119 protein-coding genes, 1 other RNA gene, 1 pseudogene and 3 riboswitches (2 of these 124 running past the window's edge) are annotated in these 115,343 nt (G+C 44.8%); of the genes and pseudogenes, 34 read left to right on the forward strand and 87 right to left on the reverse strand.

Annotated features, from left to right (window positions below; genetic code table 11):
• Window positions 1–715 (forward strand): annotated as a pseudogene (frlR, locus tag SB658_RS11505) (transcriptional regulator FrlR) (it extends 15 nt beyond the left edge of the window).
• 24 nt (window positions 716–739) lie between these two features.
• Here the strand turns inward: frlR and frlD are convergent.
• The 7 genes from frlD to SB658_RS11540 form a co-directional block, all read right to left on the reverse strand.
• Window positions 740–1,594 (reverse strand): fructosamine kinase FrlD, encoded by an 855-nt coding sequence (frlD, locus tag SB658_RS11510; RefSeq protein WP_128422392.1) that lies wholly within the window; start codon window positions 1,592–1,594, stop codon window positions 740–742.
• Window positions 1,595–1,607: 13 nt separating this feature from the next.
• Window positions 1,608–2,510 (reverse strand): carbohydrate ABC transporter permease, encoded by a 903-nt coding sequence (locus SB658_RS11515; protein WP_003228625.1) that lies wholly within the window; start codon window positions 2,508–2,510, stop codon window positions 1,608–1,610.
• Between the two features lie 3 nt (window positions 2,511–2,513).
• Entirely contained in the window at window positions 2,514–3,392 is an 879-nt protein-coding gene (locus SB658_RS11520) for a carbohydrate ABC transporter permease (RefSeq protein WP_014477910.1), read from the reverse strand.
• A 57-nt stretch (window positions 3,393–3,449) separates the two neighbouring features.
• Complete coding sequence (locus SB658_RS11525) at window positions 3,450–4,718, reverse strand: ABC transporter substrate-binding protein (protein WP_128422393.1); 1,269 nt, start codon at window positions 4,716–4,718, stop codon at window positions 3,450–3,452.
• A gap of 80 nt (window positions 4,719–4,798) precedes the next feature.
• On the reverse strand, window positions 4,799–5,785 hold the full coding sequence (gene frlB / locus SB658_RS11530; RefSeq protein ID WP_069703653.1) for a fructosamine deglycase FrlB: 987 nt from the start codon (window positions 5,783–5,785) through the stop codon (window positions 4,799–4,801).
• A gap of 215 nt (window positions 5,786–6,000) precedes the next feature.
• Complete coding sequence (locus SB658_RS11535; RefSeq protein WP_003228617.1) at window positions 6,001–6,375, reverse strand: nucleotide excision repair endonuclease; 375 nt, start codon at window positions 6,373–6,375, stop codon at window positions 6,001–6,003.
• 102 nt (window positions 6,376–6,477) lie between these two features.
• Window positions 6,478–7,596, reverse strand: a complete 1,119-nt coding sequence (locus SB658_RS11540; protein ID WP_038427904.1) for an NAD(P)/FAD-dependent oxidoreductase — start codon at window positions 7,594–7,596, stop codon at window positions 6,478–6,480.
• Between the two features lie 158 nt (window positions 7,597–7,754).
• Between SB658_RS11540 and sspG the strand changes: the two genes are divergently transcribed.
• Together sspG and SB658_RS11550 are read left to right on the forward strand one after the other, a co-directional pair.
• Complete coding sequence (sspG, locus tag SB658_RS11545) at window positions 7,755–7,901, forward strand: acid-soluble spore protein SspG (RefSeq protein ID WP_003228613.1); 147 nt, start codon at window positions 7,755–7,757, stop codon at window positions 7,899–7,901.
• Window positions 7,901–8,176, forward strand: coding sequence for a hypothetical protein (locus SB658_RS11550; RefSeq protein WP_003243521.1), 276 nt, complete (start codon window positions 7,901–7,903; stop codon window positions 8,174–8,176). The genes sspG and SB658_RS11550 overlap by 1 nt, the downstream gene beginning before the upstream one ends.
• A 1,163-nt stretch (window positions 8,177–9,339) precedes the next feature.
• Here SB658_RS11550 and sufB read toward each other — a convergent pair.
• The 19 genes from sufB to SB658_RS11645 form a co-directional block, all read right to left on the reverse strand.
• Entirely contained in the window at window positions 9,340–10,737 is a 1,398-nt protein-coding gene (sufB, locus tag SB658_RS11555) for a Fe-S cluster assembly protein SufB (protein ID WP_003228608.1), read from the reverse strand.
• Between the two features lie 20 nt (window positions 10,738–10,757).
• Entirely contained in the window at window positions 10,758–11,201 is a 444-nt protein-coding gene (gene sufU / locus SB658_RS11560; protein WP_003222809.1) for a Fe-S cluster assembly sulfur transfer protein SufU, read from the reverse strand.
• On the reverse strand, window positions 11,191–12,411 hold the full coding sequence (gene sufS, locus SB658_RS11565; RefSeq protein WP_015251273.1) for a cysteine desulfurase SufS: 1,221 nt from the start codon (window positions 12,409–12,411) through the stop codon (window positions 11,191–11,193). Before sufS ends, sufU begins: the two co-directional genes overlap by 11 nt.
• Complete coding sequence (sufD, locus tag SB658_RS11570) at window positions 12,411–13,724, reverse strand: Fe-S cluster assembly protein SufD (protein WP_003228602.1); 1,314 nt, start codon at window positions 13,722–13,724, stop codon at window positions 12,411–12,413. Before sufD ends, sufS begins: the two co-directional genes overlap by 1 nt.
• 17 nt (window positions 13,725–13,741) lie before the next feature.
• Window positions 13,742–14,527 carry a Fe-S cluster assembly ATPase SufC gene (gene sufC / locus SB658_RS11575; RefSeq protein WP_003151872.1) on the reverse strand — a complete coding sequence of 262 codons (786 nt, stop codon included), beginning with the start codon at window positions 14,525–14,527 and terminating at the stop codon, window positions 13,742–13,744.
• A 193-nt stretch (window positions 14,528–14,720) separates the two neighbouring features.
• Window positions 14,721–14,858: a YuzK family famiily protein gene (locus SB658_RS11580; protein ID WP_003228600.1), complete on the reverse strand. Its 138-nt coding sequence runs from the start codon at window positions 14,856–14,858 to the stop codon at window positions 14,721–14,723.
• A gap of 193 nt (window positions 14,859–15,051) precedes the next feature.
• Window positions 15,052–15,429 (reverse strand): carboxymuconolactone decarboxylase family protein, encoded by a 378-nt coding sequence (locus tag SB658_RS11585; RefSeq protein ID WP_116315890.1) that lies wholly within the window; start codon window positions 15,427–15,429, stop codon window positions 15,052–15,054.
• A gap of 285 nt (window positions 15,430–15,714) precedes the next feature.
• Complete coding sequence (gene metQ, locus SB658_RS11590) at window positions 15,715–16,539, reverse strand: methionine ABC transporter substrate-binding lipoprotein MetQ (RefSeq protein WP_003228595.1); 825 nt, start codon at window positions 16,537–16,539, stop codon at window positions 15,715–15,717.
• 13 nt (window positions 16,540–16,552) lie between these two features.
• On the reverse strand, window positions 16,553–17,221 hold the full coding sequence (gene metP, locus SB658_RS11595) for a methionine ABC transporter permease MetP (protein WP_003228593.1): 669 nt from the start codon (window positions 17,219–17,221) through the stop codon (window positions 16,553–16,555).
• Entirely contained in the window at window positions 17,214–18,239 is a 1,026-nt protein-coding gene (gene metN, locus SB658_RS11600) for a methionine ABC transporter ATP-binding protein MetN (protein WP_003242531.1), read from the reverse strand. Before metN ends, metP begins: the two co-directional genes overlap by 8 nt.
• Before the next feature lie 105 nt (window positions 18,240–18,344).
• Window positions 18,345–18,451: riboswitch (SAM riboswitch) on the reverse strand.
• Window positions 18,452–18,565: 114 nt separating this feature from the next.
• Window positions 18,566–18,910, reverse strand: coding sequence for an SCP2 sterol-binding domain-containing protein (locus SB658_RS11605; RefSeq protein ID WP_003228587.1), 345 nt, complete (start codon window positions 18,908–18,910; stop codon window positions 18,566–18,568).
• 106 nt (window positions 18,911–19,016) lie between these two features.
• Window positions 19,017–19,337 (reverse strand): thioredoxin family protein, encoded by a 321-nt coding sequence (locus SB658_RS11610; RefSeq protein WP_003228585.1) that lies wholly within the window; start codon window positions 19,335–19,337, stop codon window positions 19,017–19,019.
• Between the two features lies 1 nt (window position 19,338).
• On the reverse strand, window positions 19,339–19,701 hold the full coding sequence (locus SB658_RS11615) for a toprim domain-containing protein (protein ID WP_015483668.1): 363 nt from the start codon (window positions 19,699–19,701) through the stop codon (window positions 19,339–19,341).
• Window positions 19,702–19,778: 77 nt separating this feature from the next.
• Window positions 19,779–20,015 (reverse strand): YusG family protein, encoded by a 237-nt coding sequence (locus SB658_RS11620; RefSeq protein ID WP_003228581.1) that lies wholly within the window; start codon window positions 20,013–20,015, stop codon window positions 19,779–19,781.
• Window positions 20,016–20,070: 55 nt separating this feature from the next.
• Window positions 20,071–20,454 (reverse strand): glycine cleavage system protein GcvH, encoded by a 384-nt coding sequence (gene gcvH, locus SB658_RS11625; RefSeq protein WP_003222781.1) that lies wholly within the window; start codon window positions 20,452–20,454, stop codon window positions 20,071–20,073.
• A gap of 66 nt (window positions 20,455–20,520) precedes the next feature.
• Window positions 20,521–20,877 carry an arsenate reductase family protein gene (locus SB658_RS11630; protein WP_003222779.1) on the reverse strand — a complete coding sequence of 119 codons (357 nt, stop codon included), beginning with the start codon at window positions 20,875–20,877 and terminating at the stop codon, window positions 20,521–20,523.
• A 110-nt stretch (window positions 20,878–20,987) separates the two neighbouring features.
• On the reverse strand, window positions 20,988–22,772 hold the full coding sequence (gene fadE, locus SB658_RS11635) for an acyl-CoA dehydrogenase FadE (protein ID WP_153940235.1): 1,785 nt from the start codon (window positions 22,770–22,772) through the stop codon (window positions 20,988–20,990).
• Between the two features lie 14 nt (window positions 22,773–22,786).
• Window positions 22,787–23,962 (reverse strand): acetyl-CoA C-acetyltransferase, encoded by a 1,176-nt coding sequence (locus SB658_RS11640; RefSeq protein WP_003228574.1) that lies wholly within the window; start codon window positions 23,960–23,962, stop codon window positions 22,787–22,789.
• A gap of 10 nt (window positions 23,963–23,972) precedes the next feature.
• Window positions 23,973–26,342 (reverse strand): 3-hydroxyacyl-CoA dehydrogenase/enoyl-CoA hydratase family protein, encoded by a 2,370-nt coding sequence (locus SB658_RS11645; protein ID WP_029725907.1) that lies wholly within the window; start codon window positions 26,340–26,342, stop codon window positions 23,973–23,975.
• A gap of 174 nt (window positions 26,343–26,516) precedes the next feature.
• Between SB658_RS11645 and SB658_RS11650 the strand changes: the two genes are divergently transcribed.
• Complete coding sequence (locus SB658_RS11650; protein ID WP_003240817.1) at window positions 26,517–26,663, forward strand: YuzL family protein; 147 nt, start codon at window positions 26,517–26,519, stop codon at window positions 26,661–26,663.
• Window positions 26,664–26,687: 24 nt separating this feature from the next.
• On the opposite strand, the gene SB658_RS11655 is transcribed toward SB658_RS11650, so the two are convergent.
• Window positions 26,688–27,596: a proline dehydrogenase family protein gene (locus SB658_RS11655; protein ID WP_144500533.1), complete on the reverse strand. Its 909-nt coding sequence runs from the start codon at window positions 27,594–27,596 to the stop codon at window positions 26,688–26,690.
• A 94-nt stretch (window positions 27,597–27,690) separates the two neighbouring features.
• On the opposite strand from SB658_RS11655, the gene SB658_RS11660 reads away from it, so the two are divergent.
• The 4 genes from SB658_RS11660 to mdtP all read left to right on the forward strand — a co-directional run bounded on the left by SB658_RS11660 (window position 27,691) and on the right by mdtP (window position 30,529).
• Window positions 27,691–27,936, forward strand: coding sequence for a hypothetical protein (locus SB658_RS11660; protein ID WP_003228567.1), 246 nt, complete (start codon window positions 27,691–27,693; stop codon window positions 27,934–27,936).
• A gap of 12 nt (window positions 27,937–27,948) precedes the next feature.
• On the forward strand, window positions 27,949–28,281 hold the full coding sequence (locus SB658_RS11665) for a spore coat protein (RefSeq protein WP_003222766.1): 333 nt from the start codon (window positions 27,949–27,951) through the stop codon (window positions 28,279–28,281).
• A gap of 158 nt (window positions 28,282–28,439) precedes the next feature.
• Window positions 28,440–28,907, forward strand: a complete 468-nt coding sequence (gene mdtR / locus SB658_RS11670) for a MarR family transcriptional regulator MdtR (RefSeq protein ID WP_015251263.1) — start codon at window positions 28,440–28,442, stop codon at window positions 28,905–28,907.
• Window positions 28,904–30,529 carry a multidrug efflux MFS transporter MdtP gene (gene mdtP, locus SB658_RS11675; protein ID WP_015384597.1) on the forward strand — a complete coding sequence of 542 codons (1,626 nt, stop codon included), beginning with the start codon at window positions 28,904–28,906 and terminating at the stop codon, window positions 30,527–30,529. Before mdtR ends, mdtP begins: the two co-directional genes overlap by 4 nt.
• A gap of 35 nt (window positions 30,530–30,564) precedes the next feature.
• Here the strand turns inward: mdtP and SB658_RS11680 are convergent, their stop codons facing one another.
• Both SB658_RS11680 and SB658_RS11685 read right to left on the reverse strand, forming a co-directional pair.
• Window positions 30,565–30,948, reverse strand: a complete 384-nt coding sequence (locus SB658_RS11680) for a tautomerase family protein (RefSeq protein WP_029318438.1) — start codon at window positions 30,946–30,948, stop codon at window positions 30,565–30,567.
• Between the two features lie 18 nt (window positions 30,949–30,966).
• Window positions 30,967–31,707: an SDR family NAD(P)-dependent oxidoreductase gene (locus SB658_RS11685; RefSeq protein ID WP_144500532.1), complete on the reverse strand. Its 741-nt coding sequence runs from the start codon at window positions 31,705–31,707 to the stop codon at window positions 30,967–30,969.
• 133 nt (window positions 31,708–31,840) lie between these two features.
• Here SB658_RS11685 and SB658_RS11690 point away from each other — a divergent pair, with 133 nt between their 5' ends.
• Window positions 31,841–32,728 carry a LysR family transcriptional regulator gene (locus SB658_RS11690; protein WP_015714676.1) on the forward strand — a complete coding sequence of 296 codons (888 nt, stop codon included), beginning with the start codon at window positions 31,841–31,843 and terminating at the stop codon, window positions 32,726–32,728.
• 19 nt (window positions 32,729–32,747) lie between these two features.
• Here SB658_RS11690 and SB658_RS11695 read toward each other — a convergent pair whose 3' ends face one another.
• From SB658_RS11695 to SB658_RS11710, 4 genes are all read right to left on the reverse strand, one after another.
• Window positions 32,748–33,035, reverse strand: coding sequence for a YusU family protein (locus tag SB658_RS11695; RefSeq protein WP_003228549.1), 288 nt, complete (start codon window positions 33,033–33,035; stop codon window positions 32,748–32,750).
• A gap of 24 nt (window positions 33,036–33,059) precedes the next feature.
• Complete coding sequence (locus tag SB658_RS11700) at window positions 33,060–33,887, reverse strand: ABC transporter ATP-binding protein (RefSeq protein ID WP_010886609.1); 828 nt, start codon at window positions 33,885–33,887, stop codon at window positions 33,060–33,062.
• 217 nt (window positions 33,888–34,104) lie between these two features.
• Window positions 34,105–34,542: a YusW family protein gene (locus SB658_RS11705; RefSeq protein ID WP_029725909.1), complete on the reverse strand. Its 438-nt coding sequence runs from the start codon at window positions 34,540–34,542 to the stop codon at window positions 34,105–34,107.
• 109 nt (window positions 34,543–34,651) lie between these two features.
• Complete coding sequence (locus tag SB658_RS11710) at window positions 34,652–36,448, reverse strand: M3 family oligoendopeptidase (RefSeq protein ID WP_144500531.1); 1,797 nt, start codon at window positions 36,446–36,448, stop codon at window positions 34,652–34,654.
• Between the two features lie 134 nt (window positions 36,449–36,582).
• Between SB658_RS11710 and SB658_RS11715 the strand changes: the two genes are divergently transcribed.
• Window positions 36,583–37,425: an oxidoreductase gene (locus SB658_RS11715; protein WP_085185808.1), complete on the forward strand. Its 843-nt coding sequence runs from the start codon at window positions 36,583–36,585 to the stop codon at window positions 37,423–37,425.
• 89 nt (window positions 37,426–37,514) lie between these two features.
• Window positions 37,515–37,976: a metalloregulation DNA-binding stress protein MgrA gene (gene mrgA, locus SB658_RS11720; protein WP_014477938.1), complete on the forward strand. Its 462-nt coding sequence runs from the start codon at window positions 37,515–37,517 to the stop codon at window positions 37,974–37,976.
• A 42-nt stretch (window positions 37,977–38,018) separates the two neighbouring features.
• Here mrgA and htrB read toward each other — a convergent pair whose 3' ends face one another.
• On the reverse strand, window positions 38,019–39,395 hold the full coding sequence (htrB, locus tag SB658_RS11725) for a serine protease Do-like protein HtrB (protein ID WP_032726833.1): 1,377 nt from the start codon (window positions 39,393–39,395) through the stop codon (window positions 38,019–38,021).
• Window positions 39,396–39,672: 277 nt separating this feature from the next.
• Between htrB and cssR the strand changes: the two genes are divergently transcribed.
• Together cssR and cssS are read left to right on the forward strand one after the other, a co-directional pair.
• Window positions 39,673–40,350: a two-component system response regulator CssR gene (cssR, locus tag SB658_RS11730; RefSeq protein WP_003228529.1), complete on the forward strand. Its 678-nt coding sequence runs from the start codon at window positions 39,673–39,675 to the stop codon at window positions 40,348–40,350.
• A complete protein-coding gene (gene cssS / locus SB658_RS11735) occupies window positions 40,347–41,702 on the forward strand; it encodes a two-component system sensor histidine kinase CssS (RefSeq protein ID WP_003228527.1) in 1,356 nt (451 codons plus the stop codon). The genes cssR and cssS overlap by 4 nt, the downstream gene beginning before the upstream one ends.
• Before the next feature lie 27 nt (window positions 41,703–41,729).
• Here the strand turns inward: cssS and spxO are convergent, their stop codons facing one another.
• Entirely contained in the window at window positions 41,730–41,894 is a 165-nt protein-coding gene (spxO, locus tag SB658_RS11740) for an anti-adapter protein SpxO (RefSeq protein WP_003221681.1), read from the reverse strand.
• A gap of 167 nt (window positions 41,895–42,061) precedes the next feature.
• Between spxO and SB658_RS11745 the strand changes: the two genes are divergently transcribed.
• Window positions 42,062–42,937 (forward strand): TetR/AcrR family transcriptional regulator, encoded by an 876-nt coding sequence (locus tag SB658_RS11745; protein ID WP_003243192.1) that lies wholly within the window; start codon window positions 42,062–42,064, stop codon window positions 42,935–42,937.
• Between the two features lie 39 nt (window positions 42,938–42,976).
• On the opposite strand, the gene fumC is transcribed toward SB658_RS11745, so the two are convergent.
• Window positions 42,977–44,365, reverse strand: coding sequence for a class II fumarate hydratase (gene fumC / locus SB658_RS11750; protein ID WP_019712953.1), 1,389 nt, complete (start codon window positions 44,363–44,365; stop codon window positions 42,977–42,979).
• Window positions 44,366–44,431: 66 nt separating this feature from the next.
• Window positions 44,432–44,617: a YvzF family protein gene (locus SB658_RS11755; RefSeq protein WP_003221676.1), complete on the reverse strand. Its 186-nt coding sequence runs from the start codon at window positions 44,615–44,617 to the stop codon at window positions 44,432–44,434.
• Window positions 44,618–44,734: 117 nt separating this feature from the next.
• On the opposite strand from SB658_RS11755, the gene gerAA reads away from it, so the two are divergent.
• Genes gerAA through gerAC form a run of 3 tightly spaced genes read left to right on the forward strand, consistent with a single transcriptional unit; the run spans window position 44,735 to window position 48,367 of the window.
• A complete protein-coding gene (gene gerAA / locus SB658_RS11760; RefSeq protein ID WP_032677049.1) occupies window positions 44,735–46,183 on the forward strand; it encodes a spore germination receptor protein GerAA in 1,449 nt (482 codons plus the stop codon).
• Complete coding sequence (gerAB, locus tag SB658_RS11765; protein WP_032677048.1) at window positions 46,152–47,249, forward strand: spore germination receptor protein GerAB; 1,098 nt, start codon at window positions 46,152–46,154, stop codon at window positions 47,247–47,249. The genes gerAA and gerAB overlap by 32 nt, the downstream gene beginning before the upstream one ends.
• On the forward strand, window positions 47,246–48,367 hold the full coding sequence (gerAC, locus tag SB658_RS11770; RefSeq protein WP_072175787.1) for a spore germination receptor protein GerAC: 1,122 nt from the start codon (window positions 47,246–47,248) through the stop codon (window positions 48,365–48,367). The genes gerAB and gerAC overlap by 4 nt, the downstream gene beginning before the upstream one ends.
• A gap of 7 nt (window positions 48,368–48,374) precedes the next feature.
• Here gerAC and liaR read toward each other — a convergent pair whose 3' ends face one another.
• From liaR to SB658_RS11825, 11 genes are all read right to left on the reverse strand, one after another.
• The gene (gene liaR / locus SB658_RS11775) at window positions 48,375–49,010 is read right to left on the reverse strand and encodes a two-component system response regulator LiaR (RefSeq protein ID WP_003228514.1); all 636 of its coding nucleotides are present in this window, start codon (window positions 49,008–49,010) and stop codon (window positions 48,375–48,377) included.
• Window positions 48,988–50,070, reverse strand: a complete 1,083-nt coding sequence (gene liaS / locus SB658_RS11780) for a two-component system sensor histidine kinase LiaS (RefSeq protein ID WP_085185806.1) — start codon at window positions 50,068–50,070, stop codon at window positions 48,988–48,990. Before liaS ends, liaR begins: the two co-directional genes overlap by 23 nt.
• Window positions 50,067–50,792 carry a LiaRS two-component regulatory system accessory protein LiaF gene (gene liaF / locus SB658_RS11785; RefSeq protein ID WP_003228510.1) on the reverse strand — a complete coding sequence of 242 codons (726 nt, stop codon included), beginning with the start codon at window positions 50,790–50,792 and terminating at the stop codon, window positions 50,067–50,069. Before liaF ends, liaS begins: the two co-directional genes overlap by 4 nt.
• Window positions 50,793–50,825: 33 nt before the next feature.
• Window positions 50,826–51,698: a LiaG family protein gene (gene liaG, locus SB658_RS11790; RefSeq protein ID WP_003228508.1), complete on the reverse strand. Its 873-nt coding sequence runs from the start codon at window positions 51,696–51,698 to the stop codon at window positions 50,826–50,828.
• A 100-nt stretch (window positions 51,699–51,798) separates the two neighbouring features.
• Window positions 51,799–52,476, reverse strand: a complete 678-nt coding sequence (gene liaH / locus SB658_RS11795; protein WP_003228506.1) for a stress responsive protein LiaH — start codon at window positions 52,474–52,476, stop codon at window positions 51,799–51,801.
• Between the two features lie 26 nt (window positions 52,477–52,502).
• Complete coding sequence (gene liaI / locus SB658_RS11800) at window positions 52,503–52,883, reverse strand: cell envelope stress-induced membrane anchor protein LiaI (protein WP_003228504.1); 381 nt, start codon at window positions 52,881–52,883, stop codon at window positions 52,503–52,505.
• Between the two features lie 161 nt (window positions 52,884–53,044).
• Complete coding sequence (locus SB658_RS11805) at window positions 53,045–54,313, reverse strand: MFS transporter (RefSeq protein ID WP_038427906.1); 1,269 nt, start codon at window positions 54,311–54,313, stop codon at window positions 53,045–53,047.
• 180 nt (window positions 54,314–54,493) lie between these two features.
• The gene (locus SB658_RS11810) at window positions 54,494–55,069 is read right to left on the reverse strand and encodes a cob(I)yrinic acid a,c-diamide adenosyltransferase (protein WP_019712957.1); all 576 of its coding nucleotides are present in this window, start codon (window positions 55,067–55,069) and stop codon (window positions 54,494–54,496) included.
• Between the two features lie 22 nt (window positions 55,070–55,091).
• Window positions 55,092–56,420, reverse strand: a complete 1,329-nt coding sequence (locus SB658_RS11815) for an ABC transporter ATP-binding protein (RefSeq protein WP_080015538.1) — start codon at window positions 56,418–56,420, stop codon at window positions 55,092–55,094.
• Window positions 56,420–57,481, reverse strand: coding sequence for a FecCD family ABC transporter permease (locus tag SB658_RS11820; RefSeq protein WP_019712959.1), 1,062 nt, complete (start codon window positions 57,479–57,481; stop codon window positions 56,420–56,422). Before SB658_RS11820 ends, SB658_RS11815 begins: the two co-directional genes overlap by 1 nt.
• Complete coding sequence (locus tag SB658_RS11825) at window positions 57,444–58,388, reverse strand: ABC transporter substrate-binding protein (protein WP_003228496.1); 945 nt, start codon at window positions 58,386–58,388, stop codon at window positions 57,444–57,446. Before SB658_RS11825 ends, SB658_RS11820 begins: the two co-directional genes overlap by 38 nt.
• Before the next feature lie 105 nt (window positions 58,389–58,493).
• Window positions 58,494–58,632: riboswitch (cobalamin riboswitch) on the reverse strand.
• Window positions 58,633–58,785: 153 nt separating this feature from the next.
• Here SB658_RS11825 and SB658_RS11830 point away from each other — a divergent pair.
• Window positions 58,786–59,577: an SDR family NAD(P)-dependent oxidoreductase gene (locus tag SB658_RS11830; protein ID WP_410601654.1), complete on the forward strand. Its 792-nt coding sequence runs from the start codon at window positions 58,786–58,788 to the stop codon at window positions 59,575–59,577.
• Between the two features lie 38 nt (window positions 59,578–59,615).
• Here the strand turns inward: SB658_RS11830 and SB658_RS11835 are convergent, their stop codons facing one another.
• The 5 genes from SB658_RS11835 to sigO form a co-directional block, all read right to left on the reverse strand.
• On the reverse strand, window positions 59,616–60,494 hold the full coding sequence (locus tag SB658_RS11835) for an SMP-30/gluconolactonase/LRE family protein (protein ID WP_003228493.1): 879 nt from the start codon (window positions 60,492–60,494) through the stop codon (window positions 59,616–59,618).
• A gap of 71 nt (window positions 60,495–60,565) precedes the next feature.
• On the reverse strand, window positions 60,566–62,308 hold the full coding sequence (gene yvrG / locus SB658_RS11840) for a two-component system sensor histidine kinase YvrG (RefSeq protein ID WP_003228489.1): 1,743 nt from the start codon (window positions 62,306–62,308) through the stop codon (window positions 60,566–60,568).
• Window positions 62,305–63,018 (reverse strand): two-component system response regulator YvrH, encoded by a 714-nt coding sequence (gene yvrH, locus SB658_RS11845; protein ID WP_003243545.1) that lies wholly within the window; start codon window positions 63,016–63,018, stop codon window positions 62,305–62,307. The genes yvrG and yvrH overlap by 4 nt, the downstream gene beginning before the upstream one ends.
• 151 nt (window positions 63,019–63,169) lie before the next feature.
• Complete coding sequence (gene rsoA, locus SB658_RS11850) at window positions 63,170–63,409, reverse strand: sigma-O factor regulator RsoA (RefSeq protein WP_003228484.1); 240 nt, start codon at window positions 63,407–63,409, stop codon at window positions 63,170–63,172.
• 3 nt (window positions 63,410–63,412) lie between these two features.
• Window positions 63,413–63,943 carry an RNA polymerase sigma factor SigO gene (sigO, locus tag SB658_RS11855; RefSeq protein WP_003228469.1) on the reverse strand — a complete coding sequence of 177 codons (531 nt, stop codon included), beginning with the start codon at window positions 63,941–63,943 and terminating at the stop codon, window positions 63,413–63,415.
• A gap of 201 nt (window positions 63,944–64,144) precedes the next feature.
• Between sigO and SB658_RS11860 the strand changes: the two genes are divergently transcribed.
• From SB658_RS11860 to rsiO, 3 genes are all read left to right on the forward strand, one after another.
• Window positions 64,145–64,297: a YvrJ family protein gene (locus SB658_RS11860; RefSeq protein ID WP_003244090.1), complete on the forward strand. Its 153-nt coding sequence runs from the start codon at window positions 64,145–64,147 to the stop codon at window positions 64,295–64,297.
• A 120-nt stretch (window positions 64,298–64,417) separates the two neighbouring features.
• A complete protein-coding gene (oxdC, locus tag SB658_RS11865; protein ID WP_003228465.1) occupies window positions 64,418–65,575 on the forward strand; it encodes an oxalate decarboxylase in 1,158 nt (385 codons plus the stop codon).
• A 60-nt stretch (window positions 65,576–65,635) separates the two neighbouring features.
• Window positions 65,636–66,046, forward strand: coding sequence for an acid stress-sensitive anti sigma factor RsiO (gene rsiO, locus SB658_RS11870; protein ID WP_019712961.1), 411 nt, complete (start codon window positions 65,636–65,638; stop codon window positions 66,044–66,046).
• A 33-nt stretch (window positions 66,047–66,079) separates the two neighbouring features.
• On the opposite strand, the gene SB658_RS11875 is transcribed toward rsiO, so the two are convergent.
• The 6 genes from SB658_RS11875 to SB658_RS11900 form a co-directional block, all read right to left on the reverse strand.
• Window positions 66,080–67,309 (reverse strand): ABC transporter permease, encoded by a 1,230-nt coding sequence (locus tag SB658_RS11875; protein ID WP_019712962.1) that lies wholly within the window; start codon window positions 67,307–67,309, stop codon window positions 66,080–66,082.
• Window positions 67,302–67,991, reverse strand: a complete 690-nt coding sequence (locus SB658_RS11880) for an ABC transporter ATP-binding protein (protein ID WP_003228456.1) — start codon at window positions 67,989–67,991, stop codon at window positions 67,302–67,304. Before SB658_RS11880 ends, SB658_RS11875 begins: the two co-directional genes overlap by 8 nt.
• Window positions 67,975–69,168, reverse strand: coding sequence for an efflux RND transporter periplasmic adaptor subunit (locus tag SB658_RS11885; RefSeq protein WP_003228455.1), 1,194 nt, complete (start codon window positions 69,166–69,168; stop codon window positions 67,975–67,977). Before SB658_RS11885 ends, SB658_RS11880 begins: the two co-directional genes overlap by 17 nt.
• 170 nt (window positions 69,169–69,338) lie before the next feature.
• Entirely contained in the window at window positions 69,339–70,148 is an 810-nt protein-coding gene (locus SB658_RS11890; protein WP_003243882.1) for an ABC transporter ATP-binding protein, read from the reverse strand.
• A gap of 15 nt (window positions 70,149–70,163) precedes the next feature.
• Window positions 70,164–71,174, reverse strand: a complete 1,011-nt coding sequence (locus SB658_RS11895; RefSeq protein ID WP_019712963.1) for a FecCD family ABC transporter permease — start codon at window positions 71,172–71,174, stop codon at window positions 70,164–70,166.
• Entirely contained in the window at window positions 71,174–72,220 is a 1,047-nt protein-coding gene (locus tag SB658_RS11900) for a FecCD family ABC transporter permease (protein ID WP_038427907.1), read from the reverse strand. The genes SB658_RS11895 and SB658_RS11900 overlap by 1 nt, the downstream gene beginning before the upstream one ends.
• Window positions 72,221–72,425: 205 nt before the next feature.
• On the opposite strand from SB658_RS11900, the gene SB658_RS11905 reads away from it, so the two are divergent.
• Window positions 72,426–73,373 carry an iron-hydroxamate ABC transporter substrate-binding protein gene (locus SB658_RS11905; protein WP_021480591.1) on the forward strand — a complete coding sequence of 316 codons (948 nt, stop codon included), beginning with the start codon at window positions 72,426–72,428 and terminating at the stop codon, window positions 73,371–73,373.
• Window positions 73,374–73,607: 234 nt separating this feature from the next.
• Here SB658_RS11905 and SB658_RS11910 read toward each other — a convergent pair whose 3' ends face one another.
• Together SB658_RS11910 and sspJ are read right to left on the reverse strand one after the other, a co-directional pair.
• Entirely contained in the window at window positions 73,608–75,017 is a 1,410-nt protein-coding gene (locus tag SB658_RS11910) for an amino acid permease (RefSeq protein ID WP_021480593.1), read from the reverse strand.
• A gap of 103 nt (window positions 75,018–75,120) precedes the next feature.
• A riboswitch (Lysine riboswitch) is annotated at window positions 75,121–75,300 on the reverse strand.
• Window positions 75,301–75,416: 116 nt separating this feature from the next.
• The gene (gene sspJ, locus SB658_RS11915) at window positions 75,417–75,557 is read right to left on the reverse strand and encodes a small acid-soluble spore protein SspJ (RefSeq protein ID WP_003221612.1); all 141 of its coding nucleotides are present in this window, start codon (window positions 75,555–75,557) and stop codon (window positions 75,417–75,419) included.
• Between the two features lie 166 nt (window positions 75,558–75,723).
• On the opposite strand from sspJ, the gene SB658_RS11920 reads away from it, so the two are divergent.
• Window positions 75,724–76,206, forward strand: coding sequence for a metal-dependent hydrolase (locus SB658_RS11920; RefSeq protein WP_003228444.1), 483 nt, complete (start codon window positions 75,724–75,726; stop codon window positions 76,204–76,206).
• Between the two features lie 99 nt (window positions 76,207–76,305).
• Window positions 76,306–78,159, forward strand: a complete 1,854-nt coding sequence (locus SB658_RS11925) for an LTA synthase family protein (protein ID WP_144500530.1) — start codon at window positions 76,306–76,308, stop codon at window positions 78,157–78,159.
• Between the two features lie 28 nt (window positions 78,160–78,187).
• Here the strand turns inward: SB658_RS11925 and SB658_RS11930 are convergent, their stop codons facing one another.
• Window positions 78,188–79,114: a substrate-binding domain-containing protein gene (locus SB658_RS11930; protein WP_124059578.1), complete on the reverse strand. Its 927-nt coding sequence runs from the start codon at window positions 79,112–79,114 to the stop codon at window positions 78,188–78,190.
• A 110-nt stretch (window positions 79,115–79,224) separates the two neighbouring features.
• On the opposite strand from SB658_RS11930, the gene modA reads away from it, so the two are divergent.
• Window positions 79,225–80,007: a molybdate ABC transporter substrate-binding protein gene (gene modA / locus SB658_RS11935; protein ID WP_410601661.1), complete on the forward strand. Its 783-nt coding sequence runs from the start codon at window positions 79,225–79,227 to the stop codon at window positions 80,005–80,007.
• Window positions 79,979–80,671: a molybdate ABC transporter permease subunit gene (gene modB, locus SB658_RS11940; RefSeq protein WP_124059094.1), complete on the forward strand. Its 693-nt coding sequence runs from the start codon at window positions 79,979–79,981 to the stop codon at window positions 80,669–80,671. The genes modA and modB overlap by 29 nt, the downstream gene beginning before the upstream one ends.
• A gap of 30 nt (window positions 80,672–80,701) precedes the next feature.
• Here the strand turns inward: modB and pgoN are convergent, their stop codons facing one another.
• Complete coding sequence (gene pgoN, locus SB658_RS11945) at window positions 80,702–81,532, reverse strand: glyoxal/methylglyoxal reductase (RefSeq protein WP_029318405.1); 831 nt, start codon at window positions 81,530–81,532, stop codon at window positions 80,702–80,704.
• A 222-nt stretch (window positions 81,533–81,754) separates the two neighbouring features.
• Here pgoN and yvgO point away from each other — a divergent pair, with 222 nt between their 5' ends.
• Window positions 81,755–82,240 (forward strand): stress response protein YvgO, encoded by a 486-nt coding sequence (gene yvgO, locus SB658_RS11950; RefSeq protein WP_014480858.1) that lies wholly within the window; start codon window positions 81,755–81,757, stop codon window positions 82,238–82,240.
• Window positions 82,241–82,283: 43 nt separating this feature from the next.
• Here yvgO and SB658_RS11955 read toward each other — a convergent pair whose 3' ends face one another.
• From SB658_RS11955 to helD, 4 genes are all read right to left on the reverse strand, one after another.
• Entirely contained in the window at window positions 82,284–84,296 is a 2,013-nt protein-coding gene (locus tag SB658_RS11955) for a Na+/H+ antiporter (protein WP_124059098.1), read from the reverse strand.
• 254 nt (window positions 84,297–84,550) lie between these two features.
• Window positions 84,551–86,266 carry an assimilatory sulfite reductase (NADPH) hemoprotein subunit gene (gene cysI, locus SB658_RS11960; RefSeq protein WP_017696388.1) on the reverse strand — a complete coding sequence of 572 codons (1,716 nt, stop codon included), beginning with the start codon at window positions 86,264–86,266 and terminating at the stop codon, window positions 84,551–84,553.
• 25 nt (window positions 86,267–86,291) lie between these two features.
• A complete protein-coding gene (locus tag SB658_RS11965; protein WP_101169600.1) occupies window positions 86,292–88,109 on the reverse strand; it encodes an assimilatory sulfite reductase (NADPH) flavoprotein subunit in 1,818 nt (605 codons plus the stop codon).
• A 170-nt stretch (window positions 88,110–88,279) separates the two neighbouring features.
• Complete coding sequence (gene helD, locus SB658_RS11970; RefSeq protein WP_129092698.1) at window positions 88,280–90,604, reverse strand: DNA helicase IV; 2,325 nt, start codon at window positions 90,602–90,604, stop codon at window positions 88,280–88,282.
• A gap of 575 nt (window positions 90,605–91,179) precedes the next feature.
• Between helD and SB658_RS11975 the strand changes: the two genes are divergently transcribed.
• Window positions 91,180–91,614 (forward strand): hypothetical protein, encoded by a 435-nt coding sequence (locus tag SB658_RS11975; RefSeq protein ID WP_144500529.1) that lies wholly within the window; start codon window positions 91,180–91,182, stop codon window positions 91,612–91,614.
• A 104-nt stretch (window positions 91,615–91,718) separates the two neighbouring features.
• On the opposite strand, the gene SB658_RS11980 is transcribed toward SB658_RS11975, so the two are convergent.
• The 7 genes from SB658_RS11980 to csoR form a co-directional block, all read right to left on the reverse strand.
• Entirely contained in the window at window positions 91,719–92,330 is a 612-nt protein-coding gene (locus SB658_RS11980; RefSeq protein ID WP_003228419.1) for a trimeric intracellular cation channel family protein, read from the reverse strand.
• 186 nt (window positions 92,331–92,516) lie between these two features.
• Window positions 92,517–92,933: a disulfide oxidoreductase gene (locus SB658_RS11985; protein WP_124059102.1), complete on the reverse strand. Its 417-nt coding sequence runs from the start codon at window positions 92,931–92,933 to the stop codon at window positions 92,517–92,519.
• Between the two features lie 4 nt (window positions 92,934–92,937).
• Window positions 92,938–93,606, reverse strand: coding sequence for a disulfide bond formation protein BdbD (bdbD, locus tag SB658_RS11990; RefSeq protein ID WP_124059103.1), 669 nt, complete (start codon window positions 93,604–93,606; stop codon window positions 92,938–92,940).
• 119 nt (window positions 93,607–93,725) lie between these two features.
• Window positions 93,726–95,834: a heavy metal translocating P-type ATPase gene (locus SB658_RS11995; RefSeq protein ID WP_129092699.1), complete on the reverse strand. Its 2,109-nt coding sequence runs from the start codon at window positions 95,832–95,834 to the stop codon at window positions 93,726–93,728.
• Between the two features lie 159 nt (window positions 95,835–95,993).
• On the reverse strand, window positions 95,994–98,405 hold the full coding sequence (gene copA, locus SB658_RS12000; protein ID WP_144500553.1) for a copper-exporting P-type ATPase CopA: 2,412 nt from the start codon (window positions 98,403–98,405) through the stop codon (window positions 95,994–95,996).
• An 83-nt stretch (window positions 98,406–98,488) separates the two neighbouring features.
• Window positions 98,489–98,698 (reverse strand): copper chaperone CopZ, encoded by a 210-nt coding sequence (copZ, locus tag SB658_RS12005; protein WP_144500528.1) that lies wholly within the window; start codon window positions 98,696–98,698, stop codon window positions 98,489–98,491.
• A gap of 74 nt (window positions 98,699–98,772) precedes the next feature.
• Window positions 98,773–99,078: a copper-sensing transcriptional repressor CsoR gene (gene csoR, locus SB658_RS12010; protein WP_003228404.1), complete on the reverse strand. Its 306-nt coding sequence runs from the start codon at window positions 99,076–99,078 to the stop codon at window positions 98,773–98,775.
• Window positions 99,079–99,205: 127 nt separating this feature from the next.
• On the opposite strand from csoR, the gene iolW reads away from it, so the two are divergent.
• Window positions 99,206–100,282, forward strand: coding sequence for a scyllo-inositol 2-dehydrogenase (gene iolW / locus SB658_RS12015; protein WP_014480865.1), 1,077 nt, complete (start codon window positions 99,206–99,208; stop codon window positions 100,280–100,282).
• Between the two features lie 36 nt (window positions 100,283–100,318).
• Here the strand turns inward: iolW and azoRB are convergent, their stop codons facing one another.
• The 11 genes from azoRB to secG form a co-directional block, all read right to left on the reverse strand.
• Window positions 100,319–100,954, reverse strand: coding sequence for an FMN-dependent NADH-azoreductase AzoRB (azoRB, locus tag SB658_RS12020; RefSeq protein WP_003228400.1), 636 nt, complete (start codon window positions 100,952–100,954; stop codon window positions 100,319–100,321).
• 158 nt (window positions 100,955–101,112) lie between these two features.
• Window positions 101,113–103,008 carry an FUSC family protein gene (locus tag SB658_RS12025; RefSeq protein ID WP_144500527.1) on the reverse strand — a complete coding sequence of 632 codons (1,896 nt, stop codon included), beginning with the start codon at window positions 103,006–103,008 and terminating at the stop codon, window positions 101,113–101,115.
• A gap of 162 nt (window positions 103,009–103,170) precedes the next feature.
• On the reverse strand, window positions 103,171–103,572 hold the full coding sequence (locus tag SB658_RS12030; protein ID WP_003242541.1) for a YvaD family protein: 402 nt from the start codon (window positions 103,570–103,572) through the stop codon (window positions 103,171–103,173).
• Window positions 103,569–103,928: a DMT family transporter gene (locus SB658_RS12035; RefSeq protein WP_003228392.1), complete on the reverse strand. Its 360-nt coding sequence runs from the start codon at window positions 103,926–103,928 to the stop codon at window positions 103,569–103,571. Before SB658_RS12035 ends, SB658_RS12030 begins: the two co-directional genes overlap by 4 nt.
• A complete protein-coding gene (locus SB658_RS12040; protein WP_003228390.1) occupies window positions 103,925–104,497 on the reverse strand; it encodes a TetR/AcrR family transcriptional regulator in 573 nt (190 codons plus the stop codon). The genes SB658_RS12035 and SB658_RS12040 overlap by 4 nt, the downstream gene beginning before the upstream one ends.
• A 109-nt stretch (window positions 104,498–104,606) precedes the next feature.
• Window positions 104,607–105,401, reverse strand: a complete 795-nt coding sequence (locus SB658_RS12045; protein ID WP_029725936.1) for an SDR family NAD(P)-dependent oxidoreductase — start codon at window positions 105,399–105,401, stop codon at window positions 104,607–104,609.
• Between the two features lie 182 nt (window positions 105,402–105,583).
• Window positions 105,584–105,946: a transfer-messenger RNA gene (ssrA, locus tag SB658_RS12050) on the reverse strand.
• Window positions 105,947–106,122: 176 nt separating this feature from the next.
• Window positions 106,123–106,593, reverse strand: a complete 471-nt coding sequence (gene smpB / locus SB658_RS12055) for an SsrA-binding protein (RefSeq protein ID WP_003220025.1) — start codon at window positions 106,591–106,593, stop codon at window positions 106,123–106,125.
• A 144-nt stretch (window positions 106,594–106,737) separates the two neighbouring features.
• A complete protein-coding gene (gene rnr / locus SB658_RS12060; RefSeq protein WP_003228386.1) occupies window positions 106,738–109,077 on the reverse strand; it encodes a ribonuclease R in 2,340 nt (779 codons plus the stop codon).
• 18 nt (window positions 109,078–109,095) lie between these two features.
• Window positions 109,096–109,836: an alpha/beta hydrolase gene (locus SB658_RS12065; RefSeq protein WP_003242610.1), complete on the reverse strand. Its 741-nt coding sequence runs from the start codon at window positions 109,834–109,836 to the stop codon at window positions 109,096–109,098.
• Window positions 109,837–109,967: 131 nt separating this feature from the next.
• Window positions 109,968–110,198, reverse strand: coding sequence for a preprotein translocase subunit SecG (secG, locus tag SB658_RS12070; protein ID WP_003220028.1), 231 nt, complete (start codon window positions 110,196–110,198; stop codon window positions 109,968–109,970).
• A 148-nt stretch (window positions 110,199–110,346) separates the two neighbouring features.
• On the opposite strand from secG, the gene SB658_RS12075 reads away from it, so the two are divergent.
• Window positions 110,347–111,117, forward strand: a complete 771-nt coding sequence (locus SB658_RS12075) for an alpha/beta fold hydrolase (RefSeq protein WP_144500526.1) — start codon at window positions 110,347–110,349, stop codon at window positions 111,115–111,117.
• Window positions 111,118–111,156: 39 nt separating this feature from the next.
• Here SB658_RS12075 and SB658_RS12080 read toward each other — a convergent pair whose 3' ends face one another.
• Window positions 111,157–111,390, reverse strand: a complete 234-nt coding sequence (locus SB658_RS12080; protein ID WP_009968172.1) for a helix-turn-helix domain-containing protein — start codon at window positions 111,388–111,390, stop codon at window positions 111,157–111,159.
• A gap of 151 nt (window positions 111,391–111,541) precedes the next feature.
• On the opposite strand from SB658_RS12080, the gene rghR reads away from it, so the two are divergent.
• The 4 genes from rghR to SB658_RS12100 all read left to right on the forward strand — a co-directional run bounded on the left by rghR (window position 111,542) and on the right by SB658_RS12100 (window position 114,644).
• On the forward strand, window positions 111,542–111,949 hold the full coding sequence (gene rghR, locus SB658_RS12085) for a transcriptional repressor RghR (protein ID WP_003220034.1): 408 nt from the start codon (window positions 111,542–111,544) through the stop codon (window positions 111,947–111,949).
• A gap of 29 nt (window positions 111,950–111,978) precedes the next feature.
• Entirely contained in the window at window positions 111,979–112,398 is a 420-nt protein-coding gene (locus SB658_RS12090) for a helix-turn-helix domain-containing protein (protein WP_014480905.1), read from the forward strand.
• A 91-nt stretch (window positions 112,399–112,489) separates the two neighbouring features.
• Window positions 112,490–112,816, forward strand: a complete 327-nt coding sequence (catR, locus tag SB658_RS12095) for a catDE operon transcriptional regulator CatR (RefSeq protein WP_003242888.1) — start codon at window positions 112,490–112,492, stop codon at window positions 112,814–112,816.
• 127 nt (window positions 112,817–112,943) lie between these two features.
• Window positions 112,944–114,644 carry a methyl-accepting chemotaxis protein gene (locus tag SB658_RS12100; RefSeq protein ID WP_144500525.1) on the forward strand — a complete coding sequence of 567 codons (1,701 nt, stop codon included), beginning with the start codon at window positions 112,944–112,946 and terminating at the stop codon, window positions 114,642–114,644.
• Window positions 114,645–114,683: 39 nt separating this feature from the next.
• Here the strand turns inward: SB658_RS12100 and opuBD are convergent, their stop codons facing one another.
• On the reverse strand, window positions 114,684–115,343 hold the 3' portion of the coding sequence (opuBD, locus tag SB658_RS12105; protein ID WP_003228374.1) for a choline ABC transporter permease OpuBD. Its footprint extends 21 nt past the window's final position; 660 of the gene's 681 nt are visible here — the last part of the coding sequence; its start codon lies beyond the right edge, outside the window; the stop codon is at window positions 114,684–114,686.

Raw genomic sequence — 115,343 nt, forward strand, 5'->3', positions numbered from 1 at the left:
AGTTCTACACCTTTATACATTCAGCTAAAACAAATCATCACTGATGACATCAAAAAGGGCGTGTATTCCCCAACCGCCAAGCTGCCTACCGAAAACGAGCTTTGCACCAAGTATAACGTCAGCCGCATCACCGTCAGGAAAGCCATACTCGATTTAGTCGAAGAAGGCTATCTGATCAGGCAGCAGGGAAAGGGAACGTTCGTTAAAAGCCCTAAATTAAAACGAGAGCTGATCGCTGTAAACGGCTACTCGGAATTTATGGAATCAACCGGCAAAAAAACCGAAGCATCATGTGCTGTCCCATGACATCATTCCAGCGTCAAAACCCATCGCAGAAAAGCTTCAAATCCATCCCGAGAGCCCTGTCGTTGAATTAAAACGGATTTTATATAATGATGATCAGCCTCTCACCTTTGAAGTGACGCATTATCCGCTTGATTTGTTTCCCGGCATTGATACCTTTATTGCTGACGGCGTCTCCATGCATGATATTTTGAAACAGCAATACAAAGTTGTACCCACGCACAATACGAAGCTATTAAACGTTGTATATGCCCAACAGGAGGAAAGCAAATACCTGGATTGTGATATCGGGGATGCGCTGTTTGAAATTGATAAAACGGCTTTTACATCAAACGACCAGCCAATCTATTGCTCATTGTTTTTGATGCACACAAACCGTGTCACTTTTACCATCAACAGCCCCTACACATAACAGGCATAAAAAACGAGACACTGCTTATAGTATTCTCGTTTTTTCACTGCTTCCCCCGTCCTCCCAGCGATAAGGATAGCCATAGCCGAAAGCTCCGTACACACCGCATGTTTTCGCAGCCGTTTCAGCAGCCTGGCGCAAAGCATACGTTATATCCTGCTTCACGCAAAAGGCAGTCAAAAAGCCTGCTATAAAAGAATCTCCCGCTCCAAGTGTATCTATTATATCAGCTTCCACAATCGGCTGATGATAGACTCGATCACCCGCAGACAGGATTGCTCCTTGGCCCCCTCGGGTCATACAAACCATTTTGGCTCCGTACCCATGAGCTGTTTTGGCAAGCTCACCGCATTCCGACTCACTCAAATCGCTTCCTGAAAAAAACGCATACGTCACATAAGGACAGACCCTCCTCAAATAATCATCCTCCCGATTGGTTGAAAAATCAAATGAGACAGGGACCAGCCCGCACAGCTGCGGAAGATCGTTCTCAAGCCTGCTGTACACGCTCGTATGCAGCAGATCATGCCCGCTGATAAAAGATACATCTTTCTCCTGAAACGCGAGGCGAAGCCGGGACTGAATGCCGCCTTTATTTGATCTGACAAAAATGCGGTCCCCCTGTTCATCAAGGGTGACAATCGCCATCCCGTTTTCTCCGTGCGCCTGGCGGATATAATCTGCATTGACCTGCTCCAGCTTGAGAACGTTCAACAGATGCGCCGCGGCTTCGTCATTGCCGACGATTCCGATATAGGAAGACTCATGCCCGAGCCGCTTGGCAAGCACAGCAACGTTTAAGGCATTTCCTCCCGGGTAAAATGTTTCTTGATCCTGGTAGTAATCTACAACATTATCTCCAACCGCAATCAATTTCATAGCGCTTCCTCCTTTATCCTTTTACACTGCCGCTTGCAATTCCGCGGACAAAATATTTCTGCATCAATAAAAATAGAATAATAATCGGCGCGGCTGAAATCGTTAACCCCGCCAGCAGGACGCCCCAGTCTGTCTGCAGCGCGTCTCTGAACTGCATCAGCCCGGCTGGAATGGTCCGCAAATTCTCATCATCTATGAAAATAATCGCAAACATAAACTCATTCCATGTATGGTAAGCCGTCAAAATGCCGGATGTCACCAAAATCGGCACGCTCATCGGTAAGAAAATTCTGAAAAATACTCCAAAACTTGTACACCCATCCAAATAGGCCGCCTCCTCCAATTCTTTTGAAATAGAAAGAAAATAAGAGCGGATCAAAATGATGGTGAATGGGATCCGATAAGCCGCATACGGCAGGATTAACGCCCAATACGTATTGTAAAGGCCAAGCGACTGAATAATAGAATAAAGCGGCACAAGACTGACCTGCGGCGTCAGCATCAATCCGCCAAGACATAGCACCAAAAAGAATCCTTTTCCTTTAAACTCAAACCGGGAAAGGCCATACGCTGCCCATGCACTGATAAAGACAGTGATCACACACGTCAGCGCCGTAACGATGACACTGTTCATAAAATAAGAAGAAATCCCCTGATTCCAGGCGGAAACAAAATTTTCCGGATGCCACGAAGACGGCAGCGACCAGCTGTGCTCAAAAATATCGTCAGAGTTTTTAAAGGCGCTCATCACCATCCAGAGAAGCGGATAGGCAATCGCAATCAGATAAAGAAACAGAAAAACCCACACAGACGTTTCTCCGATATACCATTTTCGTCTAGGCTTATCTTTAACCTCAATGTGCTGGTCAGGCACCGGCTCCAATCTGAACGAATCTGTCTTCTTCTGAGGCAGCATCAGTTACTCCTCCTTTCCGGTTTTAAAGAACTTCATTTGCATGAGCGATAATGCAAGCGTAATGATTAACACGACAGTGGCAATCGCTGAGGCGTAGCCCATCATATCCTTTGTAAAGGCGCTTTTATATAAAAACGTGCTCAAGACTTCTGACGCGTTTCCCGGCCCGCCGCCTGTCAAAATGTACGGCTCATTAAAGACCGTAAAAGCCCCGGTAAGCGTCATGACCACCGCAACAAAAGACATCTCTTTCGTCTGGGGAACAGTAATATGAAAAAACTGCTGAATTTTACCCGCGCCGTCAAGCCGGGCCGCTTCATACAGTTCATCCGGTATTTTTTGAATCGACACAATGTACAGCATCGCAATATAACCGACAGATTGCCACTGGGACACAAAAATGACAGAAAGCATAGCTGTGCTGTCATCCCCGAGCCAGGCCCTCGTCAGCTGATCAAGACCGATGGCCTGAAGCAGCTGATTCAAAAGCCCTGTCTCCGGATTGTAAATAAAATCAAACAAAAGCGCGATCACCGTCATTGAGATGACAACCGGCAAAAAGAAAACGGTACGAAAAAACGGCGACCATTTTCTGACCAGCTTATCCTCAAGCACCGCCGCCAAAATCAAACCGCCAAACACCTGGCATACAATTGAGATCACTGCGTAAAGCACGTTATTGGTCAGTGCCTGATAAAAGACAGGATCATGAAATAATTCAACATAGTTTTTTAAGCCGATAAACGTTTTTTCCGGAGAAAATGAGCTCCACTGAAACAGGCTGAGGAATACATTCTCAAAAATCGGGATATAAACGAAAAGTAAAAAAACGAGAGCGGGCACCAAAAACAAATAGGGGATTATTTTATTCTGATTGACCAAGGGTATCTCATCTCCTTTATAAAAAGAAAAGGTGCGAAGCTTCACCTTTTCTTTGATTTATTCAGCTGACGCCCTCACCTGCTTTGCTGCCTTTTGAACGGCTTTCATCACCTGCTGCGGTGTCATGTCGCCGCCAAGCATTTGCTGGACGCCTGTTAGGTACGCATCTGCGACTTCAACATCGACATCCATATCAAACCATGGAACCATTGATTTGGCATCAACAATATGCTGAACGGCTTCACGCTGAATAGCTGTTGCATTTTCTTCAGTAGCCGTACCTTGCACTGCACTGTATTTCCCGACATCTTTCACGAGCTTTTCGCCCATTTTTTTCGACGTCAAGAACTGCAAAAATTCCATTGCTTCCTTCGGATGTTTTGTTCTTGAGGAAATCATGAATCCTTCCGGCGCTCCCGTTAACGCTTCTGAAGATCCTTTTTGTCCGCTGATTTCAGGAAATGGGAACATCCCGAGATTAACCGGTTCAACCAGCTTGATTTCCGCTGTTTCCGCATATATCATCGCCGACTTTCCGCTCTCAAATTGCTGTCTCACATATTCGTGGTCGACGGAGTTTACATGTTTATTAAAGTAAGGCATCAGCTCTTGAAGCTTTTCAAGGGCTTTTACGTAGCCTTCATCAGTAAATTCACCCGTTTTGGCGTTATAGTCCTTTTCCCGTGTTTTTTCATCGACCATCCGCTGATTAAGCGTGCCGATATAGTGCGAGATTGTCCAAGTCGCCTTTGTTCCGAAGCTGATCGGTGTGTAGCCATGTTCTTTCAGCTTTTTTGACACATCGATTAATTCATCCCACGTCTTCGGGGGATCAAGATTCAGCTTTTGGAAAATGTCTTTATTATAGAAGAATGATTTAGCGTCCATTTGCCACGGCACGCCATATTGCTTGTTTTCATAAGTAAATGGTGTAATTTGCGATTGAACGAGCTGTGATGACCAATCGGTGTCATTTTTGTAGTAGGACGAGAGATCAAGTGCTTTATTGCCTCTGATAAATTTAAAAGCAAACTCATCGCTCCAAGAGAAGTAAATGTCAGGAGGGCTGGTAGTTCCCAGCATGACCTTAATTTTATCTTTATAGGAGTCATTTAAAACGGCTTCAATTTGAATGTCGATATCTGGGTGATCTTTTTCAAATTCTTTTACAACCTCTTCAAAATAACTTTTTTCCGGCTCCTTTGGCCATCTGTGGAAAAATTTCAATGTCACCTTTCCGTCCGCTGAACTGCTTTGGCTCGAACAGCCTGCAATGGTGAACATACTGACAGCTGCAATGATCAAGAACAACAACATTTTCTTCAAAGGGTTGGCCTCCTCTGGACATTAGACTATAATGTTATATAACATTATAGTCTAATGCATAATGGTTCCTCATTTTCAGATCAATACTCAACTTTCCACATGTATCTTCTATGAGATAAAGGATGATTTCTCGCCTCTGCCAGCTCGTCTGCATAGCTTCTCAGCACACGATTGAGAACGAGCGGAGCAAGATAGCCTTTAACTGAATCGTCAATTGCAGTGAAGTCGTAAGATGCAGCATCAAGCACAGTGAGCTTTTTGCCATACTTTTTCGAGAAGGTAAGCGCCCGCTCTTCAAGAGGTCTTGTTTCATCTAAACCGAGCAGGATGATAAACGGCACGGATTCATCAATAATTTCAAACGGTCCGTGAAAATATTCTCCGGCATGAATGGCGTGGGAATGAATCCATTGCATTTCCATGAGAATGCAGATGCTGTAGGAGTAAGCGACACCGTAGTTTGCACCGCTTGCCATGGTATAAATAATGCTTTCTTTTTCATGGGCTTTTGCAAATTGCTTGGCGTTGTCAGCTTCCTGTTTAAGGGCTTTTTCATATACAGCCTGCAATTGATCTAAGCCTTCAATTGCTTGCTCAAATTTCGTATTGTTTTCTAATACTTGCAGGGTTCCAAAAACGATTTGATACAAAACGCCATAGTTTGTATTGATCGCAAGCGCCTCATCACCCCAATCGTACTGGGCAACATATTGCGCTTCCTGCGCTAAAGGAGACTCCGGTTTAAACGTCATCGCAATCGTAAGTGCACCCTTGCCCCTTGCAAACGCAGCAGCTTTGACTGTCTCCGGGGTATTTCCCGAATGCGAGCACAAAATAACAAGAGACTTTTCACCAAGCTGAACAGGGTTGCGCTGAATAAATTCGTTGGCGCTGTAGAGGTCGGAGTTTATTGATTTTGACTCTCTGTCAAACACATACTTACTCGGATACATAATGGCAGAAGACCCTCCGCATGCGACAAAGAATACATGTTCAATGGTTTTCCCTTTCAAATCCTGCAAGAAAGCTTGAACCTCACGATTTACTTTTGCTGTGGCCTGACTCAAATCCTTCACTCCCCGTTTTTATTATATAACGTTATATAACATTAAATATTGTTATATTAAAGTCCGCGGCTAGGATTGTCAATATTATTTTCTGAAATTTCTCAATAATTTATTCGAATGATAGACAAAGGGTCTATATGCGAAAAAATGCCCAAATCAAAAGCCAGAACTTGACTTAAGCTCTGGCTTCGCTGTTCAATCCGCAGACTGACGTCTTATTTAAAAAATACCTTGTCGATATTGTACTTCGAGTGCTGTGTATTGATGATATATGTTTCGTAAATCTCTCTTTCCATTGGATCATCAACTACACATACCTCGATTTTATAGACTTCATCTCTGTGATGTTTGATCGGTGAAACAGTGTCTTCGAAATGCTTCTTGATTCTCTGTCTTAACTTTCTGGCTTTACCGACAAACAGCAGCTCGTCATGAATGTTGTAAAACATAAAAATGCCGCCTTTGTCCCTTGGGATCTGGTGAAAGTCGATGAATCCGTGAATCGGTTTTATCTTCGGCTCGTTATCATTAGCTGACTGCTGTCGTTCAGTGATGGTAACATTCGGTGCGGGTATATCAATTTTTATCAAAATCAGTTCACGTCCTCTTTTTCATTAAAGATAAATGCTAACACATACAGAAAAGAAAAGCTAGAACAGCTTTATTATATTTGTTTGTTATGCTCTTACTTATTATGCAAGTGCTTCGGCTGGATGATAAGGACTAAGGTCTAATTCTGTCTGCTTTCCAAGAACTAGCTTTGCGAGCTCTGCACCCAAGAACGGCCCCATCGTCAGTCCAGAAGCACCCAAACCGTTTGCAGCATATAAGCCTTGAACATTCGGCACGGCCCCTACGACCGGCAGAAATCCCGGTGTAAACGGCCTGAAGCCCACTCTTGTTTCAATGGCAGCGGCATCAGCAAGGCCCGGTGCAACGCCTAACGCTTTGCTCAATACTTCGTGCTGGCCTCCGGCTGTCACACGCAGATCATCAAGACCGGCATCGTTCTCGTGTGTGGCGCCGGCTACAATTCTGCCGTTATCAAACGAAAGAATGTACTGATCGTTCGGCGGCATCACAACCGGCCACGCCCCTGTATCCGTGTCCATCATTTCAAAATGCATAATCTGCGCTTTCTGAAAAGACACTTGAAAATGAATGCCAAGAGGCTTCATGATTTCATTGGCCCATGCCCCCGCCGCCACAATCACCGCGTCTGCCGCAAACTGCTTTGTATCTGTTTGCACGCCGGTGACTGTTCCGTTTTCAAAAAGCAAGGACGCATTTCCTTTGATGACCGTTGCGCCGCGTTTCTCTGCAGCGCTTAAAAGCGACCGGCACAGCGCTCTTCCGTTCACACGGGCGGCACCGCTGATATGAACCGATTCATAGCCGTCAGCTAAAATCGGAAACAGCTTTTTCGTTTCACTTGCAGACAAGCGGGTAATGTCGCCGATTTCCGGCGCATCCTCCCGTCTCTTATACGCCCTTTCCTCCATTTTATCGAGTTTAGACGCGTCAGTATGAATGCTGATGGCACCGACACGTTTGTATCCTGTATCCGATTCACCGTCTTTTTCCAATTGATGGATTAAATCCTTATAGTACCGCGCTCCCCCCTTAGCAAGCTGGTACCAATCCTGATTACGGCGTTGCGAGAGCCATGGACAGACGATCCCCGCCGCCGCATCAGTCGCTTGTCCCGGCTCTTTCCGATCAATGACAGTAACGCGAGCGCCTGATTTTGCGAGATGATAAGCCGTCGACGCGCCCAGAATCCCTGCGCCGACGATGATGTACGATTTCATATGCAAACACCTTTTCTATTATAATGTCTATTCATTTTACCAAATAGAATGCTTTCCTTCGACCTTTTGCCCTAATGTGGAAAAACCGCGAAGTTCGTCCAATCTCTTTACTCTCCTATCGAATATCCTGTCACTATCAATAGAGAAAGGATGATACCATGAGCGAAAATCGTCATGAAAATGAAGAAAACAGACGCGATGCGGCAGTCGCAAAAGTCCAAAACAGCGGTAATGCAAAAGTCGTGGTCAGCGTGAATACAGATCAGGATCAGGCACAGGCGCAGTCACAAGACGGAGAAGACTAATGAACGAAAACATCATTCCTCTCAACAGACATACTCAAGAGATACCCACTACTGAATCTGTTATCAAAAACAGCGGCAACTCAGAGGTCCATATCGACATTCACATTGATACAATGCCAATTGCTTTTGCTATATTATGCTCTGCATTAGCCGCAAAGCAGATGACAAAAGAGGAATTCGATATGGCTTATACTCAATTGCGAGAGATGAACAGAGAAAATAACAGCAGATCATCTGTAAAGCAAATTATCAATCAAGAGACAGAAGAAGAGTAAAAAACCGCGGCCCCTCGGCCAGCGGTTTTTCTTCTGCATACAAAAAGGACGCGACTGAAAACCAGTCACGTCCTTTTTATAAAAAAATAATCAATTGAACCTTCCATTTCGAACTTGATTATTTTTATAAAATGGTACGGAATGATTTATAAAAGGGTCACCCAAACCCTTGATTTAAAGCCATTTCTTCAGATGGTTTAAATGATGATAATCTTAACTTGGCACCGTGTTGGCATGAGCTGAAGCCGCATGATATAAGGGTTTACAGTCATAATTCACTGGTGCCGTAAGTTTCATATCTTTTGAAAGTTCTTATTGAAGTAATGCACCTGTTAGTTGAACTATTCCACGGCTTATTTAAACTGTACTAATCTTTTGAAATAGAAATACCGTTCTCAATAAAATGCTTTATTCATATTTAAATTTTTGAGGCTACTAGGCATACATCCAAACCAAGTTTTGACCCTGAGCGTAAACTAGTTAAAAGTCTAATTGCAATAAGGAGTGAACCTCGAATAATGGTATATCAAAGACAAATGACACCCTATGCCCTGAATCCCCGGGATTTACAAAATTGTTTGTATCGTTTCACATATTTGTGGCTTAGAAATAATGATAATTTCTGGTATTTCTTAACGGCTATCGGAGAATCAAGAGTTTATGGATATAGGTTTTTCGGTGGAAGATGGAATAATTATTCCGTTGATTTAAGAGATATTGTTTCCTTCTATTGTTCTCCTCCGACTCCAACTCTATATTAAAACACTGAGCCTGATATTTGCATATGAAGAAAATATTTGTGAATTAAAAAAGGTCAAAGCAAAATGAATTGAATCTTGAAATATCCAGGATTCAAAAAAACAAAGATGTAATCATTTTCTAAAATTACAATAGGCACTATCTTACACATTCGAAACTATCACAAGCTTCAGGGGTTGAATATAGAGGCTTACACGCTTTCAGACACGGTTGGACACTAGAACACTAAAACAATAAGTGAAAAATATTCACACATAACTAAAAAAATCGAACAAGATGAGCTTGCAAAATTTGCTTCTTACTCATCAAGATAACAAAAAGCTTGGCATAAAAATTGGCACAATAGAAACTTGGCATGTGTCGAAAATAAGAAAAACCCTCGATAAACAAGGGTTTTTCGTTAGTTATCCAATAGAACCTTCCATTTCGAACTTAATCAAACGGTTCATTTCTACTGCGTATTCCATTGGAAGCTCTTTTGTGAATGGCTCGATAAAGCCCATTACGATCATTTCAGTTGCTTCTTCTTCAGAAATACCGCGGCTCATCAAGTAGAAGAGCTGCTCTTCAGATACTTTAGACACTTTCGCTTCGTGCTCCAATGAAATGTTATCATTTAAGATTTCATTGTAAGGAATTGTGTCTGACGTTGATTTGTTATCCATAATGAGCGTATCGCACTCGATGTTAGAGCGAGCGCCTTCCGCTTTGCGTCCGAAGTGGACGATTCCGCGGTACGTTACTTTTCCGCCCTGTTTTGAAATCGATTTTGATACGATTGTAGATGATGTGTTTGGTGCAAGGTGAATCATTTTCGCACCTGCATCCTGATGCTGGCCTTTACCCGCAAGAGCGATAGAAAGCGTCATACCGCGCGCGCCTTCGCCTTTTAGGATACAAGCCGGATATTTCATTGTCAGCTTAGAACCGATGTTGCCGTCGATCCATTCCATTGTTGCGTTTTCTTCACAGACTGTACGCTTTGTTACAAGGTTGTAAACGTTGTTCGCCCAGTTTTGGATCGTTGTATAACGGCAGTAGCCGCCTTTTTTCACGATGATCTCAACGACCGCACTGTGAAGTGAGTTTGTTGTGTAAACAGGCGCAGTACAGCCTTCAACATAATGAACGCTTGCTTCTTCGTCAACAATGATCAGTGTACGTTCGAACTGACCCATGTTCTCAGAGTTGATACGGAAGTAAGCTTGAAGCGGTGTTTCAACCTTCACGCCTTTAGGCACGTAGATGAAAGATCCGCCCGACCAAACAGCTGAGTTAAGCGCCGCAAACTTGTTATCAGTCGGCGGGATTACTTTTGCCCAGTGCTCACGGAAAATATCTTCATTCTCTTTCAGCGCGCTGTCAGTGTCTTTAAAGACAATACCTTGCGCTTCAAGATCTTCTTTCATGTTGTGGTATACAACCTCAGATTCGTACTGAGCAGAAACACCCGCAAGGTATTTTTGTTCAGCTTCAGGAATACCGAGCTTGTCGAATGTTTGTTTAATTTCTTCAGGAACTTCATCCCAAGAACGCTCTGAACGCTCAGACGGTTTTACGTAGTACGTAATTTCGTCAAAGTTCAGTGAGTTTAAATCTCCGCCCCATTGAGGCATCGGCATGTTGTAGAAATGCTCAAGTGATTTCAAGCGGAAGTCAAGCATCCATTGAGGCTCTTCTTTCATGCGAGAAATTTCTTCTACGATTTCTTTTGTCAATCCGCGCTCTGAACGGAAAATGGAAACGTCCTTGTCGTGAAAACCATACTTGTATTCACCAATATCAGGCATTTTTTTAGCCATCCATTTTCACTCCAATCCTTTTAATTGCCGCCTTCTTCTTTCGCGACTCCTTTTTCAAGTGCTTTCCATGACAGGGTTGCACATTTGATACGGGCCGGGAATTTTGAAACGCCTTGAAGGGCTTCAATATCCCCGAGATCTATAGAATCATCATACTCTTTCCCTTGCATCATATCCGAGAAAATCTTAGACATGGAAAGGGCAGTTTCAATATCTTTCCCTTTAATCGCCTGAGTCATCATCGAAGCGGATGCCATTGAAATGGAACAGCCTTCCCCTTCAAACTTCGCATCTTCCACGATGTCTCCGTCAAGCTTCATTGTCAGTCTGATGCGGTCGCCGCATGTCGGATTGTTCATATCCACGACAATGCTGTCATTCAAAACCCCTTTATTTCGCGGGTTTTTGTAATGATCCATAATCACCTGTCTGTACAATGTATCTAAGTTTGCATTAAAAGACATTTGTAAAATACTCCTTTGTCTTTTGAAGAGCTTCCACAAGCTTATCAATCTCTTCCTCTGTATTATACAGATAAAAGCTTGCTCTTGCAGTAGCAGTTACATCCAGCCATTTCATCAGCGGCTGCGCACAATGGTGGCCGGCTCTGACTGCGATTCCCTCCGCATCAAGCACAGTCGCCACATCGTGCGGATGAACATCATCAAGGTTAAATGTGACAAGCCCGGCACGCTCTTCCGGCCCGTAAACCGTTACGCCGTCAAGCTGGCGGAAGCGTTCAAGCGCATAAGCAGCAAGCTTGTGCTCATGGCGGGAAATCTCATCAAGACCGATTTCTTCGAGAAAATCAATGGCGGCACCGAGGCCGATTGCTCCTGCAATAATCGGCGTACCCGCTTCGAATTTCCACGGAAGCTCTTTCCAAGTTGATTCATAAAGCCCGACAAAGTCGATCATTTCACCGCCGAATTCGGCAGGCTCCATGTTTTCCAGCAGGGCTTTCTTTCCGTACAGCACACCAATACCAGTAGGTCCGCACATTTTATGGGAAGAAAGCGCAAAGAAGTCGCAATCGAGATCCTGCACGTCAATTTTCATGTGAGGCGTGCTTTGTGCACCGTCCACCACAATGACAGCCCCATTGTCATGAGCGATTTTCGCCATTTCTTTAATCGGGTTGACCGTGCCGAGAACATTAGATACATGAGACACCGCAACAATTTTTGTGTTGCTTGTGACCGTTTCTCTGACGTCTTCTAAAGAAATCGTTCCGTCTTCCTGCAGCGGAATATATTTTAATGTGGCGCCAGTTGCTTTTACAGCCTGCTGCCACGGAATGATATTCGCATGATGCTCCATGTAGGTGATGACCACTTCATCACCAGGTTTCAGGTTGGCGCGCGCATAGCTTAACGCCACCATATTCAGTGATGTGGTCGTGCCTTTTGTGAAAATAATCTCAGCCATTGACTTCGCGTTAATAAACTTGCGGACTTTTTCACGCGCTCCTTCATAACCATCTGTCGCTCTGGTTCCAAGTGTATGGACGCCCCGGTGAACATTGGAATTGTATTGGTTATAATACTTATCCAGTGTTTCAATGACAGCACGCGGCTTCTGGGAAGTCGCCGCGCTGTCGAGATAAACGAGATCATGTCCGTTCACTTGCTGATGAAGGATCGGGAACTGTTCACGTATATCTGTGATATTCATTACTTCACTTTCCTTTCGATAACAGAAACTAATTGTTTCTTAACGCCTTCAATCGGAAGTTCATTTACTACCGGTGCAAGGAATCCGTAAATGACTAAGCGTTCTGCTTCTTCTTTCGGAATTCCGCGGCTCATCAGGTAGTAAAGCTGAATAGGGTCCACACGGCCGACAGATGCCGCATGTCCTGCAGTTACATCGTCTTCGTCAATTAAAAGAATAGGGTTTGCGTCTCCGCGTGCTTTTTCGCTGAGCATCAGCACGCGTGATTCTTGCTCCGCATTCGCTTTAGAAGCGCCATGTTCGATTTTGCCGATTCCGTTAAAGATAGAAGAAGCGGAATCCTTCATCACACCATGCTTCAAGATATAGCCTTCAGAAGCTTTACCGAAATGGATGATTTGTGTTGTGAAGTTTTCTGTTTGCTCTCCTCTTCCGACAACAACCGTTTTCGTATCGCCGTATGTGCCGTCACCGTAAAGGTTTGTTGTGTTTTCGGAAATCGTGTCGCCATCGTTCATCAGGCCGAGAGCCCACTCGATTTTGCTGTCGCGTCCGCGCGCAGCACCGCGGCGGTTCACATAAGTTGTCACACCGCTTGACAGATTATCCACCGCACCGTATGTCACGCTGGCATTATCACCTGTGATGACCTCACTGATAATATTGAAGACAGCGTCTTTCGGGTTTACAGTGCTGATGTAGTTTTCTACATATGTTACAGAGCTGTGGTCTTCAGCCACAATCAGCACGTGGTTGAATAGAGCTGTATCATTACTTTCGTGGACATAAACAGCCTGAACCGGCGTCTCCACCTGAACATTTTTCGGAACATAAAGGAATGCTCCTCCGTTAACAAGAGCCGCGTGAAGTGCAGTTAACTTATGTTCGTCAACCTTCACGCCGTCCTTCATAAAGTATTTCTCCACCAAGTCGCTGTGCTCGCGTGCAGCAGTCAGAATATCAGTGAAGATGACGCCTTTGTCTTTCAATTCTTGAGAAAGAGAAAGATGTGCCGGCGTCTGGTCACGCTGTACGTATAATGTTTTATCTTCGTTTTCAATGTCGATCAGCGCTTTTACTTCATCAGTCAAATCTTCTAATGAAGAAAGCGGTTCGTTATCTACTGTATGCTTCGCGAAATTCGTGAAGTTCCAGTTTGTGATTTTTGTTTTGTCAGGTTTCGGCATCGGCAGATCCTCAGCTTGTTCAAGAGCCTGTAAGCGCAGGTTCTTCAGCCAGGCAGGTTCTTGGTGCTTTTCGGAAAAGCTTTTGAGATACTCCTGATCTACGGATAGTTTTGTACCTAGTGTCATATTAATCCCCCTAACGCTTACGCTTCTTGGCCAACAGTTTCGTCTTCAATGCCAAGTTCTTGTTTGATCCAGTCATAACCTTCTGCTTCAAGACGCTGTGCAAGCTCTGCACCGCCGGATTTGACAACGCGGCCTTGCATCATAACGTGAACAACATCCGGAGTGATGTAGTTTAACAGGCGCTGATAGTGAGTGATCATCAAGCAGCCGAAGTTTTCGCTGCGCATTTTGTTGATCCCTTTTGATACAACTTTCAAAGCGTCAATATCAAGACCTGAGTCAATTTCATCAAGGATGGCGATTTTCGGTTCAATCATCATTAATTGAAGGATTTCGTTGCGTTTTTTCTCCCCGCCTGAGAAGCCTTCGTTAAGATAGCGCTGAGCCATTTCAGGGTCCATTTCAAGGAACTCCATGTTTTCGTCCATTTTGCGGATGAATTTCATGAGAGAAATTTCATCGCCTTCTTCTCTGCGCGCGTTGATTGCTGAGCGAAGGAAGTCGGCATTTGTCACACCGCTGATTTCACTTGGGTACTGCATCGCAAGGAATAAGCCTGCCTGCGCACGCTCGTCCACTTCCATCTCCAGTACATCTTTGCCGTCAAGCGTGATGCTGCCTTTTGTTACTTCATATTTAGGATGCCCCATAATAGCAGCTGATAAAGTGGATTTACCAGTTCCGTTCGGGCCCATTACTGCGTGGAATTCTCCACCTTTTATTTCAAGGTTTACACCCTTTAAGATCTCTTTCCCTTCGATTTCAACGTGAAGATCTTTGATCGTTAATGTTGAAGCAGCCATATCTATACCTCCAAAAATATATAATCATTATTCTCATTTTATTCTCATTCTAATTTTATAACAAATGAAAAGTAAATACAACTTTTTATCGTGCCTTGCACATTCCTCAAGTTTAACAAAGATCAGCACTTTATTAAAGCGATTGAAAAAGAAAAAGAGTGGATTCCCACCCTTTTTTAAAAGATTGATTTTCTCAATAAGCTCCCGCAGAAATCCGCTTGCTTTTTTCATAATCAAGCTCTCTCTGCCGCTCTACTTTCATTCTTGTTTCCAGCCGGCGTCCATATTCCTCGTATCCAATTCCGTGTGACAGCTGCATCGCTTTTTCCATTTCTGACGTATAATCGAGGTTCAGTCTGTCCTGGCTGCTGCAAATAATGAATCAATCCCTTCATATATTTGCTTTTTATTGTACCAGTGCTGCGTTGGATGCCGCAAAAACGATTTGGCGTGAAATAGCGGCAGATGAGACGAAAGCATCCTTTCAGAACAAATGAGAATGGTTTTTCGGAATATTCCTTCTCTTAATGCGTGGTGTTTCCGAATTCCTCAATGCACTGTTGAACGACTGTCACGCCTTGGCTGAAAGCTGCGCCGCCTCCAAATGCCGCTGCCACACTGACGGCTTCGAGAATGTTTTCTTCTGACGCTCCCTGATCAAGACAGCCTTTTGTATGATAGATCATGCAATATTCGTCCTGAGCATTGATGGCAATTCCGAGGGCGATCAGCTGTTTTTCTCTTTCAGTCAGAGAATTCCCGGCAAAGCACTGTTCAGTAAATTCGTTAAATTTTCTTCCCATCAGCGGCATCTTTTGTTCAAATGTGCCTAAACCATGTTTATATTGTTTTAATGCGTTCTGCATGCTTCCTCTGTCTTGATTCAAAGAAAATCCCTCCATCTGTTTAACATTCCTTTTTATTATGAACAGCTTTTAGGAAAATACGCGAAAAAAACCCCGGAATTCTCATCCGAGGTTTCACCGTGTCAGCAAACCCTCGCATTCGTTGTCAGACCTGCGCGTTGGTGCTCACGAATTGCAACATTCGCTCCGCTCCAATGCTCGGCCTTCCTAGACTTCAAGGGTTTTCAATCACGCTGAAAAGATGACAAAGCCCTAAAACGAATATCGTTTTAGGGCTTTGTCAATAATTGAACCCCGGAATTCTCATCCGGGGTTTCAGTCTTATTCAGATACAGGAAGCACAGCTCCGTCGTATTTTTTCTCGATGAAGTCTTTGATCTTTTTAGAGTGAAGAACTTCCATCAGCGCTTTGATTTTTGCAGAATCTTCTTCGCCTTTTCTTACTGCGATGATGTTAGCGTATGGGTTGTTTTTCGTTGATTCTACTTCAATTGCGTCTTTTTTAGGATTTAATTTATTTTGGATCGCATAGTTTACATTGATGAAGACCGCGTCTCCTTCTTTGTTTTCATATGCTTTTGCCGTTAATTCAGGCGCTACTTTTTTGAATTCAAGGTTTTTCGGGTTTTTCTTAATGTCTTTCAATGTTGCGTCAACTGTTTCCACTTTAGAATCAAGAGTGATTAATCCAGCGTTTTCAAGCATTGCAAGCATACGGCCTTGTTCAGCAACGTTGTTTGTCAGAATGATTGTCGCACCGTCTGGAAGGTCTTTCAGTGATTTGTATGTTTTAGAGTAAATACCGAATGGCTCTAAGTGAACAGCGCCGGCATTCACAAGTTTGTAATCTGTGTTTTCTTTCATTTCTTGCTCAAGGTAAGGAATGTGCTGGAAGTAGTTCGCGTCCACTTCTTTATCAGCTAAAGCTTTATTGTACATTTTATAATCACTAAGAACTTTCACTTTCAGCGTATAGCCTTTTTCTTTCAGCAATGGTTCAGCTTCTTTTAAAATTTCCGCATGCGGTGTTTTCGTTGCCGCAACGACAATTTCTTTCTTGCCGGATTCAGCGCCGTTATTCGAACCGCAGGCAGCCATAACTCCTGCAAATACAAGCAGTAATGCACCCAAAAATAGCTTTTTCAATGTAAATCCTCCCTTATCGTTTGTCTATAATATTTGTTATTAGATCACCGATGATTTGAATAATAAACACGATGATTAAAATAAACACAGTAGCAACGAAGGTAACATCAGCGTTATTAGACTGATATCCTTCTACGTACGCAAGGTTTCCAAGGCCTCCTGAACCAATGGCTCCGGCAATTGCCGTTGAGCCGATCAAAGCGATGGCAGTAACCGTAATGCCAGAAATAAGAGCAGGCATTGATTCCGGAATCAGCACTTTGAAAATAATCGTAGACGTTTTCGCGCCCATTGATTTAGCGGCTTCAATCACACCTTTATCCACCTCACGCAGCGCGATTTCAACAAGGCGCGCGTAAAATGGTGCCGAGCCGATTACCAGCGCCGGCAATGCGGCGTTTGGCCCTAAGATCGTGCCGACTAAAAATTTCGTAAAACCTAATAGTAAAATAATTAAAATAAGGAACGGAATCGATCTGAATATGTTAACAACGGCCGCAATCACAGAGTTGACCGCTTTATTCTGCCAGAGGCTTCCTTTGCTCGTCAGAAAGAGCAGCAAGCCGAGGATGACCCCGATGACAAAAGCAAACAGTAAAGAAATCAGCGTCATATAAAGTGTTTCATATGTCGCGTTCCATAATTCAGTTAAATCAACGTTCGGGAAGTATTTTTCAAACATTCGTGATCACCTCTGCTTTCACCTGTTTGTCATTAATGAATCGGATCACGTTTTGCACTTCTTCCTCGTCCCCGTCAATGTGGATGAACAGTGAACCGTAAGCCCCATCCTTCGTCTGCGAAATTTTCCCTTGCAGAATATTGACGCTGACATTGAAGTTTCTGATCATCTCTGTAATCAGAGGCTGTTCAGCTGACTCACCGACAAATGTGAGCTGAACCATTTTTCCTGATGCTGTATCATCAAGAAGGTGCTGAAGCGTCTCTTTCGTTTCTTCCGGCTCTGTCACCTGCTGAACAAATCGTTTTGTCATTTGTTCCTTTGGATTTTTAAAGACATCGAGAACCTCGCCTTCTTCGACCACCTTGCCGTTTTCCATGACGGCGACTCTGTTGCAGATTTTGCGGATGACATGCATTTCGTGCGTAATCAGCACAATCGTCAAACCGAGTCTTTCATTAATATCGGACAATAGATCCAGAATTGAATCTGTCGTTTGCGGATCTAATGCTGATGTCGCTTCGTCACAAAGAAGAACCTTCGGATTGTTTGCAAGCGCTCTGGCAATTCCGACACGCTGCTTCTGCCCGCCGCTCAGCTGAGACGGATATGATTTTTCTTTTCCTTCTAAACCTACCAGTTTAATCAGTTCATTGGCGCGCTTGATCCGCTCGCTCTTTTTCACCCCGGCAATTTCTAAAGGAAACATGATATTATCTCTGACAGTCCGCGACCAAAGCAAATTGAAATGCTGGAAAATCATACTGATCTCATGGCGTGCTTTTCTTAAACCGCGTCCATTTACTTCATTAATCTTGGTTCCCGCCACTTCCACGGTTCCTGAGGTTGGTTTCTCAAGGCCGTTCAGCAGACGGATTAAGGAACTCTTACCAGCTCCGCTATATCCTATAATTCCAAAAATCTCACCTTTTTTAATGGAAAGCGAGACGTTTTGGACAGCATTGACATCTCCATGTTTCGACTTGTAAACTTTTGAAACATCCTGAAGATTGATCAAAGCAATCACCTGCCTTAACACTATTCTAAGAAATCTTCCGGTTTTTTCTGCAAAAGAAAAGCCTTTCTGCACACTTGAGCAGAAAGGCTTATATAAAATGCCTTTCTCTCATCTTTCAAAGCTGAACGCTTCGTGTGAATTGGCACCATTTCAACAGTGTTGATGGTTGCCGGGCTTCATAGGGCACTTCCCTCCACCTCTCTTGATAAGAGAAATATATAGTCTTTTTCGTCCGGAAATTCTTAATGTAGAATAGCACGGCGAATGATTAAATGTCAATAAAATAAATGATGTCAACTTTTACTATTATAATAATTTATTATTTTTTAATTTTTTAAAATCCTCTGAAAAAATCCATTTGTCAGCCAGAGAATGGCTTCCAGCTTTAACAGGGCCCTGAATGACCCCTTTACTTTGAGGCTTCCGCTCTGAATCAGGTGCTGAAGGGAAATGTCTCCGTGCAATAAATCAATAATTTCCGTTTGGTTTCCGTAAAAGGTCAGGTTGGACGTTTGGGGCGGAGAAACTTTTTTCATTTCTCCCTGTTCGTTTATTGAGACGGTTAAGGCTTCTGCTTCTCCTTGGAAGGTAATGAGCAATGTTGAGGCATTCAAAAGGGGTTTTAAAAACAGATGCTGATACTCATCCTCTAAAACTTCCGCTTTCTCCATATGTACAACCTCCTATTTGTTGGTCATACATACACATTTCTCTCTTTGTCGCAAGAACCCCTTTATAAAACGAACGACAATTTCATTGGATATGCTGAGAAATATGTCATAAATGGGATGCGGAAGATGATTTTTGTTTGATCAGCTCATATAAATAAGAAACGGAATGAAATGCATATCCTCTTTCGACCATCTTTCCGCCTTTAAACAGCAGAAAACAAGGGACGCTTTCAATTTGATACGCTTTTGCGAATGTCGGAGAGTAATTGACATTGTTTTGATAGAAGGCGACATCCGGCAGCATTTCTTTCACCACTGTCAGCATTTTGCTTGCAAGCTGGCAGGTGCCGCAAAACGGAGTATATAAATATAGAAGGTACACATCATCTTCAATGTGATCAAGTTCGTGTTCTTGGAGTTCTTTCATGCTATACACCTCGGGACTTTCTTTCAAGAAAAATAGTATGGACATTCAGATTCGCACGCAGCAATACAGAGGCGACATGGTGCCTGGGCGCAGCCGCTACTTCCTTATAGGCTCTGTCGATATGGAGATGGCAGGCTTCATTAAATTCACGCTTCAGCTGTTTTCTCAATTTCTCACCTGATTCATCAGCATCAACTAATATATAGACGTCTTTATCATAAAGCTCGTCAGCCAATTCCTCGAGCCTCAGCTGGCTGATTGTTCCGTTTGTGCAGATAATGCGCACCGGTTCATTCAGGACGCTTTCGATTTTCTCTTTATCTGATTTCCCCTCGACAATCATAACCTTTTCCAGCTCATCCATCTTCATCTTGTTCACCTGCCGCGTCAAATTTGAAACGTTCAGATTGTAAAAGAAGGCAGTGAAATTCACCGCCAACATTAACACCAGCCGTTTTCGTAGTCACAATCTACATATTTTGCGTCGTCTCCAGAGACCACATCGGCTGTCTTATAAAATTTCTCATTTTCAAAGGAATAACCGGACTTAAGCTCATATTCATTCATGCTTGTCATTTGGCCGATCATCTCATTATCATGATATAACGAGAGCCGGCCATTTTGAAAGCGGCCTGTCACGTCATTGGTGACATCGAGCTTTTGTTTGTCGAAAGCCATATTGGACACCTCCCATAACGTTAGCGTGTCCAATTGCTTTTACGGCTATCCTGTTTTAGTCTTCTTGTGTCATCTCTTCGTATTGCTCTGCTGTCATCAGTTTTTCAATTTCAGAAGCGTCAGATGGCTCAACGACGATCATCCATGCTTTTTCGTACGGAGATTCGTTGACGAATTCCGGACTGTCATCAAGATCTTCGTTTACTTCCACAACCGTTCCGTTAATCGGTGCATAAAGCTCAGATACCGTTTTAACGGATTCAACACTGCCGAATGGCTCGTCCGCTTTGATTTCAGCGCCCACTTCAGGAAGTTCGACAAACACGATGTCGCCTAGTTCGGACTGGGCAAAATGCGTAATTCCGATTCTGGCTTTTTCTCCTTCAACTTTTACCCACTCGTGTTCTCCTGAGTAACGCAAATCTTTTGGTATGCTCAATTGAATCCCTCCATTTTTTACAGCACTACAATAAGAAGATACCACACTTTTCAAAAAAAATTTACATTAAGCCCAGTTTTCTTCAAATTGGTCTTCTTTAAATCCGACAGTCACTTTTTCGCCATCTGTTGTAAGCGGGCGTTTGATCAGCATACCATCTGAAGCCAGCAGCTCGAGCTGTTCGTCCTCTGACATGTGATACAGCTTTTCCTTGAGATTGAGCTCGCGGTATTTCATGCCGCTCGTGTTGAAAAATTTCTTGAGATCCAGCCCGCTTTTTTCATAAAGCGCTTTTAATTCTTCTTTGCTTGGCGGCTGCTCAGCAATATGTATTTCGTTTATTTCTTTTCCATGCTCTTCAAGCCACTTCTTTGCTTTGCGGCACGTTCCGCATTTAGGGTACCAGTAAAAAGTTAACGACATCTTCTTCCCCCTCAATAAAATAATCGAGGTTATTTTAACACAGTTTGTTTTAAAAACCTAAAACAGTGCTTCTTAAAAAAGAGCTCCGCGCATTCGGAGCTCTAGGCCAATCAGACAGTATATTTCTCAGCCTCAAAAATGCCTGCCGCCGCCTCGCGTTTTTTCTGAATCACGTTTTTAGGCGTTACGCGCGTCAGCTTGCGCAGAGCGGAAAGCATCATGCGGAGTGAATCTCCTTCTTCCATTGCGATAAGGGATTCCTTCGCATGCGCTTCAATTTCGTTAAAGGCCTCTTGAACGAAAATTTCTGTGTACAGCACCTTTTGCGCTGCTTTTTCAGCGCCTTGTGCGGCAATGGCCTTTTCCGTTCTGAGCACGGCTGATTCCATTGCGTATACATTGCTGACGATATCCGCTACGTTCACGAGAATTTCTTGCTCACGATCGATCGCTTTTCCGTATTTTTGCGCGGCTAGGCCGGCAGCAAACAACGCAATTTTTTTGGCTTGCTTGACGATATATTTCTCCTGCTCTAAGACGCCGCTTCCAGGCTCTTCAGGCATAAGCATCATGAGTTCTTCCTGCAGCGACTGCGCTTTTTCGAATAAAGGCAGCTCGCCTTTAAGCGCTTTTTTCAGGAAGGTGCTTGGCACGATTAACCTGTTGATTTCGTTTGTGCCTTCAAAAATCCGATTGATCCTTGAATCCCTATAGGCCCTTTCTACTTCGTACTCCTGCATAAAGCCGTAGCCTCCATGAATCTGCACGCCTTCATCAACGATATAATCAAGCGTTTCAGAGCCGAATACCTTATTCAGAGAGCATTCGATGGCGTATTCCGCAATCGATTTGGCGATTTGCCGGCCGTCCTTGAGATCTTCGGCCGTGAACTGGCTCATATTGTCTTCAAACAGCCCGACGGTTCTGTATACAGAGCTTTCCATCGCATACAGCCTTGAGGCCATTGTCCCGATTTTTTCCTGTGTTAATGAAAAACCAGCAATCGGCGTTTTAAATTGGCGGCGCTGATTTGCGTATGCCGCAGACAGCTCGATGACGCGTTTAGATGCGCCGATTGTGCCAACCGCCAGTTTGTAACGGCCGATGTTTAAAATATTAAAGGCGATGACATGCCCTTTGCCGATTTCTCCGAGCAGGTTTTCCTTTGGCACTTCAGCTTGATCCAGAATGAGGGTTCTTGTCGATGATCCCTTGATTCCCATTTTCTTTTCTTCCGGTCCCGTGGAGACACCCGGGAACTCTTTTTCTACAATAAAGGCTGAAAACTTGTCGCCGTCTACCTTAGCGTAAACCACAAATACATCGGCAAAAGCAGAGTTGGTAATCCACTGTTTTTCCCCTGTTAATACATAATGGGTTCCTGCTTCATTCAGCACAGCTGTTGTTTTTGCTCCAAGTGCATCAGACCCAGAGCCAGGCTCAGTCAGAGCATAAGCGGCGATCTTTTCGCCTGAAGCGAGTCCAGGCAAATATTTTTTCTTTTGTTCTTCTGACCCGAAAAAGACGATCGGCAAGGAACCGATACCGACATGCGCGCCATAAGAAAGAGAAAAGCTTCCCGCACGCGAAAATTTCTCAGTGATGAGTGCCGAGCTGATTTTATCAAGGCCGAGCCCGCCGTATTCTTCCGGCACATCGGCGCCAAGCAGCCCTAGTTCGCCCGCTTTCTTCAACAGTCTGACAGAATGCTCGAATTGATGGTTTTCGATATCATCTATATGAGGGAGAACATCTTGCTCGATATAATCCTCTGTTGTTTTCGCAATCATTTTATGCTCGTCAGTGAGATCCTCCGGTGTATACATTTGATCGTATGTGACATCCTCGATTAAAAATCCGCCGCCTTTTTGTACTTCAGCCGCTTTTTTTGCCATTTGTTTTTCCCCCTTTAGCATAATTCAAATACACCGGCCGCTCCCATCCCGCCGCCGATACACATGGTCACGACTCCAAATTGCTCGTTTCTCCGTTTCATTTCATGGATGAGTGAGAGTGTAAGCTTTGTGCCCGTACAGCCAAGCGGGTGTCCAAGCGCGATTGCGCCCCCGTTGACATTCACTTTTTCTTCATCAATTCCCAATTCCCTGATTACTTGAATGGCCTGTGAGGCAAAAGCTTCATTCAGTTCAAACAAGCCGATGTCCTGCAGCTGAAGTCCGGCAAGCTTCAAAGCGCGTGGAATCGCTTCCACCGGTCCGATTCCCATCACTTCCGGCGGCACGCCGCCTACTGCAAAGGAACGGAATTTCACAAGCGGGGCCAGGCCAAGAGCATCGGCTTTTTCCCGGTCCATCAGCATGACAGCCGCCGCTCCGTCACTTGTCTGCGAGGAATTGCCCGCAGTCACCGTCCCGTCAACGGAAAAGGCCGGGCGCAATGTCGATAAGATGTCTGCAGTCGTTTGCGGGCGAACACCTTCATCCTGAGAAAACACAAACTGTTTTTCCATAGGCTTATGGTCTTCTCCGATTTCTGTCACCGTCACTTCTACGGGTACAATTTCATCTTTAAATTTTCCTTCTGCAAGGGCTTTAGCAGCGTTTTGATGGCTGCGAACGGCAAACGCGTCTTGATCCTCACGGGAGACGCCGTATTTTTTCGCGACTTGCTCGGCTGTGTGGCCCATGCTCATATAATATTCCGGTGCCTTTTCTGCCAAAGCAAGGTTCGGACGGGTAACATGCCCCATCATCGGAACTTGCGACATGGATTCTGCTCCGCCGGCGATCGCTGTATCGTAGGCGCCCAGCATAATTTTTTCTGCTGCATATGCAATAGACTGAAGGCCTGAAGAGCAATAACGGTTAACTGTAATCGCTGGAACCGTGTACGGCAGGCCCGCGAGCGCACCGATATTTCTCGCCATATTAAGCCCCTGCTCCGCTTCAGGCGTTGCACAGCCAATAATCAAATCGTCAATATTGCCTTCGTAACCGCCTGCCCGTTTCAGTGTCTCTTTGACACAAATCGCTCCCAAATCATCCGGGCGAACGGTGGCCAACGATCCTTTTTTTGCTTTTCCAACCGGTGTTCTTGCACCTGACACAATGACTGCCTCTTTCATAAGCTCCCTCCTAATTCCGTAAAGGTTTACCTTTCACAAGCATATGCTGCATTCTCGCTTGAGATTTTGCCTCTCCTGCCAAACTCAAAAACGCTTCTCTTTCGATCTCCAATAAATACTCTTCATCAACCTCTGTACCAAACGGCACTTTTCCGCCCGCAATGACATAAGCGAGTTTTTTCGCGATCTTGAAATCATGCTCAGATATATAGCCGGACAGCTTCATCTGCTCAGCGCCAAGCAAGAGTGCCGCATAACCGGTTTCTCCCGGCACCTTGACCTTTTCTTTTACAGGCGGCCGCCAGCCGGTATCGTATAAAGATGCGGCCAGCTGCTTCGCATCGTATAACAGGTGGTCTTGATTCACGCTGATCTGATCCGTTTCTTTTAAGATGTTCATCTCACGAGCCTCTTGAGCGGAAGCGGACACTTTCGCCATCGCAATCGTTTCAAATGTTTTCATTGCCGCATTCATCGGATCAAGGCCGCGGCGAAGATGATTGATGTACAGCTCTTTGTTACCTCCTCCGCCAGGGATGAGGCCGACACCTGATTCAACAAGGCCCATATAGGCTTCGCTTGCCGCTTGAGTACGCGCCGCAGGCAGGCATACTTCCGTTCCTCCGCCGAGCGTCATGCCAAATGGCGCGGCGACGACCGGTTTCGCACTGTATTTGATCTTCATCATCGTCTCCTGAAAACGGCGGATCACAAAATCAACTTCCAAAAAGTTGTCATCTTGGACTTCCATTAAGATCATGGCGAGATTCGCGCCGACGCAGAAATTTTTCCCTTGATTGCCGATGACAAGCCCCTTGTAATTCCGTTCTGTTTCCTCTAATCCTTTGTGGATCATTTGAATGATATCAAGGCCGATCGCATTGCTTTTCGAATGAAATTCAAGAAGGGCCACATCATCTCCAAGGTCAATTAAGCTTGCTCCGCTGTTTTTCGCAATCACGCCTTTTGTTTCTTTAAGTGCTTGTAAATGAATTCGTTTTTTGTTTTCTTTCACGGCTCTGTATTCGCCGCGGTCATAATAAAATACCGTTCCGTTCTCTTTGATGTAGAAGGTTTCATTTCCTTTGTCCAGCATCTCTTTTATCCAGCCAGGCATATCTGCTCCAAGCTGCTCGAGCTTTTCCGCTGACTGCTTGAGGCCGATGGCGTCCCACATCTCAAAAGGTCCCAGTTCCCAGCCGAATCCCCACTTCATGGCTTGGTCAATCGCATGAATATCATCGGCAATCTCGCCAAGCAGCTCGGCTGAGTAAAGCAGGGTTTGAGATGTGATATTCCACAGCAATCGGCCGGCTCTGTCATCCGAATAAATAAGCGCTTTCATTTTGGCTTTTGTCCCTTTTGCCTGTTTTGCCGCTTCAAGTGCCGGTGTTTTCATTTTTGTCCGCTCGCCGTAAGTAAGCGTCACTGGGTCAAGCTCATAAATCGTTTTTCCTTCTTTTTTATAAAAGCCTTGGCCGGCCTTGCTTCCGATCCACCCTTTTTCCAGCATATCGTTCATGAAGCTTGGAAGGCGAAACACTTCTTTTTCATCGCCATCAGCTTTGTCATACACATTTCGGGCAACGTGGGCGAATGTATCGAGACCGACCACATCAAGCGTTCTAAAGGTAGCGCTTTTCGGCCTGCCGATCAGCGGTCCTGTGATCGAATCAACCTCCCCGACCTGATAGCCGCCTTTCAGCATTTCTTGGACTGTCACGAGAAGCCCGTACGTCCCGATGCGGTTTGCGATAAAGTTCGGTGTGTCCTTTGCTGTAACAACGCCTTTCCCGAGGACATTTTCTCCGAAAGCTGTCATAAACTTTAAAATATCAGGATCCGTTTCCTTAATCGGAATGATCTCCAGCAGCTTTAAATAGCGTGCGGGATTAAAAAAATGCGTTCCGAGAAAATGGGCTTTAAAATCATCCGACCGGCCTTCAGCCATTTCCTGCACTGATATGCCGGATGTGTTGCTTGAGACGATGCTTCCAGTCTTTCGATGTTCATCCACAAGAGCGAAAATTTTCTTTTTGACTTCAAGGTTTTCGACAACGACCTCAATAATCCAATCTGCTTCTTTCAGTTTTTCTGCATCATCCTCCAGATTGCCCGGTGTAATATAGGAGGTATTTTTCGCTGATGTGAGGGGAGCGGGCTTTTGTTTCAGCAGTTTTTTCACCGCCTGCCGGCTCAGCCTGCTGCGCACCTCCGGACTGTCCTTCGTCAGCCCCTTTTTTTCCTCTTCCTTTGTCAAATCGTTCGGCACAATATCTAGCAGCAGGACAGGAATTCCGATGTTAGCCAAATGCGCCGCAATCCCGGAACCCATTACCCCCGATCCTAAAACGGCTGCCTTCCGAATGTGTTTGTGCATGAGATATCCCCCTTGAACATTGAATGAATAGTCATTCATTTTTTGACTAAAAAAAATGAAACCCGTTTCTTCTTTTATCTTAAAAGATTTCCGGTTCGACTTCAATAGCTAATTTGTTATTTTTTTGTATGAAGCCTATAAAAGTCGGGCAACTTAAGCCCGGAGGTGAAGGGAATGGTACGAGAGAAAAAAAATCCGTCTTCAGCGGCAGTCAGCGCGGCGAGCGTAAAGGGAGATGCCGGTCCGACTCAGCATTACGGCGGCGGAAAACGGACAAGTCAAAATCAGCAGTATAAAAAACATAACATGGAACAATCATAATGCAGCTGCTTCCCGCGGCTGCTTTCACTTTTTCAAAATTCCTTTTAACACAAACGCTGCATTGGCAGGCCGCTCGGCAATTCTTCTCATAAAGTAGCTGAACCAGTCCGTTCCATATGGGACATACACACGCATTCTGTAGCCTTCCTTGGCGAGTTCCTTCTGACGCTCCGGCCTGATGCCGTATAGCATTTGAAACTCAAATTGCGACGCGGGGATTTGATGTTCGGCGACAAGCTGTTTCGTAAATGCAATGATGTCATCGTCATGTGTGGCGACAGCCGTGTAGTTCCCGCTTAACAACTGCAGCTTTATTAAGCTCTGAAAATGAAGGTCCGTTCCTCTTTTGTCGGGAAACGCTACAGCCGGAGATTCTTTATAAGCTCCTTTTACAAGTCTGAGATTCGGCTTTAAGTCCCGCATCTTTCTGATATCTTCTGCCGCCCGGTACAAATACGCCTGAATGACCGTGCCGAGCTTCTCAAATTCCTGTTTGCATTGCCTGTAAATAGAAAGTGTCTGTTCATAATGAGAATAGTCTTCCATATCAATGGTCACAGCAACATCATATTGCTTCGCAACGGAAAGAATGGCGCGCAAATGAGTAAGAGCAAGTTCTTCTGAAAGATCGAGCCCGATTGAGGTCAGCTTAAGTGAAAGCTCTGAGTCCAATTGATGTTCGGCAATGGCTTGAATGGCTTTCTTGCATTCCTCTGCGACTTGGTTTGCTTCTTTTTCCGAAGCTGCATACTCGCCTAAATAATCAATTGTTGCACACAAACCGGATCTGTTTAGCCTTTTGACGGTCTTAACCGCCGATTCAATCGTATCCCCTGCGACAAACCTTCGTGCTCCAAGCCGCGTTCCGTATGCTTTTGCGAACTTGGTAAGTGTTTTATTTTGAGATAAGAATAAAAACACATGTCTCAACATCCGACTCCCTCCCGCCGTCATCTTCAAAACACCTGTATATAACTCCCAGTCTGAAGGAAACTATAAAATGAACAGAAACCAAAGGAGGATCACAATGGATAATCAGCAGCAATCTCAAATGCCGCCTTCCGTTATTTCGACAAAGGATCATTTGTATCTCAATGACATGCTGAACTGGAATTTGCTCGCGATGAAGAAAGCGCATTTCATGGCGCAGCAGTGCCAGGATCAAACGTTAAAGCAAGAACTCGACCGCGTCGGACACATGCATCATGATCACTATCAAAGAATATTAAAGCACCTGCAGCCAGGCCAGCAGCAGTCCGGCTACATCCAATAAGGAGGCGCCAGAATGAATCAGCAAAATCAAAAAATCAGCAACCCGCAGACACCTGTACCGACAACATCGGAAATGAATGACAGAGATTTCGTCAACGAATTGCTGACAACCGAAAAATACATGACAACAGCTTATTGCACTGCCTTGCACGAATTCAGCCACGAGTCTCTTTATCAGGATATTCAATCCATTTTTGATGAGTCACAAAAAGCGCAAAGAAAACTATATGATCTCATGTTCCAATATGGATGGTATTCTGTTGAAGCGGAGGATGCACAAAAGCTGCAGCAGTCCTATCAAAAATTCCAGCAGACCATTCAGCAGCAGTCTCCTTATCAGCAATAACAACATTAGTAAAAAGGATACGATGTTCTTTCGGGCATCTATCCTTTTTTTGTGTAAAATCAGTTGACTTTTCATTTACGCTTATTTATATTTAATAAGCATTAACTATTTTGTCATTAAAATATATATACAGTGTATGTAACAGAGGGGAAATGAATATGAAGAGTGCGGATCAGTTAATGTCCGATATTCAATTATCGCTTCAGGCGCTCTTTCAAAAGATACAGCCTGAAATGCTGGAAAGCATGGAGAAACAAGGTGTCACCCCAGCGCAGCTGTTTGTGCTGGCCAGCCTAAAGAAACACGGCAGCCTCAAAGTTTCTGAAATTGCCGAGCGTATGGAGGTGAAGCCAAGCGCGGTGACGCTGATGGCAGATCGCCTTGAACAAAAAAATCTTATCGCCAGAACACACAACACAAAAGACAGGCGAGTGATTGATCTCAGTCTTACTGACGAAGGAGACAGAAAGTTCGAGGAGGTTTTGGCGGGCAGAAAAGCCATAATGGCGCGCTATCTTTCCTTTTTGACGGAGGAGGAGATGCTGCAGGCGGCGCATATTACAGCAAAGCTCGCACAAGCAGCAGAAACGGATGAAAAGCAAAACATGAAAAGAGGAAACGGATGAAAATGAGTAAAGAAGGCAAACAATCAAAACGAACGTTATTAATAACAGGCTTAATTATTGCCATGTTTTTTTCAGCCCTTGACGGTACCATTGTCGGAACGGCCATGCCGAAAATTGTCGGTGATCTGGGCGGTTTGAGCATGATGACCTGGCTGACAACTGCATATTTGTTAACATCAACAACCATTGTTCCAATTGCCGGTAAACTGGCTGATTTATTGGGACGCCGCATTGTCTATGTATCAGGTTTGATTATTTTTATGGCCGCTTCTGCTTTGTGCGGAATGGCCAACAACATGACGGAATTGATTATCTTCCGTGGACTGCAGGGCATCGGCGGAGGCATCATGATGCCGATGGCGATGATTGTCATCGGTGACTTGTTCACAGGAAAACAGCGTGCTAAATTCCAAGGTGTCTTTGGCGCAATTTACGGGCTGGCTTCAGTGATTGGGCCGCAAATCGGCGGCTGGATTGTAGACTCGTTAAACTGGAAATGGGTTTTCTATATTAACCTGCCAGTCGGAATTATTGCGGTTATTTTTATTGCCAGAGGATTACAGGGACGCCAGCAGACTGGTCCGATCAACTTCGATATCGCTGGTATTTTCACAATGATTGTCGGTGTGGTCAGCCTCCTGCTCGCCTTAAGCTTTGGCGGAAAAGATTATGCATGGGATTCATGGCAGATTCTTGGGTTGTTCGCTCTCGCACTGATCGGCATTGTCAGCTTTATCATCGTAGAATCAAAAGCAAAAGAGCCAATCCTGCCAATGTATTTATTTAAAAACAGAACATTTACATTTCTAAACTTGATCGGCTTCTTTATGAGTATCGGTATGTTTGGCGCCATTACGTTTGTTCCTTTCTTTATGCAGGGAATTGTCGGTGTAAGTGCGTCTGAATCGGGTACAATTATGACACCGATGATGATTTCTATGATTATTACAAGTATCATCGGCGGACAGCTTGTTTATAAAATTGGGATTAAACCGCAAATCATTACAGGCATGCTGGTTATGGCCGGCGGATTCCTGCTGTTAACGACATTGGATCTCGACACGAGCAAGCTTGTCGCTACATCTTTTATGGCGATTATTGGTCTGGGAATGGGTCTTGTTATGCCGATTCTGACATTGGCTTTACAGGAAAGCTTTTCGAAGGAGGAGCTTGGAGTTGTCACTTCATCCAGCCAATTCTTCCGTTCTATCGGCGGAACATTCGGCATTACCATGCTGGGAGCCGTAATGAATGCGAGATCAGGAAATCTATTAACAGATAAATTGGTGCCATATTTAGACTCTCTTCCGGCACAGGCAAGCTCGTTTGCCGCCCAGCTAAAGGGTATGATTGATACAAATCCGCAAGGGCTGCTGCAATCGCTGTTCAGTCCGGACGCGGTCAAACAAATCCCTGCGGCTTTCTCATCCCATATTGTGCCGATTTTAAAAACATCGTTGATGGATTCGCTCCACAGCGTGTTTTATACGGGCCTGATCTTTATCGCAGTCGGAGCCGTATTCACCTTGTTCTTAAAACCTATCAAGCTATCAAATAAGAAAACGGAAGACCAACAAGAAAAAGAGAAAGCGGCAAAAGCCGTTGAATCACCTTCCCATTAATAGAGCACCCCGCGGGTATCAATCCGCGGGGTTTTTTATTCAATCATCTGGGCTCTTCCATTTCCGAAAGACCAATCCTCAGCCTGATTTCCGGCCAGCATGATAAACACATCTTCTTTTCTGACGCCAAGCTCGGAATGAATCCGGCTCGCGATTGAGCGGTAAAGTGCTTTTTTCTGTTCAGTTGTTCTTGACTGTTTCAGTGTAAAATGAATGTATATCAGTTCATCAGTACGCTCGACTTGGAGATAAAATGGATCATAAAAAAATTCGCTTTTTTCATATTGTCTGATGACTTGGAAATAGTCATCTTCCGGCACATTGATTTCTTCAATCATCGATTGGTGGATAGTCCTGCTCAGTTTTTGAAGCCACACTTCGCTTCTTCCCGACCGTAAATGAATCTGTACAAATGGCATCTCCCCGCATCCCTTTCTTTACAGCGTCTGTCCGCTGTCAATTGTGATAATTTGGCCTGTGAGTGATTCCTGTTCAATTAGTGAACAAATCAATTTGGCAACATCATCTGGTTCAGCAATACACTGCAGCGGCAAAGAGCCGATCATGCTTTTCATTTTTTCTTCCCGGCCGGCCCACCATCTCGTTGCCACAGCTCCTGGTGCTACACCGCTCACTCTGATTTCAGGCGCTAAGGCGTGGGCCAATGATTTCGTTAAACCGTGCACCGCTGATTTTGATACTGCGTAAGGCATAGATGAGCCGGCACCAGTTACCCCTGCGATGCTGCCGACGTTTACGATCGCCCCGGCCTTGCTTTTCTTCATGAACGGAACCACTGCCCGCGCGCAGAAAAACATCCCTTTCACATTGACGGCATACAGCTCATCCCATATGTCTTCTGTCGCAGCCTCAAGATCATCCATTGGAATATGCCGTGTAATGCTGGCATTGTTGACTAAAATATCAACCGTGCCGTGTGTGTTCACGATTGCTTGAATCATATCCTGCACGTCACTGTTTTTGGATACATCTGCTTGGATGGCGAAGGCTTGCCCGCCAGCTTTTTTAATCATTTCCACTGTTTCCTCCGCTTCTGATTGCGAGCGTGAATAATTCACCGCCACAATCGCCCCGCGCTTTGCCAATTCCATACTGGCTGCTTTTCCGATTCCTGTGCCGCCCCCCGTTACGAGAGCTATTTTGTTCAAGACATTCATTGCCGCCACTCCTTGCTGTTGACTAAAGTATATTTCTGATTCCATTGTAATCCAGCTTTGATGTTACGTATAATGATTGTTAAAGATACTAGATATCACTTAGATTGATAGCAAACGAACGGAGGAGTTCAAAATGGAAAGCGGAGATTTACGTGTGTTTCAAATGGTAGCTCGTGAAGGAACCATTACGAAAGCAGCCCTGCAGCTTGGCTATGTACAATCGAATGTCACGGCCAGAATTCAGCAATTGGAAGCTGAGCTGGGTACCACACTGTTTTTGCGCCATAATCGGGGCATGACACTTTCTGCAAGCGGAAAATTGCTGCTGGACTACGCAAATAAAATTATCGGCCTGCTTGATGAAGCGTCTAAAGCGCTCTCATCCTCCGCAGAACCAAGCGGGCCGCTTATGATCGGCTCCACTCAGACAACCGCCGCGGTAAGGCTTCCAAAGCTCCTGGCATCTTATTATGAAGAACATCCAAACGTCCAGCTATCTTTAACAACAGGACATACGCAATTTCTCCTTGATAAAGTTCTTCGTTATGAATTGGATGGCGCGTTTATCGGATGCGAATGCCATCATCCTGAGCTCGAATCCTATCCTGCGTTTGAGGAAGAACCAGTAGTTGTTTCGGCTGCCTCCGTGCCCGATGTTGAGGAAGCCATCACAAAGCCGATTCTCGTTTACAGCACAGGCTGTTCGTATCGAGAAACACTTGAAAAATGGCTGCGCTCCGTCGGTGTCACACAGCCGGTCATTATGGAATTTGGGACGCTTGAAGCAATTATCGGCGGGGTTACAGCAGGTCTTGGCATCTCGTTGCTGCCAAGAACGGTTGTGCAGAAACATGAAGCAGAAGGATCAATTCGATTGTACCCGCTGCCTGAAGCGCTCAGCCAGATGAAAACAGAGTTTATTGTTCGAAAAGATTCGTTTATCAGCAGCGCGCTGAGAACCTTTATGGATTCCTTTACGCCAGATAAAACGGCTGAATCACAAAAAAGCAGTCTGCTATAATGAACAGACTGCTTTTTGGCTATTGTTTGTTTCGATGCGCTTCATTTAATTCCTTAATATGCTGAATGATCTCTTTAATGCCCTGCTTCGCGTCGGGGTATGTCGCATTCCAATGCTTAGCGAGCGGAGGCATGCTTTTGGCTATATGGGTGTACAAAATCCATTGCTTCACTTCTTCTTTTAGCTCATCGTTTGTTTCACCAAGCAGAAGCTCAGTATACTTCTCCAGCAATCCATCAAGCTGCTCCTGAAGTTTTTGTTCCATTTTCCATCTTCCTTTCGAAAAAACAGCAAGGAGCTTTCTCAATTGAAAGCTCCTTCGCTGCGTTATTTATCCATGTGATGTGAAAGCCGCTTCCTGGACAATGCATCTGCCCCTGCCATGAGGAATGCAAAGAGGCGTTCCGAAGAGCGGGTCCTGTGTAACCTGACAGTTCATAGAAAACACATTTTGCACAAGATCACAAGTGATGACCTCTTCCGGACGGCCTTCTGCATAAATCCGTTTATCTTTTATGGCCACAAGATGATGCGCATAGCGGCACGCCAAGTTTAAGTCATGGAGAACCATAACAATCGTCCGGTCTTCCTTTTCATTCAGCTCAAACAGCAAATCAAGAATTTCAATTTGATGCGTCATGTCTAAATACGTCGTCGGCTCGTCAAGAAGGATGATATCCGTTTCCTGGGCAAGCGTCATCGCGATCCAAGCCCGCTGGCGCTGTCCGCCTGACAAAGAATCAACGGCACGGTCAGCCATGTCCTCAAGCTTTGTTGCTTTAAGCGCTCTTTCAACTGCTTCCTCATCCTCTTTTGACCACTGCTTCAGCCAGTTTTGGTAAGGATATCTTCCTTGCTTCACCAGCTGATGCACCGTCAGCCCCTCTGGAGCCGAAGGACCTTGGGGCAGGATTGCGAGCTCTTTTGCGACTTCCTTCGTCGGAAGCTTGGCAATCGCTCTTCCTTCCAGCAGCACTGAACCGCCTCTCGGCTTCATCAGGCGCGCTAATGAACGTAAAAGTGTCGATTTTCCGCAGCCATTGCTGCCAATAAATACGGTAATTTCACCTTTGGGAATTGTTAAATTCAACTCATCAATAATAACGGCATCCCCGTATCCTAAGCTCAGCGTTTCTGTAGAAATTGCACTCATACCCATAACCGCTCCTTTTTGCTGGCTTTTTAGCAGCACTATGTATTGCACGTTTTCTATATACATGCTTTTAAGTCAATTGTCATCAATGCAAATGATTCCGATATTCAGCCATTTGATATGGTCATATATCCCTCATTGTAGCAGAAAACACTGACTTTGAAAATCATTTTCAATTAGTTTTATGGACATAATTGACGTTTATGGGTTTTTTATCACAAGATTACTTCTTGATTTCTCTGATGGAGCCGTCCTTCAGCTTCAATTTTAAATCGATATGATCATAATGACTGTCCAGATTAAATGCTGCCAGCACACTGTGTATCACTTCTGTTTCAGCCATTTGGTCTGTTACGGAAAGCTCGCTCAAAATCATTTTCATCTCATCTAACGCTTCTTCTCCTTCCTGATTGACACCGGAGAGCTTATCCTGTATTTCCGCTTTTTCCTGAGTCCCGTTCTTTGTATAGATTCCTTCATAACGGTTATGCTCACCATCCCCGTAGCTCACACGAAGCGAAAAATTACTGTAGGGAACGGACTTCAGCTGGGTGACGGCTGTATTTTCTCCTTCTGCCTGATGCTGGTCTTCATTGAAACGGCAGCCCGCAATCAGAACCACTGCGAGACATACAGCCCCGGCTGCTCTGACCAAATGCATATGTTTCCCCCCTGTAGGATTCCATTTATTTTAGGTATATCCAGAGAATGAAATCCTCATTCAGAGAAGAATTGAAAAAGCCGGGGCATTTAACGCCACGGCTTTTTCTTTAAGATTCGGTCATTTGCAAAAAGGTTTCGGCGTCACGCACAGCCAGCTTGATGGCATTCTCCCAAAAATCACGCTTCGTGATGTCAGCGCCCAAATGCTTCATCGCCAAATCCTCCACTGTCATAGAAGCAGTATCGCGCAATAGCGCCATATACTTCTCTTCAAATGCGTTTTTTTCTTCAAGCGCCAGCGCGTAAATGCCAAGAGAAAATAGGTAGCCGAATGTATAAGGGAAATTGTAAAACGGCACCCTCGTGATGTGAAAGTGAAGTTTTGATGCCCAAAAAAGCGGATGATATTCTTCTAACGCATTGCAGTATGCCTCTCTTTGTGCCTCTTCCATCAGCTCATTCAAGCGGCTGGCCGGTACCACTCCCCGCTTTCGTTCCTCGTAGAATCTCGTTTCGAATAGAAATCTTGCGTGAATGTTCATGAAGAACGCAACACTTCTTTGCACTTTATCCTCCAGAAGAACAAGCTTCTCTTCCCTCGTCTCGGCCTGCTGGACAGTCGCGTCCGCGACTATCATCTCTGCAAACGTTGAAGCTGTTTCTGCAACGTTCATGGCGTAGGAACGGTTTAACGGCCTGACGTCGAGCATTGCTTCCTGATGGAACGCGTGCCCGAGTTCATGCGCAAGAGTAGAGACATTTGAGGCGCTGCCCGAAAATGTCATGAAAATTCGGGATTCCCCGCTGTCCGGAAAACTGGTGCAAAAGCCGCCGACTCTTTTTCCGCTCCTGTCTTCCGCCTCAATCCAGCCGTCCCGAAACGCTTTTTCAGTGAATGAGGACAGTTTTTTGCCAAACGTTGAAAACTGGCTGGTAATGATATTTGCGGCTTCATCATACGAATAGACCTTTCCGTCAGAACCGATCGGTGCCTCGACATCGTACCAGCTGAGTTTTTCAAGGCCGAGCATGGATGCTTTCCGGTTCAAAAACTGAACGAACGGCTTCTTGTTTTCAGTGATGACCTGCCACATCGTATCAAGTGTTTCTTTTTTCATCCTGTTAATTTGCAGCGGTTCCTTCAGGACATTCTCCCAACCGCGCGCTTTATAGGTTTCAAGCCGGAATCCCGCCAAATGATTCAGCGTGCTGCTGAAAATATCTTGCTTACTCTCCCAAGCTTGGCGGAAACGTTCATATACTGTTTTTCTGACAGTACGGTCTTGATGGTCCATCATATTCTCCGCCTGACCGACAGACAATTGCTTGTTTTCACCGTTTTCCTCATACGGGATCGTCATTTTCCCGACAATCATATTGTATAAGTCACTCCAAGCGTGATATCCGTCCACCGCAAGGTTCCCGATCAGTTTTTCTTTACCGGGGCTAAGCTTTTCGGCAACCCTCTGTCTTCTTTCATTTAATATGTAAGAAACATCGCGCAATCCCGGTTTTGTTAACAATTCATTCCACACTTCTTGATCAATGTCCACAAGTTTATGATCTAATGTAACGAGCGACGATTGAAAATCTGCGGAAAGCCGGTTCATGAGTGCCTGATGCTCTATAGCCTTTTGATCATTGATATTCTGGGCCTGAAGACAGGCAACAAACGCGCCGGCCTGCTGAAGCTTGACGGATGTCTGTTCGAATAAATCAAGCAACGCGGTCAGCCCTTCAGCCTCTTCAGGCGATTCAGGCACCTGAAACGCATCAGTCCTGTCTTGAAATGCACGCAGACTTTGTGACAGCTTCTCAATATAACCTTTGAATTCTTCCGATTGGCTCCCGCCCTTAAAAAATGAATCAAGATCCCATCTTTGGCCTACCCCTTGCAGCGCCATATCACAAAACCCCTTTCCTTCTTTCGTTCTATTATAGAACAATTCTGAATTGTTGTATAAAAATTTCTTTTTACAGGCGTCATCTCCTGTTCAGGATAGTACAATAGCTGTAGCAGTTTAATAGGAGGGATAGGATGAATAAAAAAATAGCAATCGTAACGGGAGCGTCCAGCGGCTTCGGTCTGCTGGCAGCTGTAAAGCTTGCCCGATCATTTTTCGTGATAGCCACATCAAGACAGCCTGAAAAAGCGGAACAGCTTCGAGAATTGGCTGCAGCACACAATGTGTCTGATTCCATTCTCATTACAGCTCTCGATGTCACCGATGAACAATCTATAGTCTCATTCGGAAAAGCCGTTAGTGCTTACGCCCCGATCGACTTACTCGTTAACAACGCCGGAACAGCTTATGGAGGATTTATCGAGGATGTGCCGATGGAACATTTCAGACAACAATTTGAAACGAATGTCTTCGGTGTGATCCATGTGACAAAAACCGTTCTCCCTTACATAAGAAAGCATGGCGGCGCAAAGATTATAAACGTGAGCAGCATCAGCGGACTGACCGGATTCCCAGCGCTGTCACCATATGTTTCTTCTAAGCATGCATTGGAAGGTTTTTCTGAAAGCCTACGTATCGAGCTGCTTCCGTTCGGTATCGAAACCGCTTTGATCGAGCCGGGCTCATACAAGACATCGATCTGGTCAACGTCATTATCAAATTTTATGTCGGTGCCTGCTGACGATTCAGCCTATCATCAATACTATAAAAAGATCCTTTCCTACGTTGAAAAAAACGGAGAAGAAAGCGGAGATCCCCAAGAGGTTGCCGACCTCATTTATCAATTGGCAACAAAACAGCATATCAAGAAATTGCGATACCCGATCGGAAAGGGCATCAAGCTCACCCTGCTGTTCCGATCGCTTTTTCCTTGGTCTGCGTGGGAGTCTATCCTGAAGAAAAAGCTATTCAGCTGATCTAAATTATAATTATTATAATTTAGTATTGATTTTTATTTAGTATATGATATAATTAAGTCAACAGATCACAAGGAGGATGTTATCTTATGAAAACTGAAAACGCAAAAACAAATCAAACATTAGTTGAGAATTCAATGAACACACAATTATCAAACTGGTTTCTTTTATACTCTAAGCTCCACCGTTTTCATTGGTATGTGAAAGGGCCTCATTTCTTTACATTGCACGAGAAATTTGAAGAACTTTATGACCATGCGGCTGAAACAGTGGATACCATCGCTGAGCGCCTGCTGGCGATTGGCGGACAGCCTGTTGCCACAGTGAAAGAATACACTGAGCATGCATCTATCACAGACGGCGGAAACGAAACATCAGCTTCAGAAATGGTACAAGCATTGGTAAACGACTACAAACAAATCAGCAGCGAATCTAAATTTGTGATCGGCCTGGCTGAAGAAAATCAAGACAATGCGACAGCGGACTTGTTTGTCGGATTAATTGAAGAAGTTGAAAAACAAGTGTGGATGCTTTCCTCTTACTTAGGATAAAAAAAGCTGAACCCTATTTGGGTTCAGCTTTTTGTTTTTTTCTTAGCTTGAACTGCTTTCTGTCTGCTTGGTCAGTGTCGCGTTCAACGTTTTCGTTTTTCCCTTTCGCAGCACTTGGATTGTTGTTTTATCTCCGACTTTTAAGTCTTTGTAAAGGATCTGACGGATATCCGCACTGCTTTCCACGTCTTTACCGTTTAGTTTGACAATGACATCCTCAGATTTAATACCTGCTTTTTCTGCCGGCGAATTTGCTTGAACTTCTTTTACATAAACACCTTTGCCCAATTGATCTCCAAACAGGCCGAGCGTATTTTCCTGATAGGTTTCAGGAACTTGTGACATGTCAATCATCTGCACGCCTAAAAACGGACGGTCCACCTTCCCGTTTTGCAGCAGCTGGTCAACAATCGGCTCGACATCATTGCTTGGGATCGCAAATCCAAGTGATTCCACGCCGCTTTCGCTCACCTTCAAGCTGTTGATGCCGATGACCTGGCCGCTTGCATTGATTAATGGGCCTCCGCTGTTCCCCGGATTGATCGCTGCATCGGTTTGCAGCACGTTCATTTCCACCGTCCCTTGTGTTGTATCCACATCAATTGTCCGGTTCAGTCCGCTAATGATGCCTTGTGTCACCGTACCGGAAAACTGCTGTCCGAGCGGGTTACCGATAGCGATTACCTTTTCGCCAGTGCGCAGCTGTGAAGAATCACCAAAGCTCGCCACTTTTTTGACGTTCTTGCTGCTGATTTCCAAAACTGCCAAATCAGTAATGGTATCGCTGCCGACAAGCTTGGCAGTTTCCGTTTCTCCGTTGTATAGCGTAACAGTCAGCTTGTTCGCGCCTTCAACGACATGGTTGTTTGTAATGATATACGCTTTATCGCTGTCTTTTTTGAAAATAACACCTGACCCGGTTCCGCTTTCACTTTCTGAGCTGGAGCCTCCTCCCGTGCCGAATGTGTTATTTTGAGAGGTTTGGATATTTGAGATTCCGACAATCGTAGGCTCTAAATCCTCTACCATATCAGCGATGTTTGATGCGTTCGTTATCGGCGCCGTTGTAAAATTATCAGACTGCACCTGTTTATTTGCGGAAGCGGTTTCGGTCGCCTGATTTTGGTCTGACGGCAGATAAGGCGCGATGCCAAGCATGAGGCCCCCGCCGATAATACCGCCTAAAATCGGGCTCAGCCATGCGGCTCTCCGTTTCTTTTCTTTTTTCACAGCCGTTTCTTGCTTTTCCATTTCTAAAGCAGAAGCCGTTTCCTGCCGTCCCGCTTCATACGACACAGGCGCGTCAAGCAATTCTTGTTCAGAATGTCCAATCAGCTTCTGGTTTTCTGTATTCTGCTGTTCTGTATGTGAAGGTTCAGTTTGATGTTGATCGTTTTGGCCATCACGTCGATAATCCATGTTCTTACACTCCTTTAACGGTTATTCATTTATCGTTACATATTCATCGCATGTACAAGTTCAATTGTCCCAATAATGAGGAGAAAAGCAAAGCACCAAAATAGAATATGTTTGATCATCCTACATCTTCCTCGCTCTTTTTCTCTTCCTTTCTTCCCTTATACATATCATAAACAAACATTGTGGGATAAAAATGAAAAGAATATGTGAAATTATGAAAATTGCCTGCCGTATGTTAAAACTAGTTTATAATGACGTTGAAAGGATGTGAAGAGCCTTGTCATACACCATTTATCTAGTTGAAGATGAGGATAACCTGAATGAACTGCTGACGAAGTATTTAGAGAATGAGGGCTGGAACATTACATCTTTTACGAAAGGTGAAGACGCCAGAAAGAAAATGACACCGTCTCCCCACCTATGGATTCTCGATATCATGCTGCCGGATACCGACGGCTATACATTAATAAAAGAAATCAAGGCGAAAGATCCTGACGTGCCGGTCATTTTTATTTCCGCCCGAGATGCGGATATTGACAGAGTGCTTGGCTTAGAGCTTGGCAGCAATGACTACATTTCCAAGCCGTTTCTGCCGCGGGAGCTGATTATCCGTGTGCAAAAGCTGCTGCAGCTCGTATATAAGGAAGCTCCTCCTGTCCAAAAAAATGAAATTGCCGTCTCCTCGTATCGGGTTGCTGAAGACGCCCGCGAGGTTTATGACGAAAACGGGAATATCATCAATTTGACGTCAAAGGAATTTGATCTGCTGCTATTATTTATCCATCATAAAGGGCATCCATACTCTCGTGAGGATATCCTCCTAAAAGTGTGGGGACATGACTACTTCGGAACAGATCGGGTCGTTGATGATCTCGTCCGGAGACTGCGCAGAAAGATGCCTGAATTGAAGGTGGAGACGATTTACGGTTTCGGCTACAGGATGATGTCATCATGAAAAACAAGCCGCTCGCGTTTCAGATATGGGTTGTCATATCCGGCATCCTGTTAGCGATATCGATTTTACTGCTTGTGTTATTTTCAAACACGCTGCGAGATTTTTTCACTAATGAAACGTATACGACGATTGAAAATGAGCAGCATGTGCTGACAGAGTACCGCCTGCCAGGTTCGATTGAAAGGCGCTATTACAGCGAGGAAGCGACGGCGCCGACAACTGTCCGCTCCGTACAGCACGTGCTCCTTCCTGAAAATGAAGAGGCTTCTTCAGACAAGGATTTAAGCATTCTGTCATCTTCATTTATCCACAAGGTGTACAAGCTGGCTGATAAGCAGGAAGCTAAAAAGAAACGTTACAGCGCCGACGTCAATGGAGAGAAAGTGTTTTTTGTCATTAAAAAGGGACTTTCCGTCAATGGACAATCAGCGATGATGCTCTCTTACGCGCTTGATTCTTATCGGGACGATTTGGCCTATACCTTGTTCAAACAGCTTCTGTTTATTATAGCTGTCGTCATTTTATTAAGCTGGATTCCGGCTATTTGGCTTGCAAAGTATTTATCAAGGCCTCTTGTATCATTTGAAAAACACGTCAAACGGATTTCTGAACAGGATTGGGATGACCCAGTAAAAGTGGATCGGAAAGATGAAATCGGCAAATTGGGCCATACCATCGAAGAGATGCGCCAAAAGCTTGTGCAAAAGGATGAAACAGAAAGAACTCTATTGCAAAATATCTCTCATGATTTAAAAACGCCGGTCATGGTCATCAGAGGCTATACACAATCAATTAAAGACGGGATTTTTCCTAAAGGAGACCTTGAAAACACTGTAGATGTTATTGAATGCGAAGCCCTTAAGCTGGAGAAAAAAATAAAGGATTTATTATATTTAACGAAGCTGGATTATTTAGCGAAGCAAAAAGTGCAGCACGACATGTTCAGTATTGTGGAAGTGACAGAAGAAGTCATCGAACGATTGAAGTGGGCGCGGAAAGAACTATCGTGGGAAATTGATGTAGAAGAGGATATTTTGATGCCGGGCGATCCGGAGCAATGGAACAAACTCCTCGAAAACATTCTGGAAAATCAAATCCGCTATGCTGAGACAAAAATAGAAATCAGCATGAAACAAGATGATCGAAATATCGTGATCACCATTAAAAATGACGGTCCGCATATTGAAGATGAGATGCTCTCCAGCCTCTATGAGCCTTTTAATAAAGGGAAGAAAGGCGAATTCGGCATTGGTCTAAGCATCGTAAAACGAATTTTAACTCTTCATAAGGCATCTATCTCAATTGAAAATGACAAAACGGGTGTAACGTACCGCATAGCAGTGCCAAAATAGACTGTAGATGTTTTGCAGTCTATTTTTTTATGTGAAAGAATAGCCGTTAAAATCTCTGTAATTTGTTTTGAGCGGCTGTTTGCATTGATGAACCCATTTTTTCTCTGACAAGGTCTGCTTCGGATATTTGACTTTCTCCACTTTGATTCCTCTGTTTCGCAAGCGGCTGATCATTTCGTCCAATTCTCTCATTCTAGATTCACCCTTTCGCTTGAGCTTTGACCATTCGGTCATCTCAATTTATAATATAAATAATACATGATAAAAAAACAAGTTACAATAAGGTTAATTTTATAACAGACGGTGTGACTACATGGTCATATCCTAGCAGGCCTCCGGGCTCCGAAAGGGTGGAACCATTGAAGGAAAAAGAAAAACTGATTATTGAAACAGCCTTAAAACTATTTGCCCAAAAAGGATACAACTCAACATCAGTCCAGGAAATCGCAAAAGAGTGCAAAATATCTAAAGGCGCTTTTTATATTTATTTTCCTTCGAAAGAAGCGCTTCTTCTCTCTATGCTGAACTACTATTATGATAAAACGTTTACCCGAATTTTAAATATTAAAACGAAGGGCGACAGCCCCAGAACGGCTTACCGTAAACAGCTGACCGTCCTCTATGAAAACATTCTTGAACACAAAGATTTTATCAGCATGCAGTTGAAGGAGGGTTCTCTGCCTTACACAGAAGAAGTGGAGCAATGCGCAAAAAAAATCCGCCAGTCCTCACTTCAATTTCATATCGACAGCCTGCTGAACATCTATGGAAAAAAAGCGGAACCGTACACTGCTGAGCTTTGTTTTTTAATAGAGGGCATCAGCCAGATTTACCTGGAATGCATGATTTTGCTCGGGTACACTGTGAAGCCGTCTCAATTAGCTGATATCATTATGAATCGAATTGATGATATGGTAAAAGGCATGTCTGAACGAAACGATAAGCCTTTCATCACATTGGAAGAGGCGAGCTCTTTATTCGGGCCTCTTACGCACGGACGGCCTGACCCGCTGACTGAATCGATTGTGAAAAGCCTACGTGACAAAATTAACAGCTTAAACACAAACTCCTCTCTTGAATTATCGGAGAGCTTGGACATACTTGAAGCAGAAATGAAGAAAAAAACACCGAAGCTGGCGATCATAAAAGGAATGATTCATAATCTGACGGAGTCTGAAGCTCTCGCCAAAGATGCGGAACAGCTTAAATATTTATTAAAACAGCAACATATTTAGAAGAACGGCTGCTTAAAAAGCAGCCGTTCTTTCTTACTATTACGCCTTTGGTTTTACCATGTCTTCCGGCTTAACCATTTCGTTAAATTGCTCCTCTGTCAGCAATTCAAGCTTCAAAGCTGCTTCTTTGAGCGTCAATCCCTCTTTATGTGCAAGCTTGGCGATTTTCGCCGCGTTTTCATAACCGATATGCGGGTTCAGCGCCGTAACAAGCATTAATGAATTTGACAGGTTTTCCTGAATGGTTTCTTTATTAGGCTCAATACCGACAGCACATTTATCATGGAATGAATTCATGCCGTCACTGAGCAGCTGCACAGATTGCAGGAAGTTGTAAATAATAACAGGCTTAAACACGTTCAGTTCAAAGTTTCCCTGACTCGCAGCAAAGCCGATTGTCGCATCGTTCCCCATGATTTGCGCTGCGATCATTGTTAACGCTTCGCTTTGTGTCGGGTTGACTTTACCAGGCATAATGGAGCTTCCCGGCTCATTTTCAGGAATGACGATCTCCCCGATGCCGCAGCGAGGTCCGCTTGCGAGCCATCTGACATCGTTCGCGATTTTCATTAAGTCAGCCGCAAGCGCTTTTAATGCGCCATGCGCATAAGTGATTTCGTCATGGCTTGTCAGCGCGTGAAATTTATTCGGTGAACTGCTAAACGTTTGGCCGGTCAGCTTAGTGATCTCTTCTGAGACAAGCTCTCCAAACTCTGGGTGGGCGTTGATACCCGTTCCGACAGCCGTTCCACCAATTGCAAGCGCACGCATTTTATCTGTCGCTTCCAAAATCATTTCCTTCGAACGGTCCAGCATGTGAACCCATCCGCTGATTTCCTGTCCGAGGGTCAGTGGCGTAGCATCCTGAAGATGCGTGCGTCCGATTTTGACAATATCATTGTATGCTTTTGCTTTTTCATCCAGTGTATTGCGAAGCTGATCAAGCGCCGGCACAAGCTGCTCGTAAACAGCCAAAACAGCGGCAACATGCATCGCCGTCGGGAATGTGTCGTTTGAGCTTTGGCTTCGGTTCACGTCATCATTTGGATGAATCGTTTGATCAGAGTTCTTCTCATTTAATAAAGCAGTCGCACGGTTGGCTACCACTTCGTTCATGTTCATATTGCTTTGTGTGCCGCTTCCGGTCTGCCATACGACAAGCGGGAAGTTGTCATCGTACTTGCCTTTGAGCACATCATCACAAACCGCTGCAATCGCTTCTGCTTTTTCAGCATCCAGATTGCCGAGGCGTTTATTAGCTAGAGCTGTGCTTCGTTTTAATATTGCAAACGCCTTCACAACACGCATCGGCATTTTTTCAGAACCGATCTTAAAGTTCTCCTTGCTTCGCTGTGTTTGGGCGCCCCAAAATTTATCAGCAGGAACTTTTACTTCTCCCATGGTGTCTCGTTCAATTCTGTATTCCATTTATGTATCCCTCCATAACGGTTGCTTCAATAGATCATAATTCGCCAATGACACAAAAAATCCTTTTTATTTTTCGATCTTGGCAGATTTTAATTTTAATTCAAGATATACGCGGGAATCCTTTGAATATTTGTATTTTGGATTCGTCCTTCCGTACTCCTTTGATGTATAAGAGACATCATAATGCTTTTCAAATGATCTAATGAGCTGTTCAATTTCTTCTTGTTTTCCAGCTAGCCTTACCTGTGCCACTTCGTATCCTCCGCTTTCATAAAAAAACTTACTCCATGAAATACTCTAACACAGTATATCATTTTTTTAACAGGAAAAGATAACCTCTACTAAGGTTTTGGATAAGAGGTGACCTCATTGGAACAAACAGAGTTTAAGGAATATATACACGATAATTTAGCATTGGTGCTGCCAAAATTAAAAGAAAACGATGATCTGGTGAAAAACAAAAAAATGCTTGCGAACGGACTGGTTTTTTACTATCTCTATTTCAGTGAACTGACTGATGAGAATAAGGTGTCAGAAGCCATTAAAACTTTAATTAAAGATGAGGAGACCTTAACGCTTGACCAGGTCAAAAAACGCCTTGACCAGCTTGACGCAAGACCTGTTGAAACCGCAAAAAAAACGATTGAATCGATTCTCAACGGCAATTGTGCTGTGTTTATCAACGGATTGGATAAAGCCTATATTCTGACCACAGGAAAGAAAAAAACAAGAAGCCTGACAGAGCCGACAACTGAAAAAGTGGTACGCGGCCCAAAAGTTGCGTTTGTAGAGGATATTGATACAAATCTCGCTCTGATCAGACAAAGAACCTCTCATCCGAAATTGATCACCAAAAAAATCATGATCGGCGAAAACAAGCTGAAGCCCGCAGCCATTATGTACATTGAGGGCAAAGCGAAAAAGTCCGTCATAAAAGAAGTGAAGGCGCGGCTTAAAAATATCCAGCTGGAAGATATCCAGGACAGCGGAACGCTCGAGGAGCTCATTGAAGATAATAAATATTCACCATTTCCGCAGATACAAAATACGGAAAGACCTGACAAAGTATCTTCAGCCCTGTTTAACGGCCGTGTGGCAATTTTGGTCGACAGTTCACCATTTGTGCTGCTGGTGCCGGTTTCTCTCGGCATCCTGATGCAATCCCCGGATGACTACTATGAACGCTGGATTTCAGCATCTCTTATCCGGTCGCTGCGCTTTGCTTCTATCTTTATCACCTTGTTTTTGTCATCGATTTATATAGCACTTGTTTCCTTCCATCAGGGGCTGCTGCCGACCGCGCTCGCCGTTACAATTTCGGCGAACAGGGAAAACGTGCCGTTCCCTCCGATATTTGAAGCCCTGCTGATGGAAGTCACCATCGAGCTGCTAAGGGAAGCCGGACTGCGACTCCCCAATCCGCTCGGACAGACGATCGGCCTCGTTGGGGGCGTAGTCATCGGACAGGCTGCTGTAGAAGCGAATCTCGTCAGTTCGATTATGGTCATTGTCGTCAGTGTCATTGCCCTGGCATCCTTTACCGTTCCTCAATACGGAATGGGTCTGTCTTTCCGGGTGCTGCGTTTTATTTCGATGTTTTCCGCCGCTATTTTAGGGCTGTACGGCATTATTTTATTTATGCTTGTCGTTTATACGCACTTAACGAGACAAACGAGCTTTGGGTCTCCGTATTTTTCGCCAAACGGATTCTTTAGCCTGAAAAATACGGATGACTCCATTATCCGTCTCCCAATTAAAAACAAACCAAAAGGGGCGAATAATCCAAATGAGCCAAAAACAGACTCCACTGAAACTTAATACCTTTCAAGGTATTTCTATTGTTGCAAATACAATGCTTGGGGCCGGACTTTTAACATTGCCGCGAGCGCTGACCACTAAGGCTAATACGCCTGACGGCTGGATCACGCTGATATTAGAAAGTTTCATTTTTATTTTCTTCATTTATTTAAACACGCTCATTCAGAAAAAACATCAATACCCTTCACTCTTTGAATATTTGAAGGAAGGGCTTGGGAAATGGATCGGCAGCATCATCGGCCTTTTGATCTGCGGCTATTTCCTCGGCGTAGCCAGCTTCGAGACACGGGCAATGGCTGAAATGGTGAAGTTTTTCCTGCTGGAGAGAACCCCAATTCAAGTCATTATTTTAACGTTTATTTGCTGCGGTATTTATTTAATCGTCGGGGGTTTAAGTGATGTGTCGCGGCTGTTTCCCTTTTATTTAACGGTAACCATTATTATTTTGCTGGTTGTGTTTGGGATCAGTTTTAAAATTTTTGATATTAATAATTTGCGTCCTGTTTTAGGCGAAGGCCTTGGACCCATTGCAAACTCCCTTACCGTCGTTTCCATCTCTTTTTTAGGAATGGAAGTGATGCTGTTTCTTCCTGAACATATGAAGAAAAAGAAATACACGTTCAGATATGCGTCTCTAGGATTTCTGATTCCGATTATCTTATATATCCTTACGTATATTATCGTTGTCGGAGCTTTGACCGCTCCCGAGGTAAAAACGCTGATTTGGCCGACTATTTCTCTCTTTCAGTCCTTTGAGCTTAAAGGCATATTTATTGAACGGTTTGAATCGTTTTTACTGGTGGTCTGGATCATCCAGTTTTTCACCACATTTGTCATTTACGGATACTTTGCCGCTAACGGGCTAAAGAAGACATTCGGATTATCGACTAAAACAAGCATGGTGATTATCGGCATAACGGTCTTTTATTTTTCTCTCTGGCCGGATGACGCCAATCAAGTCATGGTGTATAGCGATTATCTTGGCTATATTTTTGTCTCCCTGTTTCTGCTTCCCTTCATTCTCTTTTTCATTGTAGCTCTCAAGAGGAGGATTACAGCAAAATGAAAATCCGGATTTTATGTATGTTTATATGCACCCTATTGCTGTCCGGATGCTGGGACAGTGAGAATATCGAGGAATTAAGCTTAGTGATCGGAGTAGGGCTAGACAAGCCTGACGATGAAAACTTAGAGCTGACACAGCAAATTCTCGTGCCGAAAAAAATCAGTGCCAAGGAGGGCTCTTCATCTGATCCGACACAGCTTTCTATCACAAAGGGTGAAACTGTCCATCAAATGATGAGAACCTCTGCATTAAAGCATAATCCTACGTTTTCACAGCATTTGCGTCTCATTCTGCTTTCCAAAAGCGTGATTGCGGATCAAATTGGAATGGACGCGATCATTAACCAGTTTGTCAGAGACAACGGAACAAGGAGGAGTTCCTATGTCTTTATCACCAACGGCCGAACTAAGGATATATTTAACATGAATGATGAAGGCGAACCCGCATCCAACGTGATATATGATCTGACAGAGAAAAATAAGGTGACGATCAGAATGATGGAGCCAGTTACATTGGGGGAGATCTCAGAACACTTAACCTCTGACGATTCATTCCTCATCCCTCATGTCGGTAAGGAAAACGGCAAGCTCGCGATAAACGGAGCCTCTATCATCAAAAATAAATTATGGCACCGGGATCTCACCCCGATTGAGGTTCAAAATATTAACTTATTTTCAGGCACTGTCGAGGGAGGCGTCATTGACTTGAAGCGCGATGGCCATCTCTTTTCTTATGAAGTATATTCGAGCAATCGGAAGATCAAGACGGCCTATAAGGACGGAAAGTTCAAATTCACCGTCACCCGCACTATTGAAGGTCGTCTATCTGAGGACTGGAATCCCAGTGAAGATTCGTTTAAGGATTCATATATTAAAAGCATTGAAAAGGCAGTCGAAAAACGAATACACAAAACAGTAACGACATTTATTACAGAGAAGCTGCAGAAAGAGATCAAAGCGGATGTGACCGGATTGGGAAACCAAGTCAGAATTCATTATCCTCAAAAGTGGAAAAAGATCGCAAGAAAATGGGATGATGATTATTTCAGCAATGCGGAAATAGACTACCGGGTCAATGTGATTGTCAGAGACTTCGGAACGAAAGGCGCAAACAAATAGGAGCCGCCTATTTGACGAGATGATTTCGATGCGCGTACACCGCCGCCTGCGTCCGGTCACTGACATCCAGCTTTGATAAAATATTCGTAATATGCGTTTTGACTGTTTTAATTGTAATAAACAGTTCCTCGCCTATTTCTTTGTTTGTTTTTCCTTCTGCGATTAGGCAGAGTATTTCGAGCTCCCGTTTCGTCAGCGATTCATGCGGGGGCGCATTTTCACCTGAATGGCGCAGCCTGGACAATACTTTTCCCGCCACTTTTGATTCCAGCTTTGGCTCTCCCTTGCTTGCGGCGCGGATGGCATCAGCGATTTCTGCCGCTTTTGAGGTTTTCAACAAGTAGCTGAGCGCGCCAGCTTCAATAACCGGGTACACTTTGTCATCATCAATGAAGCTAGTGAGCACAATAATTTTCGGATCGGAAAGCTCCCGGCAAATTTGCTTTGTAGCTTCAATGCCATCCATGCCCTCCATGACAAGGTCCATTAAAATGACATCAGGCGACAGTTCCACAGCAAGCCGAACACCTTCGCTGCCGTCCGATGCTTCGCCGATGACTTCAATATCGGGCTGCGCCTCCAAAAAAGCCGCGAGCCCCATTCTGACCATTTCATGATCATCAATCAATAATACTCGAATCACTTTCGTTCTCTCCTTTTTCTTCCGGGAAAATCGGGACCTTTACTTCAATTTGGGTGCCTTTTCCTTCTACTGAAATCACTTCGGCGACCCCGCCGATTTCACTTGCACGTTCCTTCATAGAATTCAAGCCGTATGAGGATGCTTTCACCTGGTCCATTTTAAAGCCTTTTCCATTATCAATCACCTTCAGACGGAGCTGACTGTTCTTTATGCCCAGAATCACGGTTACTTTTGACGCTTTTGAATGTCTAAATACGTTTGAAAGGGCCTCCTGCACGATTCTGAACAAGTGGTCTTCAACACCCTTGGATATCGCTGTGTCCTGTATATCCCACTCAATATCAATCGGCTGCTTTTTTCGGAACTCGTCCAAAAGCTCCGTAAGGCCCTCCTTCAGCCCTTTTCCTTCAAGGGTAACAGGCCGTAAATGGAGCAGGAGCGCCCTCATCTCATTTTGGGCTTCGCCTGCCATATGCTCGACCATCCTGATCCGCTTGACTGTTTTATCATCAGCATCCTTGACATGTTCCAGCACGGCTGATGTCATCATCGATATGGCAAAGAGCTGCTGGCTGACCGCATCATGAAGATCTCTAGCCAATCGCTGGCGTTCTTCTGAGATAACCGACTTCTTCATTTGCGCCTGCCATTCCGCACGTTCATTGGAAAGTTTCTGCAGGGATGCGACTTGAAGCTCCACGCGCTTCGCCATTTCGTTCAGCTGATCGGCGGCCAGGCCGATTTCATCATCACCGAGCGGCGGTATCCGATAAGCGAAATTGCCGTTTTCAAAGGTTAAAATGGATTCAATTAATGTATCAATCCTTGTCTTCAACCGGTTGCCGTACATATACCCTGAGGCGAAACCGACGGTCACGCTGATTAGAAGCAAAATCAGGATAAACGGAATTCCGAACCAGCTTGATGACAGCAAAACAAGCGGATCGAGCCGATAGTAAAACATCATAAAGGAAATCAGGCAGGCAAAAAGGAGCAGGCTGATTCCCGTTGTCATGCGGATGGCGCGCCACTGGAGGCTCACAAGCAGTTTTTTTCTCATACGTACTTCACATCCACATCACCGATAAATAAGGAAACGGACACTTTGACACGGCGCTTTGACTCGCTGAAATCGGTTGACGCGGCATATACCTTCGTGCTTAATCCGCTTTTCTTCGAGCCGATCAGATTGATGTCACCTATAAAAACAGCTGAGCTGACAGCCACTTCAAGGTCCGATGGTACATAAATATCAACGTTACCAATGACTCCGCTAATGACGATTGTGCTTTCTCCCTCGGGAATCATCGCTTTAGATAAATCGATTTTGATATCACCGATAAAACCAGAGACATTTAAATCATTCAGGTCAAACGGCTGCTTCATCATTTGCAGCTCACCGATAAAAAAGCTGCGCATGTCGGGATGTTTTACATCTTTTGGCGGATCATGATGTTCTTTTTTATTGAGGTTGACCTGTTTCTCATTCGGTTCGAATATCGGCTTCCCTTTGACAAGCCTGTAGCCGGCGTAAATCAGAAATGCGGCAAACGCATAGCCGAATAAATTAAAGGTGATGCTGAAGAGGTTTTTCAAAAATAGAAACGCGGCAAAGATATACATGACGGAGCCAAGCCAATCACGGGAATATTTTTTAAGGAAATAGCCGGCAATCAGAAAAAAGAGCGGCCAAAACAGCAGATCGCCTATTCCGATAATTTGCAAAAACATACTGATGCCGAATAAAGCAATGATCAATCCGAGAAGCTGTTTTTTTGTCATTCCTGGTGTCCGCCTCCTTTCTTCTGCCTGGTGCTACCGTATCGCTAGATCCCCGCTGTCCGTTTTGATGTCGATTGGATGCCGGCCGCTTCCTTGCGTGCCTGTGATGTGATGCTGCTCTTTATGTGCTTTATCAGCAAATGAATACGGCGAACTGACGTCACCGCTCGCTGATTTCGCTTTGACTGTAAAGCTGCCGTTTTTGGGAAGGCTTAGATTGGCATCACCGCTTGTCAGCGTGACAGATACGGGGCCGGTTATCTTTGTCAATACAGCATTAAAATCTCCTGAAGTCATTTTCACATCAAGAGAGCCTGATACATGAACCAGATTTGCGTCCCCTGAAGCTAAATCAATGCCGGATGTTTTGGAGACGGTATTTGAAATGGTTACATCCCCCGATGACGCCTTCACTTTCAGGTCTTGAAGGCGGACGTCCGTCACGCTCGCATTTCCGCTCGCAGATACTGTATTCAGCCTGGAAAGCGCAAAATGGTCATTTCCGGCCACAGACACGTCCCCGCTTGAGGTTCGTACTGCCAGATCACCTTTATAATCATACGGAAGCCTGACGATAAGAGTTGAACGGTTAAACCCATTCAAAAATTGAAATTCTTTTTCCTTTACGGTCAGCTCCAGTTTTCTATTGTTTTCAGTAACAAATAACTTTCCTGAGTCTCCTGAAATGCCTGCCGATATGTCACTTCGTTCTTCCGCTATAATCCGGACATCCTTGCTATCCGACTCAATGACCATGCTGTCAATGTCCCGCGGCGATGCGCTGGCTAAATCGGCTTCTGTGCCATTTATGAAACCCAGGCCTGCAGCAAACACATCTTTTACGACGACGGCGAAAAAAACCAGAATACCCGCAGTGATCAACAGTTTGCCAAGCATTTTTTTCATTCGGTTTCATCCTTCTCATTCATTCTATTATAAAGGAAAAGCTTGCGAATTGATACGTGCGGAAGGGAAGGACTTGACCGCAAATCCTTCCCCGTTCCGCTTATTCATTTGCCGCTTGTGTCTGGTCTGATTTTTGCAGTGAAAGTGTCCGCATTTTTTCAATCTCCGCTTCTACATCGTCTGCGAATTCTTTACGTGTAAGTTCTGTGCCGGCTTCCGCTGACTTTGAATAATTCGCGCGGATTTCCATTTCTTCAATACGATTTTCAATACGCAAAAATTCACGATACGCGCTTTCACTGTCAATTTTGTCAAATGTCGTATTCATATGCTCTTTAGCTTTCGCCGCATTTGCCCGCGCAATCAGCGCCTGTTTTTTATCCTTTACGTCCTGAAGCTTTGTTTCAAGTGCAGCCAGCTGCTCTTTCAGATCAGCCAGCTGACTGTTTGCCTGTTCATAGGAAGCTTTATGCTCAGCCGCCTTCCCTTCTAAATACTTCATTTCAGTCAGCGCCTTTTTCGCCAGTTCTTCTTCACCTGCGTCAAATGCGAGCTGTGCCTGATTTTTCCGTTTGCCAGCCACTTCAGCGGCTTCTTCATATTTTTTCTTAAATTGATAGGCAATCGTGTGCTGTTTCACAATTGTTTGCTTTGCTTTTGCGATGTCGCTTTCCATATCGCGTACATATTGATTCAGCATCACCTTTGGATTCTCCATTTTATCAAGTCCTTCATGAACTGACGCAACAAACATATCTCTGATTCTTTTTAATACCATACCTAATTCCTCCTAATATATTGATATTATTTTTTCTTCAAAAATTCTTCCCATTCGTCATCAAAGTGAGATTGGTAGGCAGCAGAAGCCGGTTCAGGATCAAAAGATGATACACCGCTATCAGCTGATCCGTTTTTCATCAGCTTCCAGCCGTAATACACCATAGCGGCCGCCAATGCGATTCCGACGACAAACGGAAGTGAGCAGATGAGCATAATGGCCCCGATACCGCCCACGATGATTCCCGTGATGGTTTTTCCCGCGGCAAACCTTTTGATTCCTGCGTATGTCATCAAGCTCCCGATGGCGAGCGGGATGATAAAGCCGAAGCTTCCTCCTCCAAAAAAGACAGAGATCCCAAATACAATTAATAAGAATCCGCCTATTGTTTTCTTGTTTATCTTCATGCAGATCCTCCTTTCGTTTTCCTTGTCTTCATCTTATACAAGTTGGAAGATATGCAAAACGAATCAGAGATTGATTTTTATATAAGACCGGAGTCGTATCTCGCACCGGACCCATCGGCACAAAAAAACGCCATGCACGAGGCATGGCGTTTTAAAACCCTTTACAGATGAACACTTGCTTCCCTTTCTTTAATCAGGTCGGACCTTTCTGCTTTGGCCAGTTTTGTAAACAGCAAAATTCCGATACCCGCAATAATTTCGACAATCCCGCCGGCAGCAATCACTGTTCCTGAGCCGAAAGCATTAGCGGCATACCCGCAAATGACAGCTCCAGCAGGGATCGAAATATTTGAGATCATATGTATAACGGCGTAAACCTGCGGCTGATCCTCACTGTCCACAGACGTCTGGATAATCGTGTACTCAGGAACATTAACAGCACTGACTGCGGCACCAAAGGTAAAAGCAGCGAAAAAGACGAGCGGCAAAAAGGTATTCATCCCTGTAATAAAGAAAGCAAATCCTTCAATAATGCCGGCAGTGACGAATAACAAGCCGTACCTGTTTACCTTGACTTTCGCCAGCACAAACCCTAATAAAAACGCGCCCGCGGCGGTGGTGGCCTTTAAAAGCGAGTATACGATCGGCTGGCCGTTTAAATCTTCCGCTACGTATACGGCAGAGAGCGCTTCCCATGGGGCAGCCGCGAAATTCATAAAGATACAGTAAATGGCGAGCGGGTATAAAATCTGGTGTTTTCTGACGAGCCTAAAGCCGCGTTTCAGTCTTCCGATATATGTGCCTCTCTGTGTAACAACCGCAGACTCTGATTGAGATTCAACCGCAGTGTACTTAATAAAAAGAACGAGAAAACCTGACACCAAATAGAGCACAAGTGCGATAAGCATGGTATAAGAAGGACTGATAAATGTAAGAAAAGCGCCGCATAATGTGACAGCCCCGAGCCTGACAATTTGAGCGGAGGACTGCAGCACAGCGTTTGCTTTTTGAATGCCCTGTTCATTGACGATTTGAGGAATCAAAGCGATAGAGGCGGGATTGTAGGCAGCTCCAGTAGCTGAATGCACAATCATAAGCGTCATGACAAACCACAGCGGAGAGAAGCCCGCAAAATGACATAGAGGGATAATCAAAACAATCGCCGCCCTTGTCAGATCTGAAAAGTACATCCAAAATTTCAGCGTGGTCTGTTTCATAAAAGGCCCCGTCACAGGCGCCAGAACGGCTTCCGGCAAAAACGTGACAGCAATCAATAAAGCAGTGCCGATCGCACCTTTGCCGTCATAAATTAAAAACCATAATATTGAATTAAATGCGAACATATCGCCGGATATCTTGACTATTCTTGAGAAAAACAGATAATTGAAATTTCTCTTCCAGATGCTATCACTTTCAATCAATTTCACCATCCATCAGAGCCCCCCGTTGCCTATTTTTTACATCTATTTATTACAATATCTCATTTTTCCATTTTTCAGTCAATAATTCATAAGGTTCATTTTTTGTCGTAAAATGGGAAATTGACAGAGTGAAAAACAAAAAGCCGGCATGTATTTGAACACGCCGGCTTTCGTTTTCACTTTTTATGATTAACTGCTGTCTCGGTCCCGAAACACAATGGCACTTCTTTCATATTCTACATCGCCAATACCGTTTCTTGCATTCACAACCCGTGCGGCGGCAAAGAAATAATCGGACAGACGATTGAGATAACGCAGCACTGTTTCATGAATCTCCTCCGATTTCATCAGCGCCACCACTCTTCGTTCTGCCCGCCTTGTAATGGTGCGTGCGATATGGAGAAGCGAAGCACACTTTGATCCGCCTGGAAGAATAAATTTCTTCAGTTCCGGCGCTTCTGCTGTATAGGCATCAATGCGCGTTTCTAAAAAGGAAACAGATTCTTCCGTTAGTTTGTAGTCTTTTCTTTCTGTGACGATTGCCAGATCGCCTCCGCAGTCAAACAGCTCATGCTGGATGGTCAGCAGCTCGGCTGTCAGATCTTCAAAGCCGGGCTGCCCGGAAAGCTCTGCCAAAGTAAGCCCGATAAAGCTGTTAAGCTCGTCAATCGTGCCGTAGCTTTCGACGCGTAGGCTGTCCTTGTCCGTTCTGCCCCCGACTAAGCCCGTTTGTCCCTTATCGCCTGTTTTTGTATATAGTTTCATACCCTGAATCTCCTTTACAGACTTATTCAAACAACTCAGCAGCCTCTTTTATACATTCAGCTGTCCCTTTCTTTATCAATTGATTCAGCCGCTGTTCTATGTTTTCGGATTGCTGAGTTTGAGTCGCGGCGATGAGAATATCACCTGTGCCTCCTCCGTCTCCCAGCACTTTCGTCCGTTCTGCTTCGGCAGCCATAAGAGCTTTGATGAAGAATTGATCTGCCGCATAGCCGTTTATCAAAATCCAAATCGAAAAGCCGGTCTGAACGCATATGAAAACGGATAACTCTCTGTCTTCATACGTTCGATACACGAAACGGTCAAGTCTTTCTGAAGAAGCCATCGCACACGTCTCCTGCAGTTGAAAACCGCTTTCTGAAAGACAGGCCGTAAGTCCTTCTATCGGATCTGGCTGATCTGGCAGCCGTTTATGGATCAGCGTCCTGCTCCACGAAAACCCTGCACCGATAGGCGTCGAGGACAATGTTCGAAGCGGGATTTCCGTTTGCAGAAGAATGTTATCACGCCCCGCTTGGAGCAATGCTTCAAATAGGATAGACTGCCGCTTCGCGCTATCTTTTTCAGGCTGAATCACAATCAACGGTTTAGGTGAGCTTTGATGTACCAAGGCGGTGACATCTGTATCGTACACCGCCTTTATGCTTTGTTCTGTGACAGCATATTCCGGTTTTTGCTTAGGACCAGCGGCACCGTTTTTCATAAACATGAGCTCATCACAGTACAGGCTTGCGGTGTTCAGATCATGAAAAACGCTGACAGCTGCCAATCCGCTTTCTCTCGTCAGGCGTTTGATCAGATCAAGCAGGTCTTTTTGATAAGCCAGATCGAGAAAATTAGTCGGCTCGTCCAAAAATAAAATACGCGGCTGCTGCGCCAAAGCTTGTGCCAAATACACCCGCTGCTGTTCCCCTCCGCTTAGTTCGCGAATAGGCTTTTGCGCAAAATCGGCCACTCCTGTTTGCTCCATTGCTTCCTGTACAATGGCTTCATCCTTTTCAGTCTGCTGTCTGAACAGCCCCGTTTGGAATGGATATCTGCCAAAGGCTACAGTTTCTTCGACGGTAAAGGTGAAGGCTTGATCCGTTTTTTGCGGCAGGACGGCCATGATTTGCGCCAGTTCCTTCGGTTTATAGTCCGCCAGCAGTTTTCCGGCCAGATAAACGCTGCCTTCCTTGGCCGGCAGCGTACCTGTCAGCAAGTGCAAAAGCGTAGTTTTTCCGCTTCCATTAGGGCCAAGAATTCCGAGAAATTCTCCCTTCTTCACTGTTAAGCTGACATTGTTGATTAGGCGGCTGTCGCCGTATCCTCCCGACAGCCCTTCTGCCTTCATCATAAGCTTCTCCTCCCGCGGTGCTGCCGAATTAAAATAAGAGCGAACACAGGCGCTCCCGCCAAGGACGTAATGATCCCGATCGGCAGTTCAATCGGCTCAATGATGGTTCTGGAAAGCAGATCGGCTAAAACGAGAAACCCTGCCCCGAGCAAGGCGGACAGCGGCAGTAAATGCCGATGGTCCGTTCCCCACAATAGCCTTGTGATATGCGGAATCACAAGGCCGACAAAGCCGATCGTGCCCGATACTGCCACAGCGCTTCCCGTCAAAAGAGATCCTGCTATTAATATCATCATCTTCCTCTGCTGAACGCTGACTCCAAGAAGCTTTGCTTTATCTTCTCCATATGTCATCACGTTCAGTTCCCTTCCGTTTATAATCAATAAAATGGTTCCCAAAAGAAAAAACGGGAGAAACAAAATAACATAGCTCCAGCCCCTCATTGAGACGCTGCCAAGCAGCCAATGCACAATCGGAAGCAGGTTGTCTCCTGTCAAGGCGATGATAAGAGAAATAAATGCGCCCAAAAAAGAGTTGGTGATGACACCGGTCAAAATGAGGGTGGAAACAGACATCGAAGCATGAACGAGGCGGCTGAAGAAAAGGACCGCCGCCATCGTGGCAAGTGCCGCGGCTACACTCACAACCGGGAGTGTAAACCCTCCGATGACAGGAAGGTGCAGACCTAAGAACAGAGTCACAACAGCTCCGACTGAAGCACCGGATGACACACCTAGCGTATAGGGATCAGCAAGTGGATTTTTCAACAATCCTTGAAAAGCGGCCCCTGCAATAGAAAGAGCCGCCCCCACAAGGGCGGCCAGCACAACTCTCGGCAGTCTGATATTCATCATAATATTAGTGTACATCGGATCATCAGAACCAATAGAGCCGCCGAAGCCTTGATGCCAAAAGACACGAAAAACAGCGGGAATAGGAATATGCAGGCTGCCGCAAGAAATTCCTAAGATGATGCTCACGGCTAAAAATGAGAAACCAATGATATATGCGGCATAACGATTATTCCTTAAACGTATCCGGGTAAATGCTTTCCGCAAGTTCTTCGACCCCTTCGATCAGACGGGGACCGGAACGTGTCACAAGATCAGGGTCCACATCATATACACGATGATGTTTCACAGCATTGATTTCGCTCCAGCCATCGCGTTTTTCCACAGCTTTCGCTTTCACACCGTCCGTTGTAACAATTGCATCAGGATTGAGTTTTACGATCGCCTCATCTGTCATTTGCACCCATCCTGTCTGATCCGCAGCTGCGTTTTTAGCATGGATGACATTCAGCATTTCATTCATAAACGTATCTTTTCCGGTTGTATAAATGTCAGGATCAGGAGAAACCTCGATAAATACGCTTTTCTCCTCGTCTTTTGAAATGGTTTTCGCTTTTTCTTGAATATCCTTTAGATCTGATTTCATGCTTTTCACGAGCTGATCGGCTTTTTTCTCCGCCCCGCCAGCTTCTCCGATCATTTCGATTGATTTGTACACCTCGGAGAATGATTGTGCATCATTGACAGTCAGCACTGTAATGCCCGCGTCCTTCAGCTGTTTGATGGCATCTGCTGATGCTGACATGGAAGACTCATGGGCCAGAACGAGATCTGGTTTTAGAGAAATGACTTTTTCAACGTTTACATTCATATCTCCGACTTTCTCAACCTTTTTGACTTCCTTTGGATAGGTATCGTTTGTGGTGACACCGACCACTTTGTCACCAAGGCCGAGTGCGTATGTAATTTCTGTGTTGCTCGGCATTAATGAAACAATCTTTTTTGGCTCTTTTTTGATGGTTACATCTTGATTTGACGCATCATCAATGGTGACAGGAAACGCTTCTGTTTTTTGTTTTGCCTTTGAATCCTTCTGATCCGCAGGATTGCCGCAGCCTGCCAGCATAACAACAGCCAACAGGAGCGCAGTCCATATCCCGGCTCGTTTTTTCATAATCTTTTCCTCCTAAACGAACTAAAAAAGCATCTCTACGACGGTAAAGATGCTGTAAACAACACAAAAAAGCCTATTGTTTACACATCATCTGTCCTCGCAGAATTCGTGCTGATCAAACAGGCAGGTATCCTGGCTCTTAGCGCTTGGCCAATTACAGTGGCGGGACCGCACCGGCTTTTACCGGTTTCCCTTTTAAGCCGGCTGTTGTTCACGGACCGGCACCTATTTGACATTCGTATCCTTTTTTCGGAGTAATTATACTATATGACTGACAGGCTTGTATATGTGTCCTGAATGACTTTTCCCCGTATTGTGTATGGGAGCAAAATCCTCGTAAACACTAAATTTGATCTTGTATACTTAATACCATCATCAATCAAAAGGAATGATTCTTATGGATTTACAGCTAAAAAACAAACTCGTCTTAATCACCGGCTCGACGTCCGGTATCGGGAAAGCCGCCGCAAAAAGCTTTCTGCAAGAGGGTGCGGCAGTCATTGTCAACGGACGCAAACAGGAGACTGTCGATCGCACCATTGAAGAGCTTTCTGGCTATGGAACAGTGCACGGTGCTGCTGCCGATTTGTCAAAAACAGATGAAGCAGCGGCTTTTATCGAAAAAGTAAATGAAATCGGTGATATCGATATCCTTGTCAACAACCTTGGTTTCTTCGAGGTAAAAGACTTCGCCGATGTGACAGATGAAGAGTGGAATCAATATTTCGAAGTGAACGTGATGAGCGCCGTTCGGACAAGCCGTCACTTCCTTCCAAAAATGCTTGCCAAAAACAGCGGCCGCATTTTAAATATTGCAAGTGAAGCAGGCGTCAAACCGCTGCCAACGATGATTCCATACTCAATGACAAAAACGGCGCTGATCAGCCTTTCAAGAGGAATGGCTGAAATGACAAAAGGCACAAATGTGACGGTTAACTCAGTGCTCCCGGGACCTACTTGGACAGAGGGCGTGGCATCCTATATGGAAGGTGCCGCACAAGCAGCCGGCCAGGATACAGATTCATTTATCAAAGACTATTTCAAGGTCAATGAGCCAACCTCACTTATTCAGCGATACGCGACAGCAGAAGAAGTCGCTAACACAATCGTATTCCTCGCGTCTGACGCCGCATCCGCCATTAACGGCACGGCACAGCGTGTGGAAGGCGGCATTATCCGTTCTCTGTAGTATAAAAAAAACGCATCCGTGTTTCGGATGCGTTTTTTTTATACGTCTCCAGCAAATGGTACCGGCTGATATCCGCCTGTTTCCAGTTGTGCTGAAAACAACCCTCCAGCGTGAGGCTGCTCGTATCTCTCTTTTTCTGTCATTTGTTCTGTTGCCGTTGTAATGTAAAGGGTTTTTAAGTCTCTGCCGCCGAACGCGCAGCACGTGACATATTTAGCCGGCACGCTGATTGAATTGATTTCTTTTTTCTGAAACGGGTCAATGTGAACAACGCGGCTGCCGCCAAACAGCGCCACCCACAGCATGCCATTTTGGTCAATTGTCATGCCGTCCGGTAATCCGTCTGACTGATCAAAACGATAGACAGGTTCTGGATTCGAAACATCTCCGCTTTGAGGATCATAGCTGTAACGCACAATCTCCTGCGTCGGCGTGTCGATGTAATACATCAAATTCCGCTCGCGGTCCCAATCCAAACCGTTTGAGGTGGAGACTTGATCCTTGATTTTGACAAGACTGCCGTCTAGATTCAAACGGTACAGCGACGCCTGTTTTTGCTCGCCTTCCATGCTCGTCGTCCCCGCCCAAAGCCTTCCGTACGGGTCACATTTAGCATCATTAAATCTCAGGCTCTCATGCATGTCCTTCGGCTGTTTAATTTTTTCCAAGCTGTCATCCCGAAGATGATACAGGTAAAACCCGTCCTTCATGGTCATAATCAGTTCATCCTTTGAATATTTCGCAAGCGCCGTCACAAAGGATTTGAATTTGATTGATCGGTTGATTTTTTCTTCAGGGTCAAAGATATGGAGCTCGCTCCCCAGGATATCAACCCAATATAAGCGGCCGTTTTCTTCATCCCATAACGGGCCTTCTCCAATCACTGCCCGAGTGTCTGCTTCCAATACTGCATCCATGTGTTACACCTCTTTAGCTTCAGTCTATATATTGTTATTCCCGGCAAAGAGGTGTCCAAACCACTTGATGTTTATTGTTTTTTAAAAAGGATGGTAATGACCGTTCCAATGTTCATTCTGCTGTTCACATGGATCGTTCCGTTATGGAGATGGACAAGCTCCTTGGCAATCGCGAGCCCGAGACCCGTTCCGGCAGTTGAATCTTTTGTGTTCGTCCCTCTGTAGTAACGGTTAAACAAATGGGTAATCGTTTCTTCATCCATTCCTTTCCCATTGTCCTTCACCTTTAAAGATATATGATTTTTTGTTTGCTCCAGAATGACTTGAATCTCTGTTCCTTTGTCGTTGTGCTTCACGGCATTCCCAAGGAGGTTTTCTAATATGCGCCTGAACCACGCTTCATCAAGGGCAAATTCAATATGCTCTTCTTTGGATACAAACGAGATATCATAGCCTTCAGAAAACGGATTTTTCTTAAAATCCTCAATGACATTTTTAAAAAACGGGATAAGGCTAGTGAGATTTCTCTCAATAGGAAGAGCATCATTTTTCAGGCGATACGTTAAATTTAAGTCTTCAATCAGCTTGGACATGTATTCAGATTTTTCTCTGACAACCTGCCCCATTTCTTTCACTTCTTCCGGCGACCAGTCATACTGCTTCGACTCGAGCATCATGCTGTAGCCGTAAATGCTGCTGAGCGGTGTTTTTAAGTCATGTGACAAACCGGCAATCCATTCTTCCCTTGTCGCCTGGATTTTTTCTCTGTTTCTTTTATCCCTTCTCAGCGTTTCAGTCAGCTGATCCATTGATTCAAATATCTCACCGAAGAAGCGGTACGGCTGTTTGATTTTTCCCTTTTTATTTTTGCTGACAGGACGGCCTTCCCGGTTTCTGGGCTCCTCAAGCTTCCCTTTTGACAGATTGACCAGCCATCTAATCGTATGAAAAATCGGCAGCCCGAATCGGAACATATACCAAACGGTCATCCAAATGATATACATGAACAAAACGGCCATCACGAGAAACATCGCTTTTAATACAACCTTCAGGAACGATTTGTTAAACTCCTGATCGGTTACATAGACAGGGTTCGGCACCGTAGCGACCATCCATCTGTCTTTATTGAGGATCTTAACGGAAATTTCCCGCTTATAGTTCCAAGGTTTAGAGCTGTATTTAAGCAGCTCCAGCTGGTTCATCGTTTTTCTTTCGCTTTTTGTGCTGTTGATGCTGTCGAGAATCTTTCCATTGCTGTCTAACAGGTAAATGGCGCCTTTTTTCCGCTTAATATAGTCGACGGTACTGGACTTATAGTGCGCTAGCGAGTCTATCTTTTGTTCGCGCTTTTCAACGGAAGTCAGGAGCTGTTCACTTTTTGATTTCCAGCCGGACAATAGAAGATACGACTTATCTTCAATATTGATGGCCCAATAATTCAGTTTATAGTTATGAAGCTTTTTGGTTTTATAAATAGACAAAAGCTCTTTCTTGGTATAGGTGCCCGGCACGTCTTTTGGCACGCCGTAGGAATAATCAGTGTTTCCTTCCGAATCAATGATTTGCATCCAGCCGTGCTGTTTATCAACAGATTTCTTCAGGAAATTATCCACTTCCCATGTCCCGTCTTCGTTTACATCGAGATATGCCTCAAGTGTGTCGGTCGTTGCCTTCGTCAGCCCTGAATTGGATTCCGCATCGCTAAAACGAGCGTCTAAATAGAAAAACGACGCAACAAGCATAACCGTAAGCAGCAGGATCACAATCAGCATCTGGCCGAAAAAGTGAAACAAAAACTTCCATCTTAACCTCATGACCGCTTGCCTTCAGGATTTGGGATAAAACGATAGCCGAGACCTCGAACGGTTACAATATACTCCGGATTGCTCGGATCGCGCTCAATCTTCTCCCTAAGCTTGCGAATATGTACCATGACGGTGTTGTTGTCACCGTAGGAAGGATAGCCCCATACTTTTTCATATATTTGATCTTTGGAAAGCACCACGTTAGGGTGTTCACAAAAATACTGCAAAAGCTGCAGAAGCTGGGCTGAACAGGCAACGGCTTCCCCGCCTACGATCAGCTCGGCATTTTGCGGAGAAAAAGTAAAGTAATCATATGTGTAGGTTTGATTTGAACTCGTTTCTTTCGATTGATATGTACGCTTGAGATGCGCTCTGATCCGCGCCGCTAATTCCAGCGGATTAAATGGTTTTGTGATATAGTCATCAGCTCCAACCGCAAAGCCCGATAATTTGTCCGCGTCGGATGATCTTGCCGTCAGGAAAAAAATCGGAGCGTCTGAATACTCTCTGATCAATGTGCAGGCTTCAAAACCGGACATTCCGCCCATCATGACATCCAGCACAATCAAGTCAACCTTATTGGCCTTCACAACGGGAATCGCTTCTTCTGCGCTTGCCGCATCCAGTATATTTCGATAACCTTCTTTTTCGAGAACGCGTTTGATCATGTCCACAATCGCTTTCTCATCGTCTACGATTAAAATTGACGCATTTTCCACTTTTATGTTCCTTTCTGTCACTGTTTTTTTCATCTTATCATTATATCGTTTATTTATGGTACATTTTTGAATACATTGGAGCTTGGCAAATCAAAACAGCAAAAAAGGAGCAAACAAGCGCTCCCTTTTGATGTTTTTTCATATGAAAATATTATGAGTTCTCATCTACCATGTACAAAATAAACTCCCAAAACCCCGGGACATCCTGACATAAAAGCATATCAGCTTTTTCAAACATTTTGATCTTCAGCTCTTGCTCTAAATCTTCTCTTTCTTGATAGGACGTATTGCTGAGTTTTTTTCTGATCATCGGTGAAAAGCATGCAATCAGATGCTCAATGTCATAAGTCTCGTCTTTTTGTTTCTTTTTTTGTTCAAACTGGCCGTCCACAGCTTACTTTTCCCCCTTTTTTTGCGCCGCTAGCTGCTTTCTAATATTCTCCAGCCCCTTTTTATGAATGTTGGAAATGTTTTGTCGGGACTCCCCTAATGAATCTGCAATCTCCTGCATCGTGGCACCGTGAAGATACACTTTCGTCAGCACACTTTTTTGTTTGTCAGTCAGATTCTGAATCGCTTGGTAGAGCTGATAATCCTGAACATGCTGGCTCAAATCATCCTGCCTGTCTAAAAATTCTTCAAATGCATCGCTTCCTGTTTCGGAAGGAAGCCGATCTCCTGCCTCCGGATGATCAACCGTCAGCGGATACCGTTTTTGATTTTTGCGAACCCGCTTATCAAAATCAATAGAAAAGATGCGAATCATTGAATTCATATACTTGACGATGCGGATTTCTTTATAAAACTGCTTAAATAGCTCGTCCAATGATTTTGCATCTTTTTCGTTAGGGCTTTCCATTACGTTTTTGAACAAACGGTAATGCTGAGGATTGCTCAAAAAATGCTTCACGATGGGATGCTTCATTATCTCCTTACTTTTTGACCGTAAAAGACTTTGATAGTCCATCAAACCGCCTCCCTACTAAATTAAATGAAGGAAAGCAAAAAAAAGTAAACTACTACTTTCCGACTAGTGTTTTGCAAAATACTTTGCAGCAGTTTACGTTTTATCGGATTTCCTTCACTTACATACATGACTGCAGAAAAAGAAGGGAGGTATTTTCCTATGGATCAGGTTTTTATAGAGGAAGTCGTAAAACAGATCGGCAATTTGGGGTTTCCCGCGCTGATTGCAATGTATCTGCTGACCCGATTCGAAAAGAAGTTTGATCAACTAATAGAACTAATGACAGAACTGAAAGATCATGCAAAAAAATAATTTTTCAATCGAAGTTGACTTTTCACTGGTTTTTTTCACTTAACAAAACAGAAGGGAAAACGAAAGGCCTTTCACCTTCTCTTTCTGCTATCACATTTAAATGTAAGGAGGAAATATTTCATGAAAAAACAAAATGACATTCTGCAGCCAATTAGAGGAGACAAAGGAGCAACGGTAAAAATCCCGCGCAATATTGAAAGAGACCGGCAAAACCCTGATATGCTCGTTCCGCCTGAAACCGATCATGGCACCGTCAGCAATATGAAGTTTTCGTTCTCTGATACTCATAACCGATTAGAAAAAGGCGGATATGCCCGTGAAGTGACAGTACGTGAATTGCCGATTTCAGAAAACCTTGCATCCGTAAATATGCGGCTGAAGCCAGGTGCGATTCGCGAGCTTCACTGGCATAAAGAAGCTGAATGGGCTTATATGATTTACGGAAGTGCAAGAGTCACAATTGTAGATGAAAAAGGGCGCAGCTTTATTGACGATGTAGGTGAAGGAGACCTTTGGTACTTCCCGTCAGGCCTGCCGCACTCCATCCAAGCGCTGGATGAGGGAGCTGAGTTCCTGCTCGTGTTTGACGATGGATCATTCTCTGAAAACAGCACGTTCCAGCTGACAGATTGGCTTGCCCACACTCCAAAAGAAGTCATTGCTGCGAACTTCGGCGTGACAAAAGAAGAGATTGCCAATTTACCTGGCAAAGAAAAATATATATTTGAAAACCAACTTCCTGGCAGTTTAAAAGATGATATTGTGGAAGGGCCGAATGGCGAAGTGCCTTATCCATTTACTTACCGCCTTCTTGAACAAGAGCCGATCGAATCTGAGGGAGGAAAAGTATACATTGCAGATTCGACAAACTTCAAAGTGTCTAAAACCATCGCATCAGCACTCGTAACAGTAGAACCCGGCGCCATGAGAGAACTGCACTGGCATCCGAATACCCACGAATGGCAATACTACATCTCCGGTAAAGCTAGAATGACCGTTTTTGCATCTGACGGCCATGCCAGAACGTTTAATTACCAAGCCGGTGATGTCGGGTATGTACCATTTGCAATGGGTCATTACGTTGAAAACATCGGGGATGAACCGCTTGTCTTTTTAGAAATCTTCAAAGACGACCATTATGCTGATGTATCTTTAAACCAATGGCTTGCCATGCTTCCTGAAACATTTGTTCAAGCGCACCTTGACTTGGGCAAAGACTTTACTGATGTGCTTTCAAAAGAAAAGCACCCAGTAGTGAAAAAGAAATGCAGTAAATAAAAGACTTGCGGCTTGCAGAGAGCACTCGTTCTCCGCAAGCCTTCATAAGGAGCTGAACCAGTGAAACATCAAAACCCTTCAAAACGCTTATTGCGGCTCTCCATAAAGTACTTGCTGGCCGCAGCAGCAGTGGTGTTGACCTATTTTGCTGTCATCTATATATTGTTTTCTTTAGCGGGAACGAGCTACCGCTCAGCAGCTCATGTCCTGCTTTTTGCCGTGGTATTCCTTGTTCTCGGATTATGCTTTGAACCATTTGAAAGGCTGATGATACATAGCTTTACATTTTTCAAGACAGGAAAACGTCTATTCATTCTCCTTGCCGGCATCGTACAGCTGCTGTTTTTGTGGATGACTGCTCATACAACAGACCAATTGATCAGCGGCATTTGGCTGTCCACCACAGAAGAAATGATTGTCGCAGCCGTTTTTTTGATTTTAGACAAATGCAACTCGGCTCTTCCCAGCTAAAAAAAGAACGCATTCCAATTGGATGCGTTCTTTTTATTCATAGCGAAGCGCGTCTACAGGCTGAAGCTTCGAAGCCTTGATAGACGGAAGCAAGCCGAAGATAATGCCGACTGCCATTGAAAAGATGAGTGCTCCGACAACAGCTGGAATGGAGACGATAAAAGGCATCGGAAAAATGACCGTCAGCAGCTTGGCGATGCCGAAGCCCGCCAGCACACCGAGTATTCCGCCAATGCTTGTCAGCACAACAGCCTCGGTTAAAAATTGAAATAAAATCACACGCCGCTTAGCACCGAGCGCTTTCTTAATTCCGATTTCCCTCGTGCGCTCCGTTACGGAAACGAGCATAATGTTCATGACGCCGATACCGCCCACCAAAAGTGAAATACTGGCGATTCCGCCAAGCAGCAATGCAAATGACTGATTAAAGGACTCCACTTCCTGCGCGATCTCCTGAAGATCCATTACACTGTACTCTGCTTTTTCCAGCTCAGCTTCTGACAGTCCCTGATTTAAAAGATCTGCAGCCATTACACCCGCTTCTTGGATATGCTCAGAAGAATCAGCCTGCACGGCAATCTGCGTTGGCGCGTCAAACCCTTCAATAAGCGGCCACACTTTTTTCGGCACGTACAAAACCGGGTTCGCGTAGTCGCCTTCAAACATGCTTTCCTGTTGATTTTTTTCTTTAAAAACACCGACGACCTTAAACGGCACACCATTCATCTCAATGCTTTTATGCAGAGCTTCTCCGTCCGGAAACAGTTCATCTCTGACAGCTTCATTGATCATCACCACTTGGTGTGTGCTGTTTAAATCATTTTCCGTCAGCTTTCTCCCTTCGGTTATTCGGATTGGAAACATGTCGAAGTAATCATCGTCCACTCCATACACTTGGGGATACGAAACGTTTGTTAAATGAAAAACGCTCGCGCCTTCTGACAAGTAATATAAGGATAATCCTTTGACCATCGGATCTGATTTGATCGCCTTTACTGTTTCTTCCGCTACAGGCGGCGCGGACGCATACGACACCTCAGGGCCGCCGCTCTCCTCTTCTCCGCCAGACGGCTGGTAGACAACATTGATGGCGTTGTTTCCCATGCCGATCATACTTTGCTTTAATTGCTCACTTTGGCCCTTCAGCATTGAAACAATCGCGATGATTGCCGCTATGCCGATAATCACGCCGAGCATTGTCAGAATCGATCTTAATTTATGAGAAAAAATGGATTGAAAGGAGATGCGAATATGTTCAAGCATGGCTGATATCCCCTCTCTCATCTAATACCAGCTCTCCGTCTCTGATAAAAACGGTTCTGTCAGCTTTTTTGGCAACGTCCGGGTCGTGGGTTATCATAATAATGGTTTTGCCTTCCCGATGCAGTTCGGAAAACAGTGACAAAATTTGTTCACTTGATTTGGTATCAAGCGCCCCGGTCGGTTCATCAGCTAAAATAAACCTCGGCTGATTGACAAGGGCCCTCGCTATCGCCACCCGCTGCTTTTGGCCGCCGGACAGCTTAGGCGGTTTGTAGGAGACCCTGTCTTTTAATCCGACTTTTTCCAGCGCTTCATATGCCCGTTGTCTTCTCTCTTTTTTCTTCACTTTATTGTAGATCATCGGCAGTTCGACATTTTGCAGCGCGGTGAGACGCGGCAGCAAATGAAAAGTTTGAAACACAAACCCGATTGATTCATTGCGAATTTCGGCTAAAGCCCCGTCTTTCCCTTTCAATATATCGATCTGGTCAAGCATATAGGTTCCTGAGGTTGGCCTGTCCAAACAGCCGATAATATTCATTAACGTTGACTTTCCAGAACCTGAAGGCCCCATAATAGCTAAAAACTCCCCCGCCTGAACAGTCAGATTGATATGTTTCAAGATTGGAACTTCTTCTTTTCCCAGCTTGTACGACTTCGAAATATTATTCAGTGTCAGCATTGACTGTAACCTGCTTTCCTTCCTTGACCGCGGGATCAGGATAGATCACATAATCTTCCGGCGTCAGGCCGCTCTTAATTTCCACCATGTCATTTTCATCAGTCTCTCCGATTTCAACAGGCTGCTTAACCGCTTTGTGATTCTCATCAGCTTTCCACACATACGGTTCGCCGTCATCCTGAATGACCATGTCGGACGGCAGCTTGATCGTATCCGCATCAGCATTATCACTCATCACTTCGATGTTGACATGATAGCCGACTTCAAGACCTTTATGGCTGTCTAATAAAATGGTGAAAGGATAGTTAGAGGACTGGGGGTTCATTTCTTCATCAGCAAAGCTTTCTGATTCTTCACCCTCGCCTGCTCCCGCTGGAAGCTTGCCGATCGAGGTGACCTTTCCTTTCCACTCGCCCTCACCGCCTGTTTTCAGCGTGACCCTGACTTTGCTGCCTTTTTTGATCGTGTCCATTAACAGCTCATTGATTTGGCTTTTGACCAGATATTTGCCCGTCGAAACAATCTGGATATACGGGCCTGCTGCCTGGTCACCTGTTGCACCGTCAGCGATATCCTGATTGACGCTTTGAACGATTCCGTCATGCTTGCTTGTAATGACATTGGAACCTTTGTTTTTCGTCAGGCCAGCCAGTTCTTTTTGATGCTGCTTCAGTTCGAGCTGGCTTGTTTTCAAATCGAAATTGGCCTGATCAAGTTCATCTTGAAGCTGGGTTTTCTCTTCTTTTCCTGCCGCTTTCAGCTTCTTTTCCGTTTCCGTTATTGATTTTTGCAAACGGTTGATTTGCAGATTTGTCATTTCAATTTGCAAATTGGCTTGCTCCACTTCATCAGAATGATCCTCGCCCTCATACTCAAAAAGCTTATCGCCCTTTTTAACCTGATCGCCTTCTTTGACGTATGTTTTTTTAATGCTGCCTTTTTCTGAATCTATGTATACTTTCTGCTGTTTCTCAGGTTCAACCTTTCCAGAAAACGTTTGGCCTGATTCTGAATCTCCTCCCATGTATACCGCGACCGATTCAGCATAGGGCTCCGATGATACGGCAACTTGGTTCATGTGAGTAAAAAAGTAAAAACCGCCAGCGCCGATCCCAGCCAATACAAGCACACCGGCACATATCGCACCGCCAATAAGCCATTTTTTCTTCTTGGACACAACGATCTCCTCTTTCTGTAAACTATGTAATATTTTCGAAACATTCTAACCAATATTATCTATTAATTCAAAAAGACTTGCAATCCTTTTATTGAAATGACGGCATCAAATAGAAAAATTGTATTTTCAAAGCCGAATAAAAAAAATCCCGGCTTCGAACCGGGATTTTTTCATACAGTAACTAGCTCTTTTTCATTTTTAATCAAGTCATAGGTCAAGCATACAGGTTTATTTGTACGGGGATCAGTCACGATTTCGGCATCAATCTGAAATACCTGCTTCAAAATGTCCGGTGTCATGACCTCCAGTGCAGTTCCTTCCTTGATGACCGTGCCTTTTTTGAGCGCGATCATATAATGAGAAAAACGAGCTGCATGGTTAAGATCATGAATGACCATTAAAATCGTCCGCCCTTGCTCTTTGTTGAGTCTGTCAAGCAGCTGCAGAATTTCAAGCTGATGTGCAAGATCAAGATACGTTGTAGGTTCATCCAGCAGAAGCAGTTCCGTACCTTGCGCAAGCGCCATGGCAATCCACACGCGTTGACGCTGTCCGCCTGACAATGCCTCAATCGGCCGTTCAGCATATTCAGCCATGCCTGTTTCTTCAAGCGCCCATTTGATAATCCGGCGGTCTTCGTCATTTAATCTGCCGAATCCTGATTGATGCGGAAACCTGCCGTACGACACCAATTCGTGCACTGTTAGGCCGCTCGGCGCTTCAGGTGTCTGTGGAAGAATCGCCATATCTTTCGCAATGTCCTTTGTAGACATTTTATGAATCGCTTTGCCGTTTAAATAGACGGCACCTGCATGTGAACGCATAATTCTGGACATTGTTTTTAAAATCGTTGATTTCCCGCAGCCGTTCGGGCCAATTAAGGTGGTAATTTTCCCTTTAGGAATCGATATATTTAAATCCTCTACAATCACCCTGTCGCCATAACCGATTCCAAGCTGTTCCGTTGATAATGAATTCATATTCGGCCCCCTCCTCTAATTCGCTTTCATCAATAAATAAATAAAGTAAGGCGCACCTAGCACGGAAATGACAAGTCCGACCGGAATTTCTGATGGTGCCAATACATTTCTCGCCAGCGTATCAGCAAGCAAAAACAGGAATGAGCCGATGAAGGCGGAGACCGGTATCAGCGTCTGGTGACGTGGACCGGTCAGCCTTCTAGCCACATGCGGCGCGATCAATCCGAGAAACGCAATGCCCCCCGCAGCTGCCACGCATGAAGCGGCAAGAGTGACCGCTGCCAGAAGAAGAATCCGTCTTTCCTTTTCAACAGCGGTGCCCAGCCCGGTCGCCAATTGGTCTCCGAGCTGTATAATGTTCAAATAGCGTGCCTTATATAAAGTAAACAGAAGCAAGATCACAATCCAAGGGAGAATCGCCCAGATCATATTCCAGTTCGCCCCCCATATTGAGCCGGATATCCAAACCGCGGCTTGCATAAAATCATGAGGGTCCATCTTAAGCTGAAAAATCAGCAACAGGGCATTGAATCCGGCATTCACCCCTATGCCGACTAAAATCAGCCGAATCGGTGTCACGCCTTTTTTCCATGCCAGAATATAAATGAGAAACGCAGCGAGGATTGCTCCTGCCAAAGCACTGAACGGCAGCATAAATGTTCCGAAAAAGCTGAGATCTGAAGCTGACCCTTGAAAAAAGTATATAAAAAGCACTACAGCAAGTGAACCGCCGGCGTTAATTCCGAGAATACCAGGCTCGGCAAGTTCATTTTGAGACACGCTTTGCAAAATGGCTCCAGCTACGGAGATCCCTGCTCCAACAAGCAAAGAAAGGATGATCCGGGGCAGCCTGAACTCAAATAAGACCAGTTCATCACGCGCCGTTCCTTGGCCGAAAAAGACCTGAAGCGTTTTAAGCGGTGCAATTTTGATAACGCCCAAATTGAGACTGATAAAAAAGACCAGCACGATGAGCAAAAAGGTCACAGCCATTACAACGAGCGGTTTTTTTGTTTTTGTTTTCATTACAGCCCTCTCCTTTCACGACGTGCCAAATAAAAGAAAAAGGGAACGCCGATCAGAGAAGTCAGCGCGCCGACAGGCGTCTCAAAGGGCGCATTTACGAGTCTGGCCGCTATGTCAGCAAAAACAAGCAAAACAGCACCGAGCACCGCCGAGCAAGGAATGATCCACCGATAATCCACACCGACCAAAAAACGGGTAATATGCGGAATGATCAGCCCGATAAATGCAATGGTGCCGGCAATGGAAACCGCAGCTCCGGTCAGAATTACTACAATAAGCATGCCAACCAGTTTCACCGCTGATGTATATTGTCCAAGCCCTTTTGCCAGATCGTCACCGAGACTTAACACTGTAACAGACCGGGCGATGAAAAACGCGAGCGTTAAACCGACAGTCCCTGCAATAAGCAAAAGCTGGACCCCCGACCATTTCACACCCGCTACCCCGCCTGCGTACCAAAAGCTGATATCCTGAGCGACATCAAAGCGGATTGCAATGGCAGTTGAAATGCCGGTAAAGAAATAAGTAACTGCCGTACCCGCCAGAGCAAGCTTTACAGGCGTAAGTCCGCCCCTTGAAAACATGCCTATGCCCATTACCGTCGATGCCCCCAGCCCCGCTCCCGCAAAGGACCATAGCACAAGCCCCATTGCAGAAAGCCCGGGAAAAAAGGCAAACGCAATCGAAACCGCAAACGCAGAGCCCGATGTCACACCCATAATCGAAGGCTCTGCCAAAGGGTTTCTCGTCATCCCCTGCATGATTGCTCCCGACACTGCCAACAATGCGCCTACAAGCGCGGCAGCCGCCGTTCTCGGAAGCCGAAGATCATTTATAATTTGGTGAGATGTCTTTGTCGGCTGATAATGAAAAATGGCGTCCCATACAGTGCGCAAATGAATATCCGCTGCACCGAGGGATATGGATAAAAATGCGCCAAGGCAAAGCAGGCATAGACCTGCAATAAGGACGATGACCGCGCCATATGTCCTTGACGTCCATTGGATTTCTTCTGATGCAGTCCGTATATTTTTATGTTGACTCAACTGCCGTACTTCCTTTCTGTTACTGATAATGATTATCAATTGCTGTTTCAGTATATCACTTTTTTCAGCTGATTTAATAGAGTGTTTTGAACAAAAATGAAAATGCATTTGCAAAAATATCGTGTCAACCGGCACTTGCAGTGGTATAATCACAGATGATAATGATTCTCTTTTTCATCTATTTTTTAGAAAGAAGGTATGAGATATGACCCATATATACAAGAAACTCGGAGCCGCGTTTTTTGCCCTGTTATTGATTGCAGCGCTGGCAGCCTGCGGGAATAACTCAGAAAGCAAAGGTTCTGCCTCTGATTCAAAAGGCGCAGAAACCTATACATACAAGGCTGAAAACGGAAATGTAAAAATCCCGAAGCATCCTAAACGGGTGGTTGTCATGGCAGACGGCTATTACGGCTACTTCAAAACACTCGGCATCAACGTTGTCGGTGCGCCTGAGAATGTATTTAAAAACCCTTACTACAAAGGAAAAACCGACGGCGTCGAAAACATCGGAGACGGCACTTCGGTTGAAAAGGTCATTGATTTGAACCCTGACCTGATTATCGTCTGGACAACACAGGGCGCTGATATTAAAAAGCTTGAAAAAATTGCGCCGACTGTCGCAGTAAAATACGATAAGCTCGACAACATCGAACAGCTGAAAGAATTTGCAAAAATGACGGGAACTGAAGATAAAGCTGAAAAATGGCTGGCCGAGTGGGATAAAAAAGTTGCGGCCGCTAAAACAAAAATCAAAAAAGCGGTCGGTGACAAAACCATTTCCATTATGCAAACGAACGGAAAAGACATTTACGTATTTGGTAAAGACTTTGGAAGAGGCGGAAGCATCATTTACAAAGACCTCGGCCTGCAGGCTACAAAGCTGACAAAAGAAAAAGCCATTGACCAGGGGCCAGGTTATACAAGTATTTCATTAGAGAAGCTCCCTGATTTCGCCGGAGATTACATTTTCGCGGGTCCATGGCAATCAGGCGGTGATGATGGCGGCGTATTTGACAGCTCCATTTGGAAGAACCTGAATGCCGTTAAAAATGGCCATGTATACAAGATGGATCCGATTGGCTTCTACTTCACAGACCCGATTTCATTAGAAGGACAACTGGAGTATATTACGGAAAGCTTGACTAAATAAACAAAAGAGCCGCCTGCCCGCGGCTCTTTTGCTTATTTATAAGGAACGGCTCAATTTGAATCATATCGGATATTTTCTTTGAGCCATTCATATTAAGCTGCATCCTCAACACGATCAGTTTTTTTATGCTGGAGAGACTGAAAAACGTTTTTTGCATATTTAACGAACGGATTCCTAACAGGAGAAATTGTGATTTTATAAAAAAGACACCTGAGCAAATCAGGTGTCTTTTCATTATGCTTGTTTTTCTTTCTGGAACTTTTTACTCACAAATGGATAAACGATTAAGCCGACAAAGAATAAACCGATGCCGAGGATAAATGTCGTTAAATCTGCTGTGCCTGTTACGATAACAAACACGGAGTATGCACACGCCAGTATCGCGATCAATCCGTCTCTTACACGGGAGCCTTTCAGCTGGTCATACGTTTCACCTTTGATGACTACCTTCAAGCTGTAGATTGCAGATACCAGATACGGAATTAAATATGCGAGTGTAGCTGCTGTCGTTAAAAATGTAAATGCGTCACTTATTGTCCGGGAAATAACCGAGAAAATGAAGACCTGTGACATGACGTTTGTAATAATGAGTGCAATGACCGGACTTCCCTTTTTATTTGTTTTTGCAAAAAATGCCGGAAAATCTCCTGCTTTAGCGGCTTGGTATGGCACCTCAGAGCCGAGCAAAATCCAGCCAAGCATCGTTCCGAATAAACAAAGGATAGCCAAAAGCGCCATAATCACGCTTCCCGCGTTTCCAACAATCGCATAGAGTACATCAACAAATGGTTTTTCAGAGCCGACAAGCTTATCATGCGGCAGAACACCCATCGTAATTAAAGTCACAATAATATATATGCTCAAGGCAATCAACAAGCCGGTAATTGTCGCACGTTTCACATCACGCTGAGAGCGCGCACGGCCGGACAGGATCACCGCGGATTCAATTCCGACAAACGCCCACAGTGTAGAAATCGCGGCGTTATGAACCTGGCCGCCAATTCCAATACTTGTGCCGTTTTCTCCTTGAACCGGGAAATAAAAATGACCGAATAATGTCGTTTGAAACACAAACAAACCGGCAACGATAAAGAAGACAAAACCTAATACTTTAGAAAGCGTTGTGACAAAGTTTAATTTACTTGCGCCGTTAATGCTGGCAACAAGAATCGCGTGCGTTCCCCATAACAAGATCGTACATACGGCAAACGTCAGTAATTGGCCGAGTGTCACCTCTTGCCCGCCGATCGAAAACATCTCACGTTTATCAACCAAGATCGGGAAGAACGAAGTCAAGTAACCGGCGAGACTTGTGATGATCGCCACGTTACTGATCCAGCTCGCCACCCAGTAGCCCCACACCATTGTGAAACCGGCAGCGTTGCCTTTTTTCGGGTCAGAAAACAGCGCTCTTGCATAACTTTGCGGTCCCGCTGTCAGTTCAGGCTTGCGAATGGACAAGTGTCCGAACACAAGTGCAATCATCAGCACGCCGGCACCTGTCAAAAGCCAGGCGGACGTAGCTCCAAACGGACTCGCAATTGAAGCAAGCGAGCTCGGCAAGGAGAAAATTCCTGATCCAACCATATTTCCAACGACAAACGCCGTTAATAACCAAAAACCCCATTTTTTTGTCTGTTCCATTCCAGTACCTCCATGATTCTTTGTACGGACCAGACCCCGAGATCATATAAACGCAAAAAAAGCCTGAACAAAAGTCCATGCTTAAAGAAACACACACCCTTGATCTCCGGATAGCCCTCCGCGAAAAAGCACGCGGCAGTCCTGTACTTATTCAGATACAGTCCCAGCATAGAGAAGGATCGGCTTTCTCCACACTTCGGCGCTGATGCCTTTTACACATGTTTAACAGCTCCTGTCAGCCTGGCATGTGTGACTTATCATCCGCGCAACCTCTACCTCACTGAGAAAGAGTGAGGATTTAATTATTCAGTTACTCCCAGAAGGTTATCAAAGAAAGGATGATCTGTCAAAGGGAACAGATGGAAAATACGGATAGAGCCAAGCTCTATCCGCATGTGGTTATCGATTATTTTTCTTTTTTTGCACAGCTTCTTGAAGCGGATCATCTTTTAGAGCTGAACCAGCATCTTCAAGAGCTCCTTGGATTACGTTTTTTTCTTTTTCGGAACGTTTTCCTTTATCTTTATTAAAGAAACCCATTCGTATCACCTCTTTTAAAAAATAGGTACATGTTTAAGATACCTCTTTCCTGAAAAATTATGCGGGATATTTTTTATCGTCCAAAGTCCTGTTGATCAAACATACATTCTCTTGATATATTTGTAATTCAGAGATTTTTTGCAAAAGATAAAAGGAGAAGCGGCAAATGACAGGAAAAACACACATCATGGGAGGCATCGCTTCTTGTACGGCAGCGGCTTATTATTATGGATTTGATCCAGTGCTTATGGCTGCATCAGGCGCGGTTGGAGCATTAATACCCGATATCTGCCACACACAAAGCAAAATCGGGAGAAAATTTCCTATTTTATCGAAAGTGGTCAGCTCCGTTTTTGGCCATCGTACATTTACACACAGCTTGCTGTTTATGCTCATCATGTTTTTTATCACTTCTACATACATTCCAGATAAAAACATATCAGCCGGCCTGATGATCGGAATGGCGAGCCACTTGATTCTTGACGCTTGGACGGTGAACGGAATCAAATTATTATTCCCTTCAACGATCCGCGTTCGGCTTCCATTATATATGAAGACAGGCAGTTTTTCTGAGCAGCTCGTGCTAGCCGGCCTGACCCTTGCTTCATGTTACTACTTTTATATGCTGTTTCATGGGCGCATGTTTTAAACGTGAGTGCTGAGACTTGTCTGAACCGGCTGTTTTTAGTAGGTTTTACTTAAGAAGCATTTCATGCAGATGATCAAGAAAACGTGAGGAGTCATATTGATGAAAGGAACCTTTTTTCACAATCAGCGGTTTTTATGTTTTTCGATCTTATTTATGTGGATCAAAACGTATGTGATATATAAACTCGGCTTTGATTTGCAAATCGATACTCTGTTGGAGGAGCTAATGCTGCTGGTCAACCCGCTCAGCTTTATTCTTCCTTTATTCGGGATCGGCCTGCTTCTAAAAGGAAACAAGCAGCGGGCTTTTTTGCTGATTGCCAATTTGGTTCTGACTGTTATCTTGATCTCTAATACGATTTTTTACGGCTTTTATATCGATTTTATTACCATCCCGGTTTTATTTCAGGCCAGCAACATGAGCGATATGGGCAGCAGTGTAAAAGAACTGTTCCATCCTCTGTTTATCGCCCTGTTTGCGGATTTGGTTTGTCTGCTGCTGCTCGCCAGAAAAACGAAACAGCCGCAGACAAAAGCCGCTCCCCGCACGATCAAACGGTACTATGCAGCTTCCTGCGGCATGCTTTTATGCACACTGGCACTTGCAGAAGTACAGCAGCCGAAGCTTTTGGCACATTCTTTTGACCGGGAAATGCTAGTCAAAAGCATCGGTCTGTTTCAGTTCCATATTTACGATACAATTTCTCAGACTGTTAATATCAGCGCGAAAGCTTTTGCCGATGAAGACAGTATAACTGCCATTAAAAACTACACAGAGGCTGATTACAGCAAGCCTGATCAAAGCAAATTCGGTCTTGCAAAGGGGCGCAATGTCATCTTTGTAACACTTGAATCGACCCAAAGCTTTGTTCTGAATGAAAAAGTAAATGGAAAAGAAATTACCCCATTTATGAATGATCTCATTAAAAAAAGCTATTCCTTTGATCATTTCTATCAGCAAACAGAACAAGGCAAAACATCAGATTCAGAATTTATCGTCGCTAACTCACTGTATCCTTCCCTTAGCGGCGCCGTCTTTTTCACGAAAAGCGACCATCAATTTCATACGATGTATAAATCGCTGAAGCAGCACGATTATTATTCAGCCGTCTTTCATGCTAACCATAAAACATTTTGGAACAGAGATGTCATGTACGATACATTTGGCATTGACCGCTTTTTTGATGTTGATGATTTTCATGTCACTCCCGGGACATCGACAAGCTGGGGTTTAAAAGACAAAGAATTTTTAGAGCAGTCCGCCGAAAAGCTGAAAAGCCTGCCGCAGCCGTTCTACAGCAGTTTTATCACGTTAACGAATCATTTTCCGTTTGAGATTGATGAAAAGGATCAGCTGATAGATGAATTCGATTCAAGCAGTGATCTGTTAAACCGCTATGTGACCACGGTTCGCTATGAGGATGAGGCATTAAAGCATTTTATCAAAAAACTGAAGGACGAAGGCTTATACGAAAATTCGATGATCGTATTTATGGGAGATCATTACGGCATTTCTGAAGCCCATAACGAGGCAATGGCTGAGTTTTTAGGGAAAGACGAAATCACACCGTATGACAACGTTCAGCTCCAGCGGGTGCCGTTTATCATACATATCCCGGGAATCACCGATCAAAAGCCGGAAACCATCCCTGATGCCGGGGGACAGGTCGACGTCAGGCCGACGCTGATGCATTTGCTCGGCGTTGAGACAAAAGGCGATATCCAATTCGGCAATGATTTGCTGTCCAGCGACCGCACCCCATTCGCCGTTCTGCGAAACGGCAGCTTTATTACGAACGATTATATATACACAAAGAACACGTGCTATAGCCAAAAAACAGGTGAAGTGCTGGAAAATCAGGATGCGTGCCTCCCTTATAAGGAGAAAGCAAACGAAGAACTGTCTCTCTCTGATAAAATTTTAAATGGTGACCTGCTCAGGTTTTCCGAATGAAAAAAATCCCTCTATCAAGAGGGATTTTTTACGTTTCCAACATCACCTTGCCAGTCAGCTTTGTTTCATAGCCGTTTAATTGAGACAAATTCGCCTTGTATTCCTCAGAATTCAAAATCTCCTTCACGGCCTTCAGCAGCTGCTCATGTTTTTTCAAAACGACGATATCATATTGTTCATCGATGAGCGGGATAAAATCAACACTGCCCATATGTGCCGCGTGCTGCGCCCCGATTCCCGCGTCAGCCTGTCCGCTTGAAACTTGTGAAGCGACAGCGTAATGATCAGTCACGATATCGCCATATCCCACTACATCAGCCGGATTCACACCAAGCAAGCCAAGCTGTTCATCAAGGAGCACCCTTGCGCCAGAACCCTTTTCCCTGTTGATGATCCGGATATCGGCTCTTTTCAAGTCTTTCCAGCCTTGAATGTTTTTCGGATTCCCTTTTTGCACATACAGTCCTGCTTTGCGGAGAACGACATTGATGAGACAAAACGGTTCACCTGTCAAGATCCGTTTCACATAAGGCGCGTTATACTGGCCGGTTTCTGCATCGTACAAATGGAGGCTGACAATGTCACACTTGCCTTGATACATATCAATCAGGCTGTTTAAGCTTCCTTTGTATTTACGGAGCGGCGTCTCCTGAATGGCATTCTCCAAATGCTTGCTGAGGAGATCCATCGAAATGTCCTGTCCGCTAATCATGACATTCGGTCTGCCGTCCGGCTCAGCCTCCTGCACCTGTTTCGGCGCTTCTGTTGCAGCGATGGGCTGATACATTCTCATATTCGTTTTATATTGCTTTAAATCTTCTTCATCCACACGCATCTGCCTGCCGACACGGTAAGCAGGCAGCACGCCTTTTTTAATCAAATCATAAACGGTCAGCTTTGATACCTTCAGCAGACCTGCAACTTCTTCTATCGTATAGGAAGAGGTTTCATTCATCATCATCACTCTCCTATTTTATTATACCTTTTCGTCGAATGTAAAAAAACCCACATAAACCAAACATAATCAGTTATAATTAGTTATATCTAATGATAAGGGGTGCAATCATGTTTAAGAAGTATTCTATTTTAATCGCAGCCTTAACCGCTTTTCTGCTTGCAGCAGGCTGTTCTTCAAACCAGTCTTCAACGGACAGCGAGAAAAAAGTAACGTTAACCATCTCAGCTGCCGCCAGCGCGCAGGATGCACTTGAGGAAATCCAAAAAAATTATGAAAAAGAGCATCAAAATATTACCATCCAAGATAACTATGGCTCATCCGGCGCCTTGCAAAAACAGATTTCTCAAGGAGCAGGAGCCGATCTGTTCTTCTCAGCTGCTGAGGATAAATTTAAAAAGCTGGTGGATGATGGAGATATCGCAAAAAAAGACAGCACTGATTTAGTCGGTAATGAAATTGTGCTGGTCGTACCGAAAAACGGAGATTCACCTGTGACAAGCTTCAGCAATCTGGCTGAATCAGAAAAAATCGCTCTCGGCACTCCGGAATCCGTACCGGCAGGAGCTTATGGGAAAGATTCACTGACAAAGCTGTCTTTATGGGACAAAGTGAAGGATAAAATTGTGTATGGAAAAGACGTTCGCCAAGTTCTTTCTTATGTTGAAACCGGCAATGTAGACGCAGGTATTGTTTATAAAACAGATGCCCTGGTCTCGAAAAAGGTCAACATTATCGACGAGGCAAAAGCAGATACTCACAGCCCAATTGTCTATCCGTTAGGAATCGTAAAAGATACAAAACACCGTAAGGAAGCGAAGGAATTTTACGAATACCTGCAATCTGATGAAGCAATGAAAGTATTTGAGAAATATGGCTTTACTGCCGAGTAGCATAAGCGCTTCAGAATTTTTCACACCCGTTGTGCTTTCCTTTCAGGTGGCGGCAGTTGCCGGAATTGCTGTCATTATTCTCGGAACACTTGCTGGAGCATGGATGTCACGGGCATCATTTTTCGGAAAAACGGCACTCGAAACATGTTTTATGCTTCCGCTCGTTCTTCCGCCTACTGTTGTCGGTTTTATTTTGATCGTCATTTTCGGAAAGCACAGCTTCATCGGACAAGCCATCGAGTGGATCTTCCGGCAGCCTGTCATTTTCACCTGGTGGGCCGCTGTGATCGCCTCGGCTGTTGTAGCCTTTCCGCTTATGTATCAATCAGCCAAAACCGGATTTGCTGACATTGATCCCGATATACAAGGTGCGGCAATGGTAGACGGCGCTAGCAGATGGAAAGTGTTTATCCATATCTCCGTCCCGCTTGCCTATCCTTCGTTACTGACCGGAAGCATCCTCAGCCTTGCGCGGGCGCTCGGAGAATTTGGCGCAACACTCATGTTTGCAGGGAACATCCCCGGTGTTACGCAAACACTGCCGACGGCGATATATGTCGCATTGGATTCCGGCAACAATACCCTTGCCTGGGCGTGGGTCGTCTGTATTGTTGTCATTTCCTTTTTGATGCTGTTTTTCATTCAACAGAAAAAAACGCACTAAAAAAACTCCCCGTTACGGGGAGTTTTTTGATTAAAACAGAAGCTCATCAGGATTTGGGCCGACACGCTCATCTTTATTTAATGCGTCAATTTTGTCCATGTCTTCTTGAGACAATTCGAAATCAAAAATATCAGCGTTTTCGATGATACGGTGTTCTTTAATGGATTTTGGAATGGTTACAACCCCATGCTGCAGATCCCAGCGCAAAATCACTTGAGCCACAGATTTATTGTGTTTTTCAGCAATCTGTGTCAGTACTTCGTTATCCAAAAGCTGTCCCTGCATGAGCGGAGACCACGCTTCCAGCTGAATGCCTTGCGCTTTGCAGTAATCCCTTAATTCTTTTTGCGTCAAGCGAGGGTGAAACTCAACTTGGTTCACCATCGGTTTGATTTCAGCATCTTTCAACAGCTCTTCTAAATGATGAACTTGGAAGTTGCTGACGCCGATCGCGCGGATTTTGCCGTCTTTGTACAGCTTTTCAAGCGCGCGCCATGTATCTTTATATTTATCTTTGCCAGGCCAGTGGATCAAATATAAATCTAAGTAATCAAGCTGCAATCTTTCCAGACTCTTTTCAAAGGCAGCAAGCGTTGTTTCGTAGCCTTGATCTTCATTCCACACTTTTGATGTGATGAAGAGCTCTTCTCTTGCCACACCGGATTCTTTAATCCCGATGCCAACGCCTTCTTCATTTTTGTAGATCGCTGCTGTATCAATGCTGCGATAGCCATTTTTAATTGCCGCTTTCACTGATTCAGTCGCTTCATTACCATTTTCTACTTTAAAAACACCCAGACCGAACCAAGGCATTTCAACTCCGTTATGTAACTTTACAGTATCTTTTAAACTTGTTGGCACTTGAACATCCACCCTTTCACTGAAATGTAAGCGTCTATATTATCTCACATTCCTCTCAGCCGATACCAATAATACGCTTAAGACCCTCTTTTTGCTTCTTTTTTCACAACACAGGCAAATCCAAACACTATTTTTTTCCTATTTTAACAATATTGAGATTACAAATACATTGAGCAGGGTATGCGTTTAGTGTAACCAAATGAAAACAAAGGAGGAAACAACTTGAAACGTATTCGTATTCCAATGACACTTGCTCTTGGTGCCGCTTTGACAATTGCCCCTTTGTCCTTTGCTTCCGCTGAAGAAAATCCTGCTCCGAAGATGTCGCAGACAACTGCTGCTGGAACAACTGCCGCTGATGTAGGTTTAAACGTCAACCTGGATGTACTTGGAATTGCCAACCAGATCGCTGATGCCATCAAATCCGCACAGAACAGGGATGGCTTTGTGAAAAACCTCATGGAGTCTTCCTTCTACGCATCCGGCCAAAAATATAATGTCATGGTCTTTAATTTAAGCCAGGAATATGAAGATCATTTGAACGGTGTGCAATTTTACGGCTCAGCCGTTTACGACGGCATTACGTATGGCATTTGGGTATTTGAAGATGGAACCTTTACAAACAAAGGCGATGGCGGCTGGATCAACTGGGCCTTCAGAGGCTGGTTCGACCGGGATGGCAGCACTGTCGCATTTCATCGCCCTTAATATAGAAAAAGCTGGCGCTCTAACGCCAGCTTTTTTGCTGCATTTATTCGCCGCCTTCAAGCATGGCGGCTTCGACATCATTAATGTATTGGCGAAGCTCATGGGAAATGTCCCGGGAAATTTCCCTCTCTTCGAAGAGCGTTTGAATTTCATTTCTGATCGCCTGCACAGCCTTCAGCTTTACTTCCAGCTTCTGATTTTCAAAATGGGCGCTTGATTTCAGCTCATGATGGCTGTGCTCCAGCCTGAAAATTAACTGTTTATAGAACGAAATGACAGATAAAAATACTTCTTTATGTTCTTCCGTCTTATGTTTTTCCAGATATTCTATCGCTGCTTTTGCCGTTTTCACTCTTGTTGCCCGTATCAATCCCGCTTCATTTAAAATCGACATCTCCGGCTTTTTATGTTCACCGAAGAAAATCCAATACATCAGCCGCTTGAGCCTTGTTTTTGATAATCCGACTTTAAACGGGTTCGCATACAAAATTTCCAACTCGTTAAATCGTTCTTGCAGCACATTTGCTGTTTCTTCCGGGATGTCTCCCCGCTCCAGCATTTTCATCAGCGCCTCTTGCTCAGCCTTAACCCCCTGCGCACGGACTTTTCGCTCGTGCTTCTTAATGCGATTAGATGATGTATACTGCTGAAAACGAAGATTTTTCATTTTCTCATTGTATTCAGCTATCACCGCAAGAGAGGCCGTTTTGTTTGTCTCATTCATGTCCTCTTTAATCGTTTGAAGGGCTGTTTTGATCAACTTGCGTCTCGCCGTCAGCAGCTTCTTGTTTCGTTCCTCGTCCTCTTCTTCTTTTTCAGTCAGAATTGGCAGCACAACGGTGGCAATGACAAGAGTGCATAAAATGACGCCGGCTGCTAAAAAGAGAATCAGATTTCTTTCCGGAAACGGCGTGCCGTCCTCCAGGAAATACGGAATGGAAAAAGAACCTGCAAGCGTTACTGCTCCACGCACACCGGAAATCGAAATTAACAGCGTCGAACGAAGACCCGGTTTATAGATGTTCTGATCTTTATTAAAGAACCATTTGCCGTTCCAGAAGAACAGCACCCACAGGAATCTGAGGAGCATTAACGTAAATGTGATAACTAGGATATAGCCGATCACCTTCATGTTGCTGATGGCAGTGTCGTTAAAGATAACAGAAATAACATCAGGGATTTGCGTGCCGAGAATAACGAAGACCAGGCCGTTCAAAATAAATAAAATAATGTTCCACGTACTTGAGGAGACGATTTGCAGCTTGATCATCGTAGATTCCAGGCGATCCTGCTCAACCGCATGGGTAATACCGCCAGCCACAACAGCTAAAATGCCGGAAACGCCGATTTCTTCAGCTGCCAAATAAATCACAAACGGCGTCAGAATTTGAATCAGCATATGCATCGTGACATCCTGCATGCCAAGGCGGCGCAGAAATAGGCGAAAACGAATAATCAAAAATGAAATGACAACCCCGCACAGCAAGCCTCCGAGAGAAATAAAGACAAAGCTGACAGCCGCTTGTGCTAATGAAAATGCACCAGTCACTGCCGCTGCAATCGCAAACTTAAAGGCCACCAGACCTGATGCGTCATTCATCAGCCCCTCACCCTCCAGCAGGCGAAGAATCCCTTTTGGCATTTTCACTCTTCCTGATAATGCGCTGACAGCGACGACATCAGTCGGTGAAAGAATGGCCGCAAGTCCAAAGGCCGCTGCCAGCGGAATAGCAGGAATCATCCAGTGAATCGTGTAGCCGCCTACAATCACAGTCGCAAATACAAGGCCGAGTGCAAGCAATAAAATCGGAGCCCTTAAATTCCAAAGCTCTGCCCGCGGTGTCCTCTTTCCATCATTAAATAGCAGAGGCGCGATAAACAGAACAAAAAACAATTCGGTGTTTAATTCAAAATGAAGTCCCTGTGGAAATGAGGCGGCAAGAATCCCAAGAGCCACTTGAATCAGCGGCACCGGAATAAACGGAATAAACCGGTTCACGATATTAGAAATCGCAATAATCGTTAATAATACGAGCACAACTAAAAATATGTCCAAATGCATGACCTCCTTCGTCTGTTGTGTGTCGGCATGATGAGCCAAAAAATCTGTTTGTCTAAAAGCCCTTGAGCTAGGGTGGCCTTGCATCCGCTATGTGGTTTCGCAGGAGTTCTCTCCACACTTGTCTTCTTTTATAGTACCCTTTTTAGGGTATTTTTTCTCATGATATGCTCACAGTGAACTTTTTTGCAGAAGAGCAAATTATAGAAAAAAGAGACAGGAAGCTACTCCCTGTCTCTCGTCTTTCTTTCTCAATCATGAAAATTCGTACCGTCAGTTGTTGCTTTAATAATGCCCGCGCGAATGACAAAGTCACCGAAATGCTCGCCTTCCTCGCGTTCTTTCGCATAGCGGGAAAGAAGGATGCGCAGCTCGCTTAAAATGTCTGCTTCACCGATGTTTTCACGGTACATTTTGCTTAAACGGCTTCCGTCAAACGCAGCGCCAAGATACATATTATATTTGCCCGGCGCCTTTCCGATAAATCCGATCTCACCGAGTGCATGACGTGCACAGCCGTTCGGACAACCTGTCATGCGAATGGTGATTTCCTGATCACGAAGGCCGTTTTCGTCAATAATCTCTTCAATCTTATCTAACAGGGTCGGCAAATAACGTTCTGCTTCAGCCATTGCCAATCCGCAGGTCGGAAGAGCGACGCACGCCATCGAGCTGCGGCGAAGCGCTGAATAGTGCTTGCCGTCAGTTAGTCCGTATTGTTCAATTAAAGCACTGATTTCTTCTTTTTTATCGCTTGAAACGTTCGCAATCATTAAGTTCTGATTGGCTGTCAGCCGGAACTCGCCTGTATGAACTTTGGCAATTTCCCGCAAGCCTGTCATCAGCTTATAATCATCGTAATCCGTTATACGGCCGCCTTCGACAAACAGCGTGAAATGCCATTTATCCTCGATGCCTTCCACCCAGCCGTAGCGGTCGCCGTTATGATCGAAATGATAAGGCTTCGCTTCTTCCAGGCTCCAGCCGAGACGGTTTTCCAATTCTTCTTTTACGTTTTCTAAACCTAGGCGGTCAACTGTGTATTTGAACCGCGCATTTTTACGGACAGAACGGTTGCCGTAATCACGCTGAATCGTAATCGTTTTTTCAGCAACGTCATACATTTGATCGGGCCGGCAGAATCCGATGACCTTGGCTAATTGCGGATATGTCGCAGTATCGCCATGCGTCATTCCCATACCGCCGCCGATCGCCACGTTAAAACCGATCAGCTTGCCATCCTCGACAATCGCAATGAATCCGAGATCTTGTGAAAAGACGTCAATATCATTAGACGGCGGAACGGCAATACCGATTTTAAACTTCCGCGGCAGATAGAGCGGTCCGTACATTGGCTCGACTTCTTCCTCCGGCGTGCCGGCAACTCTTTCTTCATCAAGCCAAATTTCATGATATGCTCTCGTCCGCGGCAGCAGATCATCACTTAATTTTTTAGACCACTCGTATACCTCTGAGTGGATTTCAGATTGATAAGGGTTTGATGCACACATGACGTTACGGTTTACGTCTCCGCAGGCTGCGATCGTATCCAAAAGTGCTGAGTGGATCGTCTGAATGGTTTTCTTCATGTTCCATTTCAGAATCCCGTGCATTTGGAACGTTTCACGTGTCGTCAATTTTAATGTGCCGTTCCCGTATTTCTGGGACAGATCATCCATGACAAGCCATTGTTCAGGCGTTGAGACGCCCCCTGGCATACGCACGCGCAGCATGAACTGATATGCGGGCTCAAGCTTCTGCTTTTGGCGTTCATTTCGAAGATCTCGGTCATCCTGCAAATAACTGCCGTGGTGTTTCATCAGGCGGTTGTCATCATCCGGAATTCCGGCACTGATTCGATCGAGCATCACTTCTTTCAGCGTGCCGCGCAAATAATCACTTTCTTTTTTAATGCGTTCAACATCACTTGGAGAGCCGTCCGGTGCTTTTAAAATTTTGGTCACCATGTTGAAAAACTCCTTTCAAATCAAATCAGTATACATCACGCTGATAGCGTTTTTGCTGCTGCATATCGGCAAGATAAGCCTCCGCTTCTTCGCGGCTCATATTGCCTTCTTTTTCGATAATTTCAAGCAATGTGTGATGGACGTCATGCGCCATGTGCTTTTCATCTCCGCAAATGTAAACAGCCGCTCCTTCTTGAAGCCATTCAAACAATTCTGCGCTATGTTCGAGCATGCGGTGCTGCACATAAACTTTTTCTTCCGTATCACGTGAGAACGCCACATCCATTTTTGTCAGCACACCGTCTTTAAGCCAATTCTGCCACTCTGTCTGGTAAAGGAAATCCGTGACAAAGCGCTGATCGCCAAAGAACATCCATGCCTTTCCTTCCGCTCCCGTCTCCTCACGCTCCTGCATAAAGGAACGGAAAGGTGCGACGCCTGTCCCAGGGCCCACCATGATAATCGGTGTTTCAGGGTCTTTCGGAAGCTTAAAGTTTTGATTGTGCTGTACATAAACCGGCAGTGTGTCTCCCGGCTGCAGACGTTCCGCGCACAAAATCGAGCAGACGCCTTTTCGTTCACGGCCATGCGCATCGTAGCGGACTGCGCCGATTGTTAAATGCACTTCATCCGGATTTGCGGATAAACTGCTTGCAATCGAATAAAGGCGGGCAGGCATTTTTCTCAAAATCGAGACAAACTCCTGTGCAGATACACTAAATGGGCCATAGTCACGGACAAGATCAAGCAAATCGCGCCCTTCAATATAGGCTTTTACATTCTCCTCATTTCCCGGGGCTAAAAGCTCTCTAAGCTCATCGTTCCCTGTCAGCTGGGCTGCCTGTTCAAGAAGCGGTTTTGTGAGAACGGTAATCTCATAGTGAGAAATCAGCGCTTCTTTCAGCGGACGGACATCACCTTGCTTATTAAGCGTCACAATTTCTTCCGGGTCCCAATTCATTTCCTTAAGGAGCAGCTCGACAAGTTCCGGATCGTTTTCCGGATAGACGCCGAGGCTGTCACCAGGCTCGTAAGTCAGGCCAGATCCTTCAAGAGACAGCTCCACATGGCGTGTTTCTTTATTTGATCCTCTGCCGTTTAAATTTAAATTTTCTAATACTTCAGCCCGAAACGGGTTTGTTCTGGAATACGAAGACTCACCGGTTTGAGACGCAGCCGCCGGCGCAGGCGCGGCGCTTCCGCCCCCAGCTTCATTTAATCCCTTCAATACCCCCTCAAGCCATTCGGCTGCCGGTTCATCATAGTCAAGATCGCAATCAACGCGCGGAGAAATCCGTTTTCCGCCGAGTTCTTCTAAGCGCTGATCAAATTCTTTCCCTGTCTGGCAGAAAAATTCGTACGAACTGTCACCAAGCGCCAAAACGGAAAAGCGCAGATCTTCAAGCTTAGGCGCCCGTCTTCCGTGCAGAAATTCGTGAAACGACAGCGCGTTATCAGGCGGCTCACCTTCTCCATGCGTACTGACGACGATTAAAAGATTGTTTACTTTCTTCAGCTGATTCGGCTTAAAATCGCTCATGGATGAGACGGTCACTTGAAAACCGCTCTGTTCAAGCTGCTTGCCGGCATTTTCCGCAAGCCCCTGTGCGTTTCCCGTCTGTGAACCATAAAGAACGGTCACTTCTTTTGAAACGGCCGGTGCCGGTGCTTCCGCAGACACAGCTGCAGCCGGCGCACCCGCAGCTTCTTGGGCGGAAACAGATTGAGCGGATAAATATCCGCTCAGCCAGATTTTCTGGGATTCGGTCAAGGTTGGCAGAAGGCGGTTAAGGAGCTCTGCCTGCTCCTGATTAAACGGACTGTTCATTACCTGAAGTTGCAACGTATCCACCTCACAAAGTTATAAACTGATCGAAAATTGCATCTAATTGAACTTTACCGGAATACTAGGCTTAAGTAAAATATATTTACATGATGATAACTATTAAGAATCCTAATGATAAAACGGCTATGCTTCATGTAAATAGAAAAAAGAGAAGGACTCCCTTCTCTTCATTCAGCCATCTGATATAAGTGAGGCGGCACAGCGGTTACAAACGGACTGGCTTCACCTGTATAAAATACCGCCAGCATGTGCATCGCACGGGTGCACGCAGTATATAAAAGCCTGCGGTCGTGCTCTGTATGATAGTATTCTTCAGATGCATCATAGACAAGCACTGCGTCAAATTCAATTCCCTTCGCTAAATACACCGGAATCACGCAAACACCCTTTTGGAATGGTTGATTTTCTTTATGAATCAGGCGAACATCTGTATATTCACTCATGTGGGCGTGCGCCTGTATGCATTGCTGCGCAGTCTTGCAGATGACGGCTATTGTTTCGTGCCCTTTTTTCTTGAGCCGGCCAATTTCTTGCGCGAGCTTTTGGCAAAGGCTCTCATGTCCTTCAGTTTTGACAACGAGCGGCATTTCCCCGCTTCTATTAAACGGCTCAATATCCGCTCCATCTTGAAGCATCGCTTTGGTAAACTCGACAATCTGCCTTGTTGATCTGTATGTTCTCTTTAAACGAACATACTCAGCAGGCTCATCCTCAAAGCACGCATCCATACGCTGATCCCCGTGTATGGTATGCGCGTAGATGGACTGATTGATATCACCGAGCACTGTCATGCTGGCAGCCGGAAAAATGCTTCTCATGTAAACCATCTGAAACGGTGAATAGTCCTGGGCTTCGTCAATAAATAGATGTTTGATCTTCGTATTTTTCTTTCTGCCCTCAATCAGATCCTGCATATAAAGAAACGGTGCTGCGTCCTCATAGAGCAATTTATTATCCGTAAATGCCGAACGGGTCAGCTCACCTATCGCGTCCATCTTCTCATGCTGAAATTTTCCTCCCCAGCCAGAAAACAATTGCAAATAAAGCTGTGTAACATCAAGAAATGCAAGGAGTCTGACCGCCTGTTTGAGCGGTTTGAAAGCTTTTTTCACAATGATGGCGGCAAGCAGCTGCTGCTCTCTTTGATAATCGTTAAACGTACTCTCGCTGAACCGTTTCCTTTCCTGCAGTTTTTTGTACACGTCCAAGTAGTCCTCTTTGTCAAGCAGCTCAGCTTCATGAACAACCCAATCCTTTCGCCGTTCCTTTTTCTCAAGCTTGTTAAGCTCACTCAGCAGCCACTTCGCGGTTTGCTCCATCCGATTCGGAATGGAGTGATTTTGATCCAATGAGTAAAAATAGGATTGAATTTGCTCCTTTGTGATCAGCTTTTGTCCGCGGAATATAATATTTTTAAAAATCATCCCTTCAGAGGAAAGCCGTGTGACGTATTCATTAATGAATTGCTGAAAGGATAAACCCGCCTTCCATGTGATTCCCGCAAGCCTTGTTGGAAAATCGCCTTCCTTTGTTTCGGTCAGGCAATATTCGAGCTGATCAAAGGGGCTTTCACATTTGAACTTGCGGCCAAGACGATGCTCGATATATTCCTGAAACGTCGCCTGCTCCATATTCTCTTCTCCTAACTCCGGCAAAACAGAGGAGACATAGCTGTTAAATAAGAAGTTGGGAGAAAACAAAACGATTTGTCCGGCATCAATGACGCCGCGGTGCCTGTATAACAAATAAGCGACACGCTGAAGCGCAGCCGATGTTTTCCCGCTGCCAGCCGCTCCCTGCACGATCAGGACCTTGCTTTTTTCATTACGGATAATCTGATTTTGTTCTTTCTGAATCGTAGACACGATGTTTTTCATTTGGGTATCGGAGTGATGGCTTAATACCTCTTGCAGCATTTCATCGCCAATCGTCATATCGGTATTAAACATCGCCTTGAGAGTGCCGTTTTTGATCATAAACTGGCGTTTCAGCACCATTTCCCCTTCTATCGTTTCACCGGGCACCTCGTACTCCGCTTTTCCTGGGGAATAATTGTAGTACAAACTTGATATCGGCGCCCTCCAGTCATAAATCAGAAAGTGTTCCTCCTTCTCATCCAAACAGGAAGCTAAACCGATATAAATTCGCTCTGCCTGCTCCTCGCCGTTTTCAATAAAATCAATCCGGCCGAAATAAGGCGATTTTTTTAATCGATGAATTCGTTTGAGCTGCTGATCCATGCGCCGATGATTCTGTTCCCGATCAGACAGCAGCTCTGCCTGCTGCTTAATGCTTGCCATCGTTTCAATCGCTTCATGGGCATCATCAAAATTAACCTTAACATCCTCCCAAAAGCTTTTTCTTAATCCGATGATATCATGCTTCAACCCGCCCGCAGACGTTTCCAGAAACCGCTCTTTTTTTTCGAGCTCCTGCAGCACCTCATCTATTCTCGACTGCTCTTCCTTCCATTCCTTATCCTGCTGATTCATGAACGGCACCTCCAGAAAATAGTTGACAAACATAGATGAAACACTGTAAAATATAATTGGATACGTATATTAAATATATGATGAAAACTGGCAAATACAATTTATCTTAGCACATTCACCCAATACCAATCAAGGTTTGGGTTATTTATATGCAGAAAAAACCGATTTCAACTCGAAATCGGTTTTTTCTCTTATGATTTCACATTGATCACTGTTGGACGTGCTTTTCTTAGGCTGCGAATCTTCTCTTTCATCAGTATCGATTCCTTATTCCATTCAATCCTCGATATAATATATCTTTTTCATTTTAAAAACACCGCAGAGCTTTACCGTGTTTGTCTGTTCATCTAACGTGAAGAATGACTAAACTTGTTATTGTCATCTTCCATAAAGCGACTACATCCTTGCTATCGTATCTATAGTCGCAGTAAAATAGTCATTTTTCATCCAATTTCGACATATTTCAACAAATTAAAGTTTTTCATTTGGGAGAATAGGACGATGTTACATTATTTCTCTCGGTTTATGATATGAACATGAAGAAAGAACCAGAATTAGTTAGGAGGAAATACTCAGTGAAGAAAAAGCTATCTATGATGTTGCTGGCATTCGTCGTAGCCGTAACAAGTTTTACGGCTATTGACCTAGTAAACAACAAAGCGGAAGCTAAAGATTGGGTTAAAAAAGGTCAAATATGGAGTACTCATTACCATTCGGGCTCATTTAAAAACTATACTTACTCGCCAACTTTTCATATTTATTATCCAGGACAAGGAACTTGGGCCAACATGACAGCAAACGGATCAGGCAGCGGGAAAATTACAGCAACTCTGCAACAAAAGACAAATAAAGGCTGGAAAAATGTTAAAACTTTTTATGCAACGAAAAAAGGCTCTACAAATTTAAGTTACAAACAAGCTTCTAAAAGCTACAAAACAAAATACAGATTCAAATTCACTAACACAGGAACTAAAAAAACCATCAGCTATACCTTTTGGGCTACCTATTAATTTCAAATAGCTTTGTTCTGCGCGGTTTCGAAAAGGACTTTTTATTTGATCCCGGCAGGCTACCATAAAAGAAACCTCTCCGTCATGGAGAGGTTTCTTTTATTTTACTGACTATCTAAGCGAAAAGAACGGTTTGGCAGCTTCCAATTAAACATATAGGAACAAACCCGGCAAACAACGAGCACGAAAAACAGAACGTATAAGCCGAACGAGTTCCCCAGCCAGCCCAAGCCGACGATTAAACCGCCGAGAGCCGCCCAGACTGCATAAATTTCTGCCTTCAGCACAAGCGGTTTGCGCCCGGCAAGAAGGTCGCGGATGATTCCGCCCCCGCTTCCCGTCAGCACCGCAGCCACGATTACGGCACTAAGCGGATGGCCCATTTTGACGGCATACAGTGCGCCTTGGATAGCAAAGGCAGCGAGGCCGATCGCATCTGATAAATTGCCCCACTTATTCCAATGCTTCAGCAGCAGCTTCGGAAACAGAAACACAATTGTAATAGATAAAAGCGCGATTTGAAAGTACGCTCCCTGCTCCCATAGCGCTGACACCGGAACACCGATCAGCAAATTGCGGATCGCTCCTCCTCCAAAAGCGGTGACAATCCCTAATATATAAACTCCTAAAATATCATATTCCTCTTCCATCGCAACAATTGCGCCGCTGACTGCAAACGCAATGATGCCAATCACACTGAGCAGCTCCCAAGCCATTCTGATGACTCCCTTTTATGTTTGTTAAATTTTCTGACGACCTCTAGATTTTATAATCGCTCAAGCGTAAAATCAATAACATTTTTATGAGAAAAAAAGATAAATTTAGAGGGAATACGGCTATTGCTGATGGACATGAGTTTGCGAAATTAAAAAAGCGCCCGGCATACGCGGGCGCTTTTTTTGTTATTCAGATTTTTCGCCTTTCAGCAGGCACATAAAAACGATAATCAGGATAAAAGCAATCAGGGCCAGGAATGGAATCGTAATAAAACCAAACCAGTTAATATATTGGCCCGAGCACGGCACGCCGCTTACACACGGCTTAATGCCGCTAAAACCGGGCACTTTTTGCTCTAAGTAATGCATAGTCGAAATGAATGCCCCTATAATCGCCATCGGGAGCACATATTTTTTCACTCGTATGTCCCCTTGAAAGGTGGCGATGCCTAAAATCAGGACGAGTGGATACATGAGGATACGCTGGTACCAGCACAGTTCACATGGAATAAACTTTCTGATTTCACTGAAATACAGGCTGCCCAGCATAGCGATAAGAGCCACAACCCAGGAAGCATATAAAAATACGATTCTATTTTTCATATCGTTACTTCCCTTTCAGCTCTTTTTCTATTGTCTCTTTGATTTCATCATAATTCGCAAAATTTTTGATCACTTTATCATTGACGTAAATCGTCGGTGTTGCCTGTATGTTCATTTTTTGATTAAGGTCAGAATCCTTTTCCACTTGAGAAGCGAATGTTTCCTTATCAAGATTTTCCTTGAGTGTCTCAGGTTTTATCTTTGTGGTGTTTTTTGCAAGATCACCAAGGAGGCCTGGGGTTACCCATTCCTGTTCCGTATCCGGCTGTTTTTCGAACAGCTTTTCATGGAAATCCCAGAAAGAGTCAGGGTCTTCCTTCCATACTTCTTCAGATGCAAGAGCCGCTAATCTTGAACCTTTTCCATGGAACATGACGTTCACGAAAGAAAATTTCACATCGCCCTTATCAATAAAGTCTTTTTGTATTTTTGGAAAGATGTCACTGTTAAACACCTTGCAAGACGGACATTTGTAATCTCCGAATTCTACTACAGTTACCGGTGCATCGTCCTTGCCAAGCACAGGCTGCCCTTTGATAGACGGCTGTCCGGACACCGCATCATTGCCTTGTTCCGTTTTGTTATTAATGATGACAATGGCTGCTAGCAATACAACAACCACAACCGTAAGGATGACCGCGAATTTCGCAGAAGACTGCTGTTTCTTTTTCACTCCGACACCTCATCGTTTTAAAATTAAAAAAGAAGCGGATCGCAATTGATCCACTTCTTTATTTTAACAAGACAAGCGCCGATAAGAAAACCCCGAAAAAATGAATTCTCTCCGACAATTTATTTGTTTTTGAGACGCATGACGCGCATAGCGTTTGCCACAGCGAGCAGTGTAACACCGACATCTGAGAAAACCGCTTCCCACATGGTTGCAATTCCAAATGCTCCAAGAATGAGAAAGATCGCTTTCACACCTAAAGCAAAGCCGATGTTTTGCCACACGATTCGCCGTGTCCGTTTCGCAATCCGAATCGCTTCTGCTATTTTTGACGGCTGATCTGTCATCAGCACGATGTCTGCGGCTTCTACCGCGGCGTCTGAGCCAAGGCCTCCCATCGCAACCCCTATATCTGCGCGTGCAAGCACCGGCGTATCATTGATGCCGTCACCGACAAAAATGAGTTTTTCACTAGGCAAAAGCTTAGCTTCTAATGCTTCGACCTGCGCGACTTTATCCTGCGGCAGCAGCTCTGCATATACCTCACCAATCCCAAGCTGTTTTCCGACGGCTTCTCCCGTTTGTTTCGAATCACCCGTCAGCATAGCTGTCTGTTTGATCCCAAGCGACTTCAGATCAGCAACCGCCTGTGCTGCGTCTTCCTTTACTTCATCCGCTATGATGATTGCTCCGGCATAGCGTTGATCAACAGCAACGTGTACGATTGTTCCAGCATTTTCATCCGGGACATCCTCAATTTGTTCTCTTTCCATGAGCTTTTTATTCCCGGCAAGGATCTCAGTTCCATTTACCTTTGCAAAAATGCCGTGGCCGGGGATTTCTTCGTATGACTCTATCTCATCGGAGGAAAGCATTTTCCCGTAAGCTTTACGCACAGATTCAGCAATCGGATGCTGTGAATGAAGCTCAGCGTATGCCGCCGCTTCAAGTAATCTATCCTTTGTAAAACCTTCCGCAAGTTTGATTTCTGTCACTTCAAAGCTGCCTTTTGTTAGTGTTCCCGTTTTATCAAACACCGCGGATTTGACTTGATTCAAGGCTTCTAAATAATTGCTTCCCTTTACAAGCACTCCGGCCTTTGAGGCCGCTCCGATTCCGCCGAAGAAACCGAGCGGAATAGAGACAACAAGCGCACAAGGACAAGAAATCACTAAAAAGATAAGCGCGCGGTACACCCAATCGGAAAGCGCGGCGCCAGAAAGAACAAGCGGCGGAACAAAGGCCAGCAATACCGCAATGATCACAACAGCAGGTGTATAATACTTGGCAAACTTCGTGATAAAGTTTTCTGTCCGGGCTTTACGGCTGCTCGCATTCTGAACCAAGTCTAATATTTTTGATACTGCTGATTCCTGATAGCCCTTTGTGACTTCAATATGCAGAACGCCGTTTTGATTGATAAAGCCTGACATTACATCTTGTCCTTCCGCAGCTTTTCTCGGAACGGACTCACCTGTTAAAGCAGATGTATCAACCATCGCTGACCCTTGCACGACCTTACCGTCCAAGGGTATGCTTTCTCCCGGATTAACCACAATGATGTCTCCTGTCTGAACGTCCTCCGGGGAAACCTGTTCGATGCCGTTCTTTGTTTTGAGATTGGCGTAATCAGGCCGTATGTCCATTAACGCACTAATTGATTTTCTGGAACGGCTGACCGCGGCTCCTTGAAAAAGCTCACCGATTTGATAAAACAGCATAACGGCGACCCCCTCAGGGTATTGCTGAATCAGAAAAGCGCCGATTGTGGCAAGAGCCATTAAGAAATGCTCATCAAACACCTGACCGCGGATGATGTTTTTGACTGCGCGGATGACAATGTCACCGCCGATAATCAAATAAGCACCGAGGAAAAGGAAAAATTCAATGGTTCCCGAATGAACCAAATATGCCGCTGCGCCGAGAATGACAGCCGCCGCCATTCTGATCAGCATATTGACCATTCTATTACGATAGCCATCATCAGCTGATTTCTTTATATGCTTTTGGCGAACCGTTACATGCGGATCAATTGATTTCACTTTTTTCTCTACTTTATTCGTGACCCATTGCTCTTCTTTCCCATCGGCTGAGACAGTTAAGGTGCTTGCCGCAAAATTTACCGCGCATCCGTCAATGCCTTTTATGCCTTTGACTCCATTTTCGATTTTTCGGGCACAATTGCTGCAATCCAAACCGTCCAGAACGTATTCCTGTTTCACTAGTCTCACCTTACCTTCCGATTTAGGGTTCCCTCTTCAAAGCGTATCAATGAGTATTCTATTTACTTTACATATATGAGCATATACTCATATATAAGTTACACCTATTATATGTTGTTTTCCAAGAAAGTGTCAATGAAAAACAAAAACCGGCATATAGCCGGTTTTTCATTTTACTTTTTGCAGACGAAGAGCATTCAGAACAACGGAAACGGAGCTGAATGCCATTGCTGCTCCTGCTATCCACGGTGCTAAAAATCCAAGTGCTGCGATTGGGATGCCTAGGCTGTTATAGCCAAGCGCCCAGAATAAATTTTGTTTAATGTTTTTCATTGTCAATCTGCTCATGCGGATTGCGTCGGCAATGCTGTTCAGATCGCCGCGAATCAGTGTAATGTCTGCTGTTTCCATGGCAATGTCCGTGCCGGTTCCAATCGCCATGCCGATGTCAGCTGTGGCAAGCGCCGGCGCATCGTTAATTCCGTCGCCTACCATTGCTGTCTGGCGGCCTTCTTTTTGCAAGCGGGCGATTTCCGCCGCCTTTTGTTCAGGAAGAACTTCCGCAATGATATTCGCAATTCCCGCTTCCTTCGCGATGGCTTCTGCGGTTCTGCGATTGTCTCCTGTCATCATGATGACATCAAGGCCCAACTCTTTCAGACGGGCAACAGCCTCCCTTGACGTGTCCTTAATCGTATCTGCAACTGCTACTAGCCCCGCTGGTTCTCCATCAATGGATACAAGCATAACTGTTTTCCCTTCGGCCTCTAGCTCTTCCATTTGGGCGAGAAGAGCCCCATGCTCAACCTGTTCGCTCTCCATTAATTTTCTTGTGCCGACGAGAATGCTTTTTCCTCCGGCTTCAGCCAAAATGCCTGCGCCGACTTTTGCTTCAAAGCGGGTAAGTTTCGGTATCTCAAGCCCTTTATCTTTCACGCCAGCAATAATCGCTTCGCCAAGCGGATGCTCTGATCCCGTTTCCGCTGCCGCTGCAAATTGAAGCAAATCTTTTTCTTCAAAACGGCCGAATGGAATGGCATCTGTCAGACGCGGCTTCCCGTTTGTCACGGTTCCGGTTTTATCAAGAACAATGGTATCGAGACGATGTGTTTTTTCTAAATGCTCGCCGCCTTTAAATAAAATCCCGAATTCAGCAGCGCGTCCAGATCCAGCCATTATGCTCGTCGGAGTGGCAAGACCGAGGGCGCAAGGACAGGCAATGACAAGAACCGCAATGAACTTGCTGATCGCTTCGGCAAAATCGCCAGGAGCCGCCCAAAGATACCAAATGAGAAAAGTGAGAACGGCAATCCCCAATACAATGGGCACAAAAATACCTGAAATCTGGTCAGCGAGACGCTGGATCGGCGCTTTTGACCCTTGAGCTTCCTCAACAATTTTGATGATATGAGAAAGCGCAGTATCCTTTCCGACGTTGACAGCTTTCATTTTCAGGAAACCGTTTGCGTTAACGGTTGAACCTGTCACGCTGTCACCAGGATTTTTGTCAACAGGAAGACTTTCTCCTGTAATCATCGATTCGTCAACTGCTGAGCGGCCTTCAACCACTTCTCCGTCGACAGGAATTCGTTCGCCGGGTTTGACGTAAACAATGTCATTAACAAGCACTTCGTCGATCGGGATGATTTGCTCCTGTCCGTCTCTTACAACAGTCGCTGTTTTCGCTTGAAGCTTCATCAGCTTTTTAATCGCATCCGAGGAACGGCCTTTTGCTTTTGTTTCAAACAACTTGCCTAATAAAATCAGCGTCAGCAAAATCGCGCTTGTTTCATAGTAAAGGCCGTCTGTATGCCCGTGAGAGCCAAGGCTTTGAAAAGTAAGATAAAGACTATAAGCGTAAGCAGCCGTCGTACCGAGGGCGACCAATACATCCATATTGGCGCTTTTATTTCTGAGTGCCTTATAAGCACCCACATAAAACGGCCAGCCGATCAGAAACTGGACTGGTGTCGCCAGCGCAAATTGCATCCACGGATTGAGAAATATATCCGGTACCCAAATGAATGATGTAAATGTAAAATGGCTCACCATCGCCCAAAGCAATGGAAACGACAGGACAGCTGAAAAAATCAGTCTCGCCGTTTGCTTCCGTTCTTCTTTCTTTTTAGCAGCAGCAGCCTCACTGTCCTGTTCCCCCTTCAGCTTTAGCTTATATCCAAGCTTATCTACCGCCTCTTTCAAATCGCTGACAGACGCTTCTTTTGGATTGTATTCGACTGTAACTGTTTCTAAAGCGAAGTTTACTGGAGCATTTGCGACGCCTTCTATTTTGTTAAGCCGTTTTTCAATCCGATTGGCGCAAGCCGCACAGGTCATGCCCTCAATATTGAATTCAGCTTTTTCTGTAACGACGTGATAGCCCAGCTTCTCTATTTTTTCCTGAATCGCTGCAGTCCCTGTTTCAGCAGGATCGTAGATTACATTTGATGTTTCCGTTGCCAGATTAACATTGGCATCCGTGACACCGGGCATCCGCTTCAGGCCTTTTTCAATTCTGGCAGCACATGCCGCACAGGTCATACCAGTGACCTGCATCGCGATTTCCTTTTGTTCACTCAACATACTCACTCCTTTATATACACCTGGGGGGTATATAAAAATGAAAGAAATATCGCACCTCCCTAAAGGCGCGATACCTTGAATCACTCAGCTACGTCATAGCCCTGATCTTCTATCGCATCCGCTATATCTTTGACTGATACTTTGTCAGCATCAAACGAAACATCGACTTTACCCGCTTCCAGATTGACATGAACGGCACTGACGCCGTCCAGTTCTCCTACGCTCGTTTCTACTGCTTTGACGCAGTGCTGACAGGACATTCCTCCAACTTGCAATGTTTTTTGTTCCATATCAATTCCTCCTGTTTATTCTTTGTATTTTTATCCTACCATACCCCCGTAGGGTATTACAATAAAAAAACGCTTTATGATTTTGTGAACTTTTTAAATACGTCCAAAAGCTCAGAAATGGCCTGTTCCCCGTCTCCGCTTTTGATGGCATCTGCTACACAATGATGGGCATGATCCTCAAGCAAATGAAGCGCCACATTTTTCATTGCCGCCTGAACAGCTGAAATTTGCACAAGAATATCTACACAATATCTGTCGTTTTCCACCATGTTTTGAATGCCTCTGACCTGACCCTCAATCCGCTTAAGCCGGTTTGTAATCTGATCCTTTTCTTTCGAGCTTTTATGGTTTAATGTTTTATGTTCGTTATGCTTTTCCATGCGTACACCTCTGTTTAATGATATTAATTCCCATTATACTGATTGTCCAAACGGTTGTCTAAGCATGCCGACGCAAAAAATGAATCAGTTAGGTTTTACCATTTGATCAGGAGGGTATATACTTCTGTTGATAACGCTTTTAAAGGGGAGAAGAAAAGTGGATACGATCAAGGTTGGAATATTAGGATACGGATTGTCCGGTTCTGTTTTTCACGGGCCGCTGCTGGATGTTCTGGATGAATATCAAATCAGCAAAATCATGACATCTCGGACAGAAGAAGTGAAACGGGACTTTCCAGATGCTGAGGTTGTACATGAGCTTGAGGAAATCACAAATGACCCTGCCATTGAGCTTGTCATTGTCACCACCCCGAGCGGCCTTCATTACGAGCATGCTATGGCATGCATACAGGCCGGAAAACATGTTGTGATGGAAAAACCAATGACAGCAACAGCCGAAGAGGGGGAAACATTAAAAAGGGCTGCCGATGAAAAAGGCGTATTATTAAGCGTATATCATAACCGACGCTGGGATAACGACTTTTTAACGATTAAAAAGCTGATCTCTGAGGGATCTCTTGAAGATATCAATACATATCAAGTTTCCTATGACCGCTACAGACCTGAAGTTCAAGCGCGGTGGCGGGAAAAAGAAGGCATTGCCACTGGTACGCTGTATGATCTCGGCTCCCACATCATAGACCAAACCCTGCATTTGTTTGGGATGCCTAAAGCCGTGACTGCAAACGTGATGGCCCAGCGGGAAAATGCCGAAACGGTTGACTATTTTCATTTAACCCTGGACTATGGCAAGCTTCAAGCCATTCTATACGGGGGATCAATCGTTCCGGCAAACGGACCTCGTTATCAAATCCATGGAAAAGATTCCAGCTTTATCAAATACGGAATTGACGGACAGGAAGACGCACTCAGAGCGGGAAGAAAACCAGAGGATGACAGCTGGGGTGCAGATGATCCGGAGTTTTACGGACAGCTTACAACCATTCGTGGCTCCGGCAAAAAAACAGAAACGATCCCATCAGTAAATGGCTCCTACCTTACTTATTACCGCAAAATAGCGGAAAGCATACGGGAAGGTGCTGCGCTGCCAGTCACTGCTGAGGAAGGTATTAATGTCATCCGCATCATTGAAGCCGCGATGAAAAGCAGTAAAGAGAAACGAACCATTATGCTGGAGCACTAAAACAAAAGCCTCCCCAAATAAGGGGAGGCTTTTTCATTAGAATGTTTTTCCTGCTTCTTTCGCACGCGCAATCGCGTCTTCTTTGATTTGCTGTGCTTTATCAGGCTCCGCATTATGTCCCTCTACGAAAATGCCTTCGAATGATGGTACGCCGAAGAAGTTCATCATGATGCCGATGTAGCGGTGTCCCATTTCCATCTCAGCCGCAGGGCCTTCTGAATAGTAGCCGCCGCGAGCTTGGATATGAATTGCTTTTTTATCAGTCAACAAGCCGACAGGACCTTGTTCTGTGTATTTGAATGATTTTCCTGCAACAGCAACAGAATCGAGATACGCTTTCATCACTGGCGGGAATGAGAAGTTCCATAAAGGTGTAACAAATACGTACTTATCAGCTGATGCAAATTGATCGCTAAGCTCTCCCAAACGGCCTACTTTCGCTTTTTCGCTTTCAGAAAGCTCTTCAAAGCCTGTACCTGACTGAAGCTTTCCCCATCCGCTGAATACATCTGCGTCAATGTGCGGGATGTTTTCTTTGTACAAATCGATATGTACAACTTCATCATTTGGATTTGCTTCTTTGTAAGATTCGATAAATGCTTTACCTGTTGCCATACTGTACGAAGTTGCTTCGTCATGCGGATGAGCAGTGATATATAATACTTTTGCCATTTTTACCAGCCCTTTCGTTTTTAAAAATCACACACCAATTATTATCATACAGATGCATAATGATTATTCTGTCTCTCTTAGACTTTATTATAGAGACAAAGAAATTTACTTTCAAGTAAAACATCTCGAATTAAAGATTATTTAACTTTCCAAACAGCTTACTTTTCAAAAGCTGTTCTCAAGCCTGAATACAGCGCGGACAATTCTTTACTGATTCGAGGATAATGAGGAACATGCGGCACTTTAATATCCGCAGGTATCCTTTTCATGATAAAGGATTGCTGAGCCTGTTCAAAAAACGCCCGCAGCTGGTTGATCTCTTCATCAGAAAACGGAGCAGGCGGACGGCGGTGAGCTTGGGCCGAGAGCAAATAGTACCCTAAGTGCTGAGCACCGGAAATGGCAGGCCAGAGCGCATCAGCATTCGCATGAGGAAACTCTCCAAGCGCCTTGTCATACGCATCCCGAAGCCTGACAAGGCTCACCCTTAACTTGTGTTCGTCGGCTTTCTGCCCGGTTAACAGTTTCTCCATAAACTGCCCTTCCAGCCGGATGACGTTCCTCATCAGTTCAGGCAGTCGCTTCGTTGAAAACCGCCGCCACAAAAGTATTGTTCCCAACAGCCCGATCACGCTGCCGACAGCTACATCAGTCAGCCTCGCTATCATAAAATAACCGGCACCCGCGCCGCCATGCATACTTTCTGTGATAACAAGCGCATTTGCGGTTAAAAAGGGAACAGCCAGCGCATAATTGCGGACGATCAGCATCTCAAGAAGACATTGCAGCGCTGCAATACAAAACGCAATATAAACACCGCCCGGCTTAAAAAACAGGATTGCGCCTGCCAGCATAACACCGATCACCGTTCCGGCCGAACGCTGAATAGCCCTGTGAAGCGTAAAAACAACAGTAGTGCCAAGCATGACCGCTGCTGCCGAAAGCGGAATCCAATAGGAGCGTGCAAAGCCGAATGCGAGGGCAAACATATCGGCGGCAAACAGAACAATTCCGTACTTTAACGCTCTAATTAAAACTGGAGACTTCCAGTCAAAAGCATTTCTCAAAAAGTAAAAAGAGGATGGCAGGCGGCTCGGCTCCCCGTCAAGCTGCTTATCAAAACGTTCTGAAGCGATATTCAAAACCTCATTGATTTCTTCAAACAGCTTCCGCCTAGGCTCAGATTCGTTCTCATTAATCTGAAACGTACCGGAAACCCGTGCATGCGCAAGCATATCTCCGGTTTGGCGAAGTGCCTTTTCAATCTGCGCGGTCTCTCTGTCCGGCGTTTCAGCTGAAAAATGAATAATGGCAAGGAATATGTCGTCAGCTTTTTCAAGGAGGCGGAAAAATCGTTCATCATGCCGCGATTTTTTCCGTCTGTTCCCTTTCCCAAGAACTGTTTGGCGGGCTGTTCTAAGCATGAGCACCGTCTGATGCTGTGCGTTATGAAAACCTGGCGTTCCGACGGCTGAAAGACATGCAGCCAGCTGATGATATGTTTTTTGCAGCACCGCTCCCTCCGGTCCATGTTTGTTCCATAACCATCCGATTAAAGCGATACCCATGGCGAAAATGCCGCCGAGAAACGTCAGTCCCGCTCTGAACAGCGCTTGTGAAGGATCGGGCTGCAAACCGGAACTGACTAAAAAGGCAAGGACAAAAAACATCGGCGCAGGGCCTTGAATGCCGAGCGCGCTAAAAATAAACATCGCCGCTGCACCGATCAGCCCCAAAACAGCCGCCATCATCCAAAGCGTCCCGGACAAAAGCGTCCCTAAACCAAATGAGAGGGCGATCCCAATAGAAACCAAGAGCAGCTTCAAGGCGCGCTTTTTGTACGATTCACCGCCCGCATATAAATAAACAAAGCCTCCGATACTTGCAATTAATCCGTAATCCGTGTGACCTGCCAATGCACCGACCAGCACAGGAAACCCTGAAGCGAAACCTGATCCGATAGCCTTTTTCCAAGGAAATGGATTTGCATGAATGCGAAAGGCATCCTTCACGATAGGCATGATTCTTTGATTGTTCGCAGCAGTTTTGTTCATTTGACAAAATCCTTTTCAATGAATGTGTAGAACTTTTCCCGTTTCTTCGCTTTAGTATGCCCAAAAACGCGGTTAGCTTCTCAATTGGTGCGCACGATAAAAAAACAGAGACTTATACCGTCTCTGCTTCATTACATCAGTTTATTATAAAAGCGGCACCTGTCAGGACTGTTTTGTCCTTCTGCCTTCCTTCAAGAGCAGGTGAATAAAAAATAAAGGATAAATCAATAGATACCCATTAAACAGCCACCACACAAGATCAAAGTCACTGCTGAATGTCCAGAATGATAGCGCCTGCAGACCTGAACAACAGGTCAGCACAAGAGAAATCAGCGCCATCAGCTTCCAGTCAGCTCGATTCACCCGCTGTAGGTACAAGCTGTACAACCCTGTGACAGAAATCAGGATATCCAGCGGAAAAAAAGACCAGTTCCATGCGATCATAAACGGATGGTCATGATGTTTAAAAGCCCAGCTTTCCGGTATGAGCGAAAATCCGGCTGACAGCCAGTACAAGATAAAACCGATATCAGTCACGAGAAAAAACAGCTTCATATATCTCATTTGTACTGCCCGCTTTTATGTACCGGCTCAGACACCGCAGCATGCTCGATCAGGTTTAAAGACACAACACCGGCAATAATCAATCCAATTGAAATGACTTTCATGACACTCACATGTTCTTGAAAAAACAAAAAACCAACGACTGTAATCAGGACAATTCCCATCCCTGACCATACAGCATAAGCAACAGATACATCAATGGATTTAAGCGTAAGCGTCAGAAAGAAAAGACTCCCTCCATAAAAGAAAATCAACAGCAAACTGGGAATAAGCTTTGTAAAACCAGACGATAGCTTCATGCTGACCGTTCCCGCAACCTCAAACAAAATCGCCAAGCATAGAAACACCCAATTCACGTGGCATCAGCCTCCTCATCAGCTGTTATACCGTTAAACAAAACATCTACAATTGATTCAAGCACCTCTCCTGTCGTGAACTGATGTTTCAGTGGATATTCAGGGTCATACACTTGGTTGATGCTCCCTATATACATGTGAACAAACAGGTCCGGATTGATGTTTCTGATTCTCTTTTGCTGTTTGCACTCGTTTAATAATGCTAGGACAATGGCCCATTCTGCCTTAATAAACGTGTCTAATGTAAGCCACGCATCGTAATGGTATTTCTTTAGTTCATTTAATAATCCCATGTTCAGCAGTTCCATCCCCTGTGGAAGGCTGATCAGCATTTTTTTCACCTTTTCAAGCACATTTAAACTTTCATTTTCATAGATGTCTCTTTCTATTTGCTTCATTTCAGCTATAAATTGTTCGACAACCGCCTCAACAAGCTGATCTTTAGATGAATAATATGCATAGAGCGTCCGCTTGCTCGTTCCCAGCGCTGCCGCCAAATCATTCATCGTAAATGAAAATCCTTTCTGCTTAATCAGCCGGATGGTTTCCGCCATAATTCTTTTTTCCACATTAATCCCCCGCTTTCGGTACCAAGAAAACTATTTAGGTACCAATATTATACGGCAGAAATTTATGGAAATCAACAATATATAAAAAACCTCTCCTGTTGGGAGAGGTTTAAAAGACACTGCGGACCAAACCGCCGTCCGCCCGAAGTGCCGCACCATTGATCGCAGAGGAAAGCGGGCTGCTTAAAAATGTAACGAAGTGGGCGATTTCTTCCGGACGGATCAGTCTTTGAATAATAGATGTCGGCCGGTTTTCTTTCATAAAACGTGCCTCAGCTTCTTGAACAGTCAGGTTTTCACCAGGATACAGCGAGTTCAGCATGGTTTCCACACCCTCTGTTAAGGTAGAGCCCGGCATGACGGTGTTGACTGTGACATTCGTGCCGGTTGCCAGCTCCGCCAAACTGCGGGAAATGGACAGCTGCATCGTTTTTGTCGCACTGTAATGCGCCATTTCCTGTGACGGCATAATCGCCGCTTCACTGGCAATGAAAATCACACGCCCTTCCTTTTTCTCTATCATGTTATGCAAATACCTGCGTGTCAGCCTTACACCGCTCATAATATTCACTTCAAAAAAACGAAACCATTCATCGTCGGGAATATCAAAGTACTCCGCCTGTTCAAAAATCCCTAAATTGTTGACCAAAATATCAACCTCTGGATATGCCTGAAACAGCTCATTGCAGCCTTCTTCTGTTCCCAAATCAAATGCAGCCGGATAAAGAACCGCTTCAGCATGTTGTGTTTTCAGTTCATCTATCGTCTGATTCACTTTCTCTTCCCGGCGTCCGTTAATGATCACTGCCGCACCTTCTTCAGCTAACGAAGAGGCAATAGCTTTTCCGATCCCAGATGTCGAACCGGTCACCAGTGCGGTTTTTCCTTGTAAATTCAGTTTCATTATTCATCCCTCCGTTTTTGATTCCTCTTATTTATTGACAGAAATCTGATTGGTGAAACATCTGCTCTGCAATCAGTATGAAACAGCTGGGATTGAAATGGAAGTACGCACTTTTTGGTGCCTGTGGTTTGGAGAATAAATAAAGCAGAACCTCTTGAGAGGTTCTGCTTTATTGTCAGTATGTATGGAGACGGTGGGAGTCGAACCCACGTCCAGAAACATCGATTACTTAAGCGTCTACGAGCGTAGCCTGCATATTTATGGTTTCACTCATCTTCTTGCCTGCGGGCGGGCCTTCCGAGAGCTAGTCTGTTCATCTCTTCTTACGTTCTCAGACAGGAACGCAAGCGTAGCCTACTTGGATGTGCTCTTCACAGACACATAGGCAATGTCAGGAAGAGCTCGCTGCGCTTATTAGGCAGCTAATGCTACGTTTTGGTTAAAACTGTTAGTTTTGCCAGTTATATTTAAGTGCGTGTTTACGAGATCGCCTCTCGGCTCGCAGCTCAAGCTCGATCCATCCCTGTCGAATCCGTAACGTCCCCTTGGTATAAGGGAAATACGGGAGAAAATATCAAGCTCTCACTCAAACTGGCTATAGTCTTATTATAACATGATCACGGCTCTTTTCAATTGTCAAATCCTTCAAATGAATGGCGTCGTGATCTGATCGTGAACACAGTATAGCACAGGCCTGATTTTCGAATCAAGCACTATGCCTTTAGAAGCCTTTTTGACTGTCTCTGAACGCTCTTTCGATTTCCCGCTTCGCGTCCTTGCGCTTCAGATCTTCCCGTTTGTCATAGTTCTTCTTCCCTTTTCCAAGGCCTAGAAGCACTTTGGCAAAGCCGTTTTTTAAATACAGCTTCAGCGGAACGAGAGAATAGCCTTTTTCCTTTGTTAACCCGATCAGCTTATTAATCTCCTTGCGGTGCATTAACAGCTTTCTTGTCCGGAGCGGATCGTGGTTATAGCGGTTTCCCTGCTCATATGGGCTGACGTGCATATTGTGGAGAAACACTTCTCCCCGTTCGATTTTGGCGAAGGAATCTTTAAGGTTTACGCGGCCGGCGCGAATCGATTTGATTTCGGTTCCTTGCAGAACGATGCCTGTTTCATAGGTTTCTTCTATAAAATAATCGTGGTTGGCTTTCTTATTTTGAGATAATACTTTTCCTGACCCTTTTGGCATGCCAGAACCTCCTCTCTCTAAGGAAAAACTGTCCACCTTTTGCGATACGCTCTATTTTACCAAATGTCACGTACCGCTACAATGAAAAGCTGTTTCCGAAAGAAAGCAAATAGAGCGCTGCGGCCCTATTTGCTGGTTGAGCTGCTATTTCTTCTTTTTCCGTTTCTGTTTCGGAGCATTCTGGAAGCCGCGTTTTTTCTTTTTCTTCTTCGGCTTAGTGAACCACTCCCCTTTTTCCTCAGACGGAGCTGGAGAAACAGGTGTATTGGTGCTTTGAACACGTTTTCTGGCAGGCTTTCCGCGTTTTCTGCTCCGGCTGCTGTCCAATTCTCTCGGACGCCGCGGAGTGCCCTTCATGCCGACAATTTCAAAGTCGATATTGCGCTCATCTTTATTGACATCGACAACCTTGACTGTGATTTCATCCCCGATGCGGAAGACGTTGCCTGTCCGCTCGCCAATCATTGCGAAATGCTGTTCGTCAAAGCGGTAGTAGTCATCTGTCATAAAGCTGACATGGACGAGTCCTTCAATTGTATTCGGCAGCTCGACGAACATTCCGAAGTTTGTCACAGAGCTGATCATGCCGTCAAACTCTTCACCGATTTTATCAAGCATGTATTCCGCTTTTTTCAGATCATCCGTCTCACGCTCGGCGTCAACTGCACGGCGCTCCATTGATGATGTATGTTCGGCGATATCCGGCAGTCGTTCAGCCCACTTTTCCTGTGTCGCTTCATCGACTTTGCCGTTGATCAAATACGTTCGGATCAGACGGTGAACGATTAAGTCCGGGTAACGGCGGATCGGCGATGTGAAATGCGTATAGAATTCCGTTGACAGACCGAAGTGCCCCAAGCTTTGCGGGTCGTATTTCGCCTGTTTCATCGAACGGAGCATAACAGTAGATATAACCGTTTCCTCTGGTCTGTCACGCACAGCGTCCAGAATGCTTTGCAGCGCGCGCGGATGAATATTTCCCGCCGTTCCTTTCACCACATAGCCAAATGTCGTCACAAACTCTAAAAACTTTTGCAGCTTTTCAGCATTCGGCTCTTCGTGAATCCGGTATATAAACGGGACGTTCATCCAATGGAAATGCTCCGCTACTGTTTCGTTTGCCACAAGCATAAATTCTTCAATCAGCTTCTCGGCGACAGAGCGTTCTCTGATCACAACGTCTTTAACTGCTCCTTCGTCATCAACAAGCACCTTTGCTTCTTTGAAATCAAAGTCAACGGCGCCGCGGTCCATCCGCTTATCGCGCAGAATTTGAGCCAGACGCTCCATGTCTTTGAACATCGGAACAAGAGGCTCGTATTTTTGTTTCAGCTCTTCATCATCGTCAACAAGAATTTTATTCACATCTGAATATGTCATTCTTTCCGTTGTTTTGATGACACTTTGGAAGATCTCGTGCTCTGTCACCTGTCCCTGACTGTTAATGGTCATTTCACAAGAAAGCGTCAGGCGGTCAACCTTTGGATTTAAGGAGCAGATGCCGTTTGACAATCTGTGCGGAATCATCGGGATGACACGGTCAACCAGATACACACTTGTCCCTCTTTCAAGCGCTTCTTTGTCAATCGGCGAGTTTTCAGTTACGTAATGGCTGACATCAGCTATGTGAACGCCAAGCTTGTAGCTTCCATCATCAAGTTTCGTCACGGTAACTGCATCATCCAAATCCTTCGCATCCGCACCATCAATGGTGACAATCACCTGGTCACGGAGATCACGGCGGTCTTTCAGATCTTTTTCATCAATCGTGTCAGGCGTACTTGATGCCTGTTCCATCGCGTCAGCTGGAAATTCTCCCGGCAGGCCGTGCTTATGAATGACCGATAAAATATCAATGCCCGGGTCGTTTTTGTGGCCTAGAATGGTTTCAACCTCACCCTCTGCGTTCATGCGGCCTTCAGGATAGCTCGTCAGCTTGACAACAACCTTATGCCCTTCCGCAGCTCCATTTTTCCCATTTTTCGGAATGAAGATGTCACTCGTGATTTTTTTGTCGTCCGGAATGACAAAGCCGAAGTTTCTCGTTTCTGTATACGTGCCGACAACCCGCTGAATCGCTCTTTCTAAAATCCGTATGACGGTTCCTTCCTGCCTGGAGCCGCTTGACTGTGAATTTAGACGCACCATGACGATATCGCCGTTCATTGCCGTATTTAGCTCATTAGGCGGAATAAACACATCACTTAACGACGTATCTTCAGGCAGCAAAAAGGCGAATCCTTTCGCATGCGCTGAAATCTTTCCTTTTATTAAATTCATCTTCTCCGGAATGCCGTAACGGTCGCTTCTCGTCCGTACGATAAGGCCTTTTTCTTCCAAGGCGACTAACGCTTTGACGAGCTCTTTAAACTCCTCGGCTTCCGTAATATTTAACATCTCCTCAAGTTCCTGAACGGTCAGAGGTTTGTACGCCTCTTCCTTCATAAACGAGAGAAGCTTTTCCATAAATGCTTCTTTTTCCATTATCCGACCTCCTGTTGATTACCAATCGAGCTTCTCTAAAAATTCATACACATCCTGATGGACGAGGTCACGTTCTTTGTCGAGTGTAATGACATGCCCTGATTCCTCGTACCATTTCAGCTGTTTATCATCAGTTTCCACTTCGTTGTAAATAATATTGGCGCTTTCGGTATTAATCATGTGGTCATGACGGGCCTGCACCACAAATGTCGGTGAATAAATCATATCGACATTATTCCGCACATCAGCAATTAAGTCTTGCAGCGCCTTGAGGGTATTCATCGGCGTTTTTTCGAATTCTTTCATTTCCTCTTCAATTTGCTCCGGGCTTTTCCCCTCAAACTTTTTGTAATTGCGAGCGTATGAAAGAACGCCTTGATACATGACCTCTTCACTCTTAATATGCATCGGTGCGCACATTGGGACAATTCCCTTTATGGGTACAGTGTAACCCAATTTCAGCGAAAAAACCCCGCCAAGCGACAGTCCGCAGGCAGCAATGCTCTCATAGCCTTCAGATTTTAAGTATTCATAGCCATCCATTACGTTTTTCCACCAGTCTTCGGGCCCCGTATGTACAAGTTCTTCAGGCGGGACGCCATGTCCTTCATATTGAGGCGCGTGGCACGTATAGCCGCGTTCATTCAAATATCGTCCCAGCATCCTTACATCCGCTGTATTTCCTGTAAAGCCGTGCAGCAAAAGCACCGCTTTGTCTCCGCCTTTAAATGTAAATGGTTTTGGTGTCACAACTTTCATGCTCATGTCTCCCTTTCTATCTGCACGATCATTTTAGTTTTCCACAGTTTAATCAGAAAAAAACGTTTTGAATATCATCCAGAAACGTGAAAAAGGCCTGACTTCACATCAGACCTTATACAAACATTGCCCTATAGGATATAAGCAAGCGCAATCGTTAACACGAAAAACAAGACTGCCAGCACTACCGTAATGCGGTGCAAAATTAAATCAAGACCTCTTGCTTTTTGTTTCCCGAAGAGCTGCTCCGCTCCGCCTGAAATCGCACCAGATAATCCGGCGCTTTTACTGGATTGAAGCAAAACGACAATAATAAGTGCAATGCTGACGATAACCAATAAGGTAATCAAAACTGCGTGCATCCCATACACCTCCAGACTCACTGGCTACATTACTTCTATTTTACATGAAAAGGGTTGGCATGTCACGCTGTATCAGACGCCAAAAGGCCGGATAAGACGTTTTATCTTGGTTACCCTATTCATATGAAAAGGCCAAAGGAGAAAAGCGATGCCGCTTATCAGCATAGACAGCAGGAAACATCTTTTTTATGAAGAATATGGACAGGGAATCCCTATCATTTTTATCCACCCGCCGGGCATGGGACGCAAGGTTTTTTATTATCAGCGCCTTCTATCCAAGCATTTCAGGGTGATTTTTCCCGATTTAAGCTGCCACGGTGATAGTGATCACATCGATCAGCCAGCGTCTATTTCCTATTACGCAAACGAGATCGCGCAATTCATGGACGCTTTGGACATTGATAAAGCTGTGTTATTCGGGTATTCTGCCGGAGGCTTAATCGCGCAGCATATCGGCTTCACCCACCCGGACAAAGTGTCACACCTTATTCTGTCCGGCGCCTACCCCGCTGTTCATAACGTAATCGGCCAGAAGCTGCACAAACTGGGAATGTATCTGCTTGAAAAAAACCCCGGTTTGCTCATGAAAATCCTCGCTGGCAGCCACACAAAAGACAGACAGCTTCGCAGCATATTAACAGACCATATGAAAAAAGCAGACCTGGCACATTGGCATCAGTATTATCTGGATTCGCTTGGCTACAGCTGCATTGAACAGCTGCCCCGCCTAGACATGCCAATGCTGTTTATGTATGGCGGCCTGCGGGACTGGACCTTTACAAACGCAGGCTATTACCGAAGATCGTGCAGACATGCCGAATTTTTCAGATTGGAATATCAGGGACATCAATTGCCGACAAAACAATGGAAAACGTGCAATGAGCTGGTGACAGGGTTTGTGCTGACACATCATTCATAGGAATAGAAAACGCTTGGCTTCCTTGCGTTTTTTGTTACTTTATTGACTTTTGTCAACAAAATCATAGTAAAAAAGATCCTCAAATTTCAAATTAAAATAGTGAAGCATTTTACCGATCACAAGCTGCCCCGGCCGTCTTTCTCCATTCAGCACGCGGCTCAGTGTGGCGGGTGAGACTCCGATTTCCAGCGCAAGCTGATTAAGGGAATAATCGTTATTAACCATATACTGCAAGACATAATCACGTCTAATCTGTATCTTTTCTACTGGCACTTTCCTCACCTTCCATTCCTGAAAAACTTTTTTCTATACTTTTACATTACGGCTTATGTTAACTTTTGTCAATACATTTCCAGTCTACCTATTCCCTTTAGTCAATAAACATACTAAAATATGAGTAACAGTGAGGGACGGGGTGAGATATATGGAAAGCTTTGGCGAACAATTACGGGCATTGCGTGAAGAGAGAAAGTTAACAGTCAACCAGCTGGCGACTTATTCAGGCGTAAGCGCGGCCGGCATCTCCAGAATCGAAAACGGAAAACGGGGCGTTCCCAAACCTGCCACCATCAAAAAACTGGCAGAGGCCTTAAAAATTCCTTATGAGGGGCTTATGTACAAGGCTGGTTACATCGAAGAAGTGCATGAAGCCAGGGCCCCTTACGAAACGAAGTGCAAGCTGCTTGAAAAAGCGGAGGCCTATGACCTGAAAAACCTTGCGCTTCTTGAGAACGAAAAGTGGCAATATCTCAATAAAGAAGATTTGCTCATGCTGGATCATTATTTTTCGTTTATTTCAGACGAAGCCAAAAAACGGTCTGCTGATGACTGACTCTTGATAGAAATGTGAGGCGATAGACCATGTCACCGTTCGGACAGCAATTACGGGAGCTGCGCCGCGCCCGCAAACTGACAGTGAATCAGCTTGCGGTGTACTCAGGCATCAGCTCGGCCACCATTTCAAAAATTGAAAACGGCAAACGCGGAACGCCAAAACCCGCCACGATTAAAAAACTAGCAGCCGTCCTGAAAGTGCCGTACGAAAACCTAATGGCCGCCGCAGGCCATATTCAGGCCTTTCCTGAAGAAATCCGCGAAGCATCAGAAAGCTATCAATCCGTTTATGAAATTTACCAGACGGCTGTCACGCGCGGAGCGGAGCACCTCCCGATTTTCAATAGTCAAAAATGGGAACATCTCTCAAAGCAGGATATTGAAAATCTCAGCAAATACTTCGATTTTTTGTCTTCAGAAGCAAAAAAACGCGCCTCTTCCTCATAATCCCCTGTTTCTCTTTCTATATTTTATCAATCACGCTTGCATACCCTCCCTCGTTATTTGCGTTATAATAGTAACAGACGAGGTGAAAAGTATGAACCAATCAGAAATGTGTCCTAGATTTGAAAAAGCAGTCGACATCTTAAGTAAACGCTGGGTCGCTTTAATCGTATTTCAGCTCTTGAACGGGTCTCAGCGATTTAGCGAAATTGAAGCAGCACTTCCAAATCTAAGCGGCAGAGTTCTGTCAGAACGGCTGAAAGAACTTGAGCTTGAAGGAGTAGTGAAGCGGGATGTCATCCCTGAAACTCCGGTTCGCATCGAATATTCATTGACTGATAAAGGAAAGGCACTAGCACCCATATTAGGTGAGATTTCTAAATGGGCGACTGAATGGATTGACCCTTCCTTTCTTGACTAATTGCTAAAACGGTTCTGATCTCAAAGACGAGAAAAGAGCCGTTTTTTATTTTTTCCCAGGTGAAAAAACGATTTCTCAGCCGATATATAGTACATCCACACATTACGTTTTTAAAGGAGACCACTATATGCGACTGACGATTTCCCGCAAATTCAGCCTGGTATTTTTGACACTGATCCTGATCAATTTACTTGTAGGCGGAATAGGCGTTCTTAATATGCAGCATATCATTCAAAAAACAGATGAAATCAACACAAAATGGATTGACGGCATCAAAGGAATCACTTCAATTAATTATGTAACCGAGCACCTGTCTTCTAAAGAAAAGGACTTTCTGATTTATACAGACAAAAGCAAAATGGATACTCTTGATCAAGAAATGAATCAAATCATGGAAGACATTAACCAAAAGCTTGCTAACTACGAAAAAACGATCTCCACTGATAAAGAGCAGAAACTGTTCGAGCAGCTTCAAACTGAAGTGAATACCTATATGGATATTCATGCGCAAATTATCGAAAGCGGCCGCACGAATGACATGGACAAAGCAAGAGGTTTATTGGTTCAGACTGAGGCCAGCTTTGAGGATATGAAAAAAACAATCACTCAGCTTGTTGACTTAAATCAAGAAGGCAGCAACACAGCGGTAAAAGAAACGAAGGCCGTCTATCATAAAGGGCTCATTTACACTGCTTTGCTTGTGGCAGCATCGATCCTCATCAGCATTTTCATCTGGCTTTATATCACGCGAAACATTGTAAAGCCTATCATTCGCATGAAGGAATCTGCCAATCATATTGCCGAAGGCGATCTGTCGAACGATATGGAGCCGCTCAACTCAAAAGACGAGCTGGGTGATCTGAATGAAGCGCTGCAAAAAATGGTAGGGAATCTGAGAGATATTGTCGGATATTCTAAAGACATATCAAGCCGGGTTCTTTCTTCTTCACAGGTGCTTGCAACCGCAACGAATGAAACAAGATCCGGCAGCAAACATATTACTGAAACGATGAACGAAATGGCTGAGGGCTCTGAACAGCAGGCCCAAGACGCTGTGACGATTGCTGAATCGATGAATGAGTTTACCGAAAGCATTGATAATGCCTATAATCACGGCATTACAATCAGCGATACGTCTCAAAACGTTCTCGAACTCGCGGTAAGCGGAAACGCAAATATGGATACGTCATTACAGCAAATGAAAACCATCCACCATATCGTTCAAGAAGCCGTTCATAAAGTGAGATCACTGGAACAGCATTCTCAGGATATCAACAAGCTTGTTCAAGTCATCAACGGAATTGCCGAGCAAACGAATTTGCTGTCCCTTAACGCCGCGATTGAAGCCGCCCGCGCTGGAGAAAGCGGCAAAGGCTTCGCCGTTGTGGCAGAGGAGGTCAGAAAGCTGGCTGACGGCGTTTCTGATTCCGTGCAGGACATTACCCGGATTGTAAACGGGACACAGCAGGAAATCCACTCCGTTATTAAGTACTTGGAAAGCAGCTTTACAGAAGTCGAAAAAGGAACGGAAAACCTGACAGACACCGGACAGGCTATGCAGCATATCAAACAATCCGTCACCCATGTTGCAGACAGCATTAAGGAAGTAACGGATGGCCTGAAGCAGTTAACAAACCAATCGATTACCATCAATCAATCGATTGAAAATATCGCTTCTGTATCCGAAGAGTCGGCCGCCGGCATTGAAGAAACATTTTCAATAACTGAGCAATCCGCCCATTCGATGGATCAAGTGCTTCTAAATGCTGAAGAGCTTGAGCAGCTGGCCAATGAGCTTAATGAGAAGATGGGTCAGTTTACGATTTAAATAGAAAAAAGAGGCTGGATTCCAGCCTCTTTTTCTATTCTATGCAGCTGATTGAACGTGTTTTGCCCCGGTTCTTTTTTTCTTCACCGGACTTAATGCCCGCTCCAGCCAAGCCATAAGCAAATCAGCTCCTACCGCCATCACCGCAGTCGGGATCGCTCCGGCTAGAATAATGGCTGTTCCGTTTGTCGCGTTTGAGCCGCGGACGATCATGTCCCCAAGGCCTCCGGCACCGACAAATGTGCCGATCGCTGTAATTCCAATGGCAATGACGAGAGCCGTGCGAAGGCCCGCCATAATGACAGAAAGTGCGAGCGGGAGCTCAACCATTCTGAGCACTTGGAATTTCGTCATGCCCATTGCTTTCCCCGATTCTAAGTAGGCATGCTCAATACTGATAATGCCTGTGTACGTGTTTCGAATAATCGGCAGCAGGGAATACAGAAATAATGATAGAATCACGGTATTTGCGCCGAGCCCCATAACAAGCATTAAGACGGCCAGCATAGCGAGCGCCGGGATTGTTTGAATAACGTTTGTTACGGCAAACACCCAGGCTGACAAACGCCGAAAATGCGCGATGAGGATTCCGGCCGGAACCCCGACGACAGCGGCAAACAATACGCCGTAAGCCGACATGAGAAAGTGGCGGCCGAATTCATCCATGACGTAACTGCCATTCTGCGCGTAATACGTCAT

It is taken from the genome of Bacillus sp. SIMBA_008 (assembly GCF_046535495.1).
In the GTDB taxonomy this organism is placed as follows: Bacteria; Bacillota; Bacilli; order Bacillales; family Bacillaceae; genus Bacillus; species Bacillus subtilis.

Excerpts from the sequence above, each read along its gene's own strand:
- SB658_RS12030 (WP_003242541.1), bottom strand. The coding sequence starts at position 103,572 with ATGAGATATATGAAGCTGTTTTTTCTCGTGACTGATATCGGTTTTATC.
- modA (WP_410601661.1), top strand. The coding sequence starts at position 79,225 with ATGTTTAAGAAGTATTCTATTTTAATCGCAGCCTTAACCGCTTTTCTG.
- metP (WP_003228593.1), bottom strand. The coding sequence starts at position 17,221 with ATGTTTGAAAAATACTTCCCGAACGTTGATTTAACTGAATTATGGAAC.
- yvrG (WP_003228489.1), bottom strand. The coding sequence starts at position 62,308 with ATGAGGTTAAGATGGAAGTTTTTGTTTCACTTTTTCGGCCAGATGCTG.
- sspG (WP_003228613.1), top strand. The coding sequence starts at position 7,755 with ATGAGCGAAAATCGTCATGAAAATGAAGAAAACAGACGCGATGCGGCA.
- mdtR (WP_015251263.1), top strand. The coding sequence starts at position 28,440 with ATGAAGAGTGCGGATCAGTTAATGTCCGATATTCAATTATCGCTTCAG.
- sufD (WP_003228602.1), bottom strand. The coding sequence starts at position 13,724 with ATGACACTAGGTACAAAACTATCCGTAGATCAGGAGTATCTCAAAAGC.
- SB658_RS11980 (WP_003228419.1), bottom strand. The coding sequence starts at position 92,330 with ATGGCTTGGGAGCTGCTCAGTGTGATTGGCATCATTGCGTTTGCAGTC.
- sufB (WP_003228608.1), bottom strand. The coding sequence starts at position 10,737 with ATGGCTAAAAAAATGCCTGATATTGGTGAATACAAGTATGGTTTTCAC.
- SB658_RS11655 (WP_144500533.1), bottom strand. The coding sequence starts at position 27,596 with ATGTTGAGACATGTGTTTTTATTCTTATCTCAAAATAAAACACTTACC.
- fumC (WP_019712953.1), bottom strand. The coding sequence starts at position 44,365 with ATGGAATACAGAATTGAACGAGACACCATGGGAGAAGTAAAAGTTCCT.
- cysI (WP_017696388.1), bottom strand. The coding sequence starts at position 86,266 with ATGGTGACCAAAATTTTAAAAGCACCGGACGGCTCTCCAAGTGATGTT.
- oxdC (WP_003228465.1), top strand. The coding sequence starts at position 64,418 with ATGAAAAAACAAAATGACATTCTGCAGCCAATTAGAGGAGACAAAGGA.
- liaH (WP_003228506.1), bottom strand. The coding sequence starts at position 52,476 with ATGGTATTAAAAAGAATCAGAGATATGTTTGTTGCGTCAGTTCATGAA.
- SB658_RS11815 (WP_080015538.1), bottom strand. The coding sequence starts at position 56,420 with ATGAAGGCAGAAGGGCTGTCGGGAGGATACGGCGACAGCCGCCTAATC.
- SB658_RS11690 (WP_015714676.1), top strand. The coding sequence starts at position 31,841 with ATGGAAAGCGGAGATTTACGTGTGTTTCAAATGGTAGCTCGTGAAGGA.
- htrB (WP_032726833.1), bottom strand. The coding sequence starts at position 39,395 with ATGGATTATCGACGTGATGGCCAAAACGATCAACATCAAACTGAACCT.
- spxO (WP_003221681.1), bottom strand. The coding sequence starts at position 41,894 with ATGAGAGAATTGGACGAAATGATCAGCCGCTTGCGAAACAGAGGAATC.
- SB658_RS11825 (WP_003228496.1), bottom strand. The coding sequence starts at position 58,388 with ATGAAAAAACGAGCCGGGATATGGACTGCGCTCCTGTTGGCTGTTGTT.
- SB658_RS12075 (WP_144500526.1), top strand. The coding sequence starts at position 110,347 with ATGCCGCTTATCAGCATAGACAGCAGGAAACATCTTTTTTATGAAGAA.
- rghR (WP_003220034.1), top strand. The coding sequence starts at position 111,542 with ATGGAAAGCTTTGGCGAACAATTACGGGCATTGCGTGAAGAGAGAAAG.
- SB658_RS11660 (WP_003228567.1), top strand. The coding sequence starts at position 27,691 with ATGGATAATCAGCAGCAATCTCAAATGCCGCCTTCCGTTATTTCGACA.
- SB658_RS11985 (WP_124059102.1), bottom strand. The coding sequence starts at position 92,933 with ATGAAAAATAGAATCGTATTTTTATATGCTTCCTGGGTTGTGGCTCTT.
- SB658_RS11580 (WP_003228600.1), bottom strand. The coding sequence starts at position 14,858 with ATGGAAAAAGCGATGCAGCTGTCACACGGAATTGGATACGAGGAATAT.
- SB658_RS11685 (WP_144500532.1), bottom strand. The coding sequence starts at position 31,707 with ATGAATGTCTTGAACAAAATAGCTCTCGTAACGGGGGGCGGCACAGGA.
- SB658_RS11610 (WP_003228585.1), bottom strand. The coding sequence starts at position 19,337 with ATGAAAGAACTCCAAGAACACGAACTTGATCACATTGAAGATGATGTG.
- smpB (WP_003220025.1), bottom strand. The coding sequence starts at position 106,593 with ATGCCAAAAGGGTCAGGAAAAGTATTATCTCAAAATAAGAAAGCCAAC.
- SB658_RS11890 (WP_003243882.1), bottom strand. The coding sequence starts at position 70,148 with ATGAATTCATTATCAACGGAACAGCTTGGAATCGGTTATGGCGACAGG.
- azoRB (WP_003228400.1), bottom strand. The coding sequence starts at position 100,954 with ATGGCAAAAGTATTATATATCACTGCTCATCCGCATGACGAAGCAACT.
- SB658_RS11805 (WP_038427906.1), bottom strand. The coding sequence starts at position 54,313 with ATGGTGAAATTGATTGAAAGTGATAGCATCTGGAAGAGAAATTTCAAT.
- rnr (WP_003228386.1), bottom strand. The coding sequence starts at position 109,077 with ATGGAAAAAGAAGCATTTATGGAAAAGCTTCTCTCGTTTATGAAGGAA.
- SB658_RS11620 (WP_003228581.1), bottom strand. The coding sequence starts at position 20,015 with ATGGCTTTCGACAAACAAAAGCTCGATGTCACCAATGACGTGACAGGC.
- SB658_RS12090 (WP_014480905.1), top strand. The coding sequence starts at position 111,979 with ATGTCACCGTTCGGACAGCAATTACGGGAGCTGCGCCGCGCCCGCAAA.
- liaG (WP_003228508.1), bottom strand. The coding sequence starts at position 51,698 with ATGAAAAAAATGCTTGGCAAACTGTTGATCACTGCGGGTATTCTGGTT.
- sigO (WP_003228469.1), bottom strand. The coding sequence starts at position 63,943 with ATGAAGCATCCCATCGTGAAGCATTTTTTGAGCAATCCTCAGCATTAC.
- SB658_RS11540 (WP_038427904.1), bottom strand. The coding sequence starts at position 7,596 with ATGAAATCGTACATCATCGTCGGCGCAGGGATTCTGGGCGCGTCGACG.
- SB658_RS11680 (WP_029318438.1), bottom strand. The coding sequence starts at position 30,948 with ATGCCATTTGTACAGATTCATTTACGGTCGGGAAGAAGCGAAGTGTGG.
- SB658_RS11930 (WP_124059578.1), bottom strand. The coding sequence starts at position 79,114 with ATGAATGAAACCTCTTCCTATACGATAGAAGAAGTTGCAGGTCTGCTG.
- sufS (WP_015251273.1), bottom strand. The coding sequence starts at position 12,411 with ATGAATATCACAGATATACGTGAACAGTTCCCGATCCTTCATCAGCAA.
- SB658_RS11705 (WP_029725909.1), bottom strand. The coding sequence starts at position 34,542 with ATGCATTTGGTCAGAGCAGCCGGGGCTGTATGTCTCGCAGTGGTTCTG.
- SB658_RS11925 (WP_144500530.1), top strand. The coding sequence starts at position 76,306 with ATGAAAGGAACCTTTTTTCACAATCAGCGGTTTTTATGTTTTTCGATC.
- helD (WP_129092698.1), bottom strand. The coding sequence starts at position 90,604 with ATGAATCAGCAGGATAAGGAATGGAAGGAAGAGCAGTCGAGAATAGAT.
- cssS (WP_003228527.1), top strand. The coding sequence starts at position 40,347 with ATGAAAAACAAGCCGCTCGCGTTTCAGATATGGGTTGTCATATCCGGC.
- liaF (WP_003228510.1), bottom strand. The coding sequence starts at position 50,792 with ATGACAAAAAAACAGCTTCTCGGATTGATCATTGCTTTATTCGGCATC.
- SB658_RS12045 (WP_029725936.1), bottom strand. The coding sequence starts at position 105,401 with ATGAAACTGAATTTACAAGGAAAAACCGCACTGGTGACCGGTTCGACA.
- gerAB (WP_032677048.1), top strand. The coding sequence starts at position 46,152 with ATGAGCCAAAAACAGACTCCACTGAAACTTAATACCTTTCAAGGTATT.
- SB658_RS11910 (WP_021480593.1), bottom strand. The coding sequence starts at position 75,017 with ATGGAACAGACAAAAAAATGGGGTTTTTGGTTATTAACGGCGTTTGTC.
- SB658_RS11515 (WP_003228625.1), bottom strand. The coding sequence starts at position 2,510 with ATGCTGCCTCAGAAGAAGACAGATTCGTTCAGATTGGAGCCGGTGCCT.
- SB658_RS11905 (WP_021480591.1), top strand. The coding sequence starts at position 72,426 with ATGACCCATATATACAAGAAACTCGGAGCCGCGTTTTTTGCCCTGTTA.
- mrgA (WP_014477938.1), top strand. The coding sequence starts at position 37,515 with ATGAAAACTGAAAACGCAAAAACAAATCAAACATTAGTTGAGAATTCA.
- catR (WP_003242888.1), top strand. The coding sequence starts at position 112,490 with ATGAACCAATCAGAAATGTGTCCTAGATTTGAAAAAGCAGTCGACATC.
- SB658_RS12025 (WP_144500527.1), bottom strand. The coding sequence starts at position 103,008 with ATGAACAAAACTGCTGCGAACAATCAAAGAATCATGCCTATCGTGAAG.
- copZ (WP_144500528.1), bottom strand. The coding sequence starts at position 98,698 with ATGGAACAAAAAACATTGCAAGTTGGAGGAATGTCCTGTCAGCACTGC.
- fadE (WP_153940235.1), bottom strand. The coding sequence starts at position 22,772 with ATGGCAAAAAAAGCGGCTGAAGTACAAAAAGGCGGCGGATTTTTAATC.
- sspJ (WP_003221612.1), bottom strand. The coding sequence starts at position 75,557 with ATGGGTTTCTTTAATAAAGATAAAGGAAAACGTTCCGAAAAAGAAAAA.
- frlD (WP_128422392.1), bottom strand. The coding sequence starts at position 1,594 with ATGAAATTGATTGCGGTTGGAGATAATGTTGTAGATTACTACCAGGAT.
- SB658_RS11810 (WP_019712957.1), bottom strand. The coding sequence starts at position 55,069 with ATGAAACTATATACAAAAACAGGCGATAAGGGACAAACGGGCTTAGTC.
- gerAC (WP_072175787.1), top strand. The coding sequence starts at position 47,246 with ATGAAAATCCGGATTTTATGTATGTTTATATGCACCCTATTGCTGTCC.
- SB658_RS11895 (WP_019712963.1), bottom strand. The coding sequence starts at position 71,174 with ATGAAAACAAAAACAAAAAAACCGCTCGTTGTAATGGCTGTGACCTTT.
- sufU (WP_003222809.1), bottom strand. The coding sequence starts at position 11,201 with ATGTCTTTTAATGCAAACTTAGATACATTGTACAGACAGGTGATTATG.
- SB658_RS11640 (WP_003228574.1), bottom strand. The coding sequence starts at position 23,962 with ATGAAAGAGGCAGTCATTGTGTCAGGTGCAAGAACACCGGTTGGAAAA.
- SB658_RS11710 (WP_144500531.1), bottom strand. The coding sequence starts at position 36,448 with ATGGCGCTGCAAGGGGTAGGCCAAAGATGGGATCTTGATTCATTTTTT.
- mdtP (WP_015384597.1), top strand. The coding sequence starts at position 28,904 with ATGAAAATGAGTAAAGAAGGCAAACAATCAAAACGAACGTTATTAATA.
- SB658_RS11715 (WP_085185808.1), top strand. The coding sequence starts at position 36,583 with ATGAATAAAAAAATAGCAATCGTAACGGGAGCGTCCAGCGGCTTCGGT.
- liaI (WP_003228504.1), bottom strand. The coding sequence starts at position 52,883 with ATGAAGATAAACAAGAAAACAATAGGCGGATTCTTATTAATTGTATTT.
- SB658_RS12065 (WP_003242610.1), bottom strand. The coding sequence starts at position 109,836 with ATGAAAGTTGTGACACCAAAACCATTTACATTTAAAGGCGGAGACAAA.
- SB658_RS11875 (WP_019712962.1), bottom strand. The coding sequence starts at position 67,309 with ATGCTTGAACATATTCGCATCTCCTTTCAATCCATTTTTTCTCATAAA.
- secG (WP_003220028.1), bottom strand. The coding sequence starts at position 110,198 with ATGCACGCAGTTTTGATTACCTTATTGGTTATCGTCAGCATTGCACTT.
- SB658_RS11835 (WP_003228493.1), bottom strand. The coding sequence starts at position 60,494 with ATGGATGCAGTATTGGAAGCAGACACTCGGGCAGTGATTGGAGAAGGC.
- SB658_RS11880 (WP_003228456.1), bottom strand. The coding sequence starts at position 67,991 with ATGCTGACACTGAATAATATTTCGAAGTCGTACAAGCTGGGAAAAGAA.
- SB658_RS11860 (WP_003244090.1), top strand. The coding sequence starts at position 64,145 with ATGGATCAGGTTTTTATAGAGGAAGTCGTAAAACAGATCGGCAATTTG.
- SB658_RS11585 (WP_116315890.1), bottom strand. The coding sequence starts at position 15,429 with ATGGAGGGATTTTCTTTGAATCAAGACAGAGGAAGCATGCAGAACGCA.
- SB658_RS11645 (WP_029725907.1), bottom strand. The coding sequence starts at position 26,342 with ATGCACAAACACATTCGGAAGGCAGCCGTTTTAGGATCGGGGGTAATG.
- liaS (WP_085185806.1), bottom strand. The coding sequence starts at position 50,070 with ATGAGAAAAAAACTGCTTGTGAGCCTCCAGTGGCGCGCCATCCGCATG.
- SB658_RS12100 (WP_144500525.1), top strand. The coding sequence starts at position 112,944 with ATGCGACTGACGATTTCCCGCAAATTCAGCCTGGTATTTTTGACACTG.
- SB658_RS11650 (WP_003240817.1), top strand. The coding sequence starts at position 26,517 with ATGGTACGAGAGAAAAAAAATCCGTCTTCAGCGGCAGTCAGCGCGGCG.
- csoR (WP_003228404.1), bottom strand. The coding sequence starts at position 99,078 with ATGGAAAAGCATAACGAACATAAAACATTAAACCATAAAAGCTCGAAA.
- SB658_RS11630 (WP_003222779.1), bottom strand. The coding sequence starts at position 20,877 with ATGTCGTTAACTTTTTACTGGTACCCTAAATGCGGAACGTGCCGCAAA.
- SB658_RS11550 (WP_003243521.1), top strand. The coding sequence starts at position 7,901 with ATGAACGAAAACATCATTCCTCTCAACAGACATACTCAAGAGATACCC.
- SB658_RS11605 (WP_003228587.1), bottom strand. The coding sequence starts at position 18,910 with ATGGAGAAAGCGGAAGTTTTAGAGGATGAGTATCAGCATCTGTTTTTA.
- SB658_RS11830 (WP_410601654.1), top strand. The coding sequence starts at position 58,786 with ATGGATTTACAGCTAAAAAACAAACTCGTCTTAATCACCGGCTCGACG.
- SB658_RS11615 (WP_015483668.1), bottom strand. The coding sequence starts at position 19,701 with ATGGATGAGCTGGAAAAGGTTATGATTGTCGAGGGGAAATCAGATAAA.
- SB658_RS11665 (WP_003222766.1), top strand. The coding sequence starts at position 27,949 with ATGAATCAGCAAAATCAAAAAATCAGCAACCCGCAGACACCTGTACCG.
- SB658_RS11700 (WP_010886609.1), bottom strand. The coding sequence starts at position 33,887 with ATGGGTATGAGTGCAATTTCTACAGAAACGCTGAGCTTAGGATACGGG.
- SB658_RS11920 (WP_003228444.1), top strand. The coding sequence starts at position 75,724 with ATGACAGGAAAAACACACATCATGGGAGGCATCGCTTCTTGTACGGCA.
- sufC (WP_003151872.1), bottom strand. The coding sequence starts at position 14,527 with ATGGCTGCTTCAACATTAACGATCAAAGATCTTCACGTTGAAATCGAA.